Origin of the sequence: Romboutsia weinsteinii (assembly GCF_002250835.2) — a bacterium.
Taxonomy (GTDB): domain Bacteria; phylum Bacillota; class Clostridia; order Peptostreptococcales; family Peptostreptococcaceae; genus Romboutsia_A; species Romboutsia_A weinsteinii.
The window spans coordinates 1-115,343 of the sequence record NZ_NOJY02000002.1 but is presented as its reverse complement, the minus strand read 5'-3'; the positions used below and the strand labels follow the sequence as shown (position 1 = coordinate 115,343).

The 115,343-nt window shown below is 28.5% G+C and carries 99 protein-coding genes (1 of these 99 running past the window's edge); 82 read left to right on the top strand and 17 right to left on the bottom strand.

Going from position 1 to position 115,343, the window contains the following annotated elements:
- The 3 genes in view from CHL78_RS01560 to CHL78_RS01550 are tightly spaced (at most 14 nt apart) and all read left to right on the top strand, a layout consistent with a single transcriptional unit that may run on beyond the window.
- On the top strand, positions 1 to 335 hold the final stretch of the coding sequence (locus CHL78_RS01560) for a ThuA domain-containing protein (protein ID WP_094366001.1). Its footprint begins 379 nt before the window's first position; only the last 335 of its 714 coding nucleotides appear in the window; the start codon falls outside the window, past its left edge; the stop codon is at positions 333 to 335.
- A gap of 11 nt (positions 336 to 346) precedes the next feature.
- Positions 347 to 1,315 carry a sugar phosphate isomerase/epimerase family protein gene (locus CHL78_RS01555; RefSeq protein ID WP_094366000.1) on the top strand — a complete coding sequence of 323 codons (969 nt, stop codon included), beginning with the start codon at positions 347 to 349 and terminating at the stop codon, positions 1,313 to 1,315.
- A gap of 14 nt (positions 1,316 to 1,329) precedes the next feature.
- Complete coding sequence (locus CHL78_RS01550) at positions 1,330 to 2,406, top strand: Gfo/Idh/MocA family protein (protein ID WP_094365999.1); 1,077 nt, start codon at positions 1,330 to 1,332, stop codon at positions 2,404 to 2,406.
- Between the two features lie 102 nt (positions 2,407 to 2,508).
- On the opposite strand, the gene CHL78_RS01545 is transcribed toward CHL78_RS01550, so the two are convergent.
- On the bottom strand, positions 2,509 to 3,639 hold the full coding sequence (locus CHL78_RS01545) for an ABC transporter ATP-binding protein (RefSeq protein WP_094365998.1): 1,131 nt from the start codon (positions 3,637 to 3,639) through the stop codon (positions 2,509 to 2,511).
- 225 nt (positions 3,640 to 3,864) lie between these two features.
- Between CHL78_RS01545 and CHL78_RS01540 the strand changes: the two genes are divergently transcribed.
- The 6 genes from CHL78_RS01540 (at position 3,865) to CHL78_RS01515 (ending at position 8,807) form a co-directional block, all read left to right on the top strand.
- The gene (locus CHL78_RS01540; RefSeq protein ID WP_094365997.1) at positions 3,865 to 4,296 is read left to right on the top strand and encodes a MarR family winged helix-turn-helix transcriptional regulator; all 432 of its coding nucleotides are present in this window, start codon (positions 3,865 to 3,867) and stop codon (positions 4,294 to 4,296) included.
- Between the two features lie 9 nt (positions 4,297 to 4,305).
- Complete coding sequence (locus CHL78_RS01535; protein ID WP_094365996.1) at positions 4,306 to 5,685, top strand: MATE family efflux transporter; 1,380 nt, start codon at positions 4,306 to 4,308, stop codon at positions 5,683 to 5,685.
- A gap of 355 nt (positions 5,686 to 6,040) precedes the next feature.
- Positions 6,041 to 7,237: a hypothetical protein gene (locus CHL78_RS01530; RefSeq protein ID WP_094365995.1), complete on the top strand. Its 1,197-nt coding sequence runs from the start codon at positions 6,041 to 6,043 to the stop codon at positions 7,235 to 7,237.
- 67 nt (positions 7,238 to 7,304) lie between these two features.
- On the top strand, positions 7,305 to 7,823 hold the full coding sequence (locus CHL78_RS01525; RefSeq protein ID WP_094365994.1) for a GNAT family N-acetyltransferase: 519 nt from the start codon (positions 7,305 to 7,307) through the stop codon (positions 7,821 to 7,823).
- 2 nt (positions 7,824 to 7,825) lie between these two features.
- The gene (locus CHL78_RS01520; protein WP_094365993.1) at positions 7,826 to 8,296 is read left to right on the top strand and encodes a GNAT family N-acetyltransferase; all 471 of its coding nucleotides are present in this window, start codon (positions 7,826 to 7,828) and stop codon (positions 8,294 to 8,296) included.
- 25 nt (positions 8,297 to 8,321) lie between these two features.
- Positions 8,322 to 8,807, top strand: coding sequence for a methylated-DNA--[protein]-cysteine S-methyltransferase (locus CHL78_RS01515; protein ID WP_094365992.1), 486 nt, complete (start codon positions 8,322 to 8,324; stop codon positions 8,805 to 8,807).
- 23 nt (positions 8,808 to 8,830) lie between these two features.
- Here the strand turns inward: CHL78_RS01515 and CHL78_RS01510 are convergent, their stop codons facing one another.
- From CHL78_RS01510 to CHL78_RS01495, 4 genes are all read right to left on the bottom strand, one after another.
- On the bottom strand, positions 8,831 to 10,948 hold the full coding sequence (locus CHL78_RS01510) for an FtsX-like permease family protein (protein WP_094365991.1): 2,118 nt from the start codon (positions 10,946 to 10,948) through the stop codon (positions 8,831 to 8,833).
- Entirely contained in the window at positions 10,938 to 11,705 is a 768-nt protein-coding gene (locus CHL78_RS01505; RefSeq protein WP_094365990.1) for an ABC transporter ATP-binding protein, read from the bottom strand. Before CHL78_RS01505 ends, CHL78_RS01510 begins: the two co-directional genes overlap by 11 nt.
- A gap of 141 nt (positions 11,706 to 11,846) precedes the next feature.
- A complete protein-coding gene (locus CHL78_RS01500; RefSeq protein WP_094365989.1) occupies positions 11,847 to 12,842 on the bottom strand; it encodes a sensor histidine kinase in 996 nt (331 codons plus the stop codon).
- Positions 12,839 to 13,504, bottom strand: a complete 666-nt coding sequence (locus CHL78_RS01495; RefSeq protein WP_094365988.1) for a response regulator transcription factor — start codon at positions 13,502 to 13,504, stop codon at positions 12,839 to 12,841. Before CHL78_RS01495 ends, CHL78_RS01500 begins: the two co-directional genes overlap by 4 nt.
- 312 nt (positions 13,505 to 13,816) lie before the next feature.
- Between CHL78_RS01495 and CHL78_RS01490 the strand changes: the two genes are divergently transcribed.
- The 4 genes from CHL78_RS01490 to CHL78_RS01475 all read left to right on the top strand — a co-directional run bounded on the left by CHL78_RS01490 (position 13,817) and on the right by CHL78_RS01475 (position 18,593).
- Positions 13,817 to 14,443 (top strand): DUF4397 domain-containing protein, encoded by a 627-nt coding sequence (locus CHL78_RS01490; RefSeq protein WP_094365987.1) that lies wholly within the window; start codon positions 13,817 to 13,819, stop codon positions 14,441 to 14,443.
- Positions 14,444 to 14,600: 157 nt separating this feature from the next.
- Entirely contained in the window at positions 14,601 to 15,152 is a 552-nt protein-coding gene (locus CHL78_RS01485; protein WP_094367188.1) for a ferritin family protein, read from the top strand.
- A gap of 538 nt (positions 15,153 to 15,690) precedes the next feature.
- On the top strand, positions 15,691 to 17,223 hold the full coding sequence (gene yjeM / locus CHL78_RS01480) for a glutamate/gamma-aminobutyrate family transporter YjeM (RefSeq protein ID WP_094367187.1): 1,533 nt from the start codon (positions 15,691 to 15,693) through the stop codon (positions 17,221 to 17,223).
- 152 nt (positions 17,224 to 17,375) lie between these two features.
- On the top strand, positions 17,376 to 18,593 hold the full coding sequence (locus tag CHL78_RS01475) for a hypothetical protein (RefSeq protein WP_094367186.1): 1,218 nt from the start codon (positions 17,376 to 17,378) through the stop codon (positions 18,591 to 18,593).
- A 51-nt stretch (positions 18,594 to 18,644) separates the two neighbouring features.
- On the opposite strand, the gene CHL78_RS01470 is transcribed toward CHL78_RS01475, so the two are convergent.
- On the bottom strand, positions 18,645 to 19,157 hold the full coding sequence (locus CHL78_RS01470) for a hypothetical protein (RefSeq protein WP_116041159.1): 513 nt from the start codon (positions 19,155 to 19,157) through the stop codon (positions 18,645 to 18,647).
- A 183-nt stretch (positions 19,158 to 19,340) separates the two neighbouring features.
- On the opposite strand from CHL78_RS01470, the gene CHL78_RS01465 reads away from it, so the two are divergent.
- The 6 genes from CHL78_RS01465 to CHL78_RS01440 all read left to right on the top strand — a co-directional run bounded on the left by CHL78_RS01465 (position 19,341) and on the right by CHL78_RS01440 (position 23,826).
- The gene (locus CHL78_RS01465; protein ID WP_158540613.1) at positions 19,341 to 19,652 is read left to right on the top strand and encodes a YlbF family regulator; all 312 of its coding nucleotides are present in this window, start codon (positions 19,341 to 19,343) and stop codon (positions 19,650 to 19,652) included.
- Between the two features lie 477 nt (positions 19,653 to 20,129).
- Positions 20,130 to 20,648 carry a sigma-70 family RNA polymerase sigma factor gene (locus CHL78_RS01460; RefSeq protein ID WP_094367734.1) on the top strand — a complete coding sequence of 173 codons (519 nt, stop codon included), beginning with the start codon at positions 20,130 to 20,132 and terminating at the stop codon, positions 20,646 to 20,648.
- 1 nt (position 20,649) lies between these two features.
- The gene (locus CHL78_RS01455) at positions 20,650 to 22,122 is read left to right on the top strand and encodes a DUF4179 domain-containing protein (RefSeq protein ID WP_158540612.1); all 1,473 of its coding nucleotides are present in this window, start codon (positions 20,650 to 20,652) and stop codon (positions 22,120 to 22,122) included.
- 401 nt (positions 22,123 to 22,523) lie between these two features.
- A complete protein-coding gene (locus CHL78_RS01450) occupies positions 22,524 to 22,985 on the top strand; it encodes a hypothetical protein (RefSeq protein WP_094367732.1) in 462 nt (153 codons plus the stop codon).
- 15 nt (positions 22,986 to 23,000) lie between these two features.
- Entirely contained in the window at positions 23,001 to 23,432 is a 432-nt protein-coding gene (locus CHL78_RS01445) for a MarR family winged helix-turn-helix transcriptional regulator (RefSeq protein WP_094367731.1), read from the top strand.
- A gap of 1 nt (position 23,433) precedes the next feature.
- Positions 23,434 to 23,826, top strand: a complete 393-nt coding sequence (locus CHL78_RS01440) for an HsmA family protein (protein WP_094367730.1) — start codon at positions 23,434 to 23,436, stop codon at positions 23,824 to 23,826.
- Positions 23,827 to 24,026: 200 nt separating this feature from the next.
- On the opposite strand, the gene CHL78_RS01435 is transcribed toward CHL78_RS01440, so the two are convergent.
- Positions 24,027 to 25,799, bottom strand: coding sequence for a glycoside hydrolase family 35 protein (locus CHL78_RS01435; protein WP_094367729.1), 1,773 nt, complete (start codon positions 25,797 to 25,799; stop codon positions 24,027 to 24,029).
- A gap of 240 nt (positions 25,800 to 26,039) precedes the next feature.
- On the opposite strand from CHL78_RS01435, the gene CHL78_RS01430 reads away from it, so the two are divergent.
- The 11 genes from CHL78_RS01430 (at position 26,040) to CHL78_RS01380 (ending at position 41,858) form a co-directional block, all read left to right on the top strand.
- Positions 26,040 to 29,810, top strand: coding sequence for a polysaccharide lyase family 8 super-sandwich domain-containing protein (locus CHL78_RS01430; protein ID WP_094367728.1), 3,771 nt, complete (start codon positions 26,040 to 26,042; stop codon positions 29,808 to 29,810).
- Positions 29,811 to 29,960: 150 nt separating this feature from the next.
- On the top strand, positions 29,961 to 32,675 hold the full coding sequence (locus tag CHL78_RS01425; RefSeq protein ID WP_094367727.1) for a sigma 54-interacting transcriptional regulator: 2,715 nt from the start codon (positions 29,961 to 29,963) through the stop codon (positions 32,673 to 32,675).
- A gap of 61 nt (positions 32,676 to 32,736) precedes the next feature.
- Positions 32,737 to 33,150: a PTS sugar transporter subunit IIA gene (locus CHL78_RS01420; RefSeq protein WP_094367726.1), complete on the top strand. Its 414-nt coding sequence runs from the start codon at positions 32,737 to 32,739 to the stop codon at positions 33,148 to 33,150.
- An 11-nt stretch (positions 33,151 to 33,161) separates the two neighbouring features.
- Positions 33,162 to 33,935 (top strand): PTS mannose/fructose/sorbose/N-acetylgalactosamine transporter subunit IIC, encoded by a 774-nt coding sequence (locus CHL78_RS01415; RefSeq protein WP_094367725.1) that lies wholly within the window; start codon positions 33,162 to 33,164, stop codon positions 33,933 to 33,935.
- A complete protein-coding gene (locus tag CHL78_RS01410) occupies positions 33,928 to 34,722 on the top strand; it encodes a PTS system mannose/fructose/sorbose family transporter subunit IID (protein WP_243446348.1) in 795 nt (264 codons plus the stop codon). The genes CHL78_RS01415 and CHL78_RS01410 overlap by 8 nt, the downstream gene beginning before the upstream one ends.
- 33 nt (positions 34,723 to 34,755) lie before the next feature.
- Positions 34,756 to 35,247, top strand: coding sequence for a PTS system mannose/fructose/N-acetylgalactosamine-transporter subunit IIB (locus tag CHL78_RS01405; protein WP_094367724.1), 492 nt, complete (start codon positions 34,756 to 34,758; stop codon positions 35,245 to 35,247).
- Between the two features lie 70 nt (positions 35,248 to 35,317).
- Complete coding sequence (locus CHL78_RS01400) at positions 35,318 to 36,502, top strand: glycoside hydrolase family 88 protein (RefSeq protein WP_094367723.1); 1,185 nt, start codon at positions 35,318 to 35,320, stop codon at positions 36,500 to 36,502.
- Positions 36,503 to 36,562: 60 nt separating this feature from the next.
- The gene (locus tag CHL78_RS01395; RefSeq protein WP_094367722.1) at positions 36,563 to 38,653 is read left to right on the top strand and encodes an alginate lyase family protein; all 2,091 of its coding nucleotides are present in this window, start codon (positions 36,563 to 36,565) and stop codon (positions 38,651 to 38,653) included.
- Between the two features lie 158 nt (positions 38,654 to 38,811).
- Positions 38,812 to 39,642, top strand: coding sequence for a 5-dehydro-4-deoxy-D-glucuronate isomerase (gene kduI / locus CHL78_RS01390; RefSeq protein ID WP_094367721.1), 831 nt, complete (start codon positions 38,812 to 38,814; stop codon positions 39,640 to 39,642).
- A 22-nt stretch (positions 39,643 to 39,664) separates the two neighbouring features.
- Positions 39,665 to 40,444 carry a 2-dehydro-3-deoxy-D-gluconate 5-dehydrogenase KduD gene (gene kduD / locus CHL78_RS01385; RefSeq protein WP_094367720.1) on the top strand — a complete coding sequence of 260 codons (780 nt, stop codon included), beginning with the start codon at positions 39,665 to 39,667 and terminating at the stop codon, positions 40,442 to 40,444.
- Between the two features lie 358 nt (positions 40,445 to 40,802).
- Positions 40,803 to 41,858 (top strand): ABC transporter substrate-binding protein, encoded by a 1,056-nt coding sequence (locus CHL78_RS01380; protein WP_094367719.1) that lies wholly within the window; start codon positions 40,803 to 40,805, stop codon positions 41,856 to 41,858.
- A gap of 60 nt (positions 41,859 to 41,918) precedes the next feature.
- Here the strand turns inward: CHL78_RS01380 and CHL78_RS01375 are convergent, their stop codons facing one another.
- Positions 41,919 to 42,554: a GNAT family N-acetyltransferase gene (locus tag CHL78_RS01375; RefSeq protein ID WP_094367736.1), complete on the bottom strand. Its 636-nt coding sequence runs from the start codon at positions 42,552 to 42,554 to the stop codon at positions 41,919 to 41,921.
- A gap of 132 nt (positions 42,555 to 42,686) precedes the next feature.
- Between CHL78_RS01375 and CHL78_RS01370 the strand changes: the two genes are divergently transcribed.
- The 4 genes from CHL78_RS01370 (at position 42,687) to CHL78_RS01355 (ending at position 46,402) form a co-directional block, all read left to right on the top strand.
- Positions 42,687 to 43,505: a MerR family transcriptional regulator gene (locus CHL78_RS01370; RefSeq protein ID WP_094367718.1), complete on the top strand. Its 819-nt coding sequence runs from the start codon at positions 42,687 to 42,689 to the stop codon at positions 43,503 to 43,505.
- A gap of 209 nt (positions 43,506 to 43,714) precedes the next feature.
- On the top strand, positions 43,715 to 44,473 hold the full coding sequence (locus CHL78_RS01365; protein WP_147295789.1) for a hypothetical protein: 759 nt from the start codon (positions 43,715 to 43,717) through the stop codon (positions 44,471 to 44,473).
- Positions 44,474 to 44,687: 214 nt separating this feature from the next.
- Positions 44,688 to 45,545, top strand: a complete 858-nt coding sequence (locus CHL78_RS01360) for an N-acetylmuramoyl-L-alanine amidase (RefSeq protein WP_094367716.1) — start codon at positions 44,688 to 44,690, stop codon at positions 45,543 to 45,545.
- Positions 45,546 to 45,850: 305 nt separating this feature from the next.
- Positions 45,851 to 46,402 carry a DJ-1/PfpI family protein gene (locus tag CHL78_RS01355; protein ID WP_158540611.1) on the top strand — a complete coding sequence of 184 codons (552 nt, stop codon included), beginning with the start codon at positions 45,851 to 45,853 and terminating at the stop codon, positions 46,400 to 46,402.
- Positions 46,403 to 46,547: 145 nt separating this feature from the next.
- On the opposite strand, the gene CHL78_RS01350 is transcribed toward CHL78_RS01355, so the two are convergent.
- Both CHL78_RS01350 and CHL78_RS01345 read right to left on the bottom strand, forming a co-directional pair.
- A complete protein-coding gene (locus CHL78_RS01350; protein ID WP_094367714.1) occupies positions 46,548 to 47,714 on the bottom strand; it encodes a DUF4179 domain-containing protein in 1,167 nt (388 codons plus the stop codon).
- A 12-nt stretch (positions 47,715 to 47,726) separates the two neighbouring features.
- Positions 47,727 to 48,248 (bottom strand): sigma-70 family RNA polymerase sigma factor, encoded by a 522-nt coding sequence (locus CHL78_RS01345; RefSeq protein WP_094367713.1) that lies wholly within the window; start codon positions 48,246 to 48,248, stop codon positions 47,727 to 47,729.
- A gap of 162 nt (positions 48,249 to 48,410) precedes the next feature.
- On the opposite strand from CHL78_RS01345, the gene CHL78_RS01340 reads away from it, so the two are divergent.
- The gene (locus CHL78_RS01340; RefSeq protein ID WP_094367712.1) at positions 48,411 to 48,677 is read left to right on the top strand and encodes a hypothetical protein; all 267 of its coding nucleotides are present in this window, start codon (positions 48,411 to 48,413) and stop codon (positions 48,675 to 48,677) included.
- Positions 48,678 to 48,763: 86 nt separating this feature from the next.
- Here the strand turns inward: CHL78_RS01340 and CHL78_RS01335 are convergent, their stop codons facing one another.
- The gene (locus tag CHL78_RS01335; protein WP_094367711.1) at positions 48,764 to 49,384 is read right to left on the bottom strand and encodes a hypothetical protein; all 621 of its coding nucleotides are present in this window, start codon (positions 49,382 to 49,384) and stop codon (positions 48,764 to 48,766) included.
- A gap of 451 nt (positions 49,385 to 49,835) precedes the next feature.
- Here CHL78_RS01335 and CHL78_RS01330 point away from each other — a divergent pair, with 451 nt between their 5' ends.
- The 7 genes from CHL78_RS01330 to CHL78_RS01300 all read left to right on the top strand — a co-directional run bounded on the left by CHL78_RS01330 (position 49,836) and on the right by CHL78_RS01300 (position 57,199).
- Positions 49,836 to 51,437: an alpha-glucoside-specific PTS transporter subunit IIBC gene (locus CHL78_RS01330; protein ID WP_094367710.1), complete on the top strand. Its 1,602-nt coding sequence runs from the start codon at positions 49,836 to 49,838 to the stop codon at positions 51,435 to 51,437.
- A 173-nt stretch (positions 51,438 to 51,610) separates the two neighbouring features.
- Positions 51,611 to 52,975, top strand: coding sequence for a 6-phospho-alpha-glucosidase (locus CHL78_RS01325; protein WP_094367966.1), 1,365 nt, complete (start codon positions 51,611 to 51,613; stop codon positions 52,973 to 52,975).
- A gap of 179 nt (positions 52,976 to 53,154) precedes the next feature.
- On the top strand, positions 53,155 to 53,934 hold the full coding sequence (locus CHL78_RS01320; RefSeq protein WP_094367967.1) for a MurR/RpiR family transcriptional regulator: 780 nt from the start codon (positions 53,155 to 53,157) through the stop codon (positions 53,932 to 53,934).
- 2 nt (positions 53,935 to 53,936) lie between these two features.
- Positions 53,937 to 54,437, top strand: coding sequence for a hypothetical protein (locus CHL78_RS01315; RefSeq protein WP_094367968.1), 501 nt, complete (start codon positions 53,937 to 53,939; stop codon positions 54,435 to 54,437).
- 25 nt (positions 54,438 to 54,462) lie between these two features.
- Positions 54,463 to 54,963 carry a PTS sugar transporter subunit IIA gene (locus CHL78_RS01310; RefSeq protein WP_094367969.1) on the top strand — a complete coding sequence of 167 codons (501 nt, stop codon included), beginning with the start codon at positions 54,463 to 54,465 and terminating at the stop codon, positions 54,961 to 54,963.
- A gap of 168 nt (positions 54,964 to 55,131) precedes the next feature.
- A complete protein-coding gene (locus tag CHL78_RS01305) occupies positions 55,132 to 56,031 on the top strand; it encodes a choice-of-anchor A family protein (protein WP_094367970.1) in 900 nt (299 codons plus the stop codon).
- Positions 56,032 to 56,260: 229 nt separating this feature from the next.
- Complete coding sequence (locus tag CHL78_RS01300) at positions 56,261 to 57,199, top strand: alpha/beta hydrolase (protein WP_094367971.1); 939 nt, start codon at positions 56,261 to 56,263, stop codon at positions 57,197 to 57,199.
- A 148-nt stretch (positions 57,200 to 57,347) separates the two neighbouring features.
- Here CHL78_RS01300 and CHL78_RS01295 read toward each other — a convergent pair whose 3' ends face one another.
- The gene (locus CHL78_RS01295) at positions 57,348 to 59,885 is read right to left on the bottom strand and encodes a GEVED domain-containing protein (RefSeq protein ID WP_158540610.1); all 2,538 of its coding nucleotides are present in this window, start codon (positions 59,883 to 59,885) and stop codon (positions 57,348 to 57,350) included.
- Between the two features lie 180 nt (positions 59,886 to 60,065).
- Here CHL78_RS01295 and CHL78_RS01290 point away from each other — a divergent pair, with 180 nt between their 5' ends.
- Together CHL78_RS01290 and CHL78_RS01285 are read left to right on the top strand one after the other, a co-directional pair.
- Positions 60,066 to 60,911, top strand: coding sequence for a COG1361 family protein (locus tag CHL78_RS01290; RefSeq protein ID WP_094367973.1), 846 nt, complete (start codon positions 60,066 to 60,068; stop codon positions 60,909 to 60,911).
- A 130-nt stretch (positions 60,912 to 61,041) separates the two neighbouring features.
- Positions 61,042 to 62,295 carry a COG1361 family protein gene (locus tag CHL78_RS01285; protein ID WP_094367974.1) on the top strand — a complete coding sequence of 418 codons (1,254 nt, stop codon included), beginning with the start codon at positions 61,042 to 61,044 and terminating at the stop codon, positions 62,293 to 62,295.
- A 120-nt stretch (positions 62,296 to 62,415) separates the two neighbouring features.
- On the opposite strand, the gene CHL78_RS01280 is transcribed toward CHL78_RS01285, so the two are convergent.
- Positions 62,416 to 62,937 (bottom strand): GNAT family N-acetyltransferase, encoded by a 522-nt coding sequence (locus CHL78_RS01280; RefSeq protein ID WP_094367975.1) that lies wholly within the window; start codon positions 62,935 to 62,937, stop codon positions 62,416 to 62,418.
- Positions 62,938 to 63,215: 278 nt separating this feature from the next.
- Here CHL78_RS01280 and CHL78_RS01275 point away from each other — a divergent pair, with 278 nt between their 5' ends.
- The gene (locus CHL78_RS01275; protein WP_158540609.1) at positions 63,216 to 66,974 is read left to right on the top strand and encodes a choice-of-anchor I family protein; all 3,759 of its coding nucleotides are present in this window, start codon (positions 63,216 to 63,218) and stop codon (positions 66,972 to 66,974) included.
- 144 nt (positions 66,975 to 67,118) lie between these two features.
- On the opposite strand, the gene CHL78_RS01270 is transcribed toward CHL78_RS01275, so the two are convergent.
- Positions 67,119 to 67,934 (bottom strand): alpha/beta fold hydrolase, encoded by an 816-nt coding sequence (locus CHL78_RS01270; RefSeq protein ID WP_094367977.1) that lies wholly within the window; start codon positions 67,932 to 67,934, stop codon positions 67,119 to 67,121.
- 434 nt (positions 67,935 to 68,368) lie between these two features.
- Here CHL78_RS01270 and CHL78_RS01265 point away from each other — a divergent pair, with 434 nt between their 5' ends.
- From CHL78_RS01265 to CHL78_RS01190, 16 genes are all read left to right on the top strand, one after another.
- A complete protein-coding gene (locus CHL78_RS01265; RefSeq protein WP_094367978.1) occupies positions 68,369 to 68,575 on the top strand; it encodes a hypothetical protein in 207 nt (68 codons plus the stop codon).
- A 24-nt stretch (positions 68,576 to 68,599) separates the two neighbouring features.
- Positions 68,600 to 70,687, top strand: a complete 2,088-nt coding sequence (locus CHL78_RS01260; RefSeq protein ID WP_094367979.1) for a HAMP domain-containing sensor histidine kinase — start codon at positions 68,600 to 68,602, stop codon at positions 70,685 to 70,687.
- A gap of 143 nt (positions 70,688 to 70,830) precedes the next feature.
- Positions 70,831 to 71,487: a response regulator transcription factor gene (locus CHL78_RS01255; protein ID WP_094367980.1), complete on the top strand. Its 657-nt coding sequence runs from the start codon at positions 70,831 to 70,833 to the stop codon at positions 71,485 to 71,487.
- Positions 71,471 to 72,847, top strand: a complete 1,377-nt coding sequence (locus tag CHL78_RS01250) for a HAMP domain-containing sensor histidine kinase (protein WP_094367981.1) — start codon at positions 71,471 to 71,473, stop codon at positions 72,845 to 72,847. The genes CHL78_RS01255 and CHL78_RS01250 overlap by 17 nt, the downstream gene beginning before the upstream one ends.
- A 105-nt stretch (positions 72,848 to 72,952) precedes the next feature.
- A complete protein-coding gene (locus tag CHL78_RS01245; protein ID WP_094367982.1) occupies positions 72,953 to 73,441 on the top strand; it encodes a dihydrofolate reductase in 489 nt (162 codons plus the stop codon).
- Positions 73,442 to 73,590: 149 nt separating this feature from the next.
- The gene (locus tag CHL78_RS01240) at positions 73,591 to 74,490 is read left to right on the top strand and encodes a glycoside hydrolase family 73 protein (protein ID WP_094367983.1); all 900 of its coding nucleotides are present in this window, start codon (positions 73,591 to 73,593) and stop codon (positions 74,488 to 74,490) included.
- Positions 74,491 to 74,541: 51 nt separating this feature from the next.
- Positions 74,542 to 76,851, top strand: a complete 2,310-nt coding sequence (locus tag CHL78_RS01235) for a glycoside hydrolase (protein ID WP_094367984.1) — start codon at positions 74,542 to 74,544, stop codon at positions 76,849 to 76,851.
- 255 nt (positions 76,852 to 77,106) lie between these two features.
- Complete coding sequence (locus CHL78_RS01230) at positions 77,107 to 77,652, top strand: RNA polymerase sigma factor (protein ID WP_094367985.1); 546 nt, start codon at positions 77,107 to 77,109, stop codon at positions 77,650 to 77,652.
- 9 nt (positions 77,653 to 77,661) lie between these two features.
- Positions 77,662 to 78,408, top strand: a complete 747-nt coding sequence (locus CHL78_RS01225; RefSeq protein WP_094367986.1) for a hypothetical protein — start codon at positions 77,662 to 77,664, stop codon at positions 78,406 to 78,408.
- Positions 78,409 to 78,430: 22 nt separating this feature from the next.
- Complete coding sequence (locus tag CHL78_RS01220; protein WP_094367987.1) at positions 78,431 to 79,642, top strand: hypothetical protein; 1,212 nt, start codon at positions 78,431 to 78,433, stop codon at positions 79,640 to 79,642.
- Between the two features lie 94 nt (positions 79,643 to 79,736).
- Complete coding sequence (locus CHL78_RS01215) at positions 79,737 to 80,609, top strand: ABC transporter ATP-binding protein (RefSeq protein WP_094367988.1); 873 nt, start codon at positions 79,737 to 79,739, stop codon at positions 80,607 to 80,609.
- Between the two features lie 3 nt (positions 80,610 to 80,612).
- Complete coding sequence (locus CHL78_RS01210; protein ID WP_094367989.1) at positions 80,613 to 81,887, top strand: hypothetical protein; 1,275 nt, start codon at positions 80,613 to 80,615, stop codon at positions 81,885 to 81,887.
- A gap of 11 nt (positions 81,888 to 81,898) precedes the next feature.
- Positions 81,899 to 83,074 (top strand): hypothetical protein, encoded by a 1,176-nt coding sequence (locus CHL78_RS01205; protein ID WP_094367990.1) that lies wholly within the window; start codon positions 81,899 to 81,901, stop codon positions 83,072 to 83,074.
- Positions 83,075 to 83,544: 470 nt separating this feature from the next.
- Positions 83,545 to 84,249 carry a response regulator transcription factor gene (locus CHL78_RS01200; protein ID WP_094367991.1) on the top strand — a complete coding sequence of 235 codons (705 nt, stop codon included), beginning with the start codon at positions 83,545 to 83,547 and terminating at the stop codon, positions 84,247 to 84,249.
- On the top strand, positions 84,221 to 86,416 hold the full coding sequence (locus tag CHL78_RS01195; protein WP_147295788.1) for a sensor histidine kinase: 2,196 nt from the start codon (positions 84,221 to 84,223) through the stop codon (positions 86,414 to 86,416). Before CHL78_RS01200 ends, CHL78_RS01195 begins: the two co-directional genes overlap by 29 nt.
- A gap of 264 nt (positions 86,417 to 86,680) precedes the next feature.
- Positions 86,681 to 89,344, top strand: coding sequence for a cation-translocating P-type ATPase (locus tag CHL78_RS01190; RefSeq protein ID WP_094367993.1), 2,664 nt, complete (start codon positions 86,681 to 86,683; stop codon positions 89,342 to 89,344).
- Between the two features lie 163 nt (positions 89,345 to 89,507).
- On the opposite strand, the gene CHL78_RS01185 is transcribed toward CHL78_RS01190, so the two are convergent.
- Positions 89,508 to 90,602, bottom strand: a complete 1,095-nt coding sequence (locus CHL78_RS01185; RefSeq protein ID WP_094367994.1) for an acyltransferase family protein — start codon at positions 90,600 to 90,602, stop codon at positions 89,508 to 89,510.
- A 498-nt stretch (positions 90,603 to 91,100) separates the two neighbouring features.
- Between CHL78_RS01185 and CHL78_RS01180 the strand changes: the two genes are divergently transcribed.
- From CHL78_RS01180 to CHL78_RS01155, 6 genes are all read left to right on the top strand, one after another.
- Positions 91,101 to 91,952, top strand: a complete 852-nt coding sequence (locus tag CHL78_RS01180) for a Rossmann-like and DUF2520 domain-containing protein (protein ID WP_330408561.1) — start codon at positions 91,101 to 91,103, stop codon at positions 91,950 to 91,952.
- Between the two features lie 2 nt (positions 91,953 to 91,954).
- The gene (panB, locus tag CHL78_RS01175; RefSeq protein WP_094367995.1) at positions 91,955 to 92,782 is read left to right on the top strand and encodes a 3-methyl-2-oxobutanoate hydroxymethyltransferase; all 828 of its coding nucleotides are present in this window, start codon (positions 91,955 to 91,957) and stop codon (positions 92,780 to 92,782) included.
- Positions 92,783 to 92,793: 11 nt separating this feature from the next.
- Positions 92,794 to 93,639: a pantoate--beta-alanine ligase gene (panC, locus tag CHL78_RS01170; protein ID WP_094367996.1), complete on the top strand. Its 846-nt coding sequence runs from the start codon at positions 92,794 to 92,796 to the stop codon at positions 93,637 to 93,639.
- A 24-nt stretch (positions 93,640 to 93,663) separates the two neighbouring features.
- Positions 93,664 to 94,065 (top strand): aspartate 1-decarboxylase, encoded by a 402-nt coding sequence (gene panD / locus CHL78_RS01165; protein WP_094367997.1) that lies wholly within the window; start codon positions 93,664 to 93,666, stop codon positions 94,063 to 94,065.
- Between the two features lie 248 nt (positions 94,066 to 94,313).
- Positions 94,314 to 95,087: a tyrosine-protein phosphatase gene (locus CHL78_RS01160; RefSeq protein ID WP_094367998.1), complete on the top strand. Its 774-nt coding sequence runs from the start codon at positions 94,314 to 94,316 to the stop codon at positions 95,085 to 95,087.
- A 114-nt stretch (positions 95,088 to 95,201) separates the two neighbouring features.
- Positions 95,202 to 96,128: an AEC family transporter gene (locus tag CHL78_RS01155; protein WP_094367999.1), complete on the top strand. Its 927-nt coding sequence runs from the start codon at positions 95,202 to 95,204 to the stop codon at positions 96,126 to 96,128.
- Positions 96,129 to 96,200: 72 nt separating this feature from the next.
- On the opposite strand, the gene CHL78_RS20525 is transcribed toward CHL78_RS01155, so the two are convergent.
- On the bottom strand, positions 96,201 to 99,224 hold the full coding sequence (locus tag CHL78_RS20525) for a DUF11 domain-containing protein (protein WP_094368000.1): 3,024 nt from the start codon (positions 99,222 to 99,224) through the stop codon (positions 96,201 to 96,203).
- A 310-nt stretch (positions 99,225 to 99,534) separates the two neighbouring features.
- A complete protein-coding gene (locus CHL78_RS01140) occupies positions 99,535 to 100,509 on the bottom strand; it encodes a tocopherol cyclase family protein (protein ID WP_094368001.1) in 975 nt (324 codons plus the stop codon).
- Between the two features lie 95 nt (positions 100,510 to 100,604).
- On the opposite strand from CHL78_RS01140, the gene CHL78_RS01135 reads away from it, so the two are divergent.
- The 15 genes from CHL78_RS01135 to CHL78_RS01065 all read left to right on the top strand — a co-directional run bounded on the left by CHL78_RS01135 (position 100,605) and on the right by CHL78_RS01065 (position 115,231).
- On the top strand, positions 100,605 to 102,149 hold the full coding sequence (locus CHL78_RS01135; protein WP_094368002.1) for an FAD-dependent oxidoreductase: 1,545 nt from the start codon (positions 100,605 to 100,607) through the stop codon (positions 102,147 to 102,149).
- Between the two features lie 50 nt (positions 102,150 to 102,199).
- Complete coding sequence (locus CHL78_RS01130; protein WP_094368003.1) at positions 102,200 to 102,766, top strand: hypothetical protein; 567 nt, start codon at positions 102,200 to 102,202, stop codon at positions 102,764 to 102,766.
- A gap of 159 nt (positions 102,767 to 102,925) precedes the next feature.
- Positions 102,926 to 103,660, top strand: a complete 735-nt coding sequence (locus CHL78_RS01125; RefSeq protein WP_094368004.1) for a class I SAM-dependent methyltransferase — start codon at positions 102,926 to 102,928, stop codon at positions 103,658 to 103,660.
- Between the two features lie 317 nt (positions 103,661 to 103,977).
- Positions 103,978 to 104,268, top strand: coding sequence for a CD3324 family protein (locus tag CHL78_RS01120; RefSeq protein WP_094368005.1), 291 nt, complete (start codon positions 103,978 to 103,980; stop codon positions 104,266 to 104,268).
- A 156-nt stretch (positions 104,269 to 104,424) separates the two neighbouring features.
- Complete coding sequence (locus CHL78_RS01115) at positions 104,425 to 105,171, top strand: FAD-binding oxidoreductase (protein ID WP_094368006.1); 747 nt, start codon at positions 104,425 to 104,427, stop codon at positions 105,169 to 105,171.
- A gap of 219 nt (positions 105,172 to 105,390) precedes the next feature.
- On the top strand, positions 105,391 to 106,236 hold the full coding sequence (locus CHL78_RS01110; RefSeq protein ID WP_094368007.1) for a MurR/RpiR family transcriptional regulator: 846 nt from the start codon (positions 105,391 to 105,393) through the stop codon (positions 106,234 to 106,236).
- Between the two features lie 14 nt (positions 106,237 to 106,250).
- Positions 106,251 to 107,153: an N-acetylmuramic acid 6-phosphate etherase gene (murQ, locus tag CHL78_RS01105; RefSeq protein ID WP_094368008.1), complete on the top strand. Its 903-nt coding sequence runs from the start codon at positions 106,251 to 106,253 to the stop codon at positions 107,151 to 107,153.
- Positions 107,154 to 107,178: 25 nt separating this feature from the next.
- Positions 107,179 to 108,585, top strand: coding sequence for a PTS transporter subunit EIIC (locus tag CHL78_RS01100; protein ID WP_094368009.1), 1,407 nt, complete (start codon positions 107,179 to 107,181; stop codon positions 108,583 to 108,585).
- A gap of 130 nt (positions 108,586 to 108,715) precedes the next feature.
- Positions 108,716 to 109,492: a sulfite exporter TauE/SafE family protein gene (locus tag CHL78_RS01095; RefSeq protein ID WP_094368010.1), complete on the top strand. Its 777-nt coding sequence runs from the start codon at positions 108,716 to 108,718 to the stop codon at positions 109,490 to 109,492.
- A 26-nt stretch (positions 109,493 to 109,518) separates the two neighbouring features.
- Positions 109,519 to 109,974 (top strand): GNAT family N-acetyltransferase, encoded by a 456-nt coding sequence (locus CHL78_RS01090; protein ID WP_094368011.1) that lies wholly within the window; start codon positions 109,519 to 109,521, stop codon positions 109,972 to 109,974.
- A gap of 426 nt (positions 109,975 to 110,400) precedes the next feature.
- A complete protein-coding gene (locus CHL78_RS01085; RefSeq protein WP_094368012.1) occupies positions 110,401 to 112,326 on the top strand; it encodes an OPT family oligopeptide transporter in 1,926 nt (641 codons plus the stop codon).
- On the top strand, positions 112,316 to 112,660 hold the full coding sequence (locus tag CHL78_RS01080; protein ID WP_094368013.1) for a PqqD family peptide modification chaperone: 345 nt from the start codon (positions 112,316 to 112,318) through the stop codon (positions 112,658 to 112,660). Before CHL78_RS01085 ends, CHL78_RS01080 begins: the two co-directional genes overlap by 11 nt.
- A gap of 362 nt (positions 112,661 to 113,022) precedes the next feature.
- The gene (locus tag CHL78_RS01075; protein WP_094368014.1) at positions 113,023 to 113,382 is read left to right on the top strand and encodes a L,D-transpeptidase; all 360 of its coding nucleotides are present in this window, start codon (positions 113,023 to 113,025) and stop codon (positions 113,380 to 113,382) included.
- 239 nt (positions 113,383 to 113,621) lie between these two features.
- The gene (locus tag CHL78_RS01070) at positions 113,622 to 113,948 is read left to right on the top strand and encodes a CGGC domain-containing protein (RefSeq protein ID WP_094368015.1); all 327 of its coding nucleotides are present in this window, start codon (positions 113,622 to 113,624) and stop codon (positions 113,946 to 113,948) included.
- A 143-nt stretch (positions 113,949 to 114,091) separates the two neighbouring features.
- Complete coding sequence (locus tag CHL78_RS01065) at positions 114,092 to 115,231, top strand: AI-2E family transporter (RefSeq protein ID WP_094368016.1); 1,140 nt, start codon at positions 114,092 to 114,094, stop codon at positions 115,229 to 115,231.
- The last annotated feature ends 112 nt before the right edge of the window (positions 115,232 to 115,343 follow it).

Genomic DNA, 115,343 nt, shown 5'->3' with positions numbered 1-115,343 from the left:
TTTGGGTAGTGAATCCAAGTCACCCTATAGCTGAAGGCATAGGAGAATATATTGAGCTTGAAAAAGAAGAAATGTATGGAGAACATTTTGATATACCAGTACCAGATGAACTTATATTTATAGGATGGTTTAAAGGCGGAGAAGTATTTAGAAGTGGATGTACTTTCAAAAGAGGCAATGGAAAGATATTTTATTTCCAACCAGGTCATGAAAGTTATCCTACATTCTATAACGAAAAAATTCAAAGAGTTATTAAAAATAGTGTTAAGTGGTGTGCTAAAACATCAAATACATATCCAACTTACGGAAATCATAAACCATTAGAAAATTTATAGGGGGAATAAAAATGAAGCTAGGAGTATTTACACCATTATTTGCGAACTTATCTTTTGATGAAATGATAGAAAAAGTATCTAGTGCAGGTCTTGATGCTGTGGAAATAGGAACTGGTGGTTATCCAGGGAATAATCACTGTGATATAGATAAGTTATTAGAAAGTGAAGAAGCGAGAGATAAGTATCTAAAAAAATTAGAAGATAAAGGAATTACAATAAGTGCATTTAGTTGTCACTGTAATCCTATATCTCCAAATATAGAAGAAGCAAAAGCAGGGGATGAATTAATTAGAAAAACTATAAGACTTGCATCACTTATGAATGTAGGAGTAATAAATACATTTTCAGGTACAGCAGGAGAGGGAGAAAATGCTACAAAGCCAAACTGGCCTGTAACACCGTGGCCTACTGAATATAGTGATATCAAAACATGGCAATGGGAGAATAGATTAATTCCTTATTGGAAAGAAGTTGGTAATATTGCAAAAGAGCATGGTATTAAAATTGCTATAGAATTACATGGAGGATTCTTATGTCATACTCCATACACAATATTAAAGCTTAGAGAAGAAACTAGTGATGCAATAGGTGTAAACTTAGACCCTAGTCATTTATGGTGGCAAGGGATAGATCCTGTAGGTGCTATAAAGATATTAGGAAAAGCTGGGGCAATATATCACTTCCATGCAAAGGATACATATATGGATCAAGATAACATCAATATGTATGGAGTAACAGATATGCAACCCTATGGTCAAGTTCAAACTCGTGCATGGACATTTAGGTCAGTTGGGTGTGGGCATAGTATGAAAGAATGGAGTGATATAATAAGTGCACTTCAAACTTTTGGATATGATCATGTAATAAGTATTGAACATGAAGATCCAATAATGTCTATAGATGAAGGGTTTAATAGAGCAGTTACTAATCTTAAATCAATACTTATAAAAGAAAAGCCAGTTGATATGTGGTGGGCTTAAGGGGAGCATAAATCATGATAGAATTAAAGCTTGCAATAGTAGGTTATGGTGGTATGGGTGGATACCACGAGAGAGAGTTAATAGCAGAAAATGAACGTGTAACCGTTAAAGGTGTATATGATATAGATGAAAAAAGAATAGAAGAAGCTAAAGCAAAAGGACTTGTAGCATATGAAAGTTTTGAAGAAGTACTTAAAGATGATGAAGTTGATGCTGTCTTAATAGCAACTCCTAATGATAGTCATAAGGAGTTAGTTATAAAGGCTTTAAATAATAAAAAGCATGTAATATGTGAAAAGCCAGTAAGTCTTTGTAGTGAAGATGTGTTAGAAATGGATGAAGCAGCAAAGGCAAATCAAAGAGTATTTATGGTACATCAAAATAGAAGATGGGATTCTGATTTCTTAATAATAAGAGATTTATATAAAAATAAACAAATAGGAGACTTATTCCAAATAGAATCAAGAGTACATGGAGCTAATGGAATACCTGGTGATTGGCGCCACATTGAAAAACATGGTGGAGGAATGCTTCTTGATTGGGGAGTTCATATATTAGATCAATTATTATTTATGATAGACAGTCCTGTTAAAAGTGTTATGTCTGACTTAAGTTATGTACTTGGAGACGAAGTTGATGATGGTTTTATTACTTATATAACTTTTGAAAATGGAATAAGAGCTGTATTAGAAGTAGGAACATCAAACTTTGTTAAGCTACCAAGATGGTATGTAAAAGGATTAAAGGGCACTGGAGTAATTTATGATTGGGATTTAAGTGGTAAGATTGTGGTGCAAAATGATTTAGATAAAAAGACCGAATTAATACCGATTAAGGCAGGTGAAGGATTTACAAAAACTATGGCACCTCCGTCAGAAGAAAGTACTACAACTTTAGATTTACCAAGTCCATCATGTGAATATGAGTCATTTTATACAAACTTCTCAAGAGTTGTTAGGGAAGGAGCTACTCCAATAATAAAAAATGAAGAAGTATATAATGTAATGAAACTAATTGAAGCTATATTTGAATCTTCTAGAAGTGGAGAAGTAATAAATTACATGAAAAAGTATGACTGCTGCTCATGTTAAGTAGCTAGCAAAATAATAAAAAAGGGTCTATCTTTAATAAAAAGATAGGCCCTTAAAAAATGGTGAACTTATATAAAGTTCACCATTTTGTATATAATTTTATTATGCTTCTACAGCAACTGGCTCTCTTACAGCAAGAGTAGTTTCTTTATCGAATATATGGATTCTGTGCTTATCCATAGCAAGCTTTAACTTATCTCCAAGTTTGATTCTGTATCTACCATCAAATCTAGCAGTTACAGTATCTTCACCTAATTTTAAGTATGCGTATATTTCAGCACCCATAAGTTCACTTATTTCAACAGTAGCTTCAAAAGTACTATCTGTACTATTATCTATAAATACATCTTCTATATGTATATCTTCAGGTCTAATACCTAAAGTAACTTCTTTACCTATATATCCACCAGATATTATAGCTTGGCATTCACCTTTATTTAAAGCTATGTTTACATGGTCATTTATAGCATGTATTTCTCCATCTTTTTCAACTAACTTAACATCTATAAAGTTCATTTGAGGAGCACCCATGAATCCTGCAACGAATTTGTTAGCTGGAGTATCATAGATATCTTGAGGAGTAGCTATTTGTTGTACTAAACCGTCTTTCATAACAACTATTCTATCAGCCATTGTCATAGCTTCTACTTGGTCATGAGTTACGTATATAAAAGTAGTTCCTAATTGTTGATGTAATTTAGTTATTTCAGTTCTCATTGATGTTCTAAGCTTAGCATCTAAGTTACTTAAAGGTTCATCCATTAAGAATACCTTAGGATTTCTAACTATAGCACGTCCTAAAGCAACCCTTTGTCTTTGACCACCTGATAAAGCTTTTGGCTTTCTCTCAAGTAACTTTTCTAAATCTAATATTCTTGCAGCTTCTTTTACTTTTTTATCTATTTCATCCTTAGGTAATTTTCTAAGTTTAAGTGCGAATGCCATGTTATCGTAAACAGTTAAGTGTGGGTATAAAGCGTAGTTTTGGAAAACCATTGCTATATCTCTATCCTTAGGGTCTACGTCATTTACTAATTTATCCCCTATATGTAACTCACCAGAACTTATATCTTCAAGCCCAGCTATCATTCTTAAAGTAGTAGATTTACCACAACCAGATGGTCCAACTAAAACTACGAACTCTTTATCTTCTATATCTATATTTACGTTCTTTACAGCGTTAAATCCATTGTCATATGATTTGCATATATCTTTTAATACTACATTTGCCATTTTATATATCCCCCTAAAAATTGTTTTGTAAATATTTCCTTAACTACATAGTACTAAATAAATGTTTTCCTGGAAATGGACAATTTAACCAAAAAAAATATACAAAATATACAAAGGTTTTCCTTAGAAAAATAGTTGCAAGAACAACTATCATAATATATACTAGATAAAGTTAAGATAAGTCGAGCGAATATATAAAAATTATACTTGCAGGGGGTGAATAATTTGGAAAAAGAGAGAGCTGAGAATATTGGTAAATATATTTCTTTTATATATAGAAAAGGCGGAGGATTTATTTCAAGAGGTCTTTCTGATATAGGATTAGGATTTGGCCAGTTAATGTTTTTACTAGAACTTTATAGAGCAGATGGAAAGAGCCAAGAAGATTTATGTGAACTTTTAAATATAGATAAGGGAACAACTGCAAGAGCTATCAAAAAATTAGAAGAAGAAAGTTTTGTAATTAGGTTTAAGGACGAACATGATAAAAGAGCCTACAATATATATTTAACTGAAAAAGCTAAAGAATTAAAACCTAGTGTATTCAAAGTTTTAGATAACTGGAATGAAATAATCACTCAAGGTTTTGAAGAAAGTGAAAAAGAACTTACACTGGAGCTACTAAAAAGAATATGTAGAAATGCCAGTTCGAAATAGGAGGTAAATATGAATAATACACAAGAAATGTTAGCCAATGAACCGGTAGGAAAACTACTTATGAAGTATTCAATACCAGCAATAATAGGAATGATGGTAAATGCATTATACAATGTAGTAGATAGAATATTTATAGGAAACATACCAGACGTTGGCCCACTTGCAATAACAGGTGTAGGTGTAACATTACCTATAATGACTATATTGTTAGCATTTGCAATGCTTGTAGGTATAGGTGCTACTACAAATATATCTATAAAGTTAGGGCAGGGTAAAAGAAATGACGCAGAAAAAATTATAGGAAATACTATAACATTATCTGTAATAGTAGGTGCTACATTAACGATAATAGGAATAGTATTTGGAAATAACATACTATCTTTATTTGGAGCAAGTGAAGGATCTATGTATTATGCAAAAGCTTATATAAATATAATATTAGTAGGAGCTGTATTTAATATATTAGCATTTGCACTAAATAGTACAATAAGAGGAGATGGAAGTCCAAAGATAGCTGCTATGATAATGGTAGTAGGATGTTCTACAAATATAGTATTAGATGCAGTATTAATATTTGTATTTAAAATGGGAATACAAGGTGCAGCAGTAGCTACAGTAATATCTCAGGCAGTTACAGCAATATGGGCACTTTCATATTATTTAAGAGGAAAGTCAAACCTAGCATTTAAGAAGGAAAACTTAAAATTAGATGCTAGTATAATAAAAACAATATTTGCTATAGGATGTGCACCATTCTCTATGCAAATAGCAGCAAGTTTAGTTCAAGTTATAAGTAATAATTCATTAAAGGCTTACGGCGGTGATTTGGCAATAGGTTCAATGGCTACTATAATGTCTATAATGATGATATTCTTAATGCCTTTATTTGGGATAAACCAAGGTGCACAACCTATAATAGGATTTAGCTATGGTGCAAAGAGATATGATAGAGCGAAGAAGGCATTTATGATGTCTTTGGCAGCAGGAACAGTAGTATTGCTAATAGGAGCTTTAGTGATTCAATTATGCCCACAAGTAGTAGTAAGACTATTCAATCCTGATCAAGAGCTTATGGGAATAACTATTAATGGAATAAAAAAATATGGTTTAATGCTACCAATAGTTCCAATATCTATCTTAGGTTCAAACTATATACAATCTGTAGGTAAAGCTAAGGAAGCTATGCTACTTAGTTTATTAAGACAGGTAATACTTCTTGTGCCTATGATATTAATATTACCTAAGTTTATGGGATTAGATGGAGTATGGTATGCTCAACCGGTATCTGACTTTATTGCTGTTATAATAACTGCTTTAATATTAGTGAAAGAATTTAAATCATACAAAAAAATACAAGATGAAGCTGAGTATGTAGAAGCTTATATGTAGAATATATAAATTTAAACTCCTAATAGTCATATTATTTATGATTATTAGGAGTTTTTTTATTATAATATATTTATCGATATGCACAACACTTTTAGGGCCTACTGGTATTATTTAGGAAAAATGTTACAATAAAAATATAGATAAGTTTTAATTGTTATGAATTATGAACTAAAATAGAAATAAAAAAATACTCAGGTGATTTATTAATAAAGTCTGATATTAAAGATGAAACCTTAATAGATAAAATTTTCAAGGACAAATAATTAGTAGGAATACAAGTTATTAATAACTAAATAAGTAGTATAAGTAATTTTAAGAAAGTAAAACTAATATATTTTATTGTAAATAGATTATATTGGGGGAGATTCTAATTAAAAAGCCTATAAAAACTTTCTTATTATCCGTAATATTAATAATATCAATATCAATAACAGCATGTTCAAAACCTAGGCAAGATACTAATCAAGAAATAGATAACAATGAAACCAAAGAAGTTATAACAGATGTGAAAAAAGAAAAACTAACAGATATGTTAAAGGGGAAATATATTTTTGGAAAGACAGACTACGAACCAGGGGAAATTCTTTATTTTAAGGATGATAAAGAAATAATATCACTTTATAGCTATCATATAGAAATATCTAATGTTAAAGAAGTAATTTCAGATAAAGATAGTGCTACTTACAAGCTTGAAACTACTGGGTCTGAAGATTCGAAAGAAACTACAAATTGTACTTTGACTATATCTAAAGAAAGTGAGGATACTATTAGCATGACATGGATTTATGATGATGAAGACAATAACGGTAATGCATCAGATGTAAAGATATTAGATGCAAAAGAATGTGTAGAATCAATATACAAAGCTTATCCAAATTATAACCACGATAAAGATTGGAATAATATTGGATTAACTGATGAAATATTTAAAGAAGTAAATAGTTCACTTAATGAAAATAATAAACAAGTAAATTCAAGCAAAGAAAATAGTAATAAAACTCCAAATAAAGAGAGCAATAATAAAGATAAAATATCAGAGTCAAAAGCCTTAGAAATATGTAAAAGTAAACTTAAAGGGGTTCTAGGTACAGATTTCTTAATATTAGGTGATGGACAATATGGTATGGTTAAAACAGTTACTTACAGTGGAGTTAACTATTATTGTATATATTTACAAAGTGAAGAGTGTATAGCTGATTATAGATTTTGCGTAAATACTAATAGTGGAGAAGTTTTCTATGAAGATGTTTCTGCTTTTGGTAAATTAACTCCTATAAGTAAGTATATAGCATCTCTTGAAGAAGACAAAGAAGCATCAAATAACGAGTCACAGCCAATAAGCAAAACAGAGGCCGAAGATCTTGTTAAAAATATGCTTGTTAATAATGGTAGTTATGTAAATTCACATATAGAATTTGATTATGAAGAGGGAGATTTTTACATAATCCATGCTTATGATATTATAGATGATGGAGATGGAAATACTCATACAGCTACTTCTGGATGGTATAAAGTTAATAAGCTTACCAAAGAGATAACAAGTGAGTTTTAATAAAATGGAATTTAAGAGTTAGAGCCTATTAAGGCTTTAACTTATTTTTTTATAGGGGGAATAGCGAATGAAAAATATTATAAAAGAGTATGAAGGTATTATTTTAAGATATACTCATGAGGAAGATTTAGAATTTGTTATAAATGCAGAAAGGGATATTGAAAATGCAAGGTATGTAGGTCAATGGAGTAGAGAAGACCATATAAATTCTTTTTCAAATAAAGATATACTTCATATTATAATTGAAGATGCAATTACGTTTAAGAGTATTGGGTATATTATTATGGCAGGTATTGAAAATCATAACAATAGTATTGAATTTAAAAGGTTTGTTATCTGTGAAAAAGATAAAGGGTTTGGAAAGATAGCTTTGAAATTAATTAAAGAGTATGCTTTTGATGAGCTAGATGCCAATAGGCTTTGGCTTGATGTAAGGCATAAAAATTATAGAGCACAAAATGTTTATAAATCTCAAGGATTTAAAGAAGAGGGAGTTTTAAGAGAGTGTATTTTATACAATGAAAGCTATGAATCTCTTATAATAATGTCCATGTTGAAGAGTGAATATATAGTAAAAGGGTGGTAAATATGAAACTTAGAGCTAAGAAACTTACAGAGCAAGATGCAAAAGAAGCATCTAGTTGGAAGTATAGTGGAGATTATGAAATATATAATTTACCTAGTTGGGATGAGATGGTTAAACAGAATTATTCACTATGTGATGAATTAAAAAGAAATAGATTTACAGCTTATTTAAGTGAAGATAATGAATTAATGGGGTTTGTTAATTTACTTGATGAAGGAGATTCTGTATTTTTTGGAATAGGAGTAAATCCTATACATTGTAATAAGGGAATTGGAAAAGAAATTATAAAGCTTGCATTAGATGATTGTAAGCATCGATTTTTAGGTAAGTCAATTATACTAGAGGTCAGAACCTGGAATAAGAGGGCTATAGCATGTTATAAATCTCAAGGATTTGAAATCATTGATACTAAAATACAAGGAACAAATCTTGGTATTGGAGAGTTTTATGTAATGAAATACATAGAAGAATAAATAATTAAGGTAAGAAGGTAAATTTATGAAAAATATATTTTATTATGATACTGAAATAGGAAGAATTGGAATTGCTGAAGATGGGCAAGGAATAACTAATCTTTATTTGGAAAATAAATTATCATCAGAAGGCATGACTATAAAAGAAACAGACTTAATTAAAGAAGCAGCAAGGCAACTAGAAGATTATTTGTCAGGGAAAATAGAAGTATTTGATATTCCCCTTTCATTAAAAGGCACTGAATTTCAGAAAAAAGTATGGGAAGAGCTTAAAAAAATACCTTATGGTAAGACATATAGTTATAAAGAATTGGCAGAGAAAATTGGTAAACCAACAGCAGCTCGTGCGGTAGGTATGGCTAATAATAAAAATCCAATTTTAATTATTATTCCATGTCATAGAATTATTGGAAAAGATGGAAGCCTTGTTGGATATGCAGCTGGACTTGATATTAAAGAGCGGCTATTAGAAATAGAGAAGCCTAATACAAAAAATAATCTCACATCTTAATAGATGTGAGATTATTTTTTATACTATATAGTTTTCTTTTCATTAATAATGTTTAAACTCTCAAAATAACTTGTAGATAAATATATACCATATATAATAACTACAATTACAATAGATGTTATCATATTTTTTAATATACCTACCTCTGAAAATTCTGGAATCATAACATATATTAATCTAGTTACGAATGCAGAGTGTAAAATTGCTAATGCTAATGGAGTAATGAAAGTAACAAATACTTGCATGAAAATTGTTTTCTTTCTATCACTTTCCTTAACCCCTAGTTTATCTAATAGTTTAAATCTTTCTTTATTAACTGCTGACTCTGAAAGTTGTTGTAAAGCAAGTACTGCACCTGCTGATATCAGTAATATTACGCCAACATATACTGATATGAAAGACAGCGTAGTATTAAGGGCAACTTTTTCGCCATCTATTACTAATTTTTGACTAAGATTGTATTGTCCATTGGCAGAAGACTCTCTAAACTTAAAGAGAGCATTTAAAAACATATTGTCATAAGTATTGTTTGATTCAATATAGTTAACATTTAAAGTAGTTGTGACAGGATTTAGGTCACTTAAAACTCTATCAGGAACAATAATAGTTCCGTTGTCCACAGCGCTTATATTTGTGCTATATGTTAAATTATATAAACTTGAATATTTTAATTTAAGCATAGTACCATTTACTTCAATAGGTTTTGGGTTACTTTTTACATAACTTTCATATATAGGTTTGAACGTTTTTACATCGTAGTTTATTATAAACTCATTGCTGTTTAACTTTATTTCATCTAGACCTCTTTGTTTTCTAACTGAGTTATAATCATTAATTCCAATAATGTTAATATATTCATATTTAGACTCATCTAGTAAATTTTTGTTTGTAATAAAATCAGCTAGAGTCACATTCTTTAGACTATATTTTTTTACTTCGCTAGTACTAGATGCCAATTTATCTAGTGAAATATTATTTTCTAATAACTCTTTTTTTATTGTGGTATACTTATCACTTGACTTCTTTTTATCACTGTAAGTTTCAGAAAACTCATTAGGAGTCGTATCAAATCTAGTTATAGATGCATCATAAGGAGTTGTTTCTTTTAAATCTAAAATCAAATACTTACCCATTGTCATACCAAATGGCATTATTATCATAGCAATAAGTAATAATACACAAATAGCAGTAATAGATGAACTCGTAGTTTTAATACGACTACTTATTTGATTTATTATAAATAAATTTAAATTGTTGTAGTATATTCTTTTGCTCTTTTTTAGGTTTATTATTATGAAATCAGATACTGATAAAAAGAATAAGTAAGTTCCTGAAATAAGTAGAGCTATACCAGAAGCAAATACCATTAAATATCCTAAACCTGTACGTGGACTAGATTTAAAAAATATTATATATGATACTATTGTAAATAATATAGATATAGCAAATAATATTAATTTTGAAGCTTTTCCTGGTGTAACAAAAGATTCATTCTTTTTATCTGAGTTTAATAAATCTATTAAACTATTCTTTTGTATATTATTTTTGTTAAATTTATTAACTATTAATAATACCAACACATAGAATACTATTGTTTTTATTGTTGCAATTATTGATAATGAAAATTTGAAACTTAAACTGACAATTGACAACATTTTAAATGCAATCATACTTAGACCTTGAGATAAGAATATACCCATAAGCAATCCTACAACCAAAGAAATTGAACCGATATTTACAGTTTCTTTAAACATTAATTTATTTATATCTCTTTTATCCATACCTAGAGTTGTATAAACACCAAATTCTTTTTTTCGTTTTTTCATAAGGAAGTTATTTGAATATGTTATCAAGTATCCAAATATAAGACATATTACTATAGAAAATCCTGCTAAAAGACCTCTTGCCATATAAATATATGAATCTAACATTATGTTCCCATTTAATAGTGCTAAATTATCATCTAAAGCGTTGAACGAGTATAAAAGAGCTACACCAAAAGCTAGAGTTATGAAGTATATGGTATAATCTTTAATACTCTTTTTCACATTATTTTTTGCAAGTTCCTTAAATAATTTATTTGAAATTTGAGAAACATACTTTTTATTTTTTCTTTTTTTACGACCTCTATTAGAAGACATGCTGATTGTCACCTCCAAGAAGTGATATCACTTTAATTATTTTATCAAAGAATTCTTTACGTGTATCATTTCCACGAACCAACTCATTAAATATCTTACCATCTTTTATAAATAATATTCTTTTGCAATAACTAGCAGTAAAAGCATCATGTGTTACCATTAAGATAGTTGCTTTTAATTCTTCATTTAATAATTCAAGGTTTTCTAAAAGCATTTTTGCTGACTTAGAATCTAGTGCACCTGTAGGTTCATCTGCTAATATTAATGAAGGATTTGTAATTATCGCTCTTGCACATGCTATTCTTTGTTTTTGTCCACCAGACAATTCATAAGGGTATTTGTTAAGGATTTCTTTAACTCCTAGTTTCTCTGAAATAGTGTCTATCTTAGTATCTATTTCTTTGGGAGATTCACCTGTAATTGCTAGAGATAAGGCAATATTATCACGAGCACTAAGTGTATCTAGTAAATTAAAATCCTGGAATATAAACCCAAGTTGCTCTCTACGAAACTTTGATAATTCATATTCATCCATCTTTGTGATATCTTGATCAGAAATATAAATATTTCCAGATGTTATACTATCTATAGTAGATATACAGTTTAAAAGAGTAGTTTTACCACTACCTGATGCACCCATGATTCCTATATATTCACCAAGTTCAACATCAAAGCTTATATTATCAACTGCCTTAGTAAGGCTTCCTTTATTTCTATAGTATTTTTCTATATTATTAACTTTAAGTATTTTATTCATAATTATTACCTCCCTTTGTTGATATAATAATATCATTTAAAAAATATTGTTTCCACAGATTAACGTAACATGAATATAACATCTTTGTTATATTATGTAGATTTTAATAGATTATAGAATATTTAATAAAAAAAGAGGCTATTATTTAGCCTCTGTAAAAGTTAATTTAACTATGGTTCCTTCTTCAATATTAGGTAAAACCTTAATATCAACTTCTAGTTTATCACATAATTTTTTGCATAGATATAGGCCGATTCCAGTTGAACTAGAGCGTTTTCTACCATTAACACCGATATATCCTTTCTCAAATACTCTTGATATATCCTCTTGTGGTATACCCATACCATTATCTTTTATATATAAGTTAACTTGGGTATTGATTTTTTCACTATAAAACTCTATTACAGGTGTATTACCTTTGTATTTTATAGAATTGCTTATAATTTGACCAATAATAAATTCTACCCATTTAGAGTCTGATAATATATAAAAATCTAGGTCGTGAATTTTAGGTTTTATGCCTTCATTGATAATTTCCTTTGACTTTCTTCTTACAGTATTCATTACAATTTCTTGTAAAGATAATTTCTTTATAAGGTAATCTTTTTCAACTGTATCACTTTTTGAAACGTATAATACTTGCTCTATGTAATCATCTATTTTATTTATCTCTTCTTCGATACTTAATGTAGTAATATTTTTATTATTTTCTATTAATAGTGTAGAGACTGCAATTGGAGTCTTAACCTCGTGTACCCATGTTTCAATATACTGTCTGTATTCTCTAAATTTACTATTATAGCTTGATGTGACATCATTTATGTATTTACCTTCTACTTTTAAAATATTATATAAAATTTGGCCTTCGGTGAAGTTTGGCTTATCAATTAACTGTGTAATATAAGATTTCTCTTCTAATTCATTTAAGCTTTTTAGTAAATTATCATAGAATTTCTTTCTTTTAAAAAAATCAGTTAAAAATATTAATAAAAAGCCTACAGCGAACATCATATTGATGAAAATAATATAATATATACTCATATCAATTAGATATAAAAATGCAGATGTAATTGTAAATGTAAGAAGCAATATTAAAATACTAATAATTTTATCTTTTAAGTACTGAGTTATTGTCATACCATATACCCTTGGCCTCTCTTAGTGATTAAGTAATCATCAAGACCGATATCTTCGAGTTTTTTTCTAAGTCTATTGATATTTACGGTAAGTGTACTATCTTCTACAAACTCAGCCATATCCCATAAACTACTTATAATTGCATTTCTAGGTATTATATTTCCCTTGTTTTCCATTAATATCTTTAATACTCCAAGTTCATTTTTTGTAAGTTCTACGGTTTGACCACAGTGAGATACTTTACTTTTTAATACATCTAGCATAGCACCATTGTGAACAATTGTAAGAGATTTAGTGTTACCATAAACTCTTTTTAATACTGATGAAATATGTGCTAGAAGTATTCTTGGATTAAATGGTTTTGTAATGAAATCATCTGCACCTAAATTTAATATATCAAGTTCATCAAGATCACTTTTGCTACTTGTAACTACTATAATAGGTATGTCTGATTTTTTTCTTATTTCTCTACATATATAAAACCCATCGTACACAGGCAAATTAAGGTCTAGAAGTAGTAGATTAGGATGTGATTTTATGATAGCATCTACTATATTTTTATAATCATCACTAGTAATACATTTGTATCCATTTCTCTCTAGAAGTGTAAACAGTTCAGTTTTTAATTTTATCTCATCTTCAACTATAAAAATTTGTTCCATAGTTAAACCTCCTTTGATAATATTAATTATTGGTAATATGTTTTATTTTACCATAATAATTAATTAAATTATAATACAATATGTAAGCTATACTTATATCTCAGAATATATACAATCTCTGTGCAAAAATATTTTATAGATACCTAATACTATGAAAAAAAATTTCTTGTCAATTTATTGTTATGAAAATACTATGCATGCAATGTAAATAAAGATAAATAAAATATAAGTGGCTATGAACCAAATAATAAAGTAACTCATAATATATCATAGAGAAAATTTGCAAAAATATATTAATGGGGAGGATATATTATGGATTGCTTAAAACCTAAGGCAGGAAATTCATTGGTTAGAATTTTTCATGCAGCTCCAGAAGCACCAGCTGTAGATGTTTATATTGACGGAAAGCCTTTCATTAGAAATATAAGTTACAAACAATTTTCCAAATACGTGAATGTACCAGAAAATATTGAGACTATCACGTTATATGTGGCTGGAGATGATACTCAGCCAGTACTAGAGCAAGATTTAGATTTTCAGGCGGGAAAAATATTTACTATGGCTATTACTGGTAACTTAGATAATTTATCAGTAGAGCCTTTGGAAGAAAGTATTGATCAGATGCCTTCAAGAGATAATACTATTGTAAGGTTTGTTCATCTTTCACCTAACTTACAAGATATTGATATATTAAATCAAGGTGAAGTTATAGTAAGTGACTTGGAATTTAGAGAGTTTAGTGATTATATGCCTTTTCCATTTGGAGATTTTAGATTTATAGTGCAAGATGAGGAAACTAAGAAAAATGTAGCAGGTATCAGTGCTACTTTAAATGCAGAGAGAATTTATAGTTTGTATATTATAGGTGAACCTCAAAGTCTAGAGGTTATTCAAAGTGTAGATGGAAACACTTATGCTTGTAGAGGATATTATTATTAAATTTATGTGCAGTCTCTATACAATTGTATAGGGACTATTTTATTAAAAAAAATTATAAATAATGTTTAACATGTTTTGCACCGGGTATATATTTATTATCTTAACAAATGAAATTCAATGAATCAAAATATATATAAAATTTTAGGAGGAGTATAACATGAAAAAATATGTATGTGTAGTATGTGGATGGATATATGAAGGAGATAGCGTACCAGAATTATGTCCAGTATGTAAAAAAGGATCAGACGCTTTTGAAGAAATGAAAGGCGAAATGGTATGGGCTGATGAGCATAGAATAGGGGCTGCTCAAGGTGTAGATGAAGAAATATTAGAAGGCTTAAGAGCTAACTTTGTTGGTGAATGTACAGAGGTTGGAATGTACTTAGCTATGGCTAGACAAGCAGATAGAGAAGGATATCCAGAAGTTGCTGAAGCTTACCAAAGAATAGCATTTGAAGAAGCTGATCATGCTGCTAAGTTTGCTGAGTTATTAGGTGAAGTTGTTGTTGCTGATACTAAGGCTAACTTAAAGGCTAGAGTAGAAGCTGAATATGGAGCAACTGAAGGTAAATTAAAGATAGCAAAAAAAGCTAAGCAATTAGGATTAGATGCTATACATGATACAGTTCATGAAATGTGTAAAGATGAAGCTAGACACGGTAAAGCATTCTTAGGATTATTAGAAAGACATTTTGGAAAGCAAGCTTAATTAAATAATATATTTAGAGACATCCTTATTATGAGGGTGTCTTTTTTATTATAAGAAAATCATAACCTATATATGGGAAAATTAAAGTGAATTTATTATATTTATACTAAGGCTATAATCTAAATGGATAATGTTTTCCTGGTATTTCATAGATTTTGTAATTTATCTGATTTGTTTATTAATTGTAATGTATAATAGCAATCCTCCTAATTAAAGTCATGTATATGTAAATTATTGAATTGAATATTAAAGTTTTAATACTATAGAAATCTTTATTTATAAATGATTTATTAAAATTCGTAATACTTTCTAGTTAATACACCTAATTATATTATAATGATTAGTGTTAATGAATTCTGTTCAATTATAGAATTATTTGTATAAATTGGAATAATTTTAATTTTACATAAAAAAGTATTTATATTGAAAATAAAAATTAGTGGTGTTACGCTTAAAGCAAATGGGGATAGATAAATTAATAACAATCATAATGTTGATTTATCTAAGAGATTTACATAACTAAATTAGGGGGATTTATATGTCAGGACAAAGTAAGAAACTAACGTTAGTGCCATTAATACTTATGATTTTTACATCAGTATTTGGTTTTGCAAACATGCCAAGAGCATTTTACTTAATGGGTTACTCTGCAATACCGTGGTATGTGTTTAGTGCTGTGCTATTTTTTATACCTTACGCATTTATGATGGCAGAGTATGGTTCAGCTTTTAAAAAAGAAAGCGGTGGAATGTACTCATGGATGGAAAAATCGGTTGGAGCTAAGTATGCTTTCGTAGGTACTTTTATGTGGTATGCTTCTTATATGATATGGATGGTAAGTGTATCATCTAGTATATGGATACCACTTTCAAATGCAATATTTGGGGCAGATAAAACTGCAACGTGGTCTTTATTTGGATTTAACTCAGTTAAGACTTTAGGAATATTAGGTTCCATATGGATTTTAATAGTTACTATGGTATCTACGAAGGGGATAAGTAAGATAAGTAAGATAACTTCTATCGGTGGAGCAGCAGTTACTTTACTTAATGTAGTGCTGTTAGGTGGAGGAGTGTTAGTAGTATTTTTAAATGGTGAACTTGCAGAGCCTATAACAAATATTGCTCAGTCTTTTACTACATCACCAAGTCCAGGTTATCAGACTCCTTTGGCTGTACTTTCTTTTTTAACATTTGCAGTGTTTGCATTTGGAGGACTAGAGGTACTTGGAGGGCTTGTTGATCAGACTGAAAATGCTGAGAAGACGTTCCCTAAGGGTCTTGCTATATCGGCAATAGTAATATCTATAGGTTATGCACTTGGAATATTCGCTTGTGGTATGTTTACCAACTGGAATGAAGTGTTAGGTGGAGATCATGTAAATATGGCAAATGCCACTTATTTACTTATGAGTAACTTAGGCTATAAGATAGGTCTTGGATTTGGAATGGCAGAATCTAGTGCACTTGTTGTCGGGGCTTGGACAGCTAGATTTGTTGGTTTATCAATGTTCTTATCTTTAACTGGAGCATTCTTTACACTTACTTATTCGCCACTTAAGACTATTATACAAGGTGCTCCTAAAGAGGTGTGGCCTGGCAAGCTAGGTGAGTTGAAAAACGGTATGCCTATTAATGCGATGAAGGTGCAAGCTGTGATTGTTATAGTGATGATTCTTATTGTTTCATTTGGAGGAGAAAATGCAGCTGATTTCTTTGCTATACTTACGCTTATGACTAATGTTGCAATGACTATTCCTTATATGTTCTTGTCTGCTGCTTTTCCTGCGTTTAAGAAAAAGCAACTTAATGGTAAGGTAGATAAGGCGTTTGTTGTCTATAAGTCTTATGGGGTTGCAATGTTTGCAGCAGTTGTTGTCACTGTTGTGATTGGATTTGCTAATGTGTTTACTATTATTGAGCCAGCGCTTTCTTCTCCTGAGGGGATTACTAAGACTATTACTATGATTGCTGGTCCACTATTATTCTCTGTGATAGGGTTTGTATTGTTTACTATTTATGAGATGAAGCATGGTGATGGAGATAAGAATAAGCATAAAATAGCAGGATAATATTAAGAGGGGCTAATATATAGAAGAATAAATTACAGATATCTAAAGATAAATAAAATCTTAAGATATCTGTTTTTATATGAAATAAATTAGGATATAATGTTAGTATATTGTTAAATTTATATGAATTATAAAAATTTTGGGGGAAAATAATGGATAGCATGGCTAGTTATGTTTGGAGTATTGATTATAAATACCTTGTTGGGATGATAGGGTTATTACCTATAGTAGCTTATCTAGTATATATCACATCTAAACATGAAGAAAAAGAAAAGTATTTACTACTTAAGGTATTTGGGTTTTATATATTAAGTAGAAGTACCTTTAATATTAAATTTGGAACTTTACCAATAATAATACCTATTGGATACTGTATTTATTACTTCTTTATAAAAGGTGAAAAACAAACTAATTATAAGATTAAGAAAAAGGCATCTATCTTAGGAGTAGCTATGCTTTATATAGGTATAGCAAGTGGGCATATTTTAGAAAAAGTAGAATTTACTGATAGGAAAATATCTACAGAAAATAATAGTATAATTAGTCTCAGCGAGGATTTTGAATCAATAAAGCACAACTTAGATATAGACCATGCTTATATAGATGATTTTAAATTAGAGTATGACAAAGATAATAAAATAAAGTCTTTATCCTACGGAATAATAGACTATGAAAAGCGATACAATGTCAAATATGAAAAAGGAAAATATTTAGTAAAGGTTCAAAAAGGATATAAAGACCAGTCAACATATTACACTTATCCAGAGCAATATATGCAAGCTAAAGACTTCTTAGAAGTAATAGGAAGGACAGACTTTATAAAAAGTGAGGATGCAGATTTTTATAGTGTAATTTACAATGGAACTTATGATGGATATTACGAATGTGAAGATGTATATTCAGTAAATTTATATAACTACACAACTAGTAAAATAAAGGACTTCTCACAAGTAGATCATGGTCTTGTTATTAGCCATTCTAATGTTAAAAAGGTTGGTGAAAAACAAACATCAATTATAGATACACAAGCATATTTGGTTAACTATTCTTTATTAAATGATGAAGATTTATATAAATATGAAGATATAGAAATTACAATTGAAGATATAAAAACAGATGAAGATGTAGTTATATACGATACTTTTGATGTTGCATATATTTACGACAAGATAAGTAATGGTGGATGGGCAGAAGTACATGACATGTCGCTAGATATTAAGCCAGATATATTTTTAAAAGATAATAAGGGGAATGTTTTAGGATTCTGTAAAGGAAGTAGTTTTGTAAGACGTGATTTAGAAACTACTAGCGTATGGTACTCTGCACCATCAGGGTTATATGAATTTATAAATGAATACTTAAGTAAATAATAAAGAAGGTATCCTAAATAAGATCAAGGATACCTTCTTTATTATATATTTTTAATTATAAGGAACTATATAAGGATATGCACTTGAATTACGTTGTTCCATATTTTCATCAAAATCAAAATTAGAATTCTGATTCATAAAGAATAACCACCAAAAAGGAAACGGTACTTGGCCAGGAAAAAATACAGGGCCGTGATGAGGAAAATGACCAGGTCCATGAGGGAAAAATCCTTGGCCACCCATCATATGACCGTGAGGCATAGGAGGGTCCATAGTACCCATCATTTGTCCATGAGGCATAGGAGGGTCAATAGCACCCATCATGTTTCCAAAAGGCATACAAGGACTCATATTAGCCATCATATCTTCATAGGACATACAAGGATCCATATTATTCATCATATTTCCAAAAGGCATACAAGAGTCCATAGTACCCATCATATTTCCACAAGACATAGAAGGATTAGGTAGACAAGGACTCGGCATACACATAACCGGATAATTAAAAGGCATATTACAACAATTCATATTATTCATTCTTGAATATTCATCAAACCAATTCATAATTAAACAACTCCACCCCTTAAGCTTAAATATTTAATGTCTAAATATAATATACATATAAGTACAAAAAGGTTCTAAGAATAAGCCTATTTTATAGAAAGTAACTGAATAAGTACTTAAATCATAATATAAATAGTTGTAAGTAAAATTATTATGAAACGTAATTTAAGAGGGGGATTATATATGTTTGATAGAGAGATTAATCAACTAGTAAGTGCTATAAAAAATACTAATGAATATAAGCAAGCTGAATTAGCTAGAAAAGCTATAGATAAAAATAGATCATTAAAAAAACAGCTAGAAGAATATGCAAATAATCAAAAGAAACTACAAGGCAGATATAAAGATGAACAATTGAAAATAAAAATAGAAGGATTAAATAGATCTTATGAGTCTATATTCAATCACCCGGATGTTATAAAATACAATCAAGCTTCCTACTCACTAAATAACATGATCAATAATATTTATGTAGATATAGAAAAGCATTTGTAAAAATAAAAATTAATAAGATAAGTATACTTTATGAGAGCGCATTGCGCTCTTTTTTATTTCTAGCTAGAATGCAACTAGTTTTAAATAATTTTTGTTATGCTATAAATCCTTGAAATTTAAACACTTTGACCACCATAAATACATCTAAATCTGTAACTATAATATATAATTTCTTTATATTAATACAATTATTTATTTTATTTTATTTTTATTTTAGTATATAAGGAATTATTTTTTAGTTTTTTAGTTACAACACATATGTAATCATTGCTATTACTATGATTAAAGGTGTAACCAAAAATTTAAAATTATAGTTATATCTAGTTACAACTACTTAGAAATGTTGGAAATACTTAATTTAGAAGATGAATTTTAGTTAAATAATATATAAAAACTTGAAACCGTTCATAGTGTATAATTGTCTAATTAGTGTAAGGTAATTACCAACACATAACTGAAAGGAAAAATTAAAGACACATGTTAAAAGAACTAAAAGTAAAGAGAGCTATAAATGGTGATGAAAAAGCATTTATATCTATCATAGAAGAACAAAAAGAAAAGTTATATAAAACAGCATATGCATACGTAAAAAATGAACAAGATGCTTTGGACATCGTACAAGAGACTGTCTACAAAGCCTACATATCTATAGATACCTTAATAAAGCCAAAGTACTTTAATACATGGCTGACAAAAATATTAATAAATATATCAATAAATACCTTAAATAAAAATAAAAAAGTAACTTACCTAGAGGAAGAGCCTATGGCCGAAGGTTCAACTACACTAGATAATAAGGATACAGAAATTGACATACTTAACGAGCTAGACAAGCTTGATAAAAAATACAAGGATGTAATAGTTTTAAAATACTTTGAGGACTTAACTATAAAAGAAATAGCAAGTGTCTTAGAGATACCAATAGGAACAGCTAAGACCTATCTAAACAGAGGATTAACAAGCTTAAGAATTTCAATAGGGAAGGATGAATTATAAAATGAGTGAAAAGTATATAAGAGATAATATAGAAATACCAAATAAATTAGATGATTATATATTAAAAGGAATCGAAAGAGGAAGAGAAGAGAAAATATTTGTAAAGAAGAGAAATAGATTAAATACTGTAGTTAAGGTGTCAAGCATACTTATTGTAGGAACACTGGGTCTAGGGATTATAAATCCTGAAATAGTTAGAGCAATACCGATAATTGGCAGGGTATTAGATGGATTTGAAAGTAGTAATTTTGGTACACCTGTAGATAAATATGTAAAATATGCTGAAGGAGTAGGTATTGTATCTGAGAATAAAAAGGCTACAGTCACATTAAACGAAGTCATAGTAGATGAAAATATATGTATGTTTGGATTTACAATTGAAAGCGATGCACTTAAAGGATATGAAGGAAAAAATTCAGGTGATTTTATCAATATAGATCAAGAAATAACTATAGATGGAAAGAGTATAGATACAATAGGCCACAGGGCTAGAAAAATAGATGACAGAACAGGTGCACTTGTACTAACTGCAAATATAGCTGAACTAAAGTTAAAAGGTAATGTAAAAGTAGATATAAAAATAAATAGTATAAATGGTACAAAAAAAGTCAGAGGCAATTGGGAATTTAATATAGAAACGAATAAAGTCAAAGGTTCAAATAGAATAAATATAAATCAAAATTATGATATTAAAGGAAACAATCTTATAATTGATGAGATAGTTACTTCACCTTTATCAACTACAGTCATGCTTAGTGGTGTTGATGACATAGAAAATCCTACTATCTTTGGAAGTGATTATAAAGTAATAGACGATAATAATAATTTATTAAAATCAAGTGTAGTATCCATGAGTATGGATAATACAACGGGAGAAATATCAGGTAAGCTAGAAATATTTAATGATACTTCAAATACAAGATATATACAGTTAATACCAAATTGGGGTAGAGATGTAATTGAAAAAGAAGTAGAAGGGATATATGTAAATCTACTTACGACAACAGGTAGTGGAGAGAGAGAAGAAGTACTTATTTCAAGAGAACCAACAAAAGAAGAAAAGAAGAACGGGTATGCTTTATCTAAGGTTTATTATTACATAAATATGGATAAAGAAAGAGAGTTTTTATCATTAGAAGAATTAAAAGATTATGAAATACAAGTTAATAATACTGATAAAGTAAAGATTAAAGACATAGAAGTAGGGAAGAATAATACAAAGATAACTATGAAGGTATATGGAAACTATGACCATCTAAGCCAGCTAGTTTTATTTGACGAAGATATGAATGATGTAGCAGCATGGGAAGGTCATATTGGAGCTGTGTTAGAAGATGAAAAAGAGGGCATTTACAGTATAACTTTTGACAAAATAGATACATCTAAAAAGTATAAAATAGCAATACCAATGACTAAGGACATTGATTTAAATAGCAAAGATAAAATTAGAATAAATTTAGAACAGAATAACTAAAGCTTAATTTATATTTAGATATAATATTATTAAATAAAATATAGGGTATTTAGCCCTATATTTTATTTTTATTTATTAAACTTTTCAACTTTAAAATTAACTTTGTTGTTCGGTAGCCTAATATATAGGCAACGAGATAATATATCAAGTATAAATTTGCAGAGTCATTTAGATATACAAGGATTATAATCAAAAATGTGATAACAATTTCATAGATTCTTTATAAAATAGAGTAAAGATAAATATTTAATTTATATAGTATTGAAACTTGTAAGTTGAAATTTATTTGATTTTTATAATTTGTTATTGACAAAATATTTTTTTAGAGTAAAATAGTTCTCATAGAAACTATTTAGTTCTTATGCAAACTAAAAAAGAGATTTTATATGGAGGTCAATATTATGGACAGAATAAATAAATATACACCTAGGGTGAAGAAAAATACTTTACTATTTATAGCAGGAATAGTTTGGGCATTTGCAGGATTTAGAGTTTTATCTTTAGGTATAGTTGATGCTATATCTAGTAACAAAAATTGGATAACTACACTTGTTATTTCAAGTTTCATATTTTATATATTTTATAAGTTTATATTTAGCAAAATATATAAAAAGCATACTAAAAGAATTATAAATAGTACATTAGAAAAACACTGTGTATTTTCATTTTTTGATTTTAAAAGCTATATGATAATGGGAATTATGATGTTTTTAGGAATAAGTGTTAGAAGTGCTGGGATATTTAATCCTTGGTATGTATCGATATTTTATATAGGATTAGGATTTGCTCTTTTTATGGCAGGTATGCTATTTATAATAAGTTCAATCAAATTTGAAAATACAAAGTTAAAATATATTAATTAGTTTATGGAGGGGAAAATGAAATACGATTCTTTTGAAATAGCAATGCTTATAAAAGAAATTTACTCAAGTACAATGGGCATAGTTAGTGAAAACTTAAAAGAAAGTGGACTTACACATCAACAGATTATGGTTATAAAACTTATTGCTCATAGAGGTAAGGTTAATATTTCTCAATTATGTGAGGAGATGTCTTTAGCAAAAGGGACAGTATCAGGCATAGTTACAAGATTAGAAAATGCAGGTTATATTGAAAAAGCTAAGACTGAAGGTGATAAGAGAAATACCTATATTACATTTACAGAAAAAGGATTAGAGTTTGCAATGGAATTTAGAAATAAAATTAATGAGAGTTTTGATAATGTTTTTAAAAACTTCTCAGAAGATGAAATAGGTGAAGTAAGAAATAATTTATTAAAAATAAGAGATAAAATTAAGGAGGAGAAATAATATGAGTTCAACATTAATTTTTGCAATAGTTACAATAACATTAGCTTTAATATTTTACACAATAGGGGTGTTTGGTGAAAGAAAAGCAAAAAGCCTTAATAAAAATCATGTAATAATCTTTTGGCTAGGGTTAGTATGTGACACAATTGGTACTTATACAATGGGGCAAATTGCAAAGACTGGTTCATCAACGATGAGTACAACTAGCTTAGCATTACATGGTGTTACAGGTTTTTTAGCTATAGTACTTATGTTATTTCATGCTTTATGGGCGACTTGGGTATTATATAAAAATGATGAAAAGAAAAAAGAAACTTTCCATAAATTTAGTATAACTGTATGGATTATATGGCTAGTACCTTATATTATAGGTATGATTTTAGGGATGGCATAGTAGTTAATAGTCTGTAGAAGAAATGCATTATATTAATTGTATTAAAATCTAAAAAAGCATTCTAAAATGAATAATTAATCATTTCTAGAATGCTTTTTTAACATTATTTATAAATTATTATAAAATAAATTCATACATAATATATACTATTTATTTACTTAATTTAATAAATATCCAATTGTTACACTAAATACTAATATTTACTTAGTGTAACAAGGTTTGTCATCTAGTGTTATTGTTTGTTTGTATTTACCTTCCGTTTCAAAGATAACAATCTTATTTAAACCTTCTTTTAGAAGTGGAGCAGGTATGTATAAATAATTAGTAGGTCCTAGCTCCCAGAAACGTCCTAAATTAAATCCATTTATAAAAGCACATCCTTTGCCAAATCCTTCTGTGCTTAAGAAAGTATCTCCCTTTTCATCAACTTCAAACTCATACTCATAAAAGGCAGGAGTATTTTCTTTGTAGTACCCACTAAAATTAACTTTATCAACATTATCTAATTCAAGGCTGTAATGATCCCAACCAGTATGTAGATGCAAATCAAACATTACTCCGCCCTTAATTCCTTTTCTTTGAGATGGAGAAAGTAAGCTACCTCCATAGTTTATTCTTCCTAAGTTTTCAACTAATATATCCATAATATTATCATCTTCTTTATCTAAAGATATAGGCTGATTAGTACCTATGAAGTTTTCTTTATATAGTGTAGAGTGATGATTTTCATTAACAAATATTTGAGCTCTATCGTCCATACCAATTAATTTAAATCTTTCTAATGTATTTCTTTTTCCAACATTAGCTCTATATAATATGTAACCATAACCTTGATCAATAGCTTCCATATTTAAAGTATTTTCATTATAAATAGGCTTTGCTAAAGTATCTAAAGTACTAAATAAACTTACCTTGTTAGTTAATTTAAATTCTCCATAATTAATCTTCTTAATGTCCGTAGTAAACTTAACTTCAGGTATTTCTGTGAAGTTTGAAATAACATCTTTAAACTTATAGTATTTTTCAGTAAACTCACCATACTCATTTAATAAAGCATCATAGTCATATGTAGTAGTCTGAGGGTCTATACCATCGTGATAGCTACATCCATTATAGAAGCCAAAGTTTGTTCCACCATGATACATATAAATATTAACATGGCCAATATATAGTAAGTCTTTTAGTTCATTGGCTGCATCCTCAGCATCTCTTCTTTTAAACTCGCCACCCCAGTTATTAAACCATCCAATCCAAAATTCCATGCACATTAAAGGCCCAACTATATCATTTTCTTTCATAAAATCACTAAGAGCGCCTATCTGTTCCTTAGATCTAGAACCAAAGTTAGCAGTAGGAAGCACTCCTTCATCTACTAGAGTACCTGCTTCTAAAACCTCTTTCCATCCTCCATCAGATGTAAACAGTGGGACTTCACATCCATGCTTTATCATAAGATTTTTTATGTTTTTTAAATAATTCTTATTGTTTGAAAAAGAACCATACTCATTTTCGACCTGCATCATTAAAACTGGTCCACCTTGAGTTATTTGTAGAGGCTTTATATAATCAAATAATTTATTAAAGTATCTATCAACAGCACTTAAGAAGATATTACAGTTACTTCTAACTCTTACATAAGGGTATTTTAAAAGCCAAGCAGGAAGTCCTCCAAACTCCCATTCAGCACAAATATATGGAGTTGGTCTTAAGATAACATAAAGTCCCATGTCTTGTGCAAGTTTAGTAAATTTAACAAAATCTTTTTGGCCTTCAAAATCAAAAACACCTTCCTTAGGTTCGTGAAGATTCCAAGGTATGTATGTTTCAACAGTATTACATCCAAGAGCTTTTAATTTTTCTAGTCTATCAACCCAGTATTCAGGAACTACTCTAAAATAATGTAGAGCACCTGATATTATTTTTATTTTATTATCGTTAATGTAGAAATCATCTCTTATATGAAATTTATTCATTTTATAATCCTCCTAGTGACTAAAGTATATACCTAAATTAATAAGCAATTAACATGCCAAAGTAACAGTATGACACTTTTTAAGTAAAAATCTAAAGTGTCATATATATAAGGAAATATATTTTTATATATAGCACACGTAACAGTTGAAAATGCTTAATTTAAAAAAGAATTTCATTTTTAGTTTATATGGCATAAAAGTTGCTTTTAAAATAAGTATATATATTTAGGAGGATGAAGTATGAATAAAATTAGGAAAAATAAAAAGTTATATACAAAGCTTACGGCTGTATTATTAGCCAATAATTTTATACTTGCAACACCTATGACGATTATGGGATATAATTCACCTAATGCTAGTATAGCTAGCTCTGAAAATAGTGAATACAAACTATTAGATTTAAATGGCGACTTTGAAGAATTACATACAATAACAGATTCATTTGCTTCATTTTGGAAGGACGGGACAAAGCCACAAAAATGGGATATAAGAAAACACTCTAGCTCAACAAATGATATGCTAGGAGAAATAATAACAGAGGATGTTAAAAGTGGTGAAAAAGCAGTAAAGATAAACTTAAATCAATCAACTGGATTTTTCCAAACTGAAACAAATATAGTTGGGGGTAAAGAGTACGAGATAAGTAGCTGGATAAAGGCTCAAGACTTAAATACTAACTGTAGCAATACTTCTCACAAGGCTGTGGCTTTAAGAGTTGAACATATTGATTCGAAGAACAATGTGTTAAAGAGAACAGATTTACATACAATATCTGAGACTACAGATTGGAAGGAATATAAAGCAAGTATAAAGGCTGAAAAAGATGCGGTAAAGCTTAAATTAGTCTTGGTATTTGATACAGGATTACACACAGGAGTGTCAGGGTCTGTAATTGTAGATAATCTTACAATAGATGAAAAAGAAATTATACCAACAGGCATAACATTATCAACATCTAATTTGGAAATTACACCTGGTTCTACAGGCAAAATAGACTATGAGATTTCACCTATAGAAGCAAGTCAAGAAGAGATTGTTTGGACAAGTAGTGATGAAAATATATTAGAAATAAATAATGGAGAATTTAAAGGGATAAGTGAAGGAGAGGCAACTGTTACTGCAACACTTAAAAATTATCAAAACATACAAGCTCAGTGTAATGTAAAAGTTAGTAATGAAATAAAAATTGATAAAGTAGAGTTTGAAAAAGATGAGATACATCTAGATAATGGAAAAAACTATATAATAAAAACTAAGGCATTTCCTAATTATGCGACTGAAGAATTTTCTTTAGAAATTGATAATGAAGATATAGCAGTAATAAAAGATGGAGTAGTTATAAGTAGAGGTGTCGGGAATACGTTTATCGTTGCTAAAAATAGTAGTGGAGATGAAGTTGGTAGGTTTAATTTAGTTGTTAATAATTATAAAGAAGATATATACGATGAGTTAGCACAAAAGATAAAAAACTCTCTAGTACCAAACCACTTATTATCAGTAAGCAACGAAGATGATATGAATTCAGTAAATAATATAGTTAATAAAGCTAAAGATTACTGGACAACTATGAACAAGGATGAAAGTAAGAATTATCTTTGGGAAGACCTAAAAGATTCTACAAACTCTAATAACATAACTAAAAGCTTTGAAAGATTATTAGAGATGGCCAAGGCTTACCATTTAGAAGGCTCAGATATAAAGGAAAATATTGATTTAATGAAAGATATTACATATGGAATAGATTGGATGATGAAAAATAGATACAACAAAAGTTACTACAATAATTGGTGGGATTGGCAAATAGGAGCACCACAAAAATTAACAGAGCTTATGGTTTTAGCTAAGGACTATATTACATCAGAAAAGATAAATGAATATGTGGATATAATTTCATTTTATGTACCAAATGCAAGAGACCAATGGCAAGGCAACACAACTAAGCCAGGAGTTATTGCTACTAAAACTACAGGTGCAAATAGATTAGATATGTGCCAAGTAATGATTTACAAAAGCATATTAGGAAAGAATAGTGAAAAGCTTGAAGAAGCTAGTGTAGATGTTCTTCCTGAATTGAAGTATGTAGCTAGTGGTGACGGTTTTTATACTGATGGATCAATAATTCAACACGGTGCATTACCATACACAGGAACATACGGTGCAATACTTTTATCTGGAATAGGTAAGGTAAATTATATGCTAGAAGGTACAGAGTGGTCACTTCCTGATGAAAAGGTTGAGATGATTTATGATGTTATAGAAAAATCTTTTGAACCTCTAGTGTATAAGGGACTTATGATGGATATGGTAAGTGGAAGATCTATATCAAGAGCTACAGGCCAAGATATTAATAACGGTGAAGGCGTTATGAAAAGTATTGTAAAATACTATATCCCAGCTGCAGATAAAGAAAAATCAGAAGAACTAAAAAGTATGGTAAAGTATTGGATAAAAGAAAATGATGCTAAAGATATACTTAAAAATACTAACGATTTAGAATTTAAAGTAATGGCAAATAAAATAGTAAATGATAGTTCAGTCTCATTAAGAGGAGAGCTAATAGGCCATTATAACTATGCAAATATGGACAGAATGGTACATAGAAGTAAAGGATTTGTATTTGGAACTAGTATGTATTCAACAAGAACTTATATGCACGAAGGTAATATGAATAAAGAAAACTTAAAGGGATTTCATACAGCAGATGGTATGACTTATTTATATAATGGAGATTTAGAACAATACTCAAAAGGATTCTGGCCTACAGTTGACCCTTATAGATTGCCAGGAACTACAGTAGATACATTAAAGTTAGCAGATGGTGCAGGAGGACAAAATTCAAGAGGAAGCCAAGATTGGGTTGGTGGAAGTGCTATAGATAAAAAGTACGGAGCATATGGAATGTACTTAGATAAGTCCAAAGATAAAGGTTATGTTATGGATTTACAAGCTAAAAAATCTTGGTTTACATTTGATGATGAAGTAGTTGCTTTAGGTGCAGGAATATCAAGTTCTAAGGATAGAAATATAGAAACAATAGTAGAAAATAGAAGATTATCAGAAGCAGGAAATGAAGAATTTACAGTAGATGATAAGGCAGAAATAAAAAATATTGGAGATCAAGAATCTAAGCAAGAAGTAAGCTGGGCACATATAAAAGGAAATAAAGAAAATACTGATATAGGTTATTATTTCCCTTCTAAAGCAAGTGTAAATATACTTAGAGACCATAGAGAGGGTAACTGGCAAGATATAAATGGAGCTCAAGCAAACAAAGTTGAAGAAAATAACTTCTTAACTATGTGGATTGATCATGGAGTTAATCCAAGTGATGCAAATTATTCATATGTATTACTACCAAATAAATCAAGTAAAGAAGTAAAATATTACAATGAAAATCCAGATATAGAAGTATTATCTAACACAAAGGATGTACAAGCAGTAAGAGAAAATAAATTAAAAATTACGGAAGCTAACTTCTGGGAAGATAATAAAAGTATTGATTTTATATCAGTAGATAAGAAATCATCTGTTATGGTAAAAGAAGAAAATGGAAAGTTAAAAGTCTCATTATCAGACCCAACTATGAAAAATAATGGAGTAGTAAGGGTTACACTAGATAAAGAAATTGAAGGTGTAATTTCTAAAGATGAAAGAGTAAATATAATAGAGTCTTCAGATAAGTTAATTTTAGAAATTAATGTAGCAGATACAAAAGGAGCCTCTATAGATGCAGAATTTAAAATAAAAGAAGTAAAAGAGTTAAAAGCACCTACTAATATAAAAGTGGATTATAAAAATAAGAAGAAAATTACTGTAACATGGGATAACCCAAACAATAAGAAAGATGTTAAGTATTATGAGATTTATATAGACGGCAAATTAAGAGATAAAGCTAATAATGAAAAAATACAATTAAAGCTAGACAACGGTGAATACATATTAAATTTAGTATCAGTAGATAAGAAAGGCAACAAGTCAAACTTTAGTGAGAATTTTACTATAAAGTTTTAATATATAAGCTTATATATGAGTTGAAAATATTTATAAAAAGTATTTTCAACTCATATTTTTAGATATAAAATAAAATCTTAGAGATATATGGTAAATTATGTATTTATGCAATTTTAAGGGTTATAAAAAATATTTTTATGGGGAGTAAGTATGACTAATAGAGAAAAAATTCAACAAAAATTAAAGCACTATACAGAACTAAATATTAATAAAAAAAGTAACATAGGAGTAACAGCAAACGAGATAGCAGAGTCATTAGGGTTACAAAGAAACGTAGTAAGCCATTACCTAAATGAGCTATGTAAGTTAGGGGTAGCAATAAAAACTAATACTAGACCTGTGTATTTTTGGGACACAGAGATGATAAATAATTTACAAATCGAGGAAGAAGAGGATGAGAATAAGGATCCATTTATAGATTTAATAGGAGCAGATGGAAGCCTAAAAGATCAAGTAGAACAGTGTAAGGCAGCCGCAATATATCCTAATAATGGACTACCAATAACTTTGACTGGAGATAGTGGGGTAGGTAAAAGCTATATTGCATCATTAATACATCAATATGCCATATACAAAGAATGTATAAAAGAAAAATCTCCATTAGTTACATTTAACTGTGCAGATTATGCAAACAATCCGGAGTTATTATCAGCAAATTTGTTTGGCTATAAAAAGGGAGCATTTACTGGTGCAGATAAAGATACACCGGGGTTAATTGAAGCTGCAAATGGAGGATATCTATTTTTAGATGAAGTACATAGGCTAGGTAATGAAGGACAAGAAAAGCTTTTTTTATTTTTAGATCAAGGTAAATTTAGAAGGCTTGGTGAAACTGACAAATGGAGAAGTGCAAATGTAAGATTTATATTTGCTACTACAGAAAACCTAGATGAAGTACTATTAGATACATTTAGAAGAAGGATACCAGTATTTGTAGATATACCAAGCTTAGATAAGAGAACAATTTCTGAAAGATTGAACATGATATATAACTTCTACTTAAAAGAATCAAATAAAATAGACAAAGATTTAATAATTCATAAAAATGTAGTTAATGCACTTCTATCTATAAAGGGCAAAGGAAATATAGGTCTATTAAAAAATATTATTGTGAGTAGCTGTGCTAATGCTTATAGAAATAATTTGGATATAGAGGATGGCATTTTACAAGTAAATACTAATGATATTTCAAGTAACTTCAAAAATTCATTTAAAATAGAAAAAAATGTTTATCATGAAAACTTAAAAGTAATAAGAAAAGAAGATAAGTACAGAAAGGTAATAATAAAAAGTATAGACGAAAATCACAATATAAAAGAAGCATTTAAAAATATTAATATAGCAATCAACTCAGTTAATAAGGGTGAGATTGATGATGAAAAATTTAAGAAGACAGTATTATCTCATATGAATAAGATATTAAACGATATAGCTTTTAATAAATCTAAAATACAATCTGATATTATAACCTATGAGTTTATAGAAAGAATAGTAGAAAATGCACTAGAGTATATTAGAAAAAACTATGGTATAAAGTACAACGGAAGCACAACAAAGCTAATTTCATCTTCAATTATGGTATTAAAAGATATTAAAAGTAGTGACTTTATGACACTAAATGAAATTAAAAAATGTGATGAAATATTAAAAATAAAGATTCCTCAAAGCTATATAATAGGAAACAAAATAGCATCAATAATAGAAGAAAACCTAGAGTATGAAAATAAGTACATTTTAAGATTATTCTTATACTTATATATAAATAGTTTTAGAATAAATGAAGTAAAAAGGTGTAATGCAATAATAGTAGCACATGGTTTTTCAACGGCTAGTAGTATAGCATCAGTTGCTAATACTATGTTTGAGAACTTTGTATTTGAGCCATTTGATATGCCAATGGATACTCCTGTATCTACTGTAGTAAAAAACGTACGAGATTACCTTCAAAATGTTGACACTAAAAAAGGAACGATAATACTTGTAGATATGGGTTCGCTAAATCATATATACAAAGAGTTAAAAAGTGTAGTAAAGGGTGACCTAGCAATTATAAACAACATATCTACTCAATTAGCTATAGATGTTGCAAATAAAATAATAAACAAAGAAGAACTAGAAGATATTGTAGTAAAAGCATCTGAAAACAATAAGACGGAATACAAATACTACAAATCAGAAACCAAAAAGAAAGCAATAATAGTATCTTGTATATCTGGAATAGGTACAGCAGAAAAGTTAAAGGAAATAATGACAAAATGTATAGGTGATGCTGACATAGAGGTTATAAGCCAAGATTTTAATGCTATAAAGTATGACAGTGATGATAATAAGGTATTTAAACAGTATGATGTAAAGTTAATAATAACGACAGCTAAAATAGAAAGAGACGATGTAGAAGTAATAGAGATGCAAAATCTTATAAATAATGAAGGTGAAGAGAAGATAGAAAAAGCATTAAGCGGAGTGGTTAAAGAAAAAGGTATAGTAGAAATTAAAAAAGATATATTAAAATTATTTTCTCTTCAAAATATATTAAACCAACTTACTATACTAAATCCTAATAAAGTTATAGAAGAAGTTGAAAAAATAGTATATAGCTACGAGTATGAGCTAAATATGAAGTTCCCAAATGATTTAAAATTAGTTTTATTTATACATATAAGTGTTATGATAGAGCGTTTAGTACTGAGAGATGAAGTAAAGTCACATCCAAATGAAGATAATTTTGTAGAGTGTCATAGTGACTTCCTAAATGTGTCTAAAGAAATATTCAAAGAAGTACTAAAAGAATACAGGGTGTCATTACCACTTGGTGAAATCGTTATTATACATGAGATGATTACTATGAGAATGCAAAGAAAATAGGTGTTACAGAAAGTTGGCACGGCACTTGCTAATATAAATATAGTAGGAGGTGATATTGAAAATGTACAATATTTTATTAACTAGCCACAGTGAATTATGTATTGGGTTACTACAAGCTGCACAAATGATATTGGGTGATACGGATGAAGTTGAGTATGTGGTACTTGATGAAACTGGAATAGATAATTTCACTAAAAAACTAGATGAAAAAATATCATTATTAGCATCAGATGACAAAGAGCTATTAATATTAGTAGATATATTTGGTGGAACTCCATTTAATCAATCTATGATTAGAGCGCAAAAGCAAGAAAATATAAGAGTTGTCTCAGGAGTAAATCTAGCCATGGTTATTGAAGCAATAATGAATAAAAATAAAGAAATAGATGAGGCTTTGAATAATATAATATCATCTACTAAAGAATCAATAGTTCAAGGAATTATATGTAGGGAACAATTAGAAGCTAACGAATAGGGGGAATTAAAATGGAAATAGGAATAGGTCAAATAATAGCAGTTACATTATTTGCAGTTATAGCTCAGTATGATGGTTTAAATACAGGATTTGGATTTGCAAAGCCTGCAGTAGCTGGAGGTATAGCTGGTTTATTAATGGGAGATATGCAAACGGGTCTTTTTGTAGGGGGTACACTAAACCTTTTATCACTTGGAGTAGGTAACTTCGGTGGAGCAGTAATACCTGATTATACAAGTGGAGCAATATTAGGGGCAGCATTTGCTATAATGTCAGGTCAAGGTGGAGAGTTTGGTATAAGTTTAGGTATACCAGTAGCATTACTACTTACTCAGTTAGATATATTAGCAAGATTCTCAAATACTTTCTTCCAACAAAAAGCAGATAAGTATGCTAACGAAGGAAATATAGAAATGATAGAAAGAATGAATATTTTAGGACTTATACCATGGGCTTTATCAAGAGCAGTACCAGTAGCTATAGGTTTATACTTCGGTTCAGATTTAGTACAAATGATAGTTGATAATGTTCCTATGTGGTTAATGGGAGGACTTAAAACTGCTGGAGGAATAATACCAGCTTTAGGGATTGCTATATTATTAAAATACTTATCTATAAAGAAATATGTAGCATATTTATTTATTGGATTTGTGTTAGCAGCATACTTAAATGTACCTATGTTAGGAATCTCATTTGTAGGATTAGCTTTAGCAATGTTAACATTTGAAAGAAGAAAAGAAACTACGGTTGTATTTGCAGGTGGGGGGGATAACGAAGATGAGTAATAAAATAGATAAAAAAACGATGAATTCTGTTTTTAAAAGATGGTTATTTGGTGTACATACTTGTTGGAATTATGAAAAAATGCAAGGTTTAGGATTCTGTTATGCAATGATACCAGCATTAAAGAAAATATATAGAAATGACGAAGAAGGATTAAAAGAAGCAGTAAAAAATAATATGCAATTCTTTAACACTAATGCATCAACTGGGTCTGCAATAGTTGGAGCAGCCCTAGCATTAGAAGAGCAAGGACCACAAACAAGAGAAGCAGTAACCGCTATAAAAACTGGTTTGATGGGACCATTAGCAGGTGTAGGAGATACATTATTTGTAGTACTTCCAAACACTGTAATAGGATCAATAGCAGCATATATGGCTCTAGAAGGTCAACCAATAGGAATATTCTTATGGATAGCATTCAACTTATTAAGACTATTTTGCATGAATAAGTTTATGACTTTAGGTTATGAAAAAGGAAGTATGTTAGTTGGAAGTATAGGTGGACTGCTAAAGAACTTAACAGAAGCTGCAAATATACTAGGAATAACAGTTGTAGGTGCACTTGTTCCAAGTGTTTTAAATGCTAAGTTTGCACTAGAGTGGCAAAATGGAGAAGTATTGTTTAGTCTTCAAGAAATAGCTGATAAAGTAATGCCAGGACTAGCACCAGTTGCTATAGTTGGATTTACTTATTGGTTATTAGGTAGAAAGAAAATGACATCTACAAAAGCAATATTTGTTTTAATGGGTCTAGGAATAGTATTATATAACTTAAAAATATTAGCTTAGAAATTAAATATACAATTAAAAGGGAGATTAGATATGAAAGGTATAATACATATAAGAATAGATGATAGATTAATACATGGACAAGTTGCAACTAGATGGTCAACAGGACTTGGTGCAACTAGAATAATGGTAGCTAATGATCAAGTAGCAGCAGATGAAATGCAAAAGAATATATTAAGAATGGTTGCTCCTCCAGGAATAGCAACATCTATAATAAGTAAAGAAACTGCAGCTAACAATATATTAGCAGGAAAATATGCAACTCAAAAGGTATTAATAGTATTAAAAAATCCTATGGACGCGCTAGATTTAATTGATAGAGGACTAGAAATAACTGATATAAATGTAGGTAACATGGCAAAGCGTGATGATACGACTCAAATTAAAAAATCTATAAGTGTTACAGATGAAGAAGTAAAAGCATTTAAATCACTTATGGACAAAGGTGTAAACTTAACTGCTAGAATGGTTCCAGATGAGCCAGAAACATTATTATCAAAATACTTAGCGGAAGCTGGTTTATAAGATTAACTTTAGATAATGGGAGTCCTTTTGGGGCTCCTATATTTATAAAGAATTATCAAGGAGGCAAAATATGAAAGCAGTAACATTAGAAGGTATAAATATAAAAGATAGCTTAAAAGATGTTAAACCTTTAGATAAAGATGAGATTGAAAGTGCATTAGACTTTATTATAAAAAAGATAGATGAGAATCTAGATTTATATACATACAATTTTCCAAGTGCTTGTACAACAAATAACGTATATAGGACTAAGGGGAATGATGATTGGACTAATGGTTTTTGGACCGGTATGTTATGGCTAGCATATGAATATACAAAAGATGAAAAATATAAAAAAGTATTAGATATTCATATAGAAAGCTTTGAAAAAAGATTAGAAGAACATTTTGTACTAGATCACCATGACATAGGATTTTTATATTCATTATCGACAGTAGCTGGTTATAAGGTAACAGGAGATGATAAATGTAGGGACGTATCAATAAAAGCAGCATACAAACTACTAGATAGATATCATGAAGATGGTAAGTTTATACAGGCATGGGGGAAGAAAGGTGACCCTAAAGAATACAGATTAATAATTGATTGTTTATTAAATCTACCACTACTTTATTGGGCATATGAAGAAACAAAAGATGAAAGATTTAAAACTGCTGCTGATACACACTTTAACACAGCAATAGAAAATATTATTAGAGAAGATGGATCATCATATCATACATACTACTTTGATATAGATACAAAAGAGCCTACAAAAGGTATTACACATCAAGGATACTCTGATGAATCTAGCTGGGCAAGAGGGCAAGCATGGGCAATATGCGGTATGCCATACAATTATAGATACAGTAAAATAGAAGAATCTAAGTACATATATGAAAGAGTGTTAAATTACTATTTAAATAGACTGCCTGAGGATTTAATTTGTTATTGGGATTTAGTATTTAAGGATGAAGATAAAGAGCCTAGAGATTCATCATCTGCAGCCATTGTAGTCTGTGGTATTTTAGAAATGAATAAATATATGGATGATTGTGAAGAAAAAGAAATATACACAAAAGCAGCACACAAGACACTAAGAAATCTAATAGAAAACTATACAAGTAAAAATGAAGAAAATGCTAATTGTGTATTATTACATGGTGTATATTCATGGCAACATAACAAAGGTATAGATGAGGGGAACTTATGGGGTGATTATTTCTACATGGAATCACTAATGAGATTTCACAAAGATTGGAACTTATATTGGTAAATTATAATGGGCTATCTCAATAGATATTGAGGATGCCCTTTATTTTTAGGGGGAGACATTATGAAAAGTATACTTGATATTATAGACTTAAATTACATAGGTATTGAAAATATAAAAGAAAACTACGAAAAAGGAAATATTGAAATAGCAAGGAAAGAATTAATAAATTATTTTAGGAAAAGAAATAATGTACACGGATTTTTAGGTAATAAGAAAGAACTAGCAAATTTTATTAACACAAACAAAAGAGAAGAGTGTAGGAGTATATTAAAAACTGCTGATGATTTTTCAAATAACAAAATAATTTATGACATGAAGTGGGATATGGAAAGATGTAAAATACCATACCATTTTGAAAAAGAGATAGCATGGGACTGTATTCCATATGGTGATCCAGAATGGACTTATATGCTTAATAGACATAGATATTTTATAACTTATGGTCAGAGTTATTTATTAACCAAGGACAAAAAATATATAAAAGCATTTGCTACTCAGATAAAAAGCTTTATAGATTTTTCAAATGAAAAGGGAGAAAGTAATAAATTAATATGGAGAACTATAGAAGCTGGCCTAAGGTGTAGAAACTGGGTAAAAGCTCTAGATTATATGATTGATAGTGAGTATATAGAAGATAGTTTAATAGAAGATATATTAATTAGTATATATAGACATATGGAGTATATAAATAATTCTACTAAGGAAGATAGACTTCTAAGTAACTGGGTTATATTAGAGCAACATGGTATATTCATTGCAAGTACATATTTTCCAGAGTTTAAAATATCACAGAAGTTAAGAGATAAATCCTTAAGAGTAATACAAGAATCTTTAGAGATACAAATATTAGAAGATGGACTTCAATGGGAACAATCATATATGTATCACAATGAGATGTTAAATTGTATGTTAGATGTATCAATAATAGCTAAGAGAAATAGCATTGAGATAAATGATGAAATAAAAGAAAAAATCAAGAAGATGGCTTATGCAACACTATCTTTTGCAAGACCTGATTATAAACAAAGTAATTATGGTGATAGTGATGAAGAAGATTTAAGAGATATTTTAGGGCTATCATCTATTGTATTAGAGGATGTTTTTTTTAAGTATTTAGTAGAAGAATTAGATATAGAAAGTATATTTAATATAGGTTTGGATGGAGTAAAGATATTTGAAGATTTGTCTAAAAGTGAGCCTACTTTTAAAAATATAGCACACGAGTCATCAGGAAATTATATTTTAAGAAATAAATGGGGAGAAGATGGAGTATATACTTTCTTCAAATGTGGTCATATAGGTAGTGGTCATGGTCACTTTGATCTTTTGCATTTTGATATAAACTACAAAGGAGAAAATTATATAGTAGACAGTGGTAGATATAATTATGGTGAAGAATGTAAATATAGAGCGTTACTAAAAAAAGCTGTAAGTCACAATACAATTACTGTAGATGATAAAGAATTTACTGATGCAAAAGGTTCATGGGGAAGTAGTAAAGTAGCATATCCTATAAAGCGTGATTATAAATTTGGTGAGGAAATATCCTTTGTAGAAGGTTCACACTTAGGTTACTTTGACTTGGGAGTTTTTACTACAAGAAAAATTATTTATATTGCTCCAAGTATATGGATAGTAAGCGATGAATTTATATCAAAAGGAAGTCATAGATACAAAGCCTATTTCAATTTTGAAAGTGATAGGCTTAGCTGTGAAAATAATAAATTAGTGTATAAGGGTGATAATGGAAGCTTAAATATTATTCCGCTGAGTGAACAAAGTATTAGTATTGAAGATGGATTTATATCAAAGGAATACAATAGTATTTATAAATCTAAAAAAGGTATTCTGGAAAGAAAATATGACGGCAATATTAGCTTAAATACAATTTTACATATAGATGATGAAGTGAAAATAAAAAATATCGAATATGTAGATATACTAAATTGGAGAAAAGAAGTACTAGATAGCCAGTATGCAGAGGCTATAAAAATAATATTAGAAGATAAAATATATATAGTAGTGATTGTTCATGATGAAGAACCAAGAGGACGAAGAAATTATACTATTGAAGGAATATCTTTTTATGCAAGAGTAGGAGTAATTAAGATTGAAAATGATACTGTAACAAAAGAAGTATTAGCTCACTAGAGTTGTGTAACACTTTATTATAACTTGTGTCATACTCTAATAATAAAAAATATAAATAAACGTTGATATTGCATAGTATTATACCTAGATTAACCTATTACAATGATATGGCATGAAAGTTGCTAATATATAAGTATAAAATATTAGGAGGTTAAAAAATGAATATAAGATATGCAAATCATCCACAAGATTCAAAGAAATATACAACAGAAGAATTAAGAGAGCATTATTTAGTAGAAGAAATATTTAAAGCAAATAAGATAGATTTAACATATAGCCATGTAGATAGAATAATATTTGGTGGAGCTATGCCAGTAGGAGAAACAATAAAATTAGAAGCTGGTAAAGAAATGGGAGTTAACTACTTCTTAGAGAGAAGAGAAATGGGAATCATCAACGTAGGAGGTCAAGGGGTAGCAATACTAGACGGTGTTGAATATGAACTAAAGGGACAAGATGGTTTATACATAGGTATGGGAACAAAGACTATAGAGTTTAAGTCAGTAAGTGAAGAAACTCCAGCTAAGTTTTACATAAACTCAGTACCAGCACATAAGACTTATCCTACAGTAAAAATAGATATAAATGAAGCGCAACCAGTTAGATTAGGAGACAACTCAACATTAAATAAAAGAACTATATATCAATATGTTCATCCAAATGTATGTGAAAGCTGTCAATTATTAATGGGTATGACTATATTAGAAGAAGGTAATGCATGGAATACAATGCCTTGCCATACTCATGAAAGAAGAATGGAAGTATACTTCTACTTCAATATGGAAGAAAATACAAGAGTATTCCACTTTATGGGACAACCAGAAGAAACTAGACATTTAGTTGTAAAAAATGAAGAAGCTATAATATCTCCTAGCTGGTCTATACATTCAGGAGTTGGTACAAGTAATTATACATTTATATGGGGAATGTGTGGTGAAAACCAAACATTTGATGATATGGATGCAGTTGAAATGTCAACATTAAGATAATATATAAAGGGGGATAATAATAATGAGTAATTTACAAGAATTTTCAATGGATTTTTTTAGATTAGATGGAAAAGTTGCTATAGTAACAGGTGGTAATACAGGAATAGGTCAAGGATATGCAGTAGCTTTAGCTAAAGCAGGTGCAGACATAGTAATAGCTGCATATGATACTGATTGGGATGAAACTAGAGAAATGATTCAGTCAGAAGGAAGAAGAGTCGTATTTGTACAAGCTGATTTAACTAAAGTTGAAGACAGAAAAAATGTTGTTGATACAGCAATGAATGAATTTAATAGAATAGATGTATTAGTAAACAATGCAGGAACAATAAGAAGAGCGCCACTTCTTGAGTACAAAGAAGAAGATTGGAATGCTGTTATGGATATAAATTTAAACGCAGTATACTTCTTAAGCCAAGAGGTTGCTAAAGTAATGGCAAAGCAAAATAGCGGAAAGATAATCAACATAGCATCAATGTTATCATTCCAAGGAGGTAAGTTTGTACCACCTTACACAGCTAGTAAACACGGAGTAGCTGGAATAACTAAAGCATTTGCAAATGAATTAGCATGCCAAAATATACAAATAAATGCTATAGCACCAGGATATATAGAGACAGCAAATACAGCTCCTATAAGAGCTGATGAAAATAGAAATGCAGAAATATTAGGAAGAATACCTGCTAATAAATGGGGAGCACCATTTGATTTAATGGGAACTGTAGTATTTTTAGCAAGTAGAGCATCTGATTATGTGAATGGACATATATTAGCTGTTGATGGTGGATGGTTAGTTAGATAATTAAAAGTTAAATAATAATATTTACCTAAGTATGTTATTTGTGAATAAATAATGTACTTAGTTTTTTTTTATTAAAAAATTATATTTAGCCTAGATGACAGATATGAATAAGTCATAGAATAAATTATGATTATAAATAGCTAGTTAATAATCTTATAACATGTTATGATTGATTCAGTTTGGTTGTATAAATGTTTAAAATAGTTATTTATTGGTATATAATTATTTAGAATAAATATCAATGAACTATATCATAAGTAAAATAATAAATATTATGTAATTGATTATGTACTTAAAGAAATGATATAATCCAAAAGAATATTTAAAAATTTATATAATATATGGAAGGAATCGTAGTATGAAAAAACTATTTAAATTATTAAGTTTATCAATTTGTATAGTAATGATGGGAATATTCTTTGTAGGATGTAGCAAAGGCTATTCTGAAGAGATAAACTTTCTTAACTATGGAGAAAATATAGATGAAGAAACTGTAAAACAGTTTGAAAAGCAATACGATATAAAAGTTAATATTGAAACTTTTGATGATATGGAAACAATGTATCAAAAGATTAGCAGTGGGGGCGTAAAATATGATGTTATTTTAGTATCTGATGCTTTGATGACAAGAATGATTGATAAAGATCTTGTTCAAGAGTTAAACAAAGATAAAATATCTAATATATCTCAAATGGATGATGATTACTTAAACCTAGAAATAGATCCAGGTAATAAGTACTCAGTTCCTTATATGTTTGGTACAGTAGGACTTATTTATAATAAAGATGTAGTAACAGAAGAAGTAGATAGTTGGGATATATTATGGAATGAAAAATATAAAAATAAAATTTTTATGTTTGATACTTATAGAGATACAATGGGAGCTGCTTTAAAGAAGCTTGGATATTCTCTAAATTCAACTAATGAAAAAGAAATCGAAGAAGCTAAAGAACTACTATTAAGTCAAAGAAAATTAGTAGATCCAATATATGGTGTAGATAATGGAACTACAATGATTCCAGCAGGAGAATCTGATATAAATATGATTTGGTCTGGAGAAGGGTTAAACCTTCAAGCCGAAAATCCTAATTTAGTTTATGTAGTACCTAAAGAAGGCGCAAACTTCTGGATTGATAGTTTATGTATACCTTCTAATGCTAAAAATGTTGAAGGAGCTGAAAAGTTTATAAACTTTGTAAGTGATAAAGAAAGTGCACTTCGAATAGCTGATGAAATAGGATATACAACACCAAATAGAGAAGCCAGATTAGAACAACCAGAGGAAATTAGAAATAATCCTAACGCATATATGCCTAAAGAGATAATGGATAGATGTGAAATATATGTTGATTTCCCTATGGATGTTAAGAAAATATATGATGAAGCATGGATAAACATAAAATCAAATAACTAAATAAAAAAAGAAAGGCTGATAATTAAAGCCTTTCTTTTTTATAAAAATTAACTCTCTATACTACTTTTGAAATGTATAGCTATATAAGAACACATCAAGATTAGCATCTATCGAATTAAAATAAATTTCTTTTTCATTAATACGATTGAAATTATTATTATCATAAAAACCATAATTACATCTAGTATCTGTATATAAATACAGTGAACTTACACTCATACTCTTCATGTAATCAAATAAATCAGAAACTAAAGTTTTTCCAATACCTAGACCTCTAGATTCTTGAGATACAATGAATAGTTGTACACAACCTTGGAAGCTATCCTCTTTACCAGAAATAATTTCTTTATAAGTATCTTTAATTATAGAAAATTCTTTAATTAACATTTTATCTTCTTTACTAGACGCAAGAAGTTTTGTGCAAGCAGATAAAAAGCTTAAATTATTATGAAGTTTTTTTAAATTGTTTTTATCATTTTTAGCACTGCCTAAAATAATGCCAATGACATTATTATTTTTTACAGCAACTCTAGAAAAAGAGCTATCCATAATACATCCATGTAAATAAGTGCTTAGGATAGCATCTAAAAGTTTTTCATTTTTAATAAAATCAGAAAATCCAAATGCTTCACAAATAAGTTCCTTAATACGACTATAGTCATTTCTAGATAATTCTCTGTATATAACTTTTTCCATATTCAAGTTAATATTCTCCTTTTATTTAATTTACAAATTAATATTTTGTTGCAAATATCTTATAATGATAGTAAAGTATCCCCTAAAGGTAGAGTCAACGGAAAATTAAAAAATATAAAAGGACGTGTAATCATGAATAATTTATTTTCTATAGGGGAAGTGTCTAAAATAAAAGGAATTACTATAAAAGCTTTAAGATATTATCATAAAATGGGTATACTTATTCCGAAATATATAGATGAATTATCAGGTTATAGATACTATTCAATAGAACAATTTATTTATATAGATGTCATAAAAGGATGTAGAGAATTAGGGACAAGTATTTCAGAGCTTCAAGAAATATTTAAAGATTGTGATACTAATAAACTACTTGAATTTTTACAGAATAAAAGAATTGAAGCACAAGACAGTATAAATAAAATGAAAGATATAATAAAAAATATAGATACTCTAAATGATAGTGTACAATATTCCAAAGATATATTATCAAACGAAGAGATTGATATAAAGTATTTTGATGATAGATATATAGTTGTAGCACCTTGCAAAGAGTCGGGAAGTTTAAAAGAATTATTATATTACTCAGCACTAGAGAAAGTGATAAAAGAAAACTATATAGAAGTGAATATGGATAGAGGAATTATATATAATATTAAATCAAATGAGACTGTAGAATCTTTATATGTTTTTAATGCAATTAAAGATAATGATAATTTAGAACTTAATGATAATATAAAAGTTTTGACTAAAGGCAATTATTTAGTTTTGTCATATAGCAAAGAAAATGAAGAAGATAAAAGACAAAAGTTATTTGAATATATAAAAGATAATAACTTAAAAGTAAAAAGCTTTATAGAGTTTGAGCTATTTAATGATTTCTTTAATATAGACTCTTATAGCTGCCAAATTCAAATACTTATAGAAGATAATATGAGTTTAAAGATATAATAAAAATTAATTAACGAGAAAGCCATAATTTGGCTTTCTATTTTTATGATTATTTTATTAGATTTTACTGGAAAAATAATATAATGCCGACGAAAAGTTACAGCATTGTATATAAAACTACATTTTATTTACAATGAAATGCCTAAATGATAATATTATAAATATATATAAAGAATGTATCAAATTTGACTTTGAAAGGTATAGTAAAAATGAAAAAAATGTTTAAATTCTTATTAGGTTTATTTTTAATTTCGGCAATAATAGCTTTAGGAATGTTTGTAGTTTGGTGTGTTTTATCAGTAATTGTAGTAAGATTTTTACTTAAATCAAAAGGACAGTACAAAAGTACTAAAGATTTTCTAGGTGATGGGAAAAATATAATAGCAATAATAGCTGCTGTATTGTTACTTGTTGTAACGCCTATATATTTTATTAATTCATCAAAAGAATATGACAAAGAGCAAAAAATAAAGCAAGAACAACAAGCAATAATAGATCAACAAAAGCAAGAAGAAGCAGATAAGAAAACATATGAAAAAGAAAGAGCTAATGTATTAAAAGCTAAATCTAGACTTAAAAAAGAGATAAAAAATGGTAGCAATGTTGAAGATGGAGTTGTACTAACAGACTCAGAAATTGAAAAGTACGATATTATAGATGAAGAAGTAATAAAGTTTAACAAAGATGTAGAACAAGCTATAATAGATATTCAAGATGAGAATATGGCAGAAAAATACAAAAGTGAAGCAAAGAAATATGTTAAAGAAAATATAGAGAGTTCACTACATCGTATGCAAGGTTCTACATACGAATATAATCATGATAGAACTATATGTACAGTAACAGGATCATACAAAGGCAAAAATATATACGGAGTAAATATAAGAGGTGAATATGTAATTGATTTTGATACCTCTTCTGGAGAAATGATTAACAAATTTATTGGAAATGAAAAAGCAATAAGTTAATATATGAGCTTATTTATATTATTAGTAGGAAGAATAAATCTTCCTACTTTTTTATATACTCAAAATTATATATTGACTCTTATAATATGCTAGGTTATACAATAGGATTAATATAATAAAAACTGTATCACATTGAAGATTAAAAACATAAAATATTGTAGAACTAAAAGTTTTTTTAGTTCAATTTGTATAAAAATAAAGAGGAGATATATTAATGAAATATCTAGTAATACTTGACTCTGGTCATAATGAAAAGGTACAGGGTAAGCAATCACCAGATAAATCACTAAGAGAATGGGATTTTAACAATGCCATGCAGTATAAAATAAAGCCAAGATTAGAAAGTCATGGAATAAGCGTATACTTAACTAATCCAAGTCCATCAGGAAAAGACGAAATAGGTCTTAGCACAAGATGTAATCTTGCAAACTCATACTGGCAAAAGCAAGGAAAGCCTACAAGCTTATTTGTATCCATTCATGCAAATGCACATCTAACTGAGTTTACAAGTGCTAGAGGAACAGAGACTTATGTAGCAAGTAATGCTAGTACAAATTCTAAGACAGCTGCAAGGTTTGTTCAAGATGAAATATTCTCAACTCTTAAAGGTATAGATAATAAAGCACTTAATAGAGGTGTTAAAACGGCAAACTTTACTGTAATCTATAAGACTTCAATGCCTTCTATATTAATAGAATATGCTTTTTATACTAATAGAGAAGATTTAGCACTTCTTAAAAATAATAAAGATAATATGTCAGAAGCTACTGTAAAAGCAATCTGCAATTACTTTGGAATAAAATATGAAAAAGAAGAGTCCCCCATAGAAAATAAGAGTACATTTTATAGAACTGTAGCAGGAAGCTATATTTATAAAGGAGTAGCAGCCAAAAAGGTTGAAGAATTAAAGGAAATGGGAATGGATGCTTTTATTGATGTATTTGCAAAAGATGGAAAAAATTATCATAGAGTAATTGCAGGAAGTTACAATGATAAGAATAATGCACAAAGGCAAGTAAATGTGCTTAAGAAAAAAGGATACGATGCTTTTGTAGCAGTTTATAATAAATAATAATTAAAAAGCTTCTAGGTAGATAAGCTACTTAGAAGCTTTTTATAATCTAAACAATATTTACAAAAATACACTATATTCACCATTAGTCAGCTATAATTAAACTAGAATAAATTTTTAGTATATACATACAGAAATTTAGAGAATGCTATTTATTTATAAATCATATTATTAAATAGATATAATATGATTTAATTTTCATTTTTAGAAGTAGTTTGACTTAAAAAAGGGGGCTTTAAACGAAATATATATACTATTAGATGTAATTTTTAATTAATTAAGTATTTATGTTCATAGGAGGGCTTATGAAAGTACATGTATTAATTTATGAGGGTTTTACAGAGTTTGAAGTTATTTTAGCGAATTATTTTGTTAAAACAAAAGGGGAGATAGTAGCAGTAGGACTGAAAGAAGATATAATAAAATCTTTCGAGGGATTTTGCATAAAACCAGATATTGCTTTAAAGGACGTAAATTTAGAAGATGTAGAAGCGTTGATAATACCAGGTGGAGATCCAGATGAATTATTTAACTGTAAGGAATTAAAAGAAGTACTTGTTAAGTTAAACGAAGATAAGAAACTAATAGGTGCAATATGTTCAGGGGTTATACACTTAGCACAAGCAGGTATACTTGATAATAAGAGGTATACTTCGAACCTTAATATGAATGATAACTTTATCTTAAAAAACTCTACATTAATTAATGAAAATGTATCTAGAGATGAAAATATTATTACAGCAAGACCTAATGGGTATGTAGATTTTGCTATTGAGATTGCGGAGTATCTTGATATTTTTGAAGATGAAAATGACTTAAGGGAAACTATAGAAAACTTCAAGTATTTTAAGTTATAGTAGATTTTATTAGATGAGCTTACATAGGCGTTAAAAAGCTTATATAGTAATTTATTAAGATAGAAATAGATATTATTATATAAAATAATTATTAAAAAGAGAAAGGCTATAATCTTTGAAATAGAGACTATAGCCTTAGTTTGTGTTATTTATCAAGTAATATCTTTATTGATTTATCCTTAAATTCTGTTATTTTACTAGTAGCAAAATCTTCGATAAATGGGATTAATATAACATATTTTGTGTCATTAAAGATATTACCATATTCAGCTTTTACATACTTACTTCCTGACACCGACTCTTTTTGATATTCTTCTCCTTTATCATTTAATACTTTAAACTGAGTAAAACAATTTACGTCTTTATCCAATTTATAATTTAGTTTTAATTTTAGTGGAGATATTTTTAAATTCTCTAGATTAAGATTTACTAGTTCATTTTCAATATCTAACTCGATATTTTTATTTATATCATAGGTAATAGTTTGATTCTTTAAATCCTTGCCCTTAATATCTAAATCTAAGGTCCAATTACCTCTTATTGCACCACCATAAGCAATAGGTTGACCTTTATCATCTACACTATAATGAGAAATATGTATTTTTTTTACAGTGATTTTTAAATTATAGATTTTGTCATTTTCTATTTTATGTGGAAATTGATTTTCATCTATCTCTCTATAATATTCATCATCATCACTACCTATAGTACCAATAGATTGGTAGGCTAAAACATCCGTTGTATTATCTGATTTTCTATCGGTAGATTCTGGAGCAGAGGACATACCGAAATCTGATAATTTCTTACCATCAACATGTATATCAATACTATCGGCACCTAATGATAATGTAGTTTCTTTATCAGACCATTTATCTACATACCATTCTTCGTGTTGTTTTTTAGTAAAATCAACACGTGGATCAAATCTACTATCATCAATATTCATATCTATTATAAGATTGTGGTCATCAAGTATAATATTTCTAAAAAGAATGTCTACATTTTTATCTGATATAACTTTATTTATATTGTACTTGGAGTCTTTTATTTCATTTTCTTTATTACTAGATACTTGACTGAGTGTATACCATATGTTTTTTACATTAGCCCACGCTTTTTCATTCATTATAAATCCACTTCCTAGTACAAGTGCTAAGGAAGCAATAGCTATACCTCTTTTATATTTTATATCTCTAGATTTAATCTGTTTTTTCATTTTTTTCTTTAGTTCAGTATTATCATCAAATTTTACTTCTTTATATTCATCTATATCAACTTTCACATCATTTAATATTTTAAAAGTATCTCTCATATTATAAGCTCCTTACTTACATACACTTTTTCGGATTTTTTTTCTGCCTCTAGATAATCGGTTATATAGGCTTGATACACTTGTATTATTTTTTAGCGCTATTTTTTCTAGTTCTTCACCTTCTAAATAATGCTTAATAAAAAGTTCTCTATCCCGATTATTTAAATGACTAAGTATCTCATTTATTTCTTCTTCTATTTCGGACTTAATAAGCTCAGTATCTATATAATAAATACTGTCACTAATATCAACAGTATCTATCTTTGATACATACTTTCTTTTATAATCTATTGCCTTGTATTTAGATATAGCACAAATCCAATTTTTAAGGCTGTTTTTACCTGCATCAAAACTTTTAATATTATCCCATACAGATAGAAGTATATCGCTTACACATTCATCCTCATAATTAATTAATACCCCTAAGTATTTTCTAGCTATAACGGTTATAATACCTCTGTAATTATCTATTAACATTTCCATACCAATTTCTTTTTTCTTTTTTATATATTTAATTATTAACTCGTCTTGCAAGTTGTTACCTCCCTCTGTAAAAGCTTTTACACTAACTAATACGTAAATAAATATAGTATCCTGTCACCTTCTATAAAAAAATATTTTTTATTTCATAATTTATTCATAATTTCTTTGTAATATAAGTTTAGAAAATAAATCTATAAAAAGGAAGTGGCTTATATGAAAAAAATAATAATAGGAACACTAGGTATGGGATTAGTAATAGGGGCAATGAGCATGACATCATTTGCTAATGAGAGAAATACAAATGTATCAGATGTAGATTTAAACAATAGAGTAAATGCTGAATCTACTTTTAAAGTAATAAACCAAGAAACAACTCAATATCAAAATTTAGATAATAACAATGATTCAAATACACCTAATCAAGGAAATAGAAATCAATATATGAACCCAGCAAACTGCTGTGCTTATAACTATAACTAATATAAAAAGTAGTAATAATTTTGATATTATTACTACTTTTTATTATAAAGAAATTATACTTTAAATAATTAGACTACTGTGTGATATTATTTTATTATAAAAACTTTGGCAAAGTATACTATAGCTAATATAAAAAAGGTAGAGTCTATAATCTTATTTATACGTTTATAGTCTATATTATATTTAATTATTTTATAAGTTAACTTCGGAGCTAGCAGCCTTATCACTACTGCAAATATAAATATTATACCTATGATACTAGCAACTATTGAGTTTCTAGGTAATATTTGATGAGAGCTAAGATATAAATCTACAAATATTAATATTGCCGTAAGTAAAGATAAAGCAGAATAAACTGTACCCTTATACTTATCATAACGAACAAAATTTTCTTCAAAGAAATCTCTCGATGGTGTATTATGCAACACATCTAAAAGTTCACATATATCCATAAAATCAAATTCATTATGAAATACTCCTACCTCAACTAAGTACATAGTTATTTCCTGATGACCATAAAGCACAAAGTTATTATAAATCTTAACTATCCTATATTTACTCTGCTCAACTACATCTATAAGCTTTTTTGATATTAATAAATCTATATCATCATCATCTTTTACTAACATCCTTATATAATAATTACCTTCGTATAAAAGTATCTTATCATCTTGATTTTTTATAATGAGGCCGATATATTTATCCATTATAAATATCCCCCTAAGTATTATATTTATTGTAAATTGTAGTTTAATAATATTTAATTTACAATAAAAACAAGTATTTTGAAATACGATTAATTTATTAATATATAAAAGAAGATTAATATAATAATGTACATGAACAAACTTGGTGATAAAAGAAAAAGATGTGTATGTTAGGTCTAAATCAGCATAGTATGATTATATTATATTGCAATAAAACAACTGTGAAAAAGTTCCATAAACTGTGAAAAAAAACATAATATAGGATTAATAACTGTTTGATTATGATTTATTGAAAACGTTAACAGAAACGTGATATAAATTACTTAAGAACTTATATTAGAAAATTTAATTCACTTCTCTTATGTAGAATAAGTGTCTTAGTAACACTTAAAGGGCCATATTTTAGCTTAATAAAAACATAGAGGTTTGGATAAAAAGGGAGATGGTTTATATGATGCAAAAGATTCAACGTTTTGGATCTGCAATGTTTACACCGGTATTATTATTTGCTTTTGCAGGGATAATGGTAGGTCTTACGAGCTTACTAAAAAATCAGGATATCGTAGGTTCAATAGCAAATCCTGATGGCCTATGGTATCAAATATGTTACTTAATAGAACAAGGTGCATGGACATGTTTCAATCAGTTACCACTTTTATTTGTAATAGGTTTACCAATTGCTTTAGCTAAAAAAGCACATGCTCGTGCTTGCTTAGAAGCACTAGTAACATATTTAACATTTAATTACTTTGTAAATGCAATACTTTTTATGTGGGGACCTAAATTTGGAGTAGATTTTACAGCTGAGGTTGGGGGACTTAGTGGCTTAACTACAATAGCGGGTATCAAAACACTTGATACAGGTATGATAGGTTCGATAGTAATAGCAAGTATAGTTGTTTACTTACATAATAAATTTTTCGATACAGAATTACCAGAGTTTTTAGGAATATTTAGAGGATCTTCATTAGTTGTCATGATTGCCTTCTTTGTAATGATACCTGTAGCTTTATTAACATCATGGGTATGGCCAATGATACAAGGGGTAATAAATTCAATGCAAGGATTTTTATCATCTTCAGGAACTTTTGGAGTATGGATATATACATTACTTGAACGTTTGTTAATACCAACAGGATTACATCACTTTGTTTACACACCATTTATATTTGGTCCAGCAGTAGTTGAAGGCGGTATAGCAACATATTGGCCACTGCATTTATCTGAGTTTGCGACAACAGCACAAAGCTTAAAAGAAATGTTCCCTCAAGGTGGGTTTGCACTTCATGGACTTTCAAAAGTATTTGGATCAATAGGTATAGGGTTAGCTTTTGTTGCTACAGCTAAACCAGAGAAGAAAAAGGTTGTAGCAGGATTAGTAATACCAGCAGTGTTAACAGCAGTAGTTGCAGGTATTACAGAACCTTTAGAATTTACATTTTTATTCGTTGCACCAGCATTATTTGTAGTACATGCGCTATTAGCAGCAACTTTATCAGCAGTAGCATTTACATTTGGAGTAGTAGGTAACTTCGGCTCTGGATTAATAGAATGGCTTTCACTTAACTGGATACCACTAGGTAAATACCATGGTTCAATTTATTTATTACAAGTAGGAATAGGGTTAGCATTTACAGCAATATACTTCTTCACATTCCGTTATCTGATACTTAAGTTTAATTTCAAAACTCCTGGTAGAGAAGATGATACAGAAGAAGCAAAACTATATACCAAAGAAGACTTTAAAGCAAAGAATCAAACAGATGCATCAGATAATGTTGCTGTAAGTAAAGAAAGTAAAGCATCAAAAGTACTAGAATTATTAGGTGGAAAAAATAATATAGTAGATGTAACTAACTGTGCAACACGTCTTCGTCTAAGTGTAATAGATGAAACTATAATAGCTCCAGACAATAAATTTAGAGAGCTAGGTGTTCATGGTCTATCTAGAAATGGAAAAGCAATTCAAGTAATAATTGGTTTATCTGTTCCACAGTTTAGAGAAGAATTTGAAAAAGTGATGGAAGAAAGCGAAGTTGCAACAACTAAGTAGATGATGTGAAATTTCACATGTACTGTGAAAAAATACTAAATAGGAAGAGTATTTCCAATTTGAACCAGATTTATTGAAAGCGTTATTTAAAGATGTTATAAATTAATTAAGATAAAAAAGTAAAAACTAATTTTAAAAATATATTAAATTATTAAATCAGGGGGATATAAATTATGAAGAAATTTTCAGTTGCAATAGCAGGTGGAGGAAGTACATTTACACCAGGGATAGTATTAATGTTGCTAGATAATCTAGATAAGTTTCCGCTTAGAAAAATAAAGTTTTATGATAATGATGAAGAGAGACAAGATACAATAGCAAGAGCATGTGAAGTAATATTAAGAGAAAAAGCACCAGAAATAGAATTTTTAGCGACAACAGATCCAGAGGAAGCATTTACGGATATAGATTTTGTTATGGCTCATATCCGAGTAGGGAAATATGCAATGAGAGAACTAGACGAAAAAATACCTCTAAAACATGGTGTTGTAGGTCAAGAAACTTGTGGACCAGGAGGAATAGCGTATGGTATGCGCTCAATAGGACCAGTAATAGAAATACTTGATTATATGGAAAAATATTCACCAGAAGCATGGATGTTAAACTACTCAAACCCAGCTGCAATAGTAGCAGAAGCAACTCGTAAATTAAGACCAAATTCAAAAATATTAAATATATGTGATATGCCAGTAGGAATAGAGGACCATATGGCAAAAATAGCTGGATTAAACTCTAGAAAAGAAATGAGTGTCAGTTACTACGGATTAAATCACTTTGGATGGTGGAAGAGCATAACAGATAAAGAAGGAAATGACTTAATGCCAAAGATAAAAGAGCACGTAAGAAAGCATGGATACAATGCAGACATAGGACCTAACCAACATGTAGAAGCGAGTTGGAACGATACATTTGTTAAAGCAAGAGATGTATTTGCAGTAGATCCAGATACTTTACCAAATACATACCTAAAATACTACTTATTCCAAGACTATGTAGTTGAGCATTCTGATAAAGAGTACACTAGAGCAAATGAAGTTATGGATGGACGTGAAAAGTTTGTATTTGGAGAGTGTAGAAAAATTATAGAAAATCAATCAACTGAAGGTTGCAAGTTAGAAGTAGATGACCATGCATCATATATAGTAGATTTGGCTCGTGCAATAGCATATAACACTCACGAAAGAATGTTATTAATAGTAGAAAACAACGGTTCTATTGAAAACTTCGATAAAACAGCAATGGTTGAAATACCTTGTATAGTAGGAAGTAACGGTCCAGAGCCACTAAGAATAGGAACTATACCACAATTCCAAAAAGGATTAATGGAACAACAAGTATCAGTTGAGAAGTTGGTTGTAGAAGGTTGGATAGAGAGATCTTATCAAAAATTATGGCAGGCAATAACTTTGTCAAAAACAGTTCCAAGTGCATCTGTTGCTAAAGCAATATTAGATGATTTATTAGAAGCTAATAAAGAATTCTGGCCAGAAATAAAAAGACCTGAAGTAGAAAATGTTGAAGCATTATCTTTGGTTTAAAAATTTGCTAAATAATTAATATATATAGAAAGTACAAAATTTATTGGTTTTGTACTTTTTATGTATATCTATGAGAACAAAGCTCTTAAAAGTAATAATTTGAAAATTTAGATTACTTGTTATCCGATTTGTTATACAATATAGTTTAAGAATATTTTTTCATTTGGGGGGTACAAAGGATGAAAATAGAAGAGCTAATTAATAAGCATTACAGTAATTTAAACCAAAATGATTTACATATTTTAAAATATATCTTAAATAATAAAAAGAGTTGCTATAATCTTGGTATAAATGCGCTTGCTGATAAGTGTAATGTATCTAGGACAACAGTATTAAGGTTGGCTCAAAAGCTTGGGCTTAGTGGTTATAGTGAATTTAAGGTATTTTTAAAATGGGAAGAAAGAGAAAGTTGTGAAAATGATAGTGGATATGTAGAAGCATTATCTGGTGGGATAGATAAGACTATAAAGCATAACAAAGATAAGCAGCTTAGAGATATTTGTGAACTAATCTATAAAAAAGAACGAATCTTTATATATACAACAGGAAGAGCACAACAAATATGTGCAGAAGAGTTAAAGCGTATGTTTTTATTTACACATAAATATTTTAATTTAATATCAGGAGTTCCAGAGCTTGAGGCATTAATACCAAACTTAACAAGTAGGGACTTGGTTATTATTATTTCTTTTTCGGGAAACACACCTAATCTAGATAGTCATGTTAATCAATTGGTAGTAAGAGGGATAGACTTTGTATCTATGACTAGACTTGATAATAATAAACTAGCAAGTATGACTCCTTATAATCTGTATGGTGTAAGTAGTAGTATGAGGTTAAAAAGTGGAGTACTATATGAAAGTACTATGTTTTTCTATACAATAAGTGAAGTACTTTTCTATCATTATAATCAATATCTTAAAGAGTTGGAAGAAAAGGCTGTAGAAATTGGAGGATGATTATGCAAGCTGTAGCAATAAAAAAAATTAACTTAAAAAAATCTCAGGTATTTTTTAATGCAGGAATAGTTTTTTCTATATTAACACCAATGATTTTTATGATGTATATGTATTTTCAAAGTATCAATGCAGGCAGCAATATATACAAATTGATTTTTGATAATCCTATAACTACTATTGCATTTATTATAGCTATGATACAACCATTTTGCGCATTGATGGTAAAGACTGCTGTTAATGATATTAAAGAGAATAAGCATAAGAGCTTATCTCAATTAGTGATTTGTACAATAGCAGTTATTCAAATAATGGTAGGAAATATAGCTGGTAGTATATGTTTATGGATAGGTATATTTAAGATAGATAATAAAGAAAAAAATATATTTAAAGATTTTAAGAAACTATTAAAAAATAAAGAAGCTAAGATTAGGATGGTTGGATGTATATTTATAGTTTTTGTTTCACTACTTTGTGTATTCTTAAAATATAGTATTAAAATTTAAAAATGGTGCTTAGGAGATTGAGAAGATGGGGTTATTTGATGTATTTAAAAAATCTAAAAGTGAAGAGAATTCAAATAAAAATGAGATATTGGTCCCTGTAAATGGTGAACTACTTAATATAGAGTCAGTACCAGATCAAGTATTTTCGACTAAGATGATGGGAGATGGATTTGGTATAAATCCAAGTGATGGAAATATATTATCTCCTGTAAGCGGAACAGTAGAGATGATATTTGATACTAAGCATGCAATTGGACTTAAAACTGATGAAGGTCTAGAAGTACTTATTCATATTGGAATAGATACTGTTGGTTTACAGGGGGAAGGTTTTGAGGTACTTGTCAAAGCTTTAGATAGAGTAAAGGCAGGAGATAAGCTAATTAATATGGACTTAGATTTTATTAAGAAAAATGCAAAATCTCATATTAGTGCAGTAATATTTACTAATCTTGAAGAAAATAAAGCTGTAAAAGTATTACCTGGGAAAGTACATGCTAAAGAAGAAAATAGAATAGAAATATTATAAATATATTTTGTAAAAAAGTCATATCTCAATAGTTGCTATATTGAGATATGACTTTTTTTATTGGAAATGTTGAGTTATTTTAGAAGTAACAATAACAATTTGTCGGAATATAATATTATATTAGCGCAGTAATAACTGCTAATACAAATTATTTTTGGAGGTGAAGTTGTGGGAGATAATGAAATTTCTAAAAGTCTAGGTATTGCAAGTGTATATAATATGTTCATTTTAGGTAATGCTAAGAATTTAGAAGGACCACACATTAATGGGAGAGTGGCTATTGGAGGAGATGCAACTATTAATGAAGCTTGTATTGGAGAGTCATTAAGCCCATCTAAAGCACGTGCAGATTTGATAGTTGGAGGTAAAATGACTATTACAAATGGGAGCAATAAAAATGGAAACAGTATTATCTATAATAAAGATAATTTAATAAAATATACGATGAAAAATTGTAATTCTTCCTCTTATCAACCAGTAGAAAAGACAATAGTTAATTTTAAAAGTGCAGGTAGATTTTTAAAAAGTACATCAAGATTCTTAGCAACCCTAGACTGTAATACAGTGATATTAATAGAAGATAACAACTTAAAGTTAATAGGTACAGATGATTACTTTAATATATTCTATGTTGATGGATATTGCTTGGAATCAGCAAAATCTATAGATATTATCGCACCTAATTCAGCAAAAATATTGATAAATGTATGTGGTGAAAAGGTTAAAATGGAAAAGACAGATGAAAATGATATGTTAATTACTAGAAATTCAAGAGAGCCTTCTCTAGAAGAAATAAAATCAATGATATGGAATTTTTCTGAGTTACTGGATTTAGAAATAATAGCTAGAGGATATAATGATTTTATCATACCAGGTAGCTTTTTAGCACCATGGGCAACTGCAAAAATGGTGAAACATCCTAATATAAAAGGAAACTTGATTTTTAAAGATATATGTGGACAAATTGACTCTTATGATTATAGTAATTACTATGAATATGGTAAAGCTGTAGATAGTTATTTGTTTGACAAAAAGTTGCCAAAATTTAATGCATGTGTTTTTGAGTAGAGTATAGATTTGATGTTAAAACACTGTAACTAAAAATAGTTGCAGTGTTTTTTAGTTATTAACTATCATCTATGTAATAAAATAAATTTACTAAAGGTATATTCATACATATTAATAAGCTAAATTGGATAAAATATCTAGTTTATATATTTCACTTGGAATATTCGACAAAAAATGATATTATGGTACCAGGTAATAATACTAGCAATAATTATGAGGGAGAATATACATGAAGAAAAAGAGTATTATCATTGGTATAATAATAGTAATATTAGCAATTTTAATTGGTGGATTAGGCTATATAGGCAATTATTTTTATGATTTAGCAATAAATCCACATACATCAAAAGATGCTATATTTGGTGAAGATGACGACAATGGATTGGAAGTAAAAGAGGATGTAGAGTGGCTTTTAAATACATCAGGATATGAAGATGTTTATATGAATTCATTTGATGATCTTAAGCTACATGGATATAAAATGATGAACAAAAACAAGACTAATAAATGGGCTGTTGTTGTTCATGGATACACTAGTGAAGGAGAGACAACTAGTTCAAAAGCAAAACATTTATATGATATGGGGTATAACGTATTAATTCCAGACTTAAGAGCTCATGGAAAAAGTGAAGGCGACTACATCGGTATGGGATGGGATGATAGAAAAGATATAATAGATTGGATTAATTTAATTATAGAATCTGATAAAGATTCTGAAATAGTTTTACATGGGACTTCAATGGGAGCAGCTACAGTACTTATGGTATCGGGAGAGAAGCTACCTTCTAATGTAAAATCTATAGTTGCAGATTGTGCATACACATCTGTTTGGAACGAATTTACTTATCAGTTAAAGGAACTGTTTAACTTGCCATCATTCCCAGTAATGAATGCTTCTAGTGTAGTAACAAAAATAAGAGCTGGTTACTGGTTAGGAGAAGCTTCTGCCATAGATCAAGTTAAAAAAGCTGAATTGCCAATATTATTTATTCACGGAGATAAAGATGATTTTGTTCCATACTATATGATGGATGAATTATATGAAAATACTAAATCAGAAAAAGAAAAGTTAACTATAGAAGGTGCTGGTCATGCTGAAGCTGACTTAGTAAATCCAGAGTTATATTGGTCTACAGTAGAAAACTTCTTAAACAAGTATGTAAAGTAAAGTCTTAAAATATATTTATTTAATTTAGCAAAATACTAAAAGGGTAATAAGTAATGTGATTAGTTAAAATCAATACTTATTACCCTTTTATATTATAGATATTTAAAATTCAATATCTATAACATATAAACCATATAAATATCACTATCTATATTACTGTAACAGTGTAGGTAAATATAATATATTCATGAGGATTTAATGTTGGTATAGTAACACCTAAAGCAAGTAAATTATCACTTACTATTGTAGTTATAATATTATTTCTTGAGTAAACTCCACTAACCCACTTTGTAGAGTTGGGCAAAGTATTAGTTACAACTAGATTACTAACATAAACAGAACCAGAATTACTTATTGTCATAGTATAAGTAAGAGTATCTCCAATAACCACCGAGGCACTAGGATATACAGATTTTATACAATTAATTACAGGGGAAGGTTGTAGTACTAATCTATAATCTTCAACTTCTCCATCAGAAGCAGGACCTAATGACCTTGGATCTTCCGATGTTCCAGTAGCACTTCCTATAGACAAGTTATCCGAAGTAAGCCTTATTCTAAGATAAGTATTTTTCTTTGAAGGAAAAGTATTATCAATTTTATTGAAAGACAAATTAACGCTCTGTTTCTTGCTACTTGAAGCAATAGTAGTTGAAAAGCACTCATTAACTTCAAATATTCCGTTGGTATTAAAATCAAGCCAAGCATATAGATTAGCAGTTTTACCAGTATTATTATATATGATACTTGGTATAGTAAAAACTCTGGCATGTGGATCGAGTACTAGCAAGCTTGTTAGTAAAGAATCATTATCTATTGGATTTATCTCAGTAGTTACATCGGCTTCAGGAAGTACAGTATTACCTAAGAAAATCTTATTAGTGATACTGTGTCTTGGTCCGTTTGAGCTAGATTTTAGCGATGACTTATAATTAGCAGAGTTAGAGGTAGATCCATCCTCAGGAGCATTTCCAAAATCAATGAGTATTGGCATCTCACCGCTAGATGCACCATCTCCAGTTCCCTCAAGATTTGAAAATTTCGTCATATACTCTATAGTTTTAGAACCTGGTGTATTTAAAAAAACTCTATATAGATTGAAATTAGAATCTATTAAATACATACTTCCTATAGGATCAAATATCATACCAACAATATTAGTTTTTTTATCAAGAAGTGGTAATGAAGATAAGATACCTGTTATATCAGTAGTGATATTATTTAATGTAACATTAAGAGAGCTATCAAGAGTAAATGAAACAACTTGATTTGAGTTTTTATTAAAAGCATATAATTTATTGTCTAACTTATTCCAAATCCAATCACTAAATGGATACAGATTTATACCAAGAAGTGATATTGATGGTAGCGTAAATGGATAAACGTATCCGTATTTTAAGCTAAAAGGATTTAAATTTATCTTTTGGCAAGATATGCTTAAACCTATCAACAAGCTTAATATAGAACCAGGGTCCATCTGATTAATATAATAATTACCAAGTGGGTCAAAACAACCCATAGTTGAAATAAGTGAATTGATAGGAATCCATTTACTTTCACTACTTTTATCTATTAAAAAATTTACCTCGCTTATAGTTTTATTAGTATCATTTTCTATTCTATAATATTTTGTAGGTTTGTTTTGAGTATTGTCACAAGCATATATAAGACCTTCTCTTGAATTAAAGCCTAGAGCATTAAGTTTTTTACCGCTATAAAGAGCCTCAGAGTATTTACTTCCTGTTACAATATCTAATGATGTAACAGTAGTTGGAGCGGTATCATTCTTATAAAGACTAAGGTAAGTAACATTATTATTAGGATATGATGAAAAGTATCCATGTCCAAAATCTATAGAAATAGTAGAGTTTGTATTAATTTGATTACTTGTAACACTTATTTTATATTGTCTTTGTGTAGTTGGCAGAGAATTTATAATAGGAGGATCGTATTCACTATCAAACACTGAATCAGCAACACTTCCAAATAAAGGTGTGTTTGTTTCATACAAGTAATATGTTCCCGGATTTTTTATCTTAAATGTAGTAATTGCATCATTTGATATTGTAGTTGTTGATATTGTTGGTCTTGAAATACACTCAGTTATTGTAGTACTATTAATAAATCCTTTAAGTGTTAAGTATATATTAGGTATTAGTGTATCTGAATTATTAAATACTCCATCTTTGTCTTTATCATTAAACACCCTAGATTGAATAGTAGCTCCTGAGCTTAAGTCTAGATTGTATTTAATAGGATAGTTATAAGTTTCGGTCTTTTGAGAATTACTGTTAATAGATAATTGTTTTGGATATTCTTCTGGTTTTGTACAATTTAGAGGGACAGCTAAATTAGCTAATGTAGTAGCACTAAATTTTATATATGATGGACTAGAACCAGTCAGTGATGCTGGTATACTATCAGCAACAACAGTATCTGGAGCAATACTTGTTGTATAAATATTATAACTCATCGTAGAAAAAACATTATTTGAAGACCTAGGTCCTATATCTGTAAATGTAGCAATTCCGTTGACTATGGTAGCAGTGTATCCATGATGCGAATTAGGGATTGTAGTAACATCTTCTAAAATAATATACCCACTTGTATTTCTCAAAATTTCAGATGTAGGATCTACTTTACCGTTTGAATTTTTATCATTATATAAACTCACAATAAATTTCATAAGATTCATCTCCTTAGTAAGGTTATATTCTTATAATATTAAATGAAAAATTATTATGACATCAGTTTATATAAATAAATAAGAAAATTATTAATTTATAGTAGAAAATGTCAAATTGAAGATACTTTGAATATAATAAAATGTATGAAACCTTAGTAAATTAAAAATAAGGAGGAAGTTATGGCTACAAAAATAATTAACAATGTAGCGCAATGTAGCTATGCTTATACATTGGCTTCTGATATAGTAACTAATACAATACTAAGCAATACAGTAACTACAAACGTAGATATGGCAGATATTTTAATATACAAATCCTCATCCTCAAAATATCTAGGAAAAGATGAAGAATTATCCTATACTATCACAGTAGTCAACAATACTGATATAGATGCAAAGGGAGTAGTTATAACTGATGTGCTACAAAATGGATGTACTTATCTTAAAAATAGTATGGATGTATTGATTAATAAGACAAATTCCACTAATAATATAGATTATATAAATACTTCAAGCAATAGCAGTATAAATGTGAATATTTTGCTACTAAGTGCAAGAAGTGTAGCAACAATCAGTTTTAAAGCCTCACCACCATCAAGTATATATCCGGGAATCATAGTAAATAACATAGCAAATGCCTTATACAATTCAGTAACAACACCATCAAATATAGTAAGTACAACTTACAACTATGCAGTAGTTGAGATAAACAAAATAGTAGATAAAAAAGGTAAGACTAATATTCAATGTAATGATAATATGGACTATCAAATTATAATACAGAATAAAGGAAATGTACCAGTAATAAATCTTAAGGTATCAGATAAGATAGATGATCTATTTAACATATACCCAACATCATTAACTCAAAATATAAAGATAAATGGAAGTTTAATAGATGGAACTAATGTAAGTGCAAGTATTGTAGATTCAGTTTTATATATAAATGGAATTAGTGTACCAGCAAAGATTAGCGAAGTTATTCCAACCACAACTATTACCATTCAAGGAAAAATTAATTGCTAACTATACCTGTAACTAAGTTATGGGAAAATTCATAAGATATTACAGTATAAAGCAAAGGTTTTAAAGGTGGGAAGTATATGAAGTTTATATTAGATTTATGTAAAATATGGAATGTATATAGGGTAAAGGTATGAAAAAAATTACGACTATGCCTAATATAACCTATGAATATGAGCTTGGAAGTTCTGAGATAAAAAAAGAAACAATAAAAGGAAATATACCAATAGGTCCAAAAGAATATGATAAATTAAAATTTATAAAAATATCAAGTACTTCAAATGTAGCTGTTGGAGAAGTATTTGACTATATCTTTATTATAATAAATGGATATAATACAACAGTTGAAAATATTAATATTAGTGAAAAAATAGATGAAAATCTTAAGTTTATAGATAACAGTATTAAAATAGATAACAAAATTTATAAAGATGAAAGTATAAATAATGGAATTAAAATATCAAGATTAGATCCAAACGAGATGAAGCAGATTTCATTTAAAGTAAAACTAATTAATAACCCAGACTTTGGAAAGATAGTGAGTCAAGGTAATTGTATATACAGTTTCTCAAATCAAGATATTACAGCAAGAGAAAGTATAGATAGTAATTTAGTAACTATAAATACATCAAATAGCAATATAGGTATTAGTCTAATATCAAGCTCGATTACTATAAGCAAAAATAAAAAGGTGAAATTTAATACTACTATTACAAATACAGGAAAATTAATTCTTAAAGAATTAAATATATTTTTAGATTTACCTATACAAGCAAAACTAGATATGAATAAAATCAAAGTGAATAAGAAAAATGTGTACAAAGTAGATTTAAGAAAAGGATTAAGATTAGAAGATTTAAAACCAGGTGATACACATTATATAGAGTATGAGATTAAGCTGATTAATGATGAGATATCAAAATTAACGTCAAGTATTTATGCAACTTATAATTTGGAAACACAGTATGATAAAATAATTTCAGATAGATATAGTATTGATTTAAAAGTAGAAAAGCTAATAATATTAAAGCCATATTTTAATGATGATATTATTCTTTGTGATTTTGAAAATTACTATAATATTGAAAAAATAAAATCAAATATACTAGTAAAAGACTATAAGTTACTTCATGGTATTAAGTACAATGAAGTAGTACTTGATGGATTTATTATATATAAGATTATTTATTATGACATAAGTATTAATAAACTTAGTTGTGTATCTATAAAACAAAACTTTAATAAAAAAGTAAAGCTACCTAATGATTACAAATATGATGATACAAAAATAATAAAGATTGATACCTATGATTTATGCTATAAATTTATAAATAATACAAATATAAAGGTATACGGTAATCTAGCCATAGAGCTTCTGATAATATAAATGGATAAAAATAAAAACACGAAGCTAGCTTTGTGTTTTTATTTTTATATTAAGATTATTTTTGATTTTAAATGCTATCTAGTATAGCATATAGAGATGTTAACGATTATGATAATTTTCTTAATAAGATTTGTAGTCGCTTTTAACTAATCCCATAATAACTTTGTTAGAGTACTCATCATCTCTAAAAAATGCTTCTTTCATGCAGCCTTCATATATAAAACCAGCTTTTTTATAAGCTTTGATAGCTCCAATATTTTTTTCTGCTGCTGTTAGCATTATTCTATTTAAACTTAACTCTTCAAATCCTAATCTTATAATCTCCTTAGTAACATAAGTACCTACACCCTTACCGTGATAAGATTTATCACCGATAAAAATAAAATACTCACCACTATTATTAACTTGGCTTATTGCACTTATTCCAGCATATCCAAGCAAAGTTTTATTAGTATTGTCATAAATTCCTAGGCTATATGACTTCTTGTCTTCTAATACAGTATCAAACCAATTTGATATATCTTCATCAGTTTTTAAGTTTTGGAATAAAGTTAAGGAATATCTTATTACATCTTTATCTTTTATCCATTTATAAAAATAATTTCTATCATTACTTTGTAGCTTTCTTAAAATTATGTTCATTATAACCCCCATGTCTAATATAAAAATATCATTCTATCATTAATACCTTCTTATATTAACATAACAAAATATTAATTAACACTTATCTCTTGTATTGGGTATTAATTAAGCTAAGAATTAACATTTTGATTTAACTCTTAACAATTACACTAAATATTAACGAGCACCTAACCCCATCTTAACAATAAAGTCGATTTATAAATATATAATGAAGATATAGGAAAAGAAATAGAAAATATGCATAAATGTGCAAAACTTTTATTTATTGGGGGAGAAAAATGAAAAAATCGTCAAGAATCTTAAGTACAGGTATGGCTACTTTAATGCTATCATCATCAGTATTAACTAACACGGTAATTGCAGCTCCAGCTAAGGGAGAGGATATAGTAAAAGTTTCGGTATTCTCAGATCCACATTTGCTGCCAGAAGAATTTATCGGAAATAAGGGGAACAACTATCAAGATTATGTAGCAGGTGATAGAAAAATGTTAGCCGAGAGCGAGAGAATACTAGATGCTGCAATTGATAATATACTAAAATCTGATAGCGAAATAGTAATAGTACCAGGAGATCTGACTAAAGATGGAGAGAGAGAATCTCATGAGCTATTTGCTTCTAAAATAAAGAAACTAGAAGATGCAGGCAAAGAAGTATTTGTAATAAACGGAAATCATGATATTAATATGCCTGATGGAGTATCTGTAAAGTTTGTGGCTGATGGGGTAGATGAAAATGGAAATCCTAAAGATAAGGTTGAAAATGTAGATAGCATACTACCTGGAGAATTTAAAGAAATATATAAAGACTTCGGATATGAGCAAGCTTTAGCACAAGATCCAAACTCTTTATCATATGTCGCAAAGCTTAAAGATGGATATAGATTAATTGCAATAGATGCAGCAGTTTACGGAGAGACAAAAGAAGAAGCTTACAAACAACAAACGGGCGGAGTAATAGAAGAAGATACTTTAAAATGGGTATTAAAACAAGTTGAAGAAGCTAAAAAAGCTGGAGACGAAATAATTGGTATGATGCATTATGGATTACTTGAGCACTTTGAAGGACAAGCTACAGTGTTCTCACCATATGTAGTAGAAAACTATAAAAATGCTTCAACTAAACTTGCCGATGCTGGTATGAATTATGTATTTACTGGACATTTCCACGCTCAAGATATAGTTCAGTCAGAAAAGACTGCAAATGGAAATACTATCATAGATATTGAAACAGGTTCATTATCTACATCTCCATCACCATACAGAGAAGTTGAAATAGATAAAAGGATAGATAAAATAAAAATTGAATCTAAGTTTATTGAATCTATAGAAGGTATTGAAAACTTTAGAGAGTATGCAAATAAATTCTTAGAAGATGGTATTCCATCTATGGTAAGTGGATTATTAATAGATGTTGTAGAAGGATTATTAGGTGGAGATAGTATTAGTAATACATATGGATTAGAGAATTTAATAAATAATAATAATATAGATGAAATCAAAGAAAATACTAAAAAGGCTTACAAAGAAATATTAAAAGAGAGATCGGATGAAGAAAATAGCATAGATGATGTAGAAGAAAAAATAGAAAATACTAGTGAAGAGATTCAAGAGGAATCTAACATAAATGAAAGCAATCAAGAAGTAGAAGTTAATAGCCAAGAGTCTTCACTTGAAGAAAACTTAACAGATGACAACAATAATGAATATTTATACATAGATAAAAGCAATAAAGCAATAGAAGAGGTATTTACAAAAACAAATATAAAAAATTGGTTAACTAAATCAATAAAAGAACTAGAAACAGCAAGTATAAATGATAATTGGAAACTAATGGATGCAGTTACATATTGCTTAAAGCAAGTATACAAAGGAGACGAAGTATATTCAGATGAAATAAAGGCGCTTCAAAATGACATGCTTAACTCTGATATAACAGGTAAGATGCTTGCAACAGTACTAAAGAAAAATCTAAAAGAACTACAAGGACCTAATCCTGTTGAAAATGTAGTAATACAAGGCGCAGTAGGAATGGCTGTTGATGATCTATTAAAAGAAGGGGACTTGGAAAGTACAATTGCAACAACACTTTCAGGTTTTATTACTAGTTTATTAACAGATTATCAACCAGGAGATAATAACATAAAGTTATATGATGGAAATGAACTTACAGCTAAGTATGTAGTAGATTATATAGAGAAGCTACCATCTAAAATAACTTTATCTAATAGAGAAAAAGTTGAGATAGCTAGATTATTATACGAAGAACTAAATGAACAAGATAAAAAATCAGTTACAAATATTAATAAATTAGTAAAACTAGAACAAGACTTAGCAAAACTTGATGAGAGAGGATTGAGATTTCTTCATCTGTCAAGTTACTCTACAGGATTAAGTAGTGAAGATGGTGGGGTAGCAGAAATAGTTAAGTACAACAAAGATAATCAAAAGATGTACTTAGTAAATGGAGCTACAAAAACTATTGATATAGTAAAAATCAATAAAGATGGAAGTACTAAAAAAGATAAATCATTAGATGTAAGTAATATGATAAAAGATTTTAAATTTGGAGATATAACAAGTGTTGATATAAATACAAAACAAAAGCTTGTTGCAGTGTCAGTTCAAGAAGAAGATTACACTAAGTCTGGAGCTGTATTATTATTAGATTATGATGGTAATTTAGTAAAATCTATAAGTGTAGGTATACAACCTGATATGGTAACTTTCACAGAAGATGGCAATCACATAATTACAGCCGATGAAGGTGAGCCAAGAGAAGGTTACGGAGACTCAAAAGTAGATCCAAAAGGGTCTGTAAGTATAATAAATTTTAAAAATGGAGTGGATAAAGCTAAAGCAAACATAGTTGATTTTACTAAATTTGATAGTAAAAAAGATGAACTTATAGCAAATAAAGTATTACTTAATAAAAATACAAATCCATCTGTAGACTTAGAACCAGAATATATAACTTTATCAAGTGATGGTAAAAAAGCATATGTAGCATTACAAGAAGCTAATGCAATAGCTACACTAGATATTGAAAATCAAGAATTTACATCTATTAAGGGCTTAGGATTTAAAGATCATTCAAAAGAAGCAAATGCACTAGATGCAATTAAAGATGGAAAAATAAATATAAAAACTCAGAATCTTCAAGGTATATACATGCCAGATGGCTTAGCTTCTTATGATGTAAATGGAAAAACTTATATACTTACACCAAACGAAGGTGACTCAAGAGAATGGGGAGACTATTCTAATGTAAGTAAGGTAAAGATAGATGGAAAGAACGTAGAAGTACTAGATACTTCTAAGCAAGATGGGGTAGATGAAGATGTAAACTATCTATTTGGTGGACGTTCATTCTCAATATGGGATGCTGATACAATGACTCAAATATTTGATAGTGGAAGCGATTTTGAAACTATAACATCAGATCTATATCCTGAATACTTTAACTCGAGTCATAAAGAATTAGAATTAGATAATCGTAGTGGTAAAAAAGGGCCAGAGCCAGAAGATATAAAAGTTGGGGAAATTGATGGGGAAACTTATGCATTTGTTGGATTAGAGCGTATAGGTGGAATAATGTCTTATAACATAACAGACCCTCAGAATACATTCTTTGTTGATTATATAAATACACGTGATTTTAGTGGAAATATGCAAGGTGACCTTGGAGTAGAAGGTCTAAACTTCATATCAGAAAGTGATAGCCCAACAGGTAAGCCAATGCTTTTAGCTGCAAATGAAGTAAGTGGGACAGTTTCTTTATTTGGACTATCTAAAAATACTATAGTAGGAGATGAAGAAACACCAAGTGATAATCCAGAAAATCCAGGTCAGGATGAAGAGCAAGAACCCGGTGCTGGTCAAGATACTACATCAAGACCAAATGAAAGTCAAGGAAATAAACTTTCAGATAACACAACTACTAGTCCACAAACTGGAGACTCTAGTTTGTTTGGTCTTTCAGTAGTAGGAATAGCAGCCGTAGCTGGATTTGTAGTAAATACATTTAAAAAGAAAAAATAAAATCAAATAGCAAATTTAGATAAGATATAATTGGTTACATATAACTTTATGTAGCGATTTATATAACATAGGAAATTATATTAAAAAGTATCCTCTACCAAAATATAATTTCCTATATATTTTATTTCTGCTAAAATATTAAAATTAACAATTATTAATAAAGTTAATTATCTCCTCATTGACTTTATCTCTTTGTTCATAAAAAGCAGCATGACCGCTTTCAGTTAATGGAACCAATCTAGAGTTCTTAATTGCCTGATTCATATATTGACCAAACTCAAAAGGGCACACCTTATCATGAAGACCATGTAATATTAGGGTAGGGATATTTACATTACCTAAGTCATTTAACAAAGACTCATCTCTTAGCGCCATTAGAGATTGAGTTGTAGACCATCCAGAAGCTGCTAAGCATAAATCACAGAACCAATCAATAAAAGGCTGAGATGTATATTGATAGAAGAATAAATCTGCTACACTTCTAATAAATTTAGGCCTATCATTATAACTTTGTTCTATAAATGAATCTACTTCCTCTCCAGTGTATCCATACTGCCAATTTTTATCTTTTACCCACTGAGGAGCTGCAGCACCTATTAAGCAAAGTCTAGAAACATTATGAGAATTGTAGTTAGATACATATTTAATAGAGATAGCGCCACCCATTGAATGACCCACTAGTGTAACATTTTTTAACTGAAGTGCTTCAATAACATTAAATATATCTTTTGCCATAGTATCATAGAAGTAACCAGAAGATGGTCTATCTGATTTACCATAACCTCTCAAGTCTATAGCTACACATCTATACTCTAACCTAGATAATACGTTTAATTGATATTCATAAGCATTATGATTTAGTGGCCACCCATGAACAAATAAAATTGTTTTTGAGCATTCTGGATTTAAATCTTCAACATATATTTTCACATTTTTTTCTACTTTAATGTAATATCTCATAAATACCCCCCAATAATAAAAACTTAAGTTATTAATATATTATTTTTAAAAAGTATTTATGTGAGTTGTCTAACATATGACTTATGAAAAACATAGTAAATAAGTCAATCATACTTAAAATTTAAAAATTATTTATAATATTGTAAGAAAATCTTAAGAATTTAGTTAAGGATTTCTTAAGATTTGTAACTTATTATATAATTGTTAGGGAAATAATAACAAATTTACATAATTAGACTAACTAAAAACTTCTAAATATGATGAAACAACAAAATATATTGTATAATACATATGGAAATAGAATTTAGATATTATAACAAAATATATTTAAGTACATAAGGAATAACAATTTAATTTGTACAATATAGTTGCGATTCATAATTAGATGGTAAAATAATTAATTGGGTAAAGTATATTAAAGGTGGTGTGGGTAATTGGCAACTAAATTGAAAAACTATAGTGGAAAATTTTTTAAGAATAAGAGCTTAGTGTTCAACTGTTTATTTATACTAGCAATGTTTATGATAACTCAGGCTTTAGGAATATTAATATGTTTTCATGTTCTAGAATTTGATTTATTTATGATACTAGTAGTTCTTTTTTCTTTGAATTTTATTTTATACAAAACGGTATTATCTTAAATATGATTACGAAAGGGTATTTTAATGAGGGTAGGTAAAGGACTTAAATTTACATTTTTAGTTACTGTACTAGTTGCAATATCTATATTTGGAGCAATAGTACCAAACTTAGTTGGTATATATGCTAATCCAGACGGTGTGTATACAAGTAGTATGCATAGTGATAAAAAAATAATAGAGAGTGAGATATATAAAACTGCTGGGTTTGATAATAATTTAATGAGAGCATTAGTATTTAATATGAGTACATCGGTTGCACATCCTGATGAAGAGGTGTTTACAGAGGATGAAATTAAATCATCAAAAAATATAGTTGATGAGTATAGAAATGTTAAGTTTATTGTAAAAAATAATGATACAGATAAAATTTATACAAATACAGATTATGAAAATATAGAAGACTTTAAGAACAATATAAAGGGTTATTGTGATGTAGAGTATATATCTAAAGATTATAATGAATATTATACTAAAACGATAGATTCAAAAACATATAATACTCAAGCCAATAGGTTAAGATATAAGGGATCTAATACAGGGATAGAAAATTTTGAGATATACATGTCTTTCCCAAAAGATCCAACAATTAATGCAAATCAGGGGTGGGACATTGTAGATGATCTTCATTCAAAATATAGTAATAATGTAGCAATGATAAAAATAATTTTTATAATGAGTATTGTATCATTAATAGTATTTATAATTTCACTATTTATTTATAAAAAAATAAAGGTAGATATATTTACTAAAGATAGCTTATTTATGAAGTTATATAATATGATCCCATTAGAGATGATAATAGGAGCATTTTTATTTATATTATTTTTATATGTAAACTTGTTTGGATATTATTTTAATGTAGATTCAAATTTATTTACAAGTATACCGCCTTTTATAGCTATATTTGCTATGCTTAGTATAATATATTTATTTAATAAGCAAGTAAAAAACTTAGATAGAAAAAGAGACATAATTAAGAATAGCTGGACTATAAAGATAATATTATTTATTAAAAAAATTGGAACAAAGACAGTATCTTCTTTAAAGAATATAACTAAGAATACATTAAAACAAATGCCACTTGCTAGACAAATAATTTTTATTGCTTTGGGACTTATTGCAGTAATTTTACTTGTAACATTTTTTGTAGCTATATTTTTTAATGGATATTATTATGAGACAGGTGTAATTGCACTATTTATTGCATTTGTATCGTGTATTGCAATTTTATTATTAGCAATATTTATAATAAAAAAGCTAGACTATCTAGTTTATATTATGGAAGGTACTAAGAAAATAAAAGAAGGTGACCTTCATCATAAGATTGATATAAGAGGTGATGACAAATTTACTGAGCTAGCAAAAGATATAAATAATATAGGTCAAGGTCTTGATAATGCTATAGATAAGCAATTAAAAAGTGAAAGAATGAAATCAGAGCTTATAACTAATGTAAGTCATGATTTAAAAACACCACTTACTTCAATAATAAATTATGTTGAATTAATAAAAAAAGAAGAGAATATAACTCCAGAACATGTTAATGACTATATCAATGTATTAGATTCTAAATCAAAACGTCTAAAGGCATTAATAGAAGATTTATTTGAAGCAAGTAAGGCCAGTAGTGGTAATATAGAGCTTAAGATGGAAACAATAGAGATAAATCAACTTTTAAGACAAGCAATAGGAGAAATGGAAGAAAAATTATCAAGTGCAAGTCTTGATATAAGATTAAATATGCCAGAAGATAAGGCTTATATTTATGCAGATGGTAGAAGGCTTTATAGAGTTTTAGAAAATCTCTTAGGAAATATATCAAAGTATACACTTAACAACACAAGAGTATATATTGATTTAAAGAAAGAGGAAGAAAATATTATTTTAACTATGAAAAATATTTCATCTTATGAGCTAAACTTCAATCCAGATGAGATAATGGAAAGATTTAAAAGAGCAGATGAGTCTAGAAACACTGAAGGAAGTGGACTTGGTCTTGCTATTGCAAGGGATTTAGTCAAAATACAAGGTGGTATTTTTAATATAGATATAGATGGAGATTTATTCAAGGTTTCTATAGAATTTAGATCTCAAGAAAAAGAAGTTAAATAAATTTTTATAAAAAGCACTAATTCGAGTATTTAATCTTGAATATAGTGCTTTTTGTTATTTATAAAAGGTATTGTAACACAAAAGTAACAAATATATATTAAAATAATGATAAGAATAAGTGTATAAGAAAGAGATGTGAGAACATGAATATATTAGTAGCTGATGATGAGTTAAGTATGTTAAAAATAATAAAAGCATACTTAGAAAAAGATAGTATGACAGTACTTACTGCAAAAGATGGTCAACAAGCACTAGATTTATTTTATAAAAATAAAGTAGACTTAGCTATATTAGACTGGATGATGCCAAATATAGATGGAATAGATGTATGCAAAGAAATAAAAGAAAATAGTAACACCAAGGTCCTTATGTTAACATCAAAAGGATTAATAGATGATGAAATAGAAGCACTAAACTGTGGAGCAGATGAATATATAAGAAAGCCCTTTGACCCAAGAGTATTAATGATAAGAATCAAAAAACTTATTGGATACAGTGATGCTTTAAATATTGGTAAATTAAAAATAGATTTTAGAATAAGTAAAGTACACAAGGGTGAAGAGGAAATTATTTTGACTAAAACAGAATTAGAACTTCTAAAGTGTTTTGTTAATAATAAGGGTATGATATTATCTCGAGAAAAATTATTAGATATTGTATGGGGAATGGATTATTATGGAGGTCTTAGAACAGTTGACACTCATATAAGAAGGCTTAGAGCAAAGCTTGGTGATGATGTAATACTAACACACAGAGGATTGGGATACAGTCTGGAGGATATTAATGACAAAGCTAAATAAAAAATTATCTATAAGTATATCAATAATAGTGATATTAGTATTTATAATATCTTTTGCTATAAATAGCCAATTTGTCCATAGATATTATTTACATGAGAAAAAGAATATTATAAACAGCATAGGCAGGCAGATTGAAAGTATTGATGCTAGTACACTTATCAATGAGATAAAATCCATAGAAGAAAAATATAATGTAACAATAGTGTATGCTAATAATTTAAAAAATGAAAATAATAATAATGAGATTATTACAGAAGACTTGCTTAGAGAGTTTGGACTTAAAGGTATAATACCAAAGAAATTTTGGATATCAGAAGAAACTTTAGAAAATATTAAAAATAAAAGTGTAAATAGAGTATTTAACCAAGGTAACCTTAAATATAGCTTATTAGTAAAATTTATTTTAAAGGATAATTATATATTTGCATTAGCTATACCTATTGAACATTCTCAGGAAACTGTAAATATTATAAACAGATTTAACATGATATTAGGTGCTTTTTCAGTATTAATTATAGTGATTTTAATATTTATAATGTCAGATAGGATTATAAAACCTTTAGAAAAAATAAAGATACTTTCAAAGGATATAGAAAAGCTAAATTTTAGAACAGAAGATATAAAAACTGGAGATGAAATTGAAGAACTATCAAACAGTATAAATAAAATGAGTATAAGTCTAGAAAAAGCTCATAATGAGTTAAATAATAGAAATGAAAATTTAAAGGTATTTATAGGCAATGCCTCCCACGATTTAAAAACACCTACTGCACTTATAAAGGTATATGCAATGGGTATACAAGATGGAATTGATGATGGAACTTATATTGACACTATAATAGAACAAAGTGATAGAATGACAGAGATTATAGATAAGTTATTGTATTTTGCTAAATATGAGAAAAAAGAGATTAATTTAATCGAGTTTGATTTGAGAGATAAGCTACTTGAATGTATAAATAAATATGAAATTATTATAAATGATGAAAGTATTAATCTTGATTTAGATATAAAAGAAAAAGAGTTTATAATTTGTGCAGATGAAGATAGTATTGAAATAGTTTTAGATAATTTAATTACTAATGCTATAAAATACAATACAGATAAAAAGATAAGTGTAGTTTTATCTAAAACAAATGATAAAATACGATTGTCTGTTAGTAATTCAATCAATAAAATAAATGAAGATGAAATAGATAAAATATGGAATCCTTTTTATGTATTAGAAAAATCAAGAAGTAAAGAATTATCTGGTACTGGCCTTGGTCTTAGTATAGTAAAAGAAATATTAGAAGCTCACAATTTAGAATATAAAGCTTGTGTTAATGATAACAAAATAGAGTTTTACATTATTTTTTAATAAAAGATGACTTCGATATAAGTATAAAGCAATATTCATTTTATTTTAAGTTTCATATATAATTAAAAATTAGTAGGGTGAAAATGCTAACTAAGGAGAAGATATATGATAAAAATTATAGTTGCAGTAGATAAAGAGGGTGCTATAGGAAAAGATAATGACCTTTTATATAATATAAAAGATGATTTAAAAAACTTTAAAGAATTAACTACAGGAAATATAGTTGTAATGGGAAAAAATACTTGGAATTCACTACCTATAAAGCCTCTACCAAATAGAGAAAATATTGTTCTTTCAAATTCAATAGATAGTATTGAAGGTGCAAAAGTTATGAAGTCATTAGAAGAAGTAAAGGAATATATTGATGACTTAGATAAAGATACTTATATTATAGGAGGGGCTGCAGTTTACAATGAAGCTATAGAAAAGAAATTAGTGGACGAAGCCCATGTAACATTTGTTGATGATGAGTATAAGGATGCTGATACTTTTATATCAATAAATAAGTTAAAATCAATACTTCCTAAGCAAAGCCATATTTGTAATTTTAAAGAAGAAGATTTAAAAGCAGAATATGTAGTTCTTAGAGATTAAAAAATAAAATATAAAGCTAAATAAACATATAAACTCTAATAATTATTAGAGTTTATTTTTTTTATAAATAAATATTTTTTATATTGTAATATTCATGAAACAAAAGAATTTTATAATATCCTCATACAAGACAACAAAGGAGAGCATATATGAAAAATAAAATTTTTATACCAATAGTAGTTATACTACTTGTAGCACTTTATACAGGAGTAAGTAACTACTCATTGAAAGAAATAAATACAGAGGACTTAGATGTAAGTAAATTTATAGAAATAGCTGATGAAGTAAGCGAAAATAAAGCTCAGATAAATTGGAAGTATGTAGCATCAATAATAGGAGTAATACAAAAAAATAATTTTAAAAGTGTGGATACAGATAAAATAAAATATATATCAAATTTATTTTTAGAAGAATCTACGGATGAATATAAGTTAAATAATTTAGATTTAGTTTTAGATAAGCTTAATTTGAAGAAAAAAGAAAAGAATAGAGTTACAAACTATATAGAAGATCTAAAATACTTTGGACTAAAACCAGAAAGGCTAGGTGCAGATACTAAATATACAAAGTTTATAGATAATTTAAAAGATGACGCAATAGACAATTATAAGACTTATAAGGTGCTACCATCTATTACAATAGCACAAGCTATATTAGAATCTGGATGGGGAGAGTCATCTTTAGCAAAAGATTATAATAACTTATTTGGAATAAAAGCTGATATATATTGGAGTGGAAGCTCGGTAACCTTAGAAACTACGGAGTTTGAAGATACTAAGATAAATGATAAATTTAGAAAATATGATAATCAAGGAGACTCACTAAAAGATCATGCTAAGTTTTTGGCGGAGAATAAAAGATACAAAAACAATGGAGTATTTGATATGAATACTTATATATACCAAGCTAAAGCCTTAGAAAAAGCTGGTTATAGTACTGCTATGGATGAAAACGGAAAGAAGCTATATGCCAGTAGATTGATAGAAATAATTAGACAATACAATCTTCAGATTATAGATAGTGAAGTTCAAAGTGAAAATCTAAAGTGATGTAACATGATTGTAACAAATCCCAGCTAATATAATTACGAGGTGATATATATGAAAAAGAAGATATCTGTACTTACAAGTTGTATACTTACAAGTTGTATACTTATAGGAACTACACTTGTAGGTTGTACAAATCAAGGTACAACGCTTAAAAATGAAATTAAGCAAGAAGTAAACAATTTAGATTTTGGTTTTGAAGTAGACCCAAACACCTTTGAAGTATCAGTAGAAGTAGATGGTAAGACAGAAAAGATATCAGATCCACTACAAGAAAGAGAAGTATCTAAATTAGAAAAATCTAAGGATGAAATATCTTGGACATATCCAAAAGAGAATATTGATGTAAGTATAACAAAGGAAAATGACTATTTAGATGTTGATATAAAATCAAACTCTAAAGAAGAAACAAAATTTTCATGGCCAAAGATAAGTGGAGAAAGCTATGTTCTTCCAATACATGAAGGGAAATATATACCAAGTAATGACAAGTATTTCAAGGAATATTTAGATGGACAAGTATATAATGTTATAGAATCTTTTTCTATGCAGTTTTTCTCTGTAAATAAAGATAACTTCGCGGTGTCATATATCATTAAAAATAAGTTTAACAATGAAATAGAATTTGACACTAAAAATAATATAAATTTTACATTTGATCACGAATTCCCAAGTATAAACAAAAATAAGGAGTATGGGTTTAGAATATATTTAACAGATAAAAACATAGTAGATATGGCTAAGACCTACAAAAATTATATAGTTGAAAAGGGCGAGTTTAAAACATTAGAAGAAAAAGCAAAGGATAATAAAAATATTGAAAAGCTTTATGGAGCACCACATATATATTTCTGGGATAAATCAATAATAACAAAAGAGGATATTAAGTGGAATCTACTAAAAGATAATATGTCTCAGGACTTAGAAGACTGGATAAAACAATTACTAAAGACCAAAGTAGAAGATGGAGAAGAATCTATAGCAGTGTTTGATCAAATAAAGAGTCAAGACTATGTAGATAATTACCAAAAAACACAAATAATAAGAGCTCTTAATTCAGTTATGCTATTAGAAGAGTTTTATAATGCAGATGTATTTAAAAATACAGATGATGTTATAAATAAGGAAGTAAAAAAAGGTATCGATAAGTTAAGTAAAATTGAACTTATAAATTTAAATAAAAAACTATTAAAATCAGAATTGAAAAATGCTACTACAAAAGTGGATGACTGGGCAAAGTACAATACTGTAGATGTACTTGATGAAATGAAAAGCTCAGGACTAGAAAATGCGTGGATAGGTTTTGATGATATAGAATCTGGATATGTGTCGCCAGAGCTAGTAGAAAAAGCTAATAAATATGGATACTTAGTAGGACCATATGACTCTTATCACTCAATACACAAACCAGGTGAAGAAAAATGGAGCACGGCTAAATTTGAAGATAAGTCTTTATATGAAAATGCAACAGTAGAGAATAAAGAAGGCAAAAAACTAGAAGGATTCCAAGGTGAAGGACGAAAGTTAAACCCAATATTATCACTTCCTAGTGTAAAAACAAGGGTAAGTGATATAATGAATGATGGATATGCTTTTAATTCTTGGTTTATAGATTGTGACGCTACAGGTGAAATATATGATGATTATTCAAAGGAGCATACAACAACGCAAGAAGAAGATTTAAAAGCACGTCTAGACAGAATGGATTATATAAGAGACAAGGAAAAAATGGTAATAGGTTCAGAAGGTGGAAATGATTTTGCAAGCACAACAATATCATTTGCTCATGGTCTAGAGACTCCAGCATTTTCTTGGGTAGACCAAGATATGAGTAAGAATAAAGAAAGTAAGTATTATGTAGGTAGATATTACTCAGCTACAGGAGGAGTGCCAGAAGTATTTTCTAAACAAATACCAGTAAAAGAGCTTTATAAAAAGATATTTATTGACCCAGAGTATTCTGTGCCACTATTTAAATTAGTATATAATGATTCAGTTGTAAGTTCGTACCATTGGTTATGGGGAACTTTTAAAATAGAGGATGAAGTAAAAAATAGAATGATGAAAGAGGTACTTTATAATACACCTCCAATGTATCATATAGACAGAACAGAGTGGGATAAGCATAAAGATGATATAGTATCTCACAACAAAGTATGGACTAAGTTTAATAAAAAAGTTATAAAAGAAGAAATGACTGACTTTAAATATCTTACAGATAATAGATTAGTTCAATTAACTAGATTTGGAAGTGATGTTAAAGTAATAGCAAACTTCTCAGATAGTAGTTTTGATTATGAAGGAGACACTATAAAAGCAGGTACTCTTGTGATATATGACAAAAATGAAAAAACAGTATATTAAAAGATCAAGTAAAAAACACTAAGTTAATAACTTAGTGTTTTTTATTATTCTATAAACTTGAAATATTTGACTAACACGTTGCTCTAGCAACTGACCTGATTATAAGTAATAACATCCTAAATTTTACAGATAAGATATTAAAACGTATAATAATTTATATTAAAATAATTTAATTTAGAAAAAATAATAAAAAACTAAAACTAAATAAGACTTATTTACGAATATATAATTAGCAAATAAAAATGAGGTTAAAAAATGGACAAAGACTTAAGGCTTATTAAAAAGATTATTAAGAAAAATGATAAAGAAAGTGCTAATGAACTTATATCAATATATTATAAAGAAGTATATGTGTATGTATACAAACAAGTATCAGACAAAGAGACTTCACTAGATTTGACTCAAGAAATATTTATAAGTGTACTAAAAAGTATACATAATTTTGACAAGGGTAAATCATCATTTAGGACATGGCTATATAAGATATCCACAAACAAATTAGTAGATTACTACCGCTCTAAAAGTTATAGGTACAGCAGTATGCAAGAGAGTATTGAAGAGAAAGAAATTTCAGATAAAGATGATTTTGTAGTTAATTTAGAGCAGAAGGAAGATGTAGATAAAATACAGCAAGTAGTAAATAAATTAGACACCCAGTATCAAGAGATATTTAGGCTTAAGATATTTCTTGAAGCTACATTTTTAGAAATATCTGAAATACTTCAGATTCCAGAATCAACGGTAAAAACTAAATATTACTCTATTATTAAAAGAGTAAAAAAAGAATTTAATATTATTTAGGAGGAAGAAATGGAAAAATTTAATATAGCTATGCCAGACGATTTTGAGATAAATAATCAAATTAATATTATTCTAGATAAAGGGCTTCAAAAACAGCAATCATTTTATTCATATATAAAGAACATGTATAAAGAAATAGGATTTAGAAATTTATTTCATGATTTATCAGAGCTAACATTTTTAAGTATTTTGGTAGTTTCAGTACTAGCTTTTATTTATATAGGAGTATTAAGGGGATTAGATAAAACTCAAAATATTTATGCCTTTGTATTTACAATATCTCCGCTATATTATTTTGCAACAAATTTATTTTCATTTATAAATATGAAAGAAAATAATACTTATGATATTGAAATGGTATGTAAGTATAATTTATACCAAATCTCAGCACTAAGAATGTTAGTGTTTAGTGTTATTTCAATATTAATAAACACTATATTTGTTACAAGTATTTATAAGTATATAGATGTATTAAGAGGTATAATGATTTCTACTACTTCAGTATTTTTGTTTTCAGCAATACTTCTGTATTCATTAGTAAAAGTAAGATCTAAGTATACAAGGTATGCAGTAATATCAGGATGGGTCATTTTAAATGCTTTATTTATAAATTTAAATTTAACAAAATACACAGCTGTACTTGAGAATATGCCTATGGCTATATATGTACTTATTTCAGCTATTGCAATATATTCATACGTTAAAAACATACAGGTATTATCAAAATATAAGAAAAGCTTAATAAGTATAAACTAAAGAAGTAGGGGGATTAGGGGAATTGAAATTAATAAAATATGAATTAGAAAAAATATTTACTATAAAATCAGTAGCTATACTGATAATAATAACTGGATTAATGTTTTTAAGATTTGTGGTTCCTCATGCTAGAGTAGCGGGAAATAGAGATTTAGTGAAGAATACAGCAGTTCAGATGGTAAAAAGCTACGGAAATACTATGGAAGAAGATGAGTTTTTAGATTTTAAAGAAAAATATAATAAAAAAGTAGCCAAAGCAGAGAAAATTATTAAAGATAATAAAGAATTTGCTGATTTAGGTGTAATAAACTATGAAGAATTTTTTAAGATAACAAGAAATAATGGAGAAGAAAAATATCAAAGTCAAGAGCTAAATGATCTTTATTATAAGTATAGATACCATGATGAGATAAGTGTATTTAATGAACTATCTGAGATGGAAAACATATTAATTTGCTATGAATATACTTTATTCAAGGATGAAAATCCATATCATGGTAGCTCAATAAATGAAAATAAGTCAACATGGATAAAATCAGTACCTAGAATGAAAGAAATTATTAGTAGTGGAGATATAAAATCACTACTTCCTTATACCGTATTTGAAGAGTATGATGCTCAGATAAAGTCAGTAACAACTATTATTTTAGTAAGTATAGTACTTATGATTTCACCAATATATCTTAAGGATAAAATAACTAAATTAAACTATATTCAGTACTCATCAAAAACAGGTAGAAGCTTATTTAAGAAAAAAATAATAGTATCCTTACTTGCGAGTATACTTATAATAACTCTTCAACTGATAGTATTTTATATATATTATTCTAAGCAAGGAACTAGTGTATTCTTTGACTGTAGTATATCTGGATATTACAATACTCCAGTTAAATCATGGTACGACTTAACCTTTAAAAACTACATAGGAGTAACAATTTTATGTGTATATGCAGTAGGTATAATAATGAGTTTAATATCAATATATATTTCTAGCAAAGTAAATACATATATATCACTTTTAGGTATACAAGTTATTAATTTATTTATTTTTAATAATTTATTACTTAAGCTTTTAGTAAACTATGTAACTAGTATGTATATTAATATCAATAGATTAGGAACGGTATACCTTCCAAAGTACACATTTGAAATTGTGTATTTACTTTTAATAATTATAGTATCTACAATTATGTACATAAGAAATAAAAGAGAGCAAAAAATAGAAATTAATTAAAATAAATTAAAACTTTTTAATGACCACTTACGAATATATAAATGAATATATTTAGTGGTCATTAAATTTATAAATTAAATTACGGAGGAGACAAATGCTACAAATAAAAAACATAACAAAAAAGTATGGAGATTTTACTGCTTTAGAAAACATAAATATGGAATTTGAAAATGGTTTATATGGACTTCTTGCACCAAACGGAGCAGGTAAGACTACACTTATAAAAATGCTATCAACATTGATTTTTCCAACAGATGGAGAAATACTTTATGAAGGAAAAGAAATAGTATCTATGGATGAAGAGTATCGCAATTTATTAGGTTACTTACCACAGGATTTTGGATATTATAAAAATTATTCACCAAACAAGTTTTTAATGTACATAGCATCACTTAAGGGAATAGAAACAAGTAAAGCTAAAGCAAGAATAAAAGAATTATTAAAGCTAGTAGCATTAGAAGATGTGGCTGATAAGAAAATGAAGAAGTTTTCTGGAGGTATGATACAAAGAGTAGGTATTGCACAAGCACTTTTAAATAATCCTAAAATATTAATTCTTGATGAGCCAACAGCAGGTCTTGATCCTAAGGAAAGAGCAAGATTTAGAAACATACTTAGTGAATTATCAAGAGATAAAATAGTAATAGTATCAACTCATATAGTTTCAGATATAGAATCTATATCAAATGAAATAATTATGATAAAGGACAAGCAGTTACTTTACAAAGATAGAATAGAGAATATATGCCAGAAACTACATGGAAAAGTATTTGAAGCAGAAGTAGATAATAGTGAGATCATTGAATTTAGAAAAAGGCATTTATCTTTATCAGAAAAGCAGGAACACAAAAAAGTTAAGGTAAGATTTATTTGTGAAAAAGAGTATGATAAGTCTTGGAACTTGGTGTATCCTTCATTAGAAGATATATTTTTATATGAGTACAAAGATGATGTAATAGGAGTGTAGTATATGGATATAAAATATCATGAAATTAAAAAAATAGTACTATCTCCTATAGTACTTGCTTTAACAGTTTTGTTTATAGCATTTAACTTATTTGTTATTTATGATAATTCTTATATAAGTAATGATCTTAAAATAATTAATAATATAATAGATGAGTTTGGATATAAAATTGATGATAGTATGGTAGATAATATTAACACAAGCTATAAGACAAGGCTAGAGGAGCTTAATAAAATAACAAAAGATAAGTTAGGTAAAACCTACTCTAGCATGGAAGAGTTCTTAGATGGTGAATACCACTATACTAATATCTATGATAGTGATGTATTTACAAAAGAAGAATTAAATTTTTTTGATGAAATAAATATATTAGAATTATACTTATTTCTAGTAACTGAGCAGGTAAACTCCTATGAATCTATAGATATTCTTAAAGTCAAAGATGTTGAAATAAAATCATTTGGGCTATCTGGAGAAGCTAAAGAAATCGCTGAAAAAAGATATGAGATATTAAATAAAAGATTTGAAGAAATAAAAGAAAATAAAGAACATAAAAATTTATTTTTCTATGGAAAAGCATACAGAACACACAACTTGTTATTTGATAATATATTTTCCAAGTGTATATATGAAATAATGATACTAGTAGTACTTATTACAGCTTATTTGATAAATTATGAATTTGACAACAATACAAGCTTACTAGTGTATTCTACAAAACGGGGTAGAAACAATACTAAAGATAAATTTATAGTATGTTTATTTAGTGCAATAATAATTAGTACTATTATTTTAGGAATTACTCTTTTGGCATACTTCCTAGTATTTGATTATAGTAAAGTGCTAAATATTCCTATAAATAGTGCATTTAACTGGGAATATCCCATGCCTTATATAAATTTATTTAAAAATACAGTAATTCAGCAAATAATACTATCAATAATAGTTGTATCATTATGTTCACTAATTTTTGCAGCTATAACTTTTATAATCTCAAAGCTGGTTAAAAATAGTTATATAGTATTTTTTATATTCTTTATAGTGTTTGCTATTAATATTATGATACCAACACTTGTAGGTAAAAGCTCTGCATTAACTATGTACTTACATTTTGATGTATTTAACTTAATACTAAATCCGAGTATGTGGTTTATGTCAAAAGTACCTTTTACAGTTACTAAATACCATGAAGTGATTACTATTTTTGCATGGATGATAATTACTTTAGTAGGTAGTATTTGTTGTGTAAAAATATTTAAAAAGCAAGATATAAATTAGGGAGATATATTATGAGGATAATAATAAATGAAATAAAAAAGATATTTAATATTACCAATTTAATTGTAGTAGGTATATTAACTATATTGATGTGGGTACTTTTTATTAGCTTTGAAATCGAAGTTTTTCCAAATGGACAACCTACAACTGAAAGTTTTAACGAGAGTATATATATGCTAGAAAAGTATGGTCTAGAGATGGATGAAGAGGAGTTTAAAGACTATAAAATTCGTAGAGAAGATAAGGTAAAAGAGGCTACAAAATATTTATCAAGCAATGAAGAGAGTTTTAGACTTGGCATAAATACCTATGAAGCCTATCTTGATGCAAAGCAAAATACTTTAGATAAAAGAGGAAATGGAAATGAAAAAGAGACTGATATAAAAAATTTATTAAATAAAATAATATTTGAAGATAATATAGCGTTATTTTGGGAACTTAGTGCAATAGATTATTTTATTGAGAGATACGAGGATAAAGAGTTCTGGATGGATAGTGAGATAGATTATTCAAATAAAGTAATAGAAAAAAGACATCAAGAGTTGACTAACAGTGACAATGCAAATTCACCATTTAATTTTGTTATATACACAAATTACAATGATTTAATAATATGGATTAACATACTTATTATAATAACTATAGCTACTATGATATCTCCGATTTTTATTAATGACAATAAGAATAAAGTAAATTATCTCCAATATAGCTCAAAGATAGGCAGAAAAATATTCAATAAGAAAATTATATCAGGAATAATTTCATCAATTATATTGATTACAATTCAGTTAGGTATATTTTTTACAGTATATAAGTCTAACAATACATATCAGTTTTGGGATTGTAGTATAAATTCAGTATTTAGTGATACTTACTCATGGCTTGATATTACATTTGGGAAATACATAATACTTACAGTAATACTTACTTATATCTTAGGGGTTGCAGTTTGTATAGTATCCATGTTTGTTTCATCTAAAGTAAGTACCTATATATCACTTATAGGAATCCAAATTCCAATATTATTTGGATTTGGAGCATTTATACAGAGTGTTGGAATAAATAATGCTACAGCAACTTATCTGCCTAAATATACAGTACATATACTTTATTTAGTGTTAATGATAGTAACAGATTTATTGATTTATAAAATGATTAAAAAGGAAAAAAAGATTGATATAAAATAAATTATAATGGTCAACTATAAATAAGCATATTCACAAGACAATAAAGTGTAACCAGTTTTTAACTAAGGAATCTAGAAGTATCAATGGTTATAATAGTGTCGAGTCAAAAGTGTGACAAGAATTAAAAGTATCTGTCACAAAGTTAGTTAACATAGCCTGATAATAAATTAAAAATAAATAAAAACCTCTTTAAAGGTATAATCAAATATGCCATTAAGGAGGTTTTTTATTATATTTTGTACATTTTTTACAGATATAGTTTTTAAATAATAAGAGAATTTTTAAAGAATCTTTAGAAAATCTTTAGATTTATATAAACTTTATCTTTAAATTTTTTGTTTAGTATATAGGTATAAGTGATTAGTAAATATTTTGTTACTAACTTATTAAATTAACAAAATAAACAAGAAAGGAGATTTTTATATATGCTATTATATAATTATGAAAAATAAGGATATGTGAGGTAGCAAATGAACTTATATAGTATTTTAGTTGTAGAAGATGAAATAGAAATAGCAAAAGCAATAGAAGCTTATTTATTAAATCAAGGATACAAAGTATTTATAGCAAATAACGGTCTAGAAGGTCTTGATATATTAGAAAAAGAAGAAATACATTTAGCAATTGTAGATATAATGATGCCAAAGATGGATGGTATAGAATTTACTATGAAAGTAAGATTAGAGCATGAATTTCCAGTAATTATGTTATCAGCTAAATCTGAAGAAATAGACAAGATAACAGGATTAAATATAGGTGCTGATGATTATGTAAGTAAACCATTTAAGCCACTAGAGCTACTAGCTAGAGTAAACTCTCAGCTAAGAAGATATAGAAAGTTTTTAGAGATGAGTCAAAGTAATGTAGTAAACAAAAATTTATTTACCGTTGGAGGATTAGAACTAGATAATAAAACTAAGGAAGTGAGTGTAGATGGAAAAGTTATAAAAACTACACCTATTGAATTTAAAATATTAGAACTACTTATAAGAAACGCTGGAATAGTATTTTCTGCTGATGATATATATGATAAAGTATGGAAAGAAAGAGCAGTGAACACTGATACAATAATGGTTCACATAAGAAATATAAGAGAAAAAATAGAGGTAAACTCAAAAAATCCAAAATATTTAAAGGTGGTATGGGGTGTTGGATATAAAATCGAAAAACAATAAATATGTAATTAAGCTAATTTTAGTAATAAGTATATTAATAGCTGCAATAGGAGTATGTTTATCATATCCTAAAATTGAAAAAGATAGCTCAAAATTTAAGTACAATATGTTTGAGTCTAGTAGTGCATTTTTAGATGATATATATAATACAAATTATGCACTATACTATAAGATGTCTAAAGATGATGATAATGTACTAAGACCGTCAGATATGATTTTAGACTTAAAAGGAGCAACTAGTGATCAAGAAATTATAACTAGATATCAAGAAAAAGTTGATAAGAAAATATACGATTGGAATGACAACTTAAATAATAAATTAAAAAATCTTGATTATTATGTAAGAAATAAAGAAACTAAACAATCTAGTAAAAGACAAGGATTTAGCCAAAATCCATTTTTATATGATGATGTATATAGAGATAACTTATCGACACTTAAAGAACAGTATAGATTTTATATGATGGTAGATTATGATGAAAATGGAAATATGACTATATCGAGGGTACATAATGGAAATAAAGTAACTATATATGATAAGCTTCAAGTAATTGACAAGAATAAAGGTAATTTTGATACCTATGAATTAGAAAATGTGGAAATAAAACCTATAAAAAATATGACATATGTGTATGCTGTAGCACAAAATCTTCAATACAATGACGCTATATCTAATCGTGTATATGATCAAACAATGTATTCATATTCAGATGCATCTATGTTATTTATAAATATAGCTATGGCTTTTATAGTTTTGGTTTCTTTATTTGTTCCATATATAGAAGTAAAAGATATAAAAATAATTGATAAATTATCAAAGTTGCCAATAGAAATACTAGTAATAATAGTTTCGTGTGCATTTGCATTTATTTATAGCTCTTCAGAAATTATTATGACAAGCTCTATAAAAGGAGAGTTAATAAATTTAACTCAGATAAGCCTTAGTAAAGAAGTAGTAAGTGCTTTAACTTATTTATTAAATATAATTTACTTTACAGTTTGCTTTAGTGTAATATCTTTTGGAGTGTTTATCCTAAAGAAAATATATAAAGAAAGAATAATACATTACTTTAAGAATAACTCATTAATAGTTAAGCTTATATCATACTGTAGAAGAAAAATAAAAAAAGCTTGGAACAATTTAACTAGCTTTGATTTAAAAGATAAAAATAATTCAAAACTTGTTAAATTACTAGTGATAAATCTAATTATAATAGCTATAATGTGTAGCTTTTGGTTTATAGGTATAATAGTTGCAGTAATATACAGCATAATATTATTTACATTGATAAGAAAAAGATATACTATGATAAATAATAATTACAACGGATTACTAAAGCTTACTAATGAAATAGCAAGTGGAAATTTAGATGTTAATACAGAGGAGGACTTAGGTGTGTTTAACTCATTAAAGGAAGATGTATCCCAAGTTCAACAAGGATTTAAAAATGCTGTTAAAGAAGAAGTAAAGAGTCAAAAGATGAAGACTGAGCTTATATCAAATGTAAGCCATGATTTAAAAACACCTCTTACTTCTATAATAACTTATGTGGATTTATTAAAAGATGAAAATCTAACTAAGGAAAAAAGAGAACAATATTTAGATGTACTTGATAGAAAATCTCAAAGACTTAAAGATTTAATAGAAGATTTATTTGAAGTAAGTAAGGCAACCAGTGGGGATGTAAACTTAAATATGATAGATGTTGATATAGTGTCACTTATGAAGCAGACTTTACTAGAGTTAGATGACAAGATAATACAATCAGACTTAGTAATAAAGAAAAATATACCTAGTGAAAAAGTAATATTAAGATTAGATAGCCAACGTACATTTAGAGTATTTGAAAATCTTATATTAAATATTACTAAGTATGCTATGAGAGGATCTAGAGTATTTATCGATATAATAGACTTAGAAGACATAGTAACTATAAGCTTTAAAAATATGTCTGAAGAAGAGATTAGCTACGATATAGGAGATATAACTGAAAGATTTGTAAGAGGAGATAAATCTAGAAATACTGAGGGAAGTGGACTTGGATTAGCTATTGCAAAGAGTTTTGTAGAGCTTCAAGGTGGAAGCTTTGATGTAAATATAGATGGAGATTTATTTAAGGTGATTATTACATTTAAGAAAAACTTAAATGGGAATCTAATTAGATAAATGACAATGATTGTTAAATATTTTTAACAATTATAAAAATACTTGCAATTAGATTTAGGATTATATATAATAATAACAAATAGAAAATTCCCTTGAAGGGGAGTAGCTTTCACGAAAAGTGATAATCAATCGTCATTTCGGATTTATATCCCGGTTGATTAGCGAGTATATTAAACTTGTTAGCAAGACCTTCAAAGTAGACTAATACTGTCTACTTTGAAGGTCTTTTTTATTTTAAAAAATCAAATCTAGGGGGAAATAGTTATGTTTTACAAAAAAACATCAGAAAAAGTAATAAGACATCTAAGTAGTGACATAAGTGGATTGTCTAACCAAGAAGCAGAAAAAAGACTGAGCAAAAACGGCTACAATGAATTAGAAGAAAAGGAAAAAACTCCAACGTGGAAGCTATTTGTGGAAAGTTTTAAAGATCCATTAGTAATAATTCTTTTAATAGCAGCTCTTGTTCAAGTATTTTTAGGAGAAATAGTTGAGTCAGCAATAATATTTGCAGTTTTAATATTAAACTCAATATTAGGTGTTGTTCAAACTAAAAAAGCAGAAGGATCTCTTGCTAGTTTAAAACAACTATCAGTTCCAAATGCAAAAGTAATTAGAGCAAATGCTAAGATTACAGTACCATCGAGAGAATTAGTAGTAGGCGATATAGTAATGCTTGAAGCAGGAGATTATGTACCAGCAGACGGTAGAATAATTGAAGCTCAAACACTTAAGGTTGTTGAAGGTATGCTTACAGGTGAATCAGAACCAGTTCTTAAGCATGAAGATGCAATAGAAGATGAAAGTGCATTAGGAGATCAAAAGAACATGGTATTTAGTGGTTCTATGGTAGTTTACGGTAGAGCAACATATGTAGTAACTGGATGTGGTATGGGAACAGAAGTAGGTAAAATAGCAAACTTACTTGATACTGCTGAAAACAAAGAAACACCACTTCAACAAAAGCTTGATGACTTTGGTAAAAAGTTAGGTATAGGAATAGTTTTATTATCAGCTATAATATTTGCTGTTCAAGTAATTAGAGGTGGAAATGTAGTAGATTCATTTATGTTTGCAATAGCTATAGCAGTTGCAGCAATACCAGAAGCACTTTCTTCAATAGTTACAATAGTATTAGCAGTTGGAACAAATACTATGGCTAAAAAACAAGCTATAATAAGAAAGTTGCCAGCAGTTGAAACTCTAGGATCAACAAGTGTAATCTGTACAGACAAAACTGGTACATTAACTCAAAACAAAATGACAGTTGTAGATTCATATATGTATGGAGCTAAAAAGGCCTCTTTAGCTGATAATGTATTGGGTAGAGAAGTAGCACTTACTGATAACATGTTAGAAACTGATAAACTATCAATTGAGGCTATGTCAGACCAAGAATTAGCATTATCATTAGCTTCAACTCTTTGTAATGACTCAGACATAACTCATGAAGGGGTTGAAATAGGAGACCCAACAGAGGTTGCTCTTATAAATTATGCAGGTAAAAATAATTTAGATTATAAGATATTTAGAGAAAAATACAATAGACTTAATGAACTACCATTTGATAGTGATAGAAAATTAATGTCTACAGTTAATAAAATAGATAGCAAAGTAGTAATGTTTACAAAAGGTGCTCCAGATGTAGTATTTAATAGATGTAAATACGCATTAGACAACGGAGAGATAGTACCAATAAGTGAAGAAATAATTAACGAATATAGAAATAAAAATGAAGAGTTTTCTAATAAAGCACTAAGAGTACTTGCATTTGCTACTAAAAATATAGCAGATGAAAACTTCGTACCAAGTATAGAAGACGAAGATGAATTGACTTTAATAGGTATTATGGCGATGATAGATCCGCCAAGAGAAGAAGTATATGATGCAGTAAGAGAAGCAAAAGAATCTGGTATAAAGACAGTAATGATAACAGGTGACCATAAAACTACGGCTGCTGCAATAGCAAAAGATATAGGTATTATGGTTGATGGTGATTTAGCTCTTACAGGTCAAGAATTAGATGCACTTAGTGAAGAAGAATTAGATGATAAATTAGAGAATATTTCAGTATATGCAAGAGTTTCACCAGAAAATAAAATAAGAATAGTAAAAGCATGGCAAAGAAAAGGTAAAGTAACAGCAATGACAGGAGACGGAGTAAATGATGCTCCAGCTTTAAAACAAGCAGATATAGGAATCGGTATGGGAAGTGGTACAGAAGTTGCAAAAGATGCTTCAGCTATGGTACTACTTGATGATAACTTTGCTACGATCGTAAATGCAGTTGAAGTAGGTAGAACAGTTTATACAAACATTAAAAAATCTATAACTTATTTATTCTCTGGGAACTTAGGTGGAATAATTGCTATATTGTTTGCAGTAATGGCAGATTGGGCTAATCCATTTACTACATTACAATTATTATTCATTAACTTAGTAACAGACTCTCTACCAGCAATAGCGCTTGGTCTTGAAAAGCCTGAAAAAGGTGTAATGAACAATCCTCCAAGACAGCCAAATGAAAGTATATTAGCTGGAGGAACATTACAGGCTGTGTTAATTAGAGGTAGTATAATAGGTATAGTAACAATAGTTGCTCAATATGTAGGTATGAAGCACTCTCCAGAGTTAGGTACTGCAATGGCATTTGCTACACTTACTTTATCTAGAATAATACAAACATTTGCTTCAAGATCTAACACTGAAACAATATTTAAGTTAGGATTTACAAGTAACAAATATGCTTTAGGTGCAGTTGTAATATGTTTAGGTATGTTTGGTATAACATTAGTACCATTTATGAGAGAAATATTTGCAATGCCAGCATCATTTGGATTAATAAGCTTAGTGACTTGTTTTGGTTTAGCAGTAGTTGCAAGTCTATTAATGGAAGCTAGTAAATTTATAAAAGTAAAAGCTAAGTAAGCAAAATAATATTATTTACAAATATATAATAATTATATTGTCTTAAATAAAATAAAGAGGATGACTAATTTAAAGTCATCCCCTTTTTTTATTTTTAAAATAAAATTTGATTTCATATTCATAATAATGTTTTTTACTATTTTCAGTAAAATTATAATCTTAATTATCTCATTATTAAAACCTTATTAAATATTTTCATCTTTCTTAAAATCTCATAAACAATAAAAGTAATTGCTGTAGAAAGTACGATGATTAATATCATTGATAAAGTAGTAGATTTTATTATAGGTATAATAATAAAAGCTAATGCAAGCAAAATAGGTTGATGTATTATATACACAGCAAAAGCTGACTTATTTAAATACCTTAATACCTTATTACTTTTATTTAAGTAAATACTTGAAAATGCAACTACTGCGCCTATTGCTGAAATTAATAAAGTATTTTTAAATAAAGAATCTATTACCCAAATAAATGTATTTACTTCATCAGGTCTCATTAAGAATGTATATAAAATTCCAAACAATCCACAACCTATAAATATTAATAAGAATTTAAATTTGTTTGCTTGAATTTTTTCAATAAGAGTGATGTCTTTATATGTTATATATCCAAATATGAAAACAATAAGACATCCTAAAATACTTTTTCCCATAATACTTGGGAATAAATCACTTATTACTCCAAGAGTTAAAAGAGTTAAAATACTAAACTTGCCAAAGAATATTGATTTAATTATGTTTATTATTTTTTCTCCACAGTCACCTTTAAATATTTTGTATATTATAAATCCTCCAATTATAGAGACTACAAATAAATATAAAATAAACCATAGGTGAGCAGGAGTAAAAGCTCCATCAAATCCAGAAAAATCATTTATATTTGTGAAGAAATATTTTAGATGTTCAAAGTAATTTAAGTTAGTTTCTCCTCTCCAGACTCTTGCTAAATATGTTTGAGGTGGTACTACTACTATAATTCCAAAAATAAGTGGTACTAAAAGTTTTCTTATTCTTTCCTTCATATAATCCTTAATGCTCCTATTTTCCAAAGAAAAATGAGTGGATGCTCCTGCAAGGAAAAATAGCATAGGCATATACCATACAAATAATACTATAATTAGTAAATCAGCAAGAAAATTCTTTTGCTCTGATACTATATAAAAATCACCAAACTTACAAAATATAGCTGCTGTATGATAGGCAAAAAGCATTAATATACTTATATTTCTGATCCAATCTATTTCATGTCTTCTCATAAATGCCTCCTTATATGATTAATGTTCATATTAACTAACGTTTTCTTGATTTTACCACAAATATTATACGAGTAGTATAAAATATTTGTACTTATTTTTTTTAGAATATAAGAATAAAACGAAATAATCTTAAGAAAATATGAAATAATTTGAGTATTTATAGATGAAATTTAGGTTAAAAGGGAATACCATAATTACAGGAGATATTAGGTCAAGTTAATGCAATGCTTAATACTGTGAATATAATTGATACTAAAATCGTTAAAAATATAGATCGCGAACTAGAAAAATGGGAAAGTGGTAGATTTGATATTGCGATGGACTTACATAAATATGTATGTAATATCTGATACTGAGGCTTTTAATGTTAATTGACAAATAATACCATATTATATATAGTTTAAATTATGGGTGGTATTCTTAGGAAACCGCACCAAGTATATTTGAAGTTGAAGAATAATTTATATTAAATATGATAGTAGCACACTCGATTAGGAGGTGGGAACTATAAAAATTGGATTTATTGGAGCAGGAAAAGTTGGTTTTTCCTTAGGCAAATATCTAAAAGACAATAATACTAATTTAAGTGGGTATTACAGTAAGAAGTGGCATTCTGCTAAAGAAGCTGCAATCTTTACATCTAGTAAACCTTACGATAACTTAGAAACTTTAATAAAAGATAGTGATACTATTTTCATCACTACACCTGATGTGGAAATTGAAGGTGTATGGAATGAAATAAAAGAGTTTAATATTAATAATAAATTAATCTGCCATTGTAGTGGTTCAATTTCTTCAGAAATCTTTTCAAATATAACTGAGTATGGTGCATACGGTTATTCTATCCATCCAATATTAGCTATTTCAAATAAATACAGTTCTTACAAAGATTTTTCAAATACTTTTATAACCATTGAAGGTGATAAAAAACACCAAGATTACCTAAAGAATTTATTCATGTCATTAGGAAATAGTGTTGAAATTATATCCAAAGAGAATAAAATTTTATATCATCTTTCTTGTGTAAGTGTAAGTAATTTTGTGTTAGGCATAATAAATACAGGAATCGAGTATCTAAAAAAATGTAATTTTTCAGAGGAAGATACTTTAAAGGCTATTTTTCCACTAATAGAATTTAATATAAGAAATATTAAAGAAAATGGAACCATAAATAGTCTTACTGGACCTGTTGAGCGTGGAGACTTAAACACGATTAAAAATCATTGTGAAGTTTTAGACAAAGAAGACGAAAGTTTATATAGACTTCTTTCTAAAAATCTTTTACAAATAGCTAAAGTAAAAAATCAAAATAGGGATTATACAAAAATAGAAGAATATTTGGGGGATTAAAAATGAAAAATACGGTTATTACATTTAAAGAAGCTAAGGAAAGAAGCAAAAAACTAACTATGCTTACGTCATATGATTATTCTACAGCTAAGCTTATTGATAATGCAGGAATAAATGGTATTTTAGTTGGGGACTCATTAGGAATGGTATGCCTAGGATATGAAGACACATTATCAGTGACAATGGAAGATATGATTCACCATACAAAGGCAGTATCTAGAGGTGCAAAAAACTCTTTAATTGTTGCAGATATGCCATTTATGTCTTATCAAACATCTGTATATGATGCAGTAGTCAATGCTGGAAGGTTGATAAAAGAAGGTAGAGCACAAGTTGTAAAACTTGAAGGTGGAGCAGAAGTATGCGATAAAATAGAATCAATAGTAAAGGCTTCTATACCAGTTATGGGTCACTTAGGATTAACTCCTCAATCAGTAAATGAATTTGGAGGGTTTAAGGTTCAAGGTAGGGATGAAGAAGCTGCAAAAAAACTTATTGAAGATGCACTAGCCGTTGAAAAATCAGGAGCTTTTGCAGTTGTTTTAGAGGGAATACCATCTAAAGTTGCAGCATTAGTTACTGAAAAATTATCAATACCTACAATAGGAATTGGAGCCGGAGCTGACTGTGATGGTCAAATATTAGTTTACCAAGATATGTTAGGCATGTTTAGTGATTTTACTCCAAAGTTTGTTAAGAAGTACGAAAACTTAGGTGAAAGAATGAACGCTGCATTTAAAAATTATATAGATGAAGTAGGAAATGGAATTTTCCCAAGTGAAGAGCATGGATTTAGAGTAGAAGAAGCAGTATTAGCTAAATTATATTAGAGGATAAATATATGATAATTTTAAATACAATAGAAGAAATTAGAGAGCAAGTAAAAAAATTCAAAAATGAGGGATTAAGTGTAGGTCTTGTACCTACTATGGGATACTTACATGAAGGACATGAAAGTTTAATAAAAAGAGCGTCAAAGGAAAATGATAAGGTAGTAGTTAGCATATTTATAAATCCTACTCAGTTTGGAGAAAATGAAGATTTGGATTCTTATCCTAGAGATTTAGAACGAGATACTATAATATGCGAAAATGCTGGTGCAGATATTATATTTAATCCAAACAAAGAAGAAATATACAATAATGACTTCTCTACTTTTGTAGAGATGAACAACCTAAGTAATGAGCTTTGTGGCAAAAGCAGACCAACTCATTTTGGAGGTGTTTGTACTGTAGTTAGTAAATTATTTAATATAGTAAAACCTGACAAGGCTTATTTTGGCCAAAAAGATGCACAGCAACTAGCAATAATAAAGAGAATGGTTATAGACTTAAACTTTGATGTAGAAGTTATTGGATGTCCTATAATAAGAGAAAAAGATGGGCTTGCTAAAAGCTCGAGGAATTCTTATTTATCAGAAGAAGAAAGAAAAATAGCTACAATACTAAATAAAGCACTTAACCATGCGAAGAAGATAATTTTTGATGGAGAGAAAAACTCAAATATTATAGTTGAAGCAATTAAAGAAGTTATTAATAAAGAGCCACGAGCAACTATAGATTACATTGAAGTAGTGGATAGTGTATCAATTAAACCTATAGAATATATAGAAATGTCAGTATTAGTAGCTATAGCAGTTTATATTGGAAAAGCAAGATTAATAGATAATTTTACGTATGAAGTTTAATTAGTATATAGGGGGAATATAAGCATGAAAATGAATTTGTTAAAAGGTAAAATTCATAGAGCTAAAGTAGTACAAGCTGAGTTGAATTATGTTGGAAGTATAACTATAGATGAAGAGTTACTAGAGGCAGCAGGAATCTTAGAATATGAAAAAGTCCACATAGTAGATATTGATAATGGAATCCGATTTGAGACTTATACTATAGCAGGTGAAAGAGGTAGCGGGTTGATATGCTTAAATGGAGCTGCTGCAAGATGCGTGCAAGTTGGAGATAAAGTAATAATAATGGCTTATTGTGACCTAGATGAAGAAGAAGTAAAGAATCATAAGCCAAAGGTAGTCTTTGTAGATGAAAATAACAGAATTTATGATATTGCTAGATATGAGAGGCACGGGCAGTTATCAAACAAAATGATAATTAAGTAGATACTTAGAAAGAGAAAATAAAAAAGTAAGTCTAGTATTTAATAGCTAGACTTACTTTTTTACAGTATAAAATATATTTAGTATATAAAGATATTTTATAATACAGGATAAGATGTTTATGTAACCAAAACCTAAGTATTTAAATTTTACGCATAAAAACATGTACAAAATAGCATATAGTAGCTGATTGATTGTAATAATACAATTAAACTTATTACAAATTATAAAATAAATACTTAGGAGGAGTTATGATTAATTTTAGAGATTTAGGAGGGTATAAATCCATAGATGGTAGAAAAGTAAAATATGGAATATTCTTTAGATCTGGACATCTTTCAGACCTGTCAGTGGAAGAGAAAGAATACCTAAAAAAACTAAAAATAAAAAATATATTAGATTACAGAACAGAAGAAGAGATAAGATGCTATCCTACTCCTGAGCTAGATAATATTACTAATATAAGAATTACAGCTATGGATATGACTACAAAAAATGGATTAAAGTTTGGTTCTGTTGAAGATATGATAAAAACATTTTTGTATGTGGAGAATTCATTTCAAATACTAAAAGAAAATTATTATAATCTTCCAATAAATAATCCTTCATATAAAAAGCTAGTTGAGTTTATAAAAAATCCAGAGATGTTGCCTATATTAAATCACTGTACAGCTGGCAAGGACAGAACTGGCGTAGGATGTGCCATAATACTTATGCTATTAGGAGTTAGCAGAGAAGATATAGTAAAGGATTATTTAAAGAGTAATGATTATACTAATGAATCTATAAAAGAATTCTTAGAGAATAATCCATATGCAAAGGATGCATTTTTTAAGATAAAAAATGATGGCTATGAATTACCAATTGAAAAATTAAACTATATATTTGGAGTTAATGAAGATTATATAAATGCTTCATTTCAAAGAATTGACGAGGAATACCAAAGTACAGAAGATTTTTTAAAAGGGGAATTCAATCTAACAGAAAGAGATATTAAAGATCTAAGAGGTAAATACCTAGAATAATTTTAAACTAATTTAAAAGTAGCAAATCTAAAGATTATATTATAGAATATAAATGACGAAGTAGTATGAATTATTAAAATTAGACTACTATAATTTTTGCAAAAGGGGAATAAGATGGATATTATTGTTGTATTAAATACAATGTTAGTTTTATTTGGAATACTAATGCTTGGTTATATAGTTAATAAGTTAGGTATTTTAGATGAAGCTACAAATAAAAAAATTTCGGAATTAATTGTAAAAGTAACTTCTCCAGCTTTAGTAATAGCTTCAGTATGTGGAGATTCTGTTATGGGAAGTAAAAAAGACGTCATATTTATTTTAATATTAGGTATTTTATTATACTGTGTCCTTCCTATATTTGCTCGAATCGTAGTAAAGTGCTTTAAAGTGGAAGAAGAGAACTTTGGAATTTATCAAATGCTACTAATTTTTGCAAATACAGGATTTATAGGATTTCCAATTTTAAAATCAATTTATGGAGATGGAGCAGTATTTTATGCATCCATACTAAACATACCATTTAATGTGTTAATTTTCTCTTATGGAGTATACTTACTTACTAAAGGTAGTGAAGAGAAAGCTAAGTTTGATATTAAGAAATTGGTAAATCCAGGTATAGTATCAGCAGTATTGGCACTTATTATTTATCTATTAGATATTAAAGTACCTGCTACAATAGCTGATATATTAGGTACTGTAGGAGATAGTACAATACCTTTATCAATGATGGTAATAGGTTCTTCTCTAGCACTAGTACCTCTAAAAGAAGTGTTTAAAATTTCTAAGATATATCCACTAGCACTAGTTAAGCTTATTGTCATGCCTATAATTATATATGTACTTTTAAGTTTATTTTTAGATAATCAATTTATTATTGGAATTATAAGTGTTACAGTAGGTTTACCATCAGGGTCTATGACGGTTATGCTTAGTAATCAATACAATAGAAATACACAGAGTGCATCAATAGGAGTGTTTATTACTACATTATTTTCTATTGTAACAATACCTTTAATAATTAATATTTTACCTATTTAGATTAATTAATAATAAGTAAAAAGGCTTGAGTATTTTATACTCAGGCCTTTTAATATTTATATAAATAAAAAATTAGTAAAGACTAGTAATTCGAAGAGATGCATCTATTACTTCTATACGAGTATCATAATTATTTAAAAATAATAATGATAACATATTATTTTCAGTAATAGAATTAAATAATACTGAGCCATTTAGAGTTACAATACAGTTCAGTGAATTGTAATTTCTAACTTCTGACACTGAACCAGGTATAAACTCGTTGTTAATTGCTAGACCAGCTTTCACATAATATTTATCAGAGCAAGATAAAAAAGTGATACTCCATTCTAGGCTCAATACTCCAAAATCTTTAAGCATTATTCCTCGATTATTCTTATCAAATTTTAAACAATAAAGATCAGTAAATAATCTACGAAGAGGTATCCTATCAAACATTGAAGAATAGACATCATCTGATAATACGTATTGAGCATAAATTCTAAATAAATCTTCAGTAGAAGCAGGTCCAGTGGGACCCCGCAAACCTTGAGGCCCAGTGGCGCCAGTATCACCTTTCAATCCAGGAATCCCATGAGCACCAGTAGGACCAGTATCACCTTTCAATCCAGGAATGCCTTGAGCACCAGTAGGCCCAGTAACACCGTTTAATCCGGGAATTCCCTGGGGACCAGTAGGTCCAGTAACACCGTTTAATCCTGGAATACCCTGTGGACCAATAGATCCAGTAACACCGTTTAATCCAGGAATCCCGTGAGAACCAGTAGGACCGGTAACACCGTTTAACCCAGGAATACCCTGAGAACCAGTAGGACCAGTAACTCCATTTGATCCAGGAATTCCTTGAGAACCAGTAGCACCAGTAGGTCCTTGAGGCCCACCTGAAGGTCCGGTAGGTCCAGTAGCACCAGTAGGTCCGATAATGCCTTGAGGCCCAGTAGGACCACCTGCAGGTCCAGAAGGTCCAGTAGGACCGGTAGCACCAGTAGGCCCACCTGCGGGACCAGGAATCCCATGAGCACCAGTAGGACCAGTAACTCCATTTAACCCAGGAATACCTTGAGAACCAGTAGGCCCAGTAATTCCATTTAACCCAGGGATCCCATGAGAACCAGTAGGACCAGTGACCCCATTTGACCCAGGAATCCCTTGAGGCCCAGTAGGTCCAATTACCCCATTTAACCCAGGAATCCCTTGAGAACCAGTAGGACCAGTAATTCCATTTAACCCAGGAATCCCTTGAGGCCCAGTCGGACAAGCCATACAACTTAATATAATAGTACTAGTAGTATTAGAATTGCTAGATCCAGATATAGAAATAGAAGAGTTAGGGTCCATCTTATAGGTATAGTTAAAAGTTGCATAATTGGTAATTAAATCATCTGAATCACTATTATTGACTTTAACGCTAAATTCTATTTTTTTACTTTGAGATGGTAAAATATCACCTATATTTACAGGTGCTTTAATAGGATTACCAGACAATGATTTACCATCGACAGAAAGAGAGCCGTCAACAAATTCAACATTGCTACTTATATTATCATTGAATAGAACATTATTAGCTGCTATATCACCAGAGTTAGAAACTGTAATTGTATATCGAAGAATATCTCCATTAAAAACCGCTACCTTATCAACTGATTTATTTGAAATCAATTCAAGAGCATTAATTATAGTATTTACAGTATTACTATTAATTGTACCAATATTTTTATTTCCAAGGGAATCAATAAAGTTATATATTACTTGTCCTACATTATTAATAGTAGTACCAAGTTTTATACCTGAATCTACTCTGACTTGATAAACTATAGTAATCTCTTTATCTACATCTATTGTACCTAAATCCAAAGTATTATCTGAAGGCCAGTTAGTAGATACTCCATTTACCGTTAATGAATTATTAACAAATGTAGTTTCGTTTGGAAAAGGATCAATAAATTCTACATTTGTAAGAGTTGCAGGTCCTTTATTAGTAAATTGTATAGTATAAGTTAATACATCATTAGGAGATGTATAAGCTTTGTCGACAGTTTTATGAATATTAGTAATAGGGGCAGGTTCGAGTTCTTTAAGTTCTATGTTATCAACTGCAAAATCATTCCCAGACGCAGCAGGACCTTCACTAATAAAAGTAATAATTAAACTAGTATTATTTCCACTATTAAACATATCTCCAACTTCATTCCAGGTAGGTATGTTAGTTACAGGAAAAACATTATCCAAAATTACTTTATATAAAATATCTCCATTTAAGTTAGATATTTCTATTCCAAGTTGAGGTTTTACTTCTAAAGGATTTTTATCAATATTACATAACCATGTTAAAAATACATAATTTGTATTTGGTTTTACACTAACTTGTTCTTTAAAAAATGGATTGCCAGGAAAATCGCCATTTACTATAGCAAACCTTCCAGTTTCATCACCCGATGATAAATTCCACCAGTCCCCAAGAAAACAGTTATCATTAGTTATATTAACCACAGTATAATCACCATCATGAACAGTGTCATAACCATATTTCACATAATTAAATGATGACTGGATATTTGGATATGGTTCAGTTTCAGGACTTGATTGTGTAGGTGATCCATTTGGTAGAGTACCCCAAGTACCATGATCAGCATAAGTTATAAGATTATCTCCAATAGTAACATAGTTATTTAATGTAAGAGGAATTTTTCTGATGGGAGAATCTAAGAATATAATATTACTTATATCAGAACGTCTTACAGTGAGAAAAAGAGTGTTTGGGCTTAATGATACTATATTTGTAGTATCAGAGGTTGTACTTTCAACTTCAGAAACATCAGGGTCAGAAGGCACTATATCACGGATAATAAAAGCTTTTTTAAAGTCTCCAGGGCTTGTTAAATTTGTTTTCATTTTTGCAACTTCTATAACTTGATAATCTCCAGAAGGTACATTAATAAATTGGAATTGTCCAGATTCATCTGTTAGAACTATTAGTCCAAGTTTAGTAGATAAATTTTGTAACAGTATAGGTATATTTTTTATACCATAGTTATTCCTATCAATAAGCTCGGCAGTACTATCTGGATTAAATATTAATTTTCCGGTAATGATCACACTAAATACTCCTTTCAAAGTTTTAGATTATATAATTTCATTATTATATTATTCTAAAAAATTAATATAGTTCATACTTTAAGGGAAAAAATGTAGAACTATAAACTATTAGTTGGATTTTGCTATAGCCATAAAAAATATGAAATAGTATAATTACCATAATGAGATCAATGCGATAAGTTGTTAAGTTACAACAAAAAAGCTATGAGCTTAGAACGTTAAGTTCTAAACTCATAGCTTTTCTAATGGAAACTTATAGCTAGTCATAAACAAGATGTCGTCTTAAACCAAGGGTAGAATATTTATGTTTTTAGTCAAAGATATTTATCATTTCGCCGCCATACTCTACACCAGTACTTTTACCAATTCCTTCAAAAATTATACTATTTATTTTTATATCTTCTAAAATCATATGTACTTTGCCACTTAGTGTTTCTCTAACAAGTGGAATCATATGACCATTTTTAGGTCCCATACACAATACAAAATCATCTTTATCTGTGGAGGTTTTTAGAGTAAGTCGAAGATTCTTCTTAGATACAACAAGCTCAATATCTTCTCCAATACTGTTTAATTTAAGCTTGCTATTATTTATAGTAGTAAATCTATAGAATTTATTACCCACAGTGACTCCGATTAAGAATCCACGAAAATGTTTAACTGGAAAAGGTATAGTTGCTAGGGAACAGGTAACACTTACTTTTTTCGTATCAAAGTTATTACTTTGAACCCAAAGCCAAGATTTAGGGAAGCTTTTACCCCAATTTTTTTCTACATAAACCTTACCTCCAGTAAAGTCTACTACTTTTCCATCTATATTTAAGCTACCAATAATATCTCCATCTAAAATACATACTTGACTATAACACTCCATAAAAGAAAGATAATTATAAAATCCCATACTACCCGGGTTAACAGTTGTATCAGGCCATTTTGCTATATTTTTAAACTTTATATCACCAATAATATATTTATTTTTGTACCTTAAATGCAAATTTATACCATCCAAAGAGAAGGTATTAGAATCTATACTTATTTTAAATCTATCATTATTAAATCTAAATGATTTCTCAGTAAATTTCTTGTAATCATAAGTATTATCATATCCATTTACTATTTGTATAAAGCTGTGATGATGGCAAGGATAGTCACCATAAGATATACCTGGTATAAATGCAAATTTATAGAGATTATTTTTATCAACTATTTTAAAATACCATCCTTCAAAAAAGTTTGTACTCTTTTTACTGCCATGGTATAAATCTGGATTGATTATATTTTTCATATTTTTTCCTCCAATTCTTTCTACCTTATAATAATGGCTCATTTTGGAGAAAATATACCAGTATACATAAATATTATGAATGGATGTGAGGTATATTGGAAAATCGATATGAAAATAAAAATGAATCTTATTGGATATTAAGTTCTCAAGGTAAAAGCTATAAATCTCTAAAAGAAAATACTAAAGCTAATACTCTAGTAATTGGTGCTGGTATAACGGGTATAACAACAGCTTATTTATTAGCAAAGCAGGGAATAGACGTAGTACTTGTAGATGCTGACAAAATAGCTTATGGAAGCTCAGGAAGAAATACTGGAAAGGTAACAGCTCAGCATGACAATATGTATTCAAAAATAAACAAAAAATATGGAATGGATGTAGCAAGGCTTTATTATAAAGCTAATGAAAGTGCATTAAACCTAATAGAAGAAATTATTAAAGAGAATAAAATAGACTGTCATTTTGAAAGACTTTCTTCTTATATATTTACAGAAAGAGATGATTATGTAAAAGATATACAAGATGAATATAAGATATGTAGCGATATAGGTATAGATTGTGAGTATCACAACAAATTGGATATACCACTTGATATTAAAGCTGCATTAAGTTTTAAGAATCAAGGGCAATTTAATCCAAAAAAATATCTAGATGGATTAATAAAGGTGGTAGAGAGACTTGGTGTTAGAATATATGAAGACTCTCCTATAGAGGATCTAGAAAAAGGAGATGTTTGTACAGCAAGAACTAGAGATGGATATACTATAGAGTGTAAAAAACTAGTAATAGCATCGCACCTTCCTTGGTATGATGGACTTAATTTATATTTTGCTAAGGAAGATCAAGAAAGGTCTTACTTAATAGGAGCAACACTAAACTCTGACCTACCCAAAGGAATGTATATAAATCTTGAGAGACCTTCATTGACATTTAGAACTTATGAAGGTGAAAACCAAAAATTATTAATCTTTGGTGGTGGAGATCATAAAGTAGGTCAAGGTGGCAAAGAAGGCGAAATATATGAGAATTTAAAACAGTTTGCAAGAGAGAAATTTAATCTAAGTGATTTCAAATATCAGTGGTCAGCACAAGACTGCATGAGCTTTGATGATATGCCATTTGTAGGTAATGTGAATACAAAGCAAGAAAATGTATATGTAGGAACTGGTTATTCTAAGTGGGGTATGACTAATGGTACTATGGCTGCTAGCTTAATAAGTAATCTAATACTTAAGAAATCATCAATTTATGAAGATATATTCAAGCCAACTAGAGTTGGAGTATATATGACAAAAGATTTTGTACTTGAAAATCTAAATGTAGCAATGAACTATGTATCAGGAAAGTTAAGTTCAGGTAAAGAAGAGACAACACTTGAAAAAAACCAAGGAGAAATAGTAAATATAGATGGTAAAAGATATGGGGCATATAAAGATGACAAGGGTGAACTTTATATAGTAGATATTACTTGTACTCATCTTGGATGTGAACTCAAATTCAATGGAGCAGAAAAGACTTGGGATTGTCCATGCCATGGTTCAAGATTTGATTACAAAGGAAATATTTTAGAGGGACCTGCTTTAAAACCATTAAATTTATATGGAAAAGGAAAAAATGATGTAAACCCTAAGTTAATATAGTATAATCAATACATTAACTGGTAATTTTAGAAATATTAAGGGGGCATTCTATGAAAGAAAATAAATATCTAAAGGTCTTTACATGGTTACTTTATTTAATATATATAGGATCATTAGCATTCTTTATTATTAAACAAGAGTATATGTATATTGGAATAACATTATTTTGTTTGATATCAACAATTATACTTCGTATGTGTAATAAAAAAATAAATAATTTAGTTAATAATAATCTGTATGTTGTATTAGTAGCATTTATATTGTTCTCATCTTTACTTGGAACTTGCTATAATTTTTACGATATAAACCATTATGATGATTTCCTACATTTTTGGTCTGGAATTATAGCTTGTAGTGTGGGATTGTCTATAATAGACTTCTTTAATACTCCTAAGCAAATTAGAGATATGAGTAAGGTATTTATAGTGATATTTTTACTTATGTTTGGTGTAGCAGTAGGTGGATTCTGGGAGATTATGGAGTTTGGTATTGATAATCTACTTGGTATGCACACTCAAGCAGGAGGTCTAAATGACACTATGATTGATATGATTGATGGATTGCTTGGAACAATAGTAATGATGCCTTTCGCTATGAAAAAAATAAGTAGATACTAATAATATTAAGAATCAATTATAAATAACTAAGAACATTACAGAAACATTTATTCACACTAATTTAAAAATAAGATATGCTAAAATAATCAGGTAGATATATAGCATATCTTATTTTAATTTTTAAATGAAGCGAATTCTTATACAAAGGAGAGGGGAAGAATGAAGGAAAATAAATACGATAATAATAATTTTTTTAATCAATATAAGCAAATGAATCGTTCTGTCAATGGACTTAAAGGTGCAGGTGAATGGCATGAGCTTCAAAAGATGTTACCTGACTTTACAGACAAGAGAGTTTTGGATTTAGGTTGCGGGTTTGGATGGCACTGCAAGTATGCAATTGAAAATGGAGCAAAGTCGGCTATTGGAATAGATTTATCAGAAAATATGCTTAAGGAAGCTAAAAGAATAAATCATTCTGAAGCTATTGAATATATAAAGATGGCAATAGAAAATATAGACTACCCTAAGGATTCTTTTGATGTAGTAATAAGTTCGTTAGCATTTCATTATATAAAGTCATTTGAAGACATTTGTAATAGAGTAAGTAATTGTATTGTAAGTGGAGGGTCATTTGTTTTCTCAGTTGAACATCCTATATTTACAGCACAAGGAACACAAGATTGGTATTATGATGAGAATGGAAATAGAACGCACTGGCCTGTAGATAGATATTTTACTGAAGACATTCGTAAATCAGTATTCTTAGGTGAAGAAGTTATGAAATATCATAAAACAATGACAACTTACTTAAATACATTAATCAAAACAGGATTTGAAATGACAGGTATTGTAGAGCCAATGCCACAGGAATCAATGCTAAAAGAGAGTTTAGAAATGCAAGATGAATTACGTCGTCCTATGATGTTATTAATATCTGCAATAAAAAAATAAAGATTAATAATAAAGTATTAAGCCGTATCAACAAATATATGATAGGGCTTTATTTTATTTAAAATATATTTATGTGATTATGATTAAATACTTACTAACAATATTTTATGCTATAATATATTTACAAATCATAAATAAAAGGGAGATTATATATGAAATCTAAATTTAGATTAGTTACCGGATTAAGCTCCGAGCAAAGACTGTAAATATTCAAAACATGATTTGTTAGGAGCTGTATTTAAAGTGCATACTTAAAAGTGTTTTGTGCAGTTTTTGCTCATTTACTTAAAACTAAAAAGTAGATGGGAGCAAGGATTATGAAATATGAAAAAGCACAAAATATATTACCAAAAGATATTATTGAGTTACTTCAAGAATATATTGATGGTGGTTATTTATATATACCAAGAAAATCTGATAACAAAAAAGTCTGGGGAGAAACAAGCGGATTAAAATCAGAATTAAAAGAAAGAAATATTGAGATATTTAATAAGTACTCCAAAGGATTATCGGTTAGAGAACTTAGTAAAGAATACTATTTATCTGAAAATAGTATTAGAAGAATAATAAGACAGCAGAAGATAATAGATAATACCATCGATACTTAATTAATAAATTAAGTATCGATTTTTTATATTATTGTAACTTTACATACTCCCATAAATTATTAAAATAATTGTTTATAATGGGATATACTGGATAAATATATTAATAATAGTAATTATTACTACTTTTGTAATTAATAATATTGGGGAGGAAAATATATGAGTATATCAAATATAAGTTGGATGGGATTTAAAGAATTAGTATTAGTAGATAGAGTAGAAGAATGTCCAGGAATAGTTTCATTTTATTTTAAGGATAAAAATGGAGATAAGCTTGCTAAGCATAAGCCAGGTCAGTTCTTACCATTTAAAATAAAAACAGATGATTCAAAATACAAGGACGCAATAAGAACATATAGCTTATCAATAGTTTCTAATGAAAATATGTATAGAATAAGTGTAAAGAAAATAGATGGTGGATTAATAAGTTCATATTTACACGATAAGTTAAATATTGGGGATTCTATTGAAGCAATGGCACCATCAGGAGTATTTACAATTAAGGAAAGCTCAAAGAATAAGCCGATAGTATTGATATCTGCAGGAATAGGTGTAACGCCACTTTTATCAATGCTATATGAAGAGTCAAAAACAAGAGATGATATATATTTTGTTCAAGCAGTTCAAAACTCAGATATACATCCTTTTAAAGATGATATAAAGTATATATCTGATGATAAAGGATTTAAGAATACTATTTTTTACTCTAATCCATTAGACAAAGATCAAGAGGGGATAGACTATGACTTTATAGGTCGTGTTAACACAGAGTGGATAAAAAATAATCTTCCATTAGATGCTGATTACTATTTCTGTGGACCACCACCATTTATGAAGGGAGTGGAAGCTTCTTTACTTGAGTTAGGAGTAGATAAAGATAGTATCAACTATGAATTATTTAGTTAAAATATAAATAAAAGTAATGTAGTAGAAGGAGATGAAGTAATTAGACTTCATCTTTTTTATTTGCTTAAAATAATAATTTGGAATAAAATATTCTTAATTGCTTATAGATTCGTGTAAATACAAGAATATTTTATATAGTAATAAATAAAAAATAGTAAATACATATATTGACTTGGAATAAAAAATCATATATTATGTATTCGGGAGGAATAATTTATCATGAGTGTAATAGTAAAACTTAATTCAAAGTATAATGACCTATCGGCGACAGAGAAGAAAATTGCTGACTTTATAATAAATAACACAGAATTAATAAAGGGGTTCACTTCTAGTGAGTTAGCCAAACAAATAAATGTTGGACAATCTACTATTGTTAAATTTGTAAAGAAATTTGGATACAAAGGCTATACCGATTTTAAGATGTCTTTAATTGAATCTAGTATGTCAAATTATAATTCAAGTCAATTGATTCACAACGATATATCAATTGAAAGTTCTATAGATGATATATATCTAAAGCTGATTGAAGAAAACATTAAGTCGTTAAAAGCTACTTATGAATTTTTAAATGAAGATTTATTAAATGAAAGTATAAAAATACTTAATGAATCAAATAAAGTACTAGTAGCAGGAATTGGAACATCAGGTCTTGTTGCTAAAGATATGCATTACAAACTTTTAAAAATAGGTAAATGCTCTTTATACAGTGATGATATGCACATAAGTTATCAGATGCCTTTATTAATGGAAGAAAATGACGTATGTGTACTTATTTCTTATTCAGGAAAAACAAAAGAAATTATAAAGCTTGCAGAAGCATTGAAAGAAAATAATACAAAGATAATTTTAATTACAGCAAATGAAAAAAGTCCATTAGCTAAAATATCTGATATTGTTTTGACGGTAGTATCTGATGAAACATTCTTTAGAACATCAGCTATGAGCTCTAGAATAACTCAGCTATCTATTATAGATATTATGTTTTTAGGATTAGTAAAAGAAAACTATGAAACATCTATGGACAACATAGCCCAAAGTAGAAATATTACAGGGTGGATTAAATAAGGGGAGGAATTGGTATGGTAAAAATAAAGCATTTATCAACAGAAGGAAGAAATAAAGACTCAGTAGATATTGATATAATGTCTGTTAAAGATGTAATAACAACTATTAATAATGAAGATAAAACAGTAGCTTTTTCTATAGAAAAAGAATTAGATTCTATAGAAAAAGTTGTAAGTGAAATGATAAATACATACAAAAATGGAGGGAAAATAGTATACATGGGTGCTGGTACTAGTGGTAGATTAGGAGTACTAGACTCAGCTGAGTGTCCTCCAACATATGGTATAGATCCCAACAGAATAGTTGGTCTTATTGCAGGTGGTGAGAAAGCGTTTATTAAAGCTGTAGAAAATGCAGAAGACAATAGAGAACTAGGTATAAGTGATTTAAAAAATATTAATTTATCTAGTAATGATATGTTAATAGGAATAGCAGCATCAGGAAGAACCCCTTATGTTGAAGAAGGTCTTAAGTATGCAAATGAAGTTGGAGCAAAGACAGCTACATTAACTTGTAACAAAGGTAGTTTAATAAGTAGGTATGCTCAAAATAATATAGAAATAAATGTTGGACCAGAAGTAGTTACAGGCTCTACTAGAATGAAGGCAGGTACTGCGCAAAAATTAGTGCTAACAATGATGAGTACAACATTAATGATCTCATTAGGCAAGGTATATAGTAACTTAATGGTAGATGTTAAGATAACAAATGAAAAGTTAAATGAAAGAGCAATAAATATTGTAACCGAGATAGCTGATTGTAGTAGAGAAGAAGCAATAGATGCTTTAAGTAAATCAAATGGACATGCAAAGAGTGCAATAATTATGATTATGCTAAAAGTTGAATACAAAGAAGCTATTGAAAAACTAGATATGTATGAAGGGTCAGTAAGAAGGCTATTAATGGCTGAAATATAGAAAAACATAATGAGGGAGATAAGGCATGAATTTAGAATTGATTTCAAAACAAATTGTCGATGGTTTAGGTGGAGAAAAGAACATTTCAAATTTAACAAATTGTATGACTAGAGTTAGAGCTACTGTAAAAGACAAAGCTCTAGTCAATATAACCGAATTACAAGATATTGATGGTGTTATTGGAGTAGTTGAAGATAGTACAATTCAAGTAGTAGTAGGACCTGGAAAAAGTAGAAAAATAGGAGACTATATAAATCAAAATTATAAGTTTAATAGTGAATCAAGTAGTAATGATAAAGACTATGTAGCTGAAAATAAAGAAAAAAGAAAACAAAATGATAATAAATTTAAACAAGCATTAAAAAAGGTAGCTAATATATTTGTTCCATTAATACCAGCAATCATAGCAGCAGGTCTTTGTAATGGTATAGCAGGATATTTTACTAATACATATGCAGCACAAGGTATTACTGAAATACCTATCTGGATAACGTTTTTACAAACTATAGGTAATGGATTGTTTGGATATCTAGCAATATTTGTTGGTATCAACTCAGCAAAAGAGTTTGGTGCAACAGAAGGTCTAGGTGGAATGATAGGGGCAATAACTATAAGTGCAAATATAGATACCATATCTCAGATGTTAGGTTTATTTAATGCTGATAACAGATTAAATAGTATACTAATCTCTGGTAAGGGTGGAATTATAGGTGTTATTGTTAGTGTAGCTATACTTGCGTTTATTGAAAAAAGAGTTAGAAAAGTTATGCCAGATGTATTTGATAATATACTAACTCCATTAATATCAATATTATTAACTTGTATGATAACTATATTTATAATAATGCCTGCATCAGGATTTGTATCTGATGGAATAATGAAAGTGTTAGAAACTTTAATAATGACAGAAGGTCCTATGGCAATAGTTGGAGGGTTTATATTATCCGCAAGTTTCTTACCATTATTAATGGTAGGACTACATCATGGATTAATTCCTTTTTATGTATTACAACTTGAAAGCACTGGAAGTATAACGTTATTCCCAATATTATGTATGGCAGGAGCTGGTCAGATAGGAGCTGCATTTGCAATATATTTAAGAGCTAAAGGAAGAAATGAAAAGTTAAGAAATGTTATAAGAGCATCTTTACCAGTTGGTTTATTAGGGATAGGTGAACCCCTATTATATGGAGTTACCCTTCCTCTAGGAACACCATTTATAACAGCATCTATTGCAGGAGGATTTGCAGGTGCATTTGCATCATACATGAAGGTTGCATCAATAGCATATGGACCGGCAGGACTTACGGCAATACCTATAATGCTTCCTGATAAAATGCTTTATTACTTCTTAAGTTTATGTATTGCTTATGTACTAGGATTCTTATTTACTTACTTCTTTGCAGTTCCAAAAGGAATAGATGAATATTAAGATAAGATTGAGATTATATAATACATATAAGTTACTTTATAAAAGAGCTATTTACATGGCTCTTTTTCTATATTTATTTTATACTAATTAAGTAAAATAAAAAATACATATATCAATGAGGTGAAGTTTTGTGAATATATTAATATATTTTTTAGTAGGATTAATTGCAACTACAAGTGGAGCTATTTCAGGACTTGGAGGAGGAGTTATAATAAAGCCTGTGCTTGATATGCTAGGTGATTATAATATAGCCACTATTGGTGTGCTGTCAAGTTTTACTGTTTTTTCAATGTCTGTTGTTTCACTTGGTAAGAATATAAAAAACAAAGTTAAGCTAGATGGAAAAAGGACTGTAGCTATTGCACTTGGCTCTATACTTGGAGGAAATATTGGTAAGAACCTATTTACTTTATTCATAACTATTTTAAATAATGAGGTAATGGCTCAAAAAATTCAATCAGTTGTTTTATTTTTATTAATGTTTATAGTATTAATATTATATATAAATGACGATAAGATTAAAGGATTTAAAGTTAAAAATGTATTTGCATGTGCTTTGGTTGGAGTAACACTTGGGGTAGTAGCTTCATTTTTAGGAATAGGAGGAGGCCCACTAAATGTAATTGTATTAATGTACTTATTAGGTATGGATACAAAAGAAAGTTCTATTCACTCTATATTTATAATATTCTTTTCACAAGGTTCAAAAATTTTATCAGTTATGTTAGGTGAAGGTCTTGGAGTATATAATTTAGAAGTCTTAATTTATATGATTATTGGAGGCATTAGTGGAGGATTCTTAGGCAGTTATTTATCGAGTAAGATGAATATGAAAAATGTAAAGAGTCTATTTTCATGGTGCATGATAATAATTATGTGTTTCAATTTTTATAACATAATAAAATAAAATTAAGTTACTGGGGGGATTATTATATGAAAATTGTAAAAATGAGTAAAGGTCATGCTGTGTCTTATTTAGACTGGAAATATGAAAAGCCCTATGAATTTTATAATACTCCATTACATGCAAGAGATGAAGCCGATGCTGAAATCTTTGATGATAATGGAGTGGATTTTTTCTCTGTACTGGATGAAAAGGAAGATTTATTTGGTATATATGAATATAGCTTTAGTAAGGACATTATGGAAATTGGATTTGGAATAAGGCCTCAAGGTACAGGTAAGGGTTATGGTAAATGCTTTGTTAAAGAGTGTATGAATTTTGGTCGAAGATATTATAATTACGATGGAAAAATAACTCTTCGTGTTGCTGATTTTAATGAACGTGCTATTTATTTGTATAAATCAATTGGATTTATAGAAGTAGGATTTGAGAATACGGAATCATTTGGAACGCCTGTTACATTTATAAAAATGGAACTTTTATAAAGTAAATCTGGACAGATAAACAACATTATCTGTCCAGATTTTTTTATTTAGATAATATTTGTATTATCAATATTATATGGAGAACGATATGAAAAGTGAAAACCTGAAGAAGACGAGGAGATATTTATATAAATAAAATTTTAGTAAAAGAATAAAAAGTAAGGTATTTACAAAAAGTAAAAACAAAAGCCCCAAAATAGAAGCTCAATGAATATTTAAAGCTACAATACGAAAACTGTAATGAATTTAAATATCATAATTTGCTTTTAAATAGGATTTTCTCATATGATTTTTCAAAATATTATAACTATGAGATAAAACAAAAGAAATACTGTGAAAAACATGAAAAAACATGAAAAAATATGTCGAATTAGGCTTAGGGCATGTTATAATTGATTTAATCGACAAAAAGGAGGAAAATTCGATATGGAAAAGAAATTACCAAAAGAAGCTTATGGCGGTGTATCGGGAAAAGATTATGTTCCTTATATAACGGATAAGTCTAAAAAAGGGTCAAACCTTGCAGTTATGATAATAGGTATAATATTAGCTGCTTTATTTGCGGCATCGACTGCTTACTCTGGTATGAAATCAGGGTTAACGGTTGCAGCAGGGATACCTGGTGCTATAATAGGTTCAATGCTTATAGGAGCGTTTGCTCGTGATAAAGGTATACTTGGTAAAAATATTATACAAGGTATGTCAAGTGGTGGAGAGTCTATAGCAAGTGGTATGATTTATGTATTACCAGCAATTATATTAATAGGTAGTAAAATTACTTTTGTTGAAGGAGTAATAGTAGGTGTAGGTGGAGCTCTATTTGGTATAGGGTGTCTATCATTAGTTTACAATTACCTAATTGTTGAAGAACATGGAAAACTTATGTATCCAGAGTCTATGGCTATTTCTGAAACTTTAGTTGCATCTGAAGGTGCAGGAGACGCTATAAAGTTTATGGGAATTGGATTTGGAATAAGTGGTATAATAAATGTTTTAACAAGCTCATTCTTAAATGTTGTTAATAATACTATGACTTTTGTAGGAAGTAAATTCTATAAGTGGAAATTCTCTACAGAAGTAAATCCATTACTATTAGGTATAGGATTTATAGTAGGTCTTGAAGTATCTTTAACTATGTTTGCAGGATCTATATTATCTAACTTTGGTATAGCTCCTTTAATTGGTTACTTTACTGATATGGCAGCAAATAACATGAATTCATGGAATGATGCTTCAATAATCATTAACCAAATGGATGTTAATGCAATATCTGGAAGTTATGTTAAGTATATAGGAGCAGGGATGATGCTTTGTGGTGGTATAATAGGAGCTTTAAAACTTATACCAACTATAGTTGTTTCAATAAAAGAAACATTAAAAGCAAAATCAAGCAATGATGGTAGCACAGAAGGTAATTCTGGTGAAATGATAATACTTTTAGGTGGTGTTGTAATAGCATTTGTAGCAGCATTTGTAATATCTGGAAGTATTAAAATGGCTATAGTAGGAGCTATAGTTTCATTAATACTATCTTTATTATTTGTAATAGTTGCAGGACGTTTAACAGGTACAATAGGAACATCAAATCTTCCTGTATCAGGTATGACAATAGCATCATTAGTTATATTAACATTAGTATTCGTTATAATGGGATGGACAAGCCTTGCTGATAATAAGTCACTATTATTATTTGCAGCATTTATGGTTGTTGCTATATCAGTAGCTGGTGGATATAGCCAGTCTCAGAAGGTAACTTATATAATAGGTGGAAGTAAAAAGGAAATGCAAAATAGTTTCGTGATAGCTAGTATAGTAGGTGTTGTTGTTGTTACAGGAACAATAATGTTACTTTCTAGTCAATTAGCAATTACAGGGGCAGATGCACCATTTGCCTTACCACAAGCAAACTTAATGTCTACATTAACTTCTGGTATAATGTCAGGTAACTTACCTTGGCCGATGATTATAGTAGGGGTTGTTATAGCTTTATTCTTATTCTTCTTAAATCTACCAATAATGACTATAGCTATAGGATTCTATTTACCTATATCAACAACTTCTATAATATTAGTAGGAGCATTAATACGTTTATTCGTTGAAAAAATGTGTAAAAGTGCAGAGGAAAAAGAAGTTAAAGTTTCAAATGGTATAAGTTTATCTTCAGGACTTGTTGCTGGAGGATCTATAATAGGTTTAATAGGAATAATATTACAAGTAACAGGTGTTATAACACCTAAAACTCCAACAGGATTTGCTGCTAGTAATATGATGGCTGTAGTGTTATTAATAGTTTTAGTCATAGCTACTATAATACCAATTATGGGATCTAAAGTGAAGAAGAATGAAAAATAATGATGAAGTTTTAAATATTATATTTAAAATTTGTGATTGTGTTGAATATGAAGTAGATAAAGATGGAATAATCACTATACTTGAAAAACAAGATCATAAGATTCAAAATATCTTTAGAAAACTAAAATTTAAAATTCCTCTGTACAAAAAGACTACATTAGATGAATATAGTAGTGCTGTATTTGTACAAATTGACGGAAAAAAGACTGTTAATGAAATAGGAAAAAATTTGGAACTTGAATTTGGAGAAAAAGTGCATCCACTTTATGAAAGATTATTACTATTTCTAAACCATATAGATGTAAATTGCAAGTATATTGAAAAAATAGATTAATAATTAAAATTAATTAAAACCACATTGGCAAAACAGTCAATGTGGTTTTTTATATACTGACTGATAAGCTTGAGCAATGGACACAGTCATTATGATATGAGCAAAACGAATTTTTATTTTCATAGTCTATTTTTATTGACTATATAGTATTTTATATAAGATAAAAAGAATACAAGATCCTTTAATTTAGATATAGGCTTTTTATTATTAATAAGTAAAATTATAAATTAAGTAAAGGAGGGATTGTTATTCAAAATTATAAAACGTCAAGAGTTAATGATTCATTAAATTATACTAAGTTTGATACTGATACCAACCAATTTGTAAATGATAATAAAATTATAAGCCCAACAGGTTACTTAATGATTACTTCTACTAATGGAAGATTTACTAGCATATATATAAACAAAGACAATCGATGGGAAATGTTATATAAATGGGCTTGCACAGTTGGAAAACCATCTACACCAACACCAAAAGGCGTTTTTTCTGTAGGTATTAAATATCCAGCAATAGGAGATGAAAATACTTCTGTAAAATATGCTACAAATATAGTCAATGATTACTATTACCACTCGATACTATATGATGCAAAAGGACTGTATATAAAAGATAGCAGATTGGGAGTGGCTATAAGTCATGGATGTGTGAGACTGGCTACAGGAAATGCACAGTGGATATATGACAATGTGCCTGAAGGTAGTACAATAGTAATTCACTAATTTCATTTTATTTCTCAATTTTGTAAATACTAAAGAAAAAAGAGCTAAAATAATAATTTAAAATAATCAGAAGAGAAATTTAATAGATGTATAGAAACCGTATCAAAACTTGATGATACGGTTTTTTATTGTATATATTCAATTAGCAACATATATTTACATTTACTACCTTTAAATATAAAATAATATATATTAAAATTATTAGAAAATTATCAGGTAGATAATATAGGAGGGGTTATATGGCAATAGCAATAATGGCATGTCGAAAACTAGTTGGCAAATGTTCAGGAACAGGATGTTTTGATGCATATAATGAATCAAAAGATGCATTTTTAATATATAAAGAAAATAATCCAAAGCTATCGAGCTTTTTTTATTGCAGTGGATGCAATGAAACAATATCTGATGATGAAGACTGGAATCATAAGATAAAACAGTTAAAGAACAAAGATATTGATACAATTCACTTAGCTTTATGTATGGAAGTTGAGTGCAATAACTACAGTAAGCATGAAAAATTATTAGAAAGAGAAGGTTTTAAAGTAATAAAAGGAACTCATAGGTAATAGGAGTAATGCATAATAAAACTAAGTCTACACACCATAGTTAATATTACAATATATGGGGTTATAGATTTTGTATAATAAAGAGTTATAAATTTAGCGAGAATATAAAGTAGTATATTTATACTATTTTCAGGAGGCACTACATGAATAAACTAAAAGACTTAAAATTAAAGAATCAATTAATAATTTCAACATATATAATGATATTTCTTGTACTAGTAATAAAGCCTACATTAGTACCAAATATTATTAGCAGATTAATAACTGCATTTAAGCCATTTTTAATAGGTGGAGCAATTGCATTTTTGCTTAATATTCCAATGAAGCTTATTGAAGATAAGATAATAAAACCCTTAGGAAAAAAATATAAGAGATTAGAGAAAATGTCCAGAATAATAGCTTTAGTATCCACATTAATAATAGTAATAGTATTACTCAGTGCATTTATGAATTACATAGTACCTCAATTAGTTGATAGTGTAAGTACACTAACTAACAATATACCAAACTATATAAATTCATTACAAACATACGTAACGAGCAACCTAAGTAATTTAGATGTACTTAAAAATATAGAGTTTGATATACCATCAGCAATTCAAAAAGCATTACTTTACGTTGGTGATCTTACGAATATGATTATATCAAATTTACTTAACTTTACAGTGAGTATAACTAACTTTTTTATGAATTTATTTTTAGGAATAATAATATCCATATATATATTATTAAGTAAAGAAAAGCTTTCATTACAATTTAAAAAAGTAATGTATGCTTATATTAGCGAAAAAAAGTGTGAGAGAATAATATATATTATTAAGCTTACTAATCATAAGTTTTCTAGATTTATTTTAGGCCAATCTACAGATGGATTAATATTAGGAACCGTATTTTTTATTGTACTGACATTGTTAAAAATGCCATATGCATTACTTATAAGTATATTAATTCCAATGGCAAATTTTGTACCTATATTTGGTACATATGTCGGAATAACAATATCAGCATTTATAATACTTATGGTAAAGCCTACAGCTGTAATATTATTTTTAGTAACTATACTTACAATACAGCAATTGGACGGCAAATTTATATATCCTGTAGTAGTAGGTAATTCTTTAGGGCTTTCATCTCTGTGGATATTATTAGCAATTATTGTTGGAGGTAATTTGTTTGGAATTTTAGGGATGTTATTAGGAATGCCACTTTTAGGTGTAGTATATGATTTAGTTTCTGAATCAGTAAATAAAAGACTCGAGAGTAAAGATATCAAGATACCTTAATTAAGCTACTAGTTTATACTAGTAGTTTTATTTTATACATATTATATAAGTGTTCAGTAAAACAATCTTAAAATATGCTGAGCTATACTTATACTGTCTCTTATACACATCT

Bases quoted from the DNA above. Each gene is read 5' to 3' on its own strand.
- CHL78_RS01485 (WP_094367188.1), top strand. From the start codon at position 14,601: ATGAAAAAATATGTATGTGTAGTATGTGGATGGATATATGAAGGAGAT.
- CHL78_RS01340 (WP_094367712.1), top strand. From the start codon at position 48,411: ATGAAAAAAATAATAATAGGAACACTAGGTATGGGATTAGTAATAGGG.
- CHL78_RS01465 (WP_158540613.1), top strand. From the start codon at position 19,341: ATGTTTGATAGAGAGATTAATCAACTAGTAAGTGCTATAAAAAATACT.
- CHL78_RS01430 (WP_094367728.1), top strand. From the start codon at position 26,040: ATGAATAAAATTAGGAAAAATAAAAAGTTATATACAAAGCTTACGGCT.
- CHL78_RS01355 (WP_158540611.1), top strand. From the start codon at position 45,851: ATGAAAGTACATGTATTAATTTATGAGGGTTTTACAGAGTTTGAAGTT.
- CHL78_RS01460 (WP_094367734.1), top strand. From the start codon at position 20,130: ATGTTAAAAGAACTAAAAGTAAAGAGAGCTATAAATGGTGATGAAAAA.
- CHL78_RS01285 (WP_094367974.1), top strand. From the start codon at position 61,042: ATGAAAAAAATTACGACTATGCCTAATATAACCTATGAATATGAGCTT.
- CHL78_RS01490 (WP_094365987.1), top strand. From the start codon at position 13,817: ATGGATTGCTTAAAACCTAAGGCAGGAAATTCATTGGTTAGAATTTTT.
- CHL78_RS01125 (WP_094368004.1), top strand. From the start codon at position 102,926: ATGAAGGAAAATAAATACGATAATAATAATTTTTTTAATCAATATAAG.
- CHL78_RS01330 (WP_094367710.1), top strand. From the start codon at position 49,836: ATGATGCAAAAGATTCAACGTTTTGGATCTGCAATGTTTACACCGGTA.
- CHL78_RS01090 (WP_094368011.1), top strand. From the start codon at position 109,519: ATGAAAATTGTAAAAATGAGTAAAGGTCATGCTGTGTCTTATTTAGAC.
- CHL78_RS01445 (WP_094367731.1), top strand. From the start codon at position 23,001: ATGAAATACGATTCTTTTGAAATAGCAATGCTTATAAAAGAAATTTAC.
- CHL78_RS01360 (WP_094367716.1), top strand. From the start codon at position 44,688: ATGAAATATCTAGTAATACTTGACTCTGGTCATAATGAAAAGGTACAG.
- CHL78_RS01400 (WP_094367723.1), top strand. From the start codon at position 35,318: ATGAAAGCAGTAACATTAGAAGGTATAAATATAAAAGATAGCTTAAAA.
- CHL78_RS01255 (WP_094367980.1), top strand. From the start codon at position 70,831: ATGAATATATTAGTAGCTGATGATGAGTTAAGTATGTTAAAAATAATA.
- CHL78_RS01410 (WP_243446348.1), top strand. From the start codon at position 33,928: ATGAGTAATAAAATAGATAAAAAAACGATGAATTCTGTTTTTAAAAGA.
- CHL78_RS01205 (WP_094367990.1), top strand. From the start codon at position 81,899: ATGAGGATAATAATAAATGAAATAAAAAAGATATTTAATATTACCAAT.
- CHL78_RS01290 (WP_094367973.1), top strand. From the start codon at position 60,066: ATGGCTACAAAAATAATTAACAATGTAGCGCAATGTAGCTATGCTTAT.
- murQ (WP_094368008.1), top strand. From the start codon at position 106,251: ATGGTAAAAATAAAGCATTTATCAACAGAAGGAAGAAATAAAGACTCA.
- CHL78_RS01375 (WP_094367736.1), bottom strand. From the start codon at position 42,554: ATGGAAAAAGTTATATACAGAGAATTATCTAGAAATGACTATAGTCGT.
- CHL78_RS01300 (WP_094367971.1), top strand. From the start codon at position 56,261: ATGAAGAAAAAGAGTATTATCATTGGTATAATAATAGTAATATTAGCA.
- CHL78_RS01435 (WP_094367729.1), bottom strand. From the start codon at position 25,799: ATGAATAAATTTCATATAAGAGATGATTTCTACATTAACGATAATAAA.
- CHL78_RS01350 (WP_094367714.1), bottom strand. From the start codon at position 47,714: ATGAGAGATACTTTTAAAATATTAAATGATGTGAAAGTTGATATAGAT.
- CHL78_RS01160 (WP_094367998.1), top strand. From the start codon at position 94,314: ATGATTAATTTTAGAGATTTAGGAGGGTATAAATCCATAGATGGTAGA.
- CHL78_RS01550 (WP_094365999.1), top strand. From the start codon at position 1,330: ATGATAGAATTAAAGCTTGCAATAGTAGGTTATGGTGGTATGGGTGGA.
- CHL78_RS01215 (WP_094367988.1), top strand. From the start codon at position 79,737: ATGCTACAAATAAAAAACATAACAAAAAAGTATGGAGATTTTACTGCT.
- CHL78_RS01225 (WP_094367986.1), top strand. From the start codon at position 77,662: ATGGAAAAATTTAATATAGCTATGCCAGACGATTTTGAGATAAATAAT.
- CHL78_RS01275 (WP_158540609.1), top strand. From the start codon at position 63,216: ATGAAAAAATCGTCAAGAATCTTAAGTACAGGTATGGCTACTTTAATG.
- CHL78_RS01280 (WP_094367975.1), bottom strand. From the start codon at position 62,937: ATGAACATAATTTTAAGAAAGCTACAAAGTAATGATAGAAATTATTTT.
- CHL78_RS01455 (WP_158540612.1), top strand. From the start codon at position 20,650: ATGAGTGAAAAGTATATAAGAGATAATATAGAAATACCAAATAAATTA.
- CHL78_RS01130 (WP_094368003.1), top strand. From the start codon at position 102,200: ATGAAAGAAAATAAATATCTAAAGGTCTTTACATGGTTACTTTATTTA.
- CHL78_RS01515 (WP_094365992.1), top strand. From the start codon at position 8,322: ATGAAAAATATATTTTATTATGATACTGAAATAGGAAGAATTGGAATT.
- CHL78_RS01475 (WP_094367186.1), top strand. From the start codon at position 17,376: ATGGATAGCATGGCTAGTTATGTTTGGAGTATTGATTATAAATACCTT.
- CHL78_RS01200 (WP_094367991.1), top strand. From the start codon at position 83,545: ATGAACTTATATAGTATTTTAGTTGTAGAAGATGAAATAGAAATAGCA.
- CHL78_RS01395 (WP_094367722.1), top strand. From the start codon at position 36,563: ATGAAAAGTATACTTGATATTATAGACTTAAATTACATAGGTATTGAA.
- CHL78_RS01310 (WP_094367969.1), top strand. From the start codon at position 54,463: ATGGGGTTATTTGATGTATTTAAAAAATCTAAAAGTGAAGAGAATTCA.
- CHL78_RS01415 (WP_094367725.1), top strand. From the start codon at position 33,162: ATGGAAATAGGAATAGGTCAAATAATAGCAGTTACATTATTTGCAGTT.
- CHL78_RS01270 (WP_094367977.1), bottom strand. From the start codon at position 67,934: ATGAGATATTACATTAAAGTAGAAAAAAATGTGAAAATATATGTTGAA.
- CHL78_RS01495 (WP_094365988.1), bottom strand. From the start codon at position 13,504: ATGGAACAAATTTTTATAGTTGAAGATGAGATAAAATTAAAAACTGAA.
- CHL78_RS01065 (WP_094368016.1), top strand. From the start codon at position 114,092: ATGAATAAACTAAAAGACTTAAAATTAAAGAATCAATTAATAATTTCA.
- CHL78_RS01325 (WP_094367966.1), top strand. From the start codon at position 51,611: ATGAAGAAATTTTCAGTTGCAATAGCAGGTGGAGGAAGTACATTTACA.
- CHL78_RS01110 (WP_094368007.1), top strand. From the start codon at position 105,391: ATGAGTGTAATAGTAAAACTTAATTCAAAGTATAATGACCTATCGGCG.
- panB (WP_094367995.1), top strand. From the start codon at position 91,955: ATGAAAAATACGGTTATTACATTTAAAGAAGCTAAGGAAAGAAGCAAA.
- CHL78_RS01085 (WP_094368012.1), top strand. From the start codon at position 110,401: ATGGAAAAGAAATTACCAAAAGAAGCTTATGGCGGTGTATCGGGAAAA.
- CHL78_RS01070 (WP_094368015.1), top strand. From the start codon at position 113,622: ATGGCAATAGCAATAATGGCATGTCGAAAACTAGTTGGCAAATGTTCA.
- CHL78_RS01525 (WP_094365994.1), top strand. From the start codon at position 7,305: ATGAAAAATATTATAAAAGAGTATGAAGGTATTATTTTAAGATATACT.
- CHL78_RS01370 (WP_094367718.1), top strand. From the start codon at position 42,687: ATGAATAATTTATTTTCTATAGGGGAAGTGTCTAAAATAAAAGGAATT.
- panC (WP_094367996.1), top strand. From the start codon at position 92,794: ATGATAATTTTAAATACAATAGAAGAAATTAGAGAGCAAGTAAAAAAA.
- CHL78_RS01185 (WP_094367994.1), bottom strand. From the start codon at position 90,602: ATGAGAAGACATGAAATAGATTGGATCAGAAATATAAGTATATTAATG.
- CHL78_RS01190 (WP_094367993.1), top strand. From the start codon at position 86,681: ATGTTTTACAAAAAAACATCAGAAAAAGTAATAAGACATCTAAGTAGT.
- kduD (WP_094367720.1), top strand. From the start codon at position 39,665: ATGAGTAATTTACAAGAATTTTCAATGGATTTTTTTAGATTAGATGGA.
- CHL78_RS01260 (WP_094367979.1), top strand. From the start codon at position 68,600: ATGAGGGTAGGTAAAGGACTTAAATTTACATTTTTAGTTACTGTACTA.
- CHL78_RS01380 (WP_094367719.1), top strand. From the start codon at position 40,803: ATGAAAAAACTATTTAAATTATTAAGTTTATCAATTTGTATAGTAATG.
- CHL78_RS01500 (WP_094365989.1), bottom strand. From the start codon at position 12,842: ATGACAATAACTCAGTACTTAAAAGATAAAATTATTAGTATTTTAATA.
- CHL78_RS01315 (WP_094367968.1), top strand. From the start codon at position 53,937: ATGCAAGCTGTAGCAATAAAAAAAATTAACTTAAAAAAATCTCAGGTA.
- CHL78_RS01510 (WP_094365991.1), bottom strand. From the start codon at position 10,948: ATGTCTTCTAATAGAGGTCGTAAAAAAAGAAAAAATAAAAAGTATGTT.
- CHL78_RS01240 (WP_094367983.1), top strand. From the start codon at position 73,591: ATGAAAAATAAAATTTTTATACCAATAGTAGTTATACTACTTGTAGCA.
- CHL78_RS01440 (WP_094367730.1), top strand. From the start codon at position 23,434: ATGAGTTCAACATTAATTTTTGCAATAGTTACAATAACATTAGCTTTA.
- CHL78_RS01230 (WP_094367985.1), top strand. From the start codon at position 77,107: ATGGACAAAGACTTAAGGCTTATTAAAAAGATTATTAAGAAAAATGAT.
- CHL78_RS01405 (WP_094367724.1), top strand. From the start codon at position 34,756: ATGAAAGGTATAATACATATAAGAATAGATGATAGATTAATACATGGA.
- CHL78_RS01520 (WP_094365993.1), top strand. From the start codon at position 7,826: ATGAAACTTAGAGCTAAGAAACTTACAGAGCAAGATGCAAAAGAAGCA.
- CHL78_RS01420 (WP_094367726.1), top strand. From the start codon at position 32,737: ATGTACAATATTTTATTAACTAGCCACAGTGAATTATGTATTGGGTTA.
- panD (WP_094367997.1), top strand. From the start codon at position 93,664: ATGAAAATGAATTTGTTAAAAGGTAAAATTCATAGAGCTAAAGTAGTA.
- CHL78_RS01425 (WP_094367727.1), top strand. From the start codon at position 29,961: ATGACTAATAGAGAAAAAATTCAACAAAAATTAAAGCACTATACAGAA.
- kduI (WP_094367721.1), top strand. From the start codon at position 38,812: ATGAATATAAGATATGCAAATCATCCACAAGATTCAAAGAAATATACA.
- CHL78_RS01545 (WP_094365998.1), bottom strand. From the start codon at position 3,639: ATGGCAAATGTAGTATTAAAAGATATATGCAAATCATATGACAATGGA.
- CHL78_RS01155 (WP_094367999.1), top strand. From the start codon at position 95,202: ATGGATATTATTGTTGTATTAAATACAATGTTAGTTTTATTTGGAATA.
- CHL78_RS01555 (WP_094366000.1), top strand. From the start codon at position 347: ATGAAGCTAGGAGTATTTACACCATTATTTGCGAACTTATCTTTTGAT.
- CHL78_RS01535 (WP_094365996.1), top strand. From the start codon at position 4,306: ATGAATAATACACAAGAAATGTTAGCCAATGAACCGGTAGGAAAACTA.
- CHL78_RS01320 (WP_094367967.1), top strand. From the start codon at position 53,155: ATGAAAATAGAAGAGCTAATTAATAAGCATTACAGTAATTTAAACCAA.
- CHL78_RS01295 (WP_158540610.1), bottom strand. From the start codon at position 59,885: ATGAAATTTATTGTGAGTTTATATAATGATAAAAATTCAAACGGTAAA.
- CHL78_RS01470 (WP_116041159.1), bottom strand. From the start codon at position 19,157: ATGAATTGGTTTGATGAATATTCAAGAATGAATAATATGAATTGTTGT.
- CHL78_RS01210 (WP_094367989.1), top strand. From the start codon at position 80,613: ATGGATATAAAATATCATGAAATTAAAAAAATAGTACTATCTCCTATA.
- CHL78_RS01505 (WP_094365990.1), bottom strand. From the start codon at position 11,705: ATGAATAAAATACTTAAAGTTAATAATATAGAAAAATACTATAGAAAT.
- CHL78_RS01235 (WP_094367984.1), top strand. From the start codon at position 74,542: ATGAAAAAGAAGATATCTGTACTTACAAGTTGTATACTTACAAGTTGT.
- CHL78_RS01245 (WP_094367982.1), top strand. From the start codon at position 72,953: ATGATAAAAATTATAGTTGCAGTAGATAAAGAGGGTGCTATAGGAAAA.
- CHL78_RS01120 (WP_094368005.1), top strand. From the start codon at position 103,978: ATGAAATATGAAAAAGCACAAAATATATTACCAAAAGATATTATTGAG.
- CHL78_RS01075 (WP_094368014.1), top strand. From the start codon at position 113,023: ATGATTACTTCTACTAATGGAAGATTTACTAGCATATATATAAACAAA.
- CHL78_RS01250 (WP_094367981.1), top strand. From the start codon at position 71,471: ATGACAAAGCTAAATAAAAAATTATCTATAAGTATATCAATAATAGTG.
- CHL78_RS01335 (WP_094367711.1), bottom strand. From the start codon at position 49,384: ATGGATAAATATATCGGCCTCATTATAAAAAATCAAGATGATAAGATA.
- CHL78_RS01365 (WP_147295789.1), top strand. From the start codon at position 43,715: ATGAAAAAAATGTTTAAATTCTTATTAGGTTTATTTTTAATTTCGGCA.
- CHL78_RS01080 (WP_094368013.1), top strand. From the start codon at position 112,316: ATGAAAAATAATGATGAAGTTTTAAATATTATATTTAAAATTTGTGAT.
- CHL78_RS01450 (WP_094367732.1), top strand. From the start codon at position 22,524: ATGGACAGAATAAATAAATATACACCTAGGGTGAAGAAAAATACTTTA.
- CHL78_RS01140 (WP_094368001.1), bottom strand. From the start codon at position 100,509: ATGAAAAATATAATCAATCCAGATTTATACCATGGCAGTAAAAAGAGT.
- CHL78_RS01115 (WP_094368006.1), top strand. From the start codon at position 104,425: ATGAGTATATCAAATATAAGTTGGATGGGATTTAAAGAATTAGTATTA.
- yjeM (WP_094367187.1), top strand. From the start codon at position 15,691: ATGTCAGGACAAAGTAAGAAACTAACGTTAGTGCCATTAATACTTATG.
- CHL78_RS01100 (WP_094368009.1), top strand. From the start codon at position 107,179: ATGAATTTAGAATTGATTTCAAAACAAATTGTCGATGGTTTAGGTGGA.